113 protein-coding genes and 1 tRNA gene (1 of these 114 running past the window's edge) are annotated in these 111,690 nt (G+C 68.8%); 61 read left to right on the forward strand and 53 right to left on the reverse strand.

Annotated elements, in window-relative coordinates; all coding sequences use genetic code 11:
• The 3 genes from ligD to ACFVMC_RS16060 form a co-directional block, all read right to left on the reverse strand.
• Window positions 1-360, reverse strand: the 5' portion of a protein-coding gene (ligD, locus tag ACFVMC_RS16050) for a non-homologous end-joining DNA ligase (RefSeq protein ID WP_379210884.1). The gene continues 603 nt to the left of window position 1, outside the view; the window shows 360 of its 963 coding nt (coding positions 1-360); it begins with the start codon at window positions 358-360; its stop codon lies beyond the left edge, outside the window.
• Window positions 361-414: 54 nt separating this feature from the next.
• Complete coding sequence (locus ACFVMC_RS16055; RefSeq protein WP_379210886.1) at window positions 415-594, reverse strand: hypothetical protein; 180 nt, start codon at window positions 592-594, stop codon at window positions 415-417.
• Window positions 595-678: 84 nt separating this feature from the next.
• Window positions 679-2,802 (reverse strand): RecQ family ATP-dependent DNA helicase, encoded by a 2,124-nt coding sequence (locus tag ACFVMC_RS16060; RefSeq protein ID WP_379211527.1) that lies wholly within the window; start codon window positions 2,800-2,802, stop codon window positions 679-681.
• Between the two features lie 477 nt (window positions 2,803-3,279).
• On the opposite strand from ACFVMC_RS16060, the gene ACFVMC_RS16065 reads away from it, so the two are divergent.
• On the forward strand, window positions 3,280-3,762 hold the full coding sequence (locus ACFVMC_RS16065) for a hypothetical protein (protein WP_379210888.1): 483 nt from the start codon (window positions 3,280-3,282) through the stop codon (window positions 3,760-3,762).
• A 37-nt stretch (window positions 3,763-3,799) separates the two neighbouring features.
• Here ACFVMC_RS16065 and ACFVMC_RS16070 read toward each other — a convergent pair whose 3' ends face one another.
• The 5 genes from ACFVMC_RS16070 to ACFVMC_RS16090 form a co-directional block, all read right to left on the reverse strand.
• On the reverse strand, window positions 3,800-4,288 hold the full coding sequence (locus ACFVMC_RS16070) for a hypothetical protein (protein ID WP_379210890.1): 489 nt from the start codon (window positions 4,286-4,288) through the stop codon (window positions 3,800-3,802).
• Window positions 4,289-4,513: 225 nt separating this feature from the next.
• Entirely contained in the window at window positions 4,514-5,737 is a 1,224-nt protein-coding gene (locus ACFVMC_RS16075) for an RtcB family protein (protein ID WP_379210891.1), read from the reverse strand.
• Between the two features lie 76 nt (window positions 5,738-5,813).
• Entirely contained in the window at window positions 5,814-6,983 is a 1,170-nt protein-coding gene (locus ACFVMC_RS16080; RefSeq protein ID WP_379210893.1) for a transporter substrate-binding domain-containing protein, read from the reverse strand.
• An 18-nt stretch (window positions 6,984-7,001) separates the two neighbouring features.
• Window positions 7,002-8,213: an aminotransferase class I/II-fold pyridoxal phosphate-dependent enzyme gene (locus ACFVMC_RS16085; protein WP_379210895.1), complete on the reverse strand. Its 1,212-nt coding sequence runs from the start codon at window positions 8,211-8,213 to the stop codon at window positions 7,002-7,004.
• Window positions 8,214-8,426: 213 nt separating this feature from the next.
• Entirely contained in the window at window positions 8,427-9,311 is an 885-nt protein-coding gene (locus ACFVMC_RS16090) for a ribokinase (protein ID WP_379210897.1), read from the reverse strand.
• A 53-nt stretch (window positions 9,312-9,364) separates the two neighbouring features.
• Between ACFVMC_RS16090 and ACFVMC_RS16095 the strand changes: the two genes are divergently transcribed.
• The 14 genes from ACFVMC_RS16095 to ACFVMC_RS16160 all read left to right on the forward strand — a co-directional run bounded on the left by ACFVMC_RS16095 (window position 9,365) and on the right by ACFVMC_RS16160 (window position 26,889).
• Entirely contained in the window at window positions 9,365-10,630 is a 1,266-nt protein-coding gene (locus ACFVMC_RS16095) for a glutamate-5-semialdehyde dehydrogenase (RefSeq protein WP_379210899.1), read from the forward strand.
• A 40-nt stretch (window positions 10,631-10,670) separates the two neighbouring features.
• The gene (locus ACFVMC_RS16100; protein ID WP_379210901.1) at window positions 10,671-11,543 is read left to right on the forward strand and encodes an AAA family ATPase; all 873 of its coding nucleotides are present in this window, start codon (window positions 10,671-10,673) and stop codon (window positions 11,541-11,543) included.
• 4 nt (window positions 11,544-11,547) lie between these two features.
• Window positions 11,548-12,933, forward strand: a complete 1,386-nt coding sequence (locus ACFVMC_RS16105; protein ID WP_379210903.1) for a VWA domain-containing protein — start codon at window positions 11,548-11,550, stop codon at window positions 12,931-12,933.
• 145 nt (window positions 12,934-13,078) lie between these two features.
• Window positions 13,079-13,897 (forward strand): hypothetical protein, encoded by an 819-nt coding sequence (locus ACFVMC_RS16110; RefSeq protein ID WP_379210905.1) that lies wholly within the window; start codon window positions 13,079-13,081, stop codon window positions 13,895-13,897.
• 48 nt (window positions 13,898-13,945) lie between these two features.
• Window positions 13,946-14,584, forward strand: coding sequence for a nicotinate-nucleotide adenylyltransferase (gene nadD, locus ACFVMC_RS16115; RefSeq protein WP_379210907.1), 639 nt, complete (start codon window positions 13,946-13,948; stop codon window positions 14,582-14,584).
• Window positions 14,581-14,985 (forward strand): ribosome silencing factor, encoded by a 405-nt coding sequence (gene rsfS, locus ACFVMC_RS16120; protein WP_379210909.1) that lies wholly within the window; start codon window positions 14,581-14,583, stop codon window positions 14,983-14,985. Before nadD ends, rsfS begins: the two co-directional genes overlap by 4 nt.
• 23 nt (window positions 14,986-15,008) lie before the next feature.
• Complete coding sequence (locus ACFVMC_RS16125; protein ID WP_379210911.1) at window positions 15,009-15,650, forward strand: histidine phosphatase family protein; 642 nt, start codon at window positions 15,009-15,011, stop codon at window positions 15,648-15,650.
• Between the two features lie 1,243 nt (window positions 15,651-16,893).
• Window positions 16,894-17,613: a diglucosylglycerate octanoyltransferase gene (octT, locus tag ACFVMC_RS16130; RefSeq protein WP_379211529.1), complete on the forward strand. Its 720-nt coding sequence runs from the start codon at window positions 16,894-16,896 to the stop codon at window positions 17,611-17,613.
• On the forward strand, window positions 17,614-18,456 hold the full coding sequence (locus ACFVMC_RS16135) for a DegV family protein (protein ID WP_379210913.1): 843 nt from the start codon (window positions 17,614-17,616) through the stop codon (window positions 18,454-18,456).
• Between the two features lie 50 nt (window positions 18,457-18,506).
• The gene (gene lexA, locus ACFVMC_RS16140; RefSeq protein ID WP_379210915.1) at window positions 18,507-19,160 is read left to right on the forward strand and encodes a transcriptional repressor LexA; all 654 of its coding nucleotides are present in this window, start codon (window positions 18,507-18,509) and stop codon (window positions 19,158-19,160) included.
• A gap of 1,368 nt (window positions 19,161-20,528) precedes the next feature.
• Window positions 20,529-21,362 carry a helix-hairpin-helix domain-containing protein gene (locus tag ACFVMC_RS16145; RefSeq protein ID WP_379210917.1) on the forward strand — a complete coding sequence of 278 codons (834 nt, stop codon included), beginning with the start codon at window positions 20,529-20,531 and terminating at the stop codon, window positions 21,360-21,362.
• A 183-nt stretch (window positions 21,363-21,545) separates the two neighbouring features.
• Window positions 21,546-24,104, forward strand: coding sequence for a ComEC/Rec2 family competence protein (locus tag ACFVMC_RS16150; RefSeq protein WP_379210919.1), 2,559 nt, complete (start codon window positions 21,546-21,548; stop codon window positions 24,102-24,104).
• Window positions 24,105-24,330: 226 nt separating this feature from the next.
• Window positions 24,331-25,302 carry a DNA polymerase III subunit delta gene (gene holA, locus ACFVMC_RS16155; RefSeq protein WP_379210921.1) on the forward strand — a complete coding sequence of 324 codons (972 nt, stop codon included), beginning with the start codon at window positions 24,331-24,333 and terminating at the stop codon, window positions 25,300-25,302.
• Between the two features lie 75 nt (window positions 25,303-25,377).
• The gene (locus tag ACFVMC_RS16160) at window positions 25,378-26,889 is read left to right on the forward strand and encodes an LCP family protein (RefSeq protein ID WP_379211531.1); all 1,512 of its coding nucleotides are present in this window, start codon (window positions 25,378-25,380) and stop codon (window positions 26,887-26,889) included.
• Window positions 26,890-26,892: 3 nt separating this feature from the next.
• Here the strand turns inward: ACFVMC_RS16160 and ACFVMC_RS16165 are convergent, their stop codons facing one another.
• Together ACFVMC_RS16165 and rpsT are read right to left on the reverse strand one after the other, a co-directional pair.
• Window positions 26,893-27,144, reverse strand: coding sequence for a hypothetical protein (locus ACFVMC_RS16165; RefSeq protein WP_379210923.1), 252 nt, complete (start codon window positions 27,142-27,144; stop codon window positions 26,893-26,895).
• 128 nt (window positions 27,145-27,272) lie between these two features.
• A complete protein-coding gene (gene rpsT, locus ACFVMC_RS16170; RefSeq protein ID WP_379210925.1) occupies window positions 27,273-27,533 on the reverse strand; it encodes a 30S ribosomal protein S20 in 261 nt (86 codons plus the stop codon).
• A gap of 275 nt (window positions 27,534-27,808) precedes the next feature.
• Here rpsT and ACFVMC_RS16175 point away from each other — a divergent pair, with 275 nt between their 5' ends.
• Window positions 27,809-28,648 (forward strand): aquaporin, encoded by an 840-nt coding sequence (locus ACFVMC_RS16175; protein WP_379210927.1) that lies wholly within the window; start codon window positions 27,809-27,811, stop codon window positions 28,646-28,648.
• Between the two features lie 50 nt (window positions 28,649-28,698).
• Here ACFVMC_RS16175 and ACFVMC_RS16180 read toward each other — a convergent pair whose 3' ends face one another.
• Window positions 28,699-29,211, reverse strand: coding sequence for a type II toxin-antitoxin system PemK/MazF family toxin (locus ACFVMC_RS16180; RefSeq protein WP_379210929.1), 513 nt, complete (start codon window positions 29,209-29,211; stop codon window positions 28,699-28,701).
• 240 nt (window positions 29,212-29,451) lie between these two features.
• Here ACFVMC_RS16180 and ACFVMC_RS16185 point away from each other — a divergent pair, with 240 nt between their 5' ends.
• Window positions 29,452-30,159, forward strand: a complete 708-nt coding sequence (locus ACFVMC_RS16185) for a DUF4328 domain-containing protein (protein ID WP_379210931.1) — start codon at window positions 29,452-29,454, stop codon at window positions 30,157-30,159.
• 8 nt (window positions 30,160-30,167) lie between these two features.
• On the opposite strand, the gene ACFVMC_RS16190 is transcribed toward ACFVMC_RS16185, so the two are convergent.
• Window positions 30,168-30,923: an SDR family oxidoreductase gene (locus tag ACFVMC_RS16190; RefSeq protein ID WP_379210932.1), complete on the reverse strand. Its 756-nt coding sequence runs from the start codon at window positions 30,921-30,923 to the stop codon at window positions 30,168-30,170.
• Between the two features lie 309 nt (window positions 30,924-31,232).
• Between ACFVMC_RS16190 and ACFVMC_RS16195 the strand changes: the two genes are divergently transcribed.
• From ACFVMC_RS16195 to ACFVMC_RS16210, 4 genes are all read left to right on the forward strand, one after another.
• A complete protein-coding gene (locus ACFVMC_RS16195) occupies window positions 31,233-32,462 on the forward strand; it encodes a PQQ-binding-like beta-propeller repeat protein (RefSeq protein WP_379210934.1) in 1,230 nt (409 codons plus the stop codon).
• Window positions 32,463-32,580: 118 nt separating this feature from the next.
• Window positions 32,581-34,446, forward strand: a complete 1,866-nt coding sequence (lepA, locus tag ACFVMC_RS16200) for a translation elongation factor 4 (RefSeq protein ID WP_379211533.1) — start codon at window positions 32,581-32,583, stop codon at window positions 34,444-34,446.
• Window positions 34,447-34,669: 223 nt separating this feature from the next.
• On the forward strand, window positions 34,670-36,751 hold the full coding sequence (locus tag ACFVMC_RS16205; RefSeq protein ID WP_379210936.1) for a hypothetical protein: 2,082 nt from the start codon (window positions 34,670-34,672) through the stop codon (window positions 36,749-36,751).
• A 59-nt stretch (window positions 36,752-36,810) separates the two neighbouring features.
• The gene (locus ACFVMC_RS16210; protein WP_379210938.1) at window positions 36,811-38,616 is read left to right on the forward strand and encodes a GTP-binding protein; all 1,806 of its coding nucleotides are present in this window, start codon (window positions 36,811-36,813) and stop codon (window positions 38,614-38,616) included.
• An 8-nt stretch (window positions 38,617-38,624) separates the two neighbouring features.
• Here ACFVMC_RS16210 and ACFVMC_RS16215 read toward each other — a convergent pair whose 3' ends face one another.
• Window positions 38,625-40,595: a glycoside hydrolase family 15 protein gene (locus ACFVMC_RS16215; RefSeq protein ID WP_379210940.1), complete on the reverse strand. Its 1,971-nt coding sequence runs from the start codon at window positions 40,593-40,595 to the stop codon at window positions 38,625-38,627.
• A gap of 114 nt (window positions 40,596-40,709) precedes the next feature.
• Here ACFVMC_RS16215 and ACFVMC_RS16220 point away from each other — a divergent pair, with 114 nt between their 5' ends.
• The gene (locus tag ACFVMC_RS16220) at window positions 40,710-40,994 is read left to right on the forward strand and encodes a hypothetical protein (RefSeq protein ID WP_379210942.1); all 285 of its coding nucleotides are present in this window, start codon (window positions 40,710-40,712) and stop codon (window positions 40,992-40,994) included.
• A gap of 66 nt (window positions 40,995-41,060) precedes the next feature.
• Here the strand turns inward: ACFVMC_RS16220 and ACFVMC_RS16225 are convergent, their stop codons facing one another.
• Window positions 41,061-42,125 carry a M48 family metallopeptidase gene (locus ACFVMC_RS16225; RefSeq protein ID WP_379210944.1) on the reverse strand — a complete coding sequence of 355 codons (1,065 nt, stop codon included), beginning with the start codon at window positions 42,123-42,125 and terminating at the stop codon, window positions 41,061-41,063.
• A 65-nt stretch (window positions 42,126-42,190) separates the two neighbouring features.
• On the opposite strand from ACFVMC_RS16225, the gene ACFVMC_RS16230 reads away from it, so the two are divergent.
• From ACFVMC_RS16230 to ACFVMC_RS16265, 8 genes are all read left to right on the forward strand, one after another.
• Complete coding sequence (locus ACFVMC_RS16230) at window positions 42,191-42,280, forward strand: Ms4533A family Cys-rich leader peptide (protein WP_309546086.1); 90 nt, start codon at window positions 42,191-42,193, stop codon at window positions 42,278-42,280.
• A 199-nt stretch (window positions 42,281-42,479) separates the two neighbouring features.
• Entirely contained in the window at window positions 42,480-43,526 is a 1,047-nt protein-coding gene (locus tag ACFVMC_RS16235) for a sulfate ABC transporter substrate-binding protein (RefSeq protein ID WP_379210946.1), read from the forward strand.
• 80 nt (window positions 43,527-43,606) lie between these two features.
• Window positions 43,607-44,479 (forward strand): sulfate ABC transporter permease subunit CysT, encoded by an 873-nt coding sequence (cysT, locus tag ACFVMC_RS16240; RefSeq protein ID WP_379210948.1) that lies wholly within the window; start codon window positions 43,607-43,609, stop codon window positions 44,477-44,479.
• A complete protein-coding gene (gene cysW / locus ACFVMC_RS16245; protein ID WP_379210950.1) occupies window positions 44,476-45,282 on the forward strand; it encodes a sulfate ABC transporter permease subunit CysW in 807 nt (268 codons plus the stop codon). Before cysT ends, cysW begins: the two co-directional genes overlap by 4 nt.
• Window positions 45,279-46,274, forward strand: coding sequence for a sulfate/molybdate ABC transporter ATP-binding protein (locus ACFVMC_RS16250; RefSeq protein WP_379210951.1), 996 nt, complete (start codon window positions 45,279-45,281; stop codon window positions 46,272-46,274). Before cysW ends, ACFVMC_RS16250 begins: the two co-directional genes overlap by 4 nt.
• A gap of 440 nt (window positions 46,275-46,714) precedes the next feature.
• Window positions 46,715-47,896 (forward strand): Hsp70 family protein, encoded by a 1,182-nt coding sequence (locus ACFVMC_RS16255; protein WP_379210953.1) that lies wholly within the window; start codon window positions 46,715-46,717, stop codon window positions 47,894-47,896.
• Between the two features lie 92 nt (window positions 47,897-47,988).
• Complete coding sequence (locus tag ACFVMC_RS16260; protein WP_379210955.1) at window positions 47,989-49,014, forward strand: diiron oxygenase; 1,026 nt, start codon at window positions 47,989-47,991, stop codon at window positions 49,012-49,014.
• Window positions 49,015-49,017: 3 nt separating this feature from the next.
• Complete coding sequence (locus ACFVMC_RS16265; protein ID WP_379210956.1) at window positions 49,018-50,601, forward strand: FAD-dependent oxidoreductase; 1,584 nt, start codon at window positions 49,018-49,020, stop codon at window positions 50,599-50,601.
• 68 nt (window positions 50,602-50,669) lie between these two features.
• On the opposite strand, the gene ACFVMC_RS16270 is transcribed toward ACFVMC_RS16265, so the two are convergent.
• Complete coding sequence (locus ACFVMC_RS16270) at window positions 50,670-51,446, reverse strand: SDR family NAD(P)-dependent oxidoreductase (RefSeq protein WP_379210958.1); 777 nt, start codon at window positions 51,444-51,446, stop codon at window positions 50,670-50,672.
• Between the two features lie 523 nt (window positions 51,447-51,969).
• Here ACFVMC_RS16270 and ACFVMC_RS16275 point away from each other — a divergent pair.
• Complete coding sequence (locus ACFVMC_RS16275; RefSeq protein WP_379210960.1) at window positions 51,970-54,015, forward strand: Hsp70 family protein; 2,046 nt, start codon at window positions 51,970-51,972, stop codon at window positions 54,013-54,015.
• A 132-nt stretch (window positions 54,016-54,147) separates the two neighbouring features.
• Window positions 54,148-54,948, forward strand: a complete 801-nt coding sequence (locus tag ACFVMC_RS16280; protein WP_379210962.1) for an HAD hydrolase family protein — start codon at window positions 54,148-54,150, stop codon at window positions 54,946-54,948.
• Here ACFVMC_RS16280 and ACFVMC_RS16285 read toward each other — a convergent pair whose 3' ends face one another.
• Window positions 54,949-55,362, reverse strand: coding sequence for a VOC family protein (locus ACFVMC_RS16285; protein ID WP_379210964.1), 414 nt, complete (start codon window positions 55,360-55,362; stop codon window positions 54,949-54,951). It abuts the gene before it with no gap.
• A gap of 97 nt (window positions 55,363-55,459) precedes the next feature.
• Between ACFVMC_RS16285 and ACFVMC_RS16290 the strand changes: the two genes are divergently transcribed.
• Both ACFVMC_RS16290 and ACFVMC_RS16295 read left to right on the forward strand, forming a co-directional pair.
• A complete protein-coding gene (locus tag ACFVMC_RS16290) occupies window positions 55,460-56,449 on the forward strand; it encodes a helix-turn-helix transcriptional regulator (protein ID WP_379210965.1) in 990 nt (329 codons plus the stop codon).
• 254 nt (window positions 56,450-56,703) lie between these two features.
• Window positions 56,704-57,168: a hypothetical protein gene (locus ACFVMC_RS16295; RefSeq protein ID WP_379210967.1), complete on the forward strand. Its 465-nt coding sequence runs from the start codon at window positions 56,704-56,706 to the stop codon at window positions 57,166-57,168.
• 199 nt (window positions 57,169-57,367) lie between these two features.
• Here ACFVMC_RS16295 and ACFVMC_RS16300 read toward each other — a convergent pair whose 3' ends face one another.
• Together ACFVMC_RS16300 and ACFVMC_RS16305 are read right to left on the reverse strand one after the other, a co-directional pair.
• Window positions 57,368-58,048: an SGNH/GDSL hydrolase family protein gene (locus ACFVMC_RS16300; RefSeq protein WP_379210969.1), complete on the reverse strand. Its 681-nt coding sequence runs from the start codon at window positions 58,046-58,048 to the stop codon at window positions 57,368-57,370.
• Window positions 58,048-59,448, reverse strand: a complete 1,401-nt coding sequence (locus ACFVMC_RS16305; RefSeq protein WP_379210971.1) for an MFS transporter — start codon at window positions 59,446-59,448, stop codon at window positions 58,048-58,050. Before ACFVMC_RS16305 ends, ACFVMC_RS16300 begins: the two co-directional genes overlap by 1 nt.
• A 104-nt stretch (window positions 59,449-59,552) precedes the next feature.
• On the opposite strand from ACFVMC_RS16305, the gene ACFVMC_RS16310 reads away from it, so the two are divergent.
• Window positions 59,553-60,158 (forward strand): TetR/AcrR family transcriptional regulator, encoded by a 606-nt coding sequence (locus ACFVMC_RS16310; protein WP_379210973.1) that lies wholly within the window; start codon window positions 59,553-59,555, stop codon window positions 60,156-60,158.
• Between the two features lie 117 nt (window positions 60,159-60,275).
• Here ACFVMC_RS16310 and ACFVMC_RS16315 read toward each other — a convergent pair whose 3' ends face one another.
• From ACFVMC_RS16315 to ACFVMC_RS16340, 6 genes are all read right to left on the reverse strand, one after another.
• Window positions 60,276-61,025, reverse strand: a complete 750-nt coding sequence (locus ACFVMC_RS16315) for a sirohydrochlorin chelatase (RefSeq protein ID WP_379210975.1) — start codon at window positions 61,023-61,025, stop codon at window positions 60,276-60,278.
• Entirely contained in the window at window positions 61,025-62,311 is a 1,287-nt protein-coding gene (locus ACFVMC_RS16320; protein ID WP_379210977.1) for a sulfate adenylyltransferase subunit 1, read from the reverse strand. The genes ACFVMC_RS16315 and ACFVMC_RS16320 overlap by 1 nt, the downstream gene beginning before the upstream one ends.
• Window positions 62,311-63,258, reverse strand: a complete 948-nt coding sequence (cysD, locus tag ACFVMC_RS16325; RefSeq protein ID WP_379210979.1) for a sulfate adenylyltransferase subunit CysD — start codon at window positions 63,256-63,258, stop codon at window positions 62,311-62,313. Before cysD ends, ACFVMC_RS16320 begins: the two co-directional genes overlap by 1 nt.
• Entirely contained in the window at window positions 63,237-63,956 is a 720-nt protein-coding gene (locus ACFVMC_RS16330; protein ID WP_379210981.1) for a phosphoadenylyl-sulfate reductase, read from the reverse strand. Before ACFVMC_RS16330 ends, cysD begins: the two co-directional genes overlap by 22 nt.
• 18 nt (window positions 63,957-63,974) lie before the next feature.
• Window positions 63,975-65,693, reverse strand: coding sequence for a nitrite/sulfite reductase (locus ACFVMC_RS16335; protein ID WP_379210983.1), 1,719 nt, complete (start codon window positions 65,691-65,693; stop codon window positions 63,975-63,977).
• Between the two features lie 126 nt (window positions 65,694-65,819).
• The gene (locus tag ACFVMC_RS16340; RefSeq protein ID WP_379210985.1) at window positions 65,820-65,912 is read right to left on the reverse strand and encodes an Ms4527A family Cys-rich leader peptide; all 93 of its coding nucleotides are present in this window, start codon (window positions 65,910-65,912) and stop codon (window positions 65,820-65,822) included.
• Window positions 65,913-66,053: 141 nt separating this feature from the next.
• Here ACFVMC_RS16340 and hemW point away from each other — a divergent pair, with 141 nt between their 5' ends.
• The 5 genes from hemW (at window position 66,054) to ACFVMC_RS16365 (ending at window position 70,907) form a co-directional block, all read left to right on the forward strand.
• On the forward strand, window positions 66,054-67,310 hold the full coding sequence (gene hemW / locus ACFVMC_RS16345; protein ID WP_379210987.1) for a radical SAM family heme chaperone HemW: 1,257 nt from the start codon (window positions 66,054-66,056) through the stop codon (window positions 67,308-67,310).
• 171 nt (window positions 67,311-67,481) lie between these two features.
• A complete protein-coding gene (locus ACFVMC_RS16350) occupies window positions 67,482-67,697 on the forward strand; it encodes a hypothetical protein (protein WP_379210989.1) in 216 nt (71 codons plus the stop codon).
• A gap of 104 nt (window positions 67,698-67,801) precedes the next feature.
• On the forward strand, window positions 67,802-68,833 hold the full coding sequence (hrcA, locus tag ACFVMC_RS16355) for a heat-inducible transcriptional repressor HrcA (protein WP_379210990.1): 1,032 nt from the start codon (window positions 67,802-67,804) through the stop codon (window positions 68,831-68,833).
• 174 nt (window positions 68,834-69,007) lie between these two features.
• Window positions 69,008-70,162: a molecular chaperone DnaJ gene (dnaJ, locus tag ACFVMC_RS16360; protein ID WP_379210992.1), complete on the forward strand. Its 1,155-nt coding sequence runs from the start codon at window positions 69,008-69,010 to the stop codon at window positions 70,160-70,162.
• 4 nt (window positions 70,163-70,166) lie between these two features.
• Window positions 70,167-70,907: a 16S rRNA (uracil(1498)-N(3))-methyltransferase gene (locus tag ACFVMC_RS16365; protein ID WP_379210994.1), complete on the forward strand. Its 741-nt coding sequence runs from the start codon at window positions 70,167-70,169 to the stop codon at window positions 70,905-70,907.
• A gap of 37 nt (window positions 70,908-70,944) precedes the next feature.
• Here ACFVMC_RS16365 and ACFVMC_RS16370 read toward each other — a convergent pair whose 3' ends face one another.
• On the reverse strand, window positions 70,945-71,238 hold the full coding sequence (locus ACFVMC_RS16370; protein WP_379210996.1) for a zinc-ribbon domain-containing protein: 294 nt from the start codon (window positions 71,236-71,238) through the stop codon (window positions 70,945-70,947).
• 204 nt (window positions 71,239-71,442) lie between these two features.
• Between ACFVMC_RS16370 and ACFVMC_RS16375 the strand changes: the two genes are divergently transcribed.
• The 7 genes from ACFVMC_RS16375 to era all read left to right on the forward strand — a co-directional run bounded on the left by ACFVMC_RS16375 (window position 71,443) and on the right by era (window position 76,562).
• Complete coding sequence (locus ACFVMC_RS16375; protein ID WP_379211535.1) at window positions 71,443-72,504, forward strand: PhoH family protein; 1,062 nt, start codon at window positions 71,443-71,445, stop codon at window positions 72,502-72,504.
• Window positions 72,505-72,771: 267 nt separating this feature from the next.
• Window positions 72,772-73,071, forward strand: coding sequence for a hypothetical protein (locus tag ACFVMC_RS16380; protein ID WP_379210998.1), 300 nt, complete (start codon window positions 72,772-72,774; stop codon window positions 73,069-73,071).
• Window positions 73,072-73,074: 3 nt separating this feature from the next.
• Window positions 73,075-73,287, forward strand: a complete 213-nt coding sequence (locus tag ACFVMC_RS16385) for a hypothetical protein (protein ID WP_379211537.1) — start codon at window positions 73,075-73,077, stop codon at window positions 73,285-73,287.
• Between the two features lie 112 nt (window positions 73,288-73,399).
• Window positions 73,400-73,954, forward strand: coding sequence for an rRNA maturation RNase YbeY (ybeY, locus tag ACFVMC_RS16390; protein WP_379211000.1), 555 nt, complete (start codon window positions 73,400-73,402; stop codon window positions 73,952-73,954).
• Entirely contained in the window at window positions 73,951-75,291 is a 1,341-nt protein-coding gene (locus tag ACFVMC_RS16395) for a hemolysin family protein (protein WP_379211002.1), read from the forward strand. The genes ybeY and ACFVMC_RS16395 overlap by 4 nt, the downstream gene beginning before the upstream one ends.
• Window positions 75,284-75,637: a cytidine deaminase gene (locus ACFVMC_RS16400; RefSeq protein WP_379211003.1), complete on the forward strand. Its 354-nt coding sequence runs from the start codon at window positions 75,284-75,286 to the stop codon at window positions 75,635-75,637. Before ACFVMC_RS16395 ends, ACFVMC_RS16400 begins: the two co-directional genes overlap by 8 nt.
• Complete coding sequence (era, locus tag ACFVMC_RS16405) at window positions 75,630-76,562, forward strand: GTPase Era (RefSeq protein WP_379211005.1); 933 nt, start codon at window positions 75,630-75,632, stop codon at window positions 76,560-76,562. Before ACFVMC_RS16400 ends, era begins: the two co-directional genes overlap by 8 nt.
• Before the next feature lie 34 nt (window positions 76,563-76,596).
• On the opposite strand, the gene ACFVMC_RS16410 is transcribed toward era, so the two are convergent.
• On the reverse strand, window positions 76,597-78,045 hold the full coding sequence (locus ACFVMC_RS16410) for an amidase (RefSeq protein WP_379211007.1): 1,449 nt from the start codon (window positions 78,043-78,045) through the stop codon (window positions 76,597-76,599).
• 147 nt (window positions 78,046-78,192) lie between these two features.
• On the opposite strand from ACFVMC_RS16410, the gene ACFVMC_RS16415 reads away from it, so the two are divergent.
• The 3 genes from ACFVMC_RS16415 (at window position 78,193) to ACFVMC_RS16425 (ending at window position 79,936) form a co-directional block, all read left to right on the forward strand.
• Entirely contained in the window at window positions 78,193-79,059 is an 867-nt protein-coding gene (locus ACFVMC_RS16415; RefSeq protein ID WP_379211009.1) for an alpha/beta fold hydrolase, read from the forward strand.
• Complete coding sequence (locus tag ACFVMC_RS16420; protein WP_379211011.1) at window positions 79,046-79,651, forward strand: TetR/AcrR family transcriptional regulator; 606 nt, start codon at window positions 79,046-79,048, stop codon at window positions 79,649-79,651. Before ACFVMC_RS16415 ends, ACFVMC_RS16420 begins: the two co-directional genes overlap by 14 nt.
• Before the next feature lie 66 nt (window positions 79,652-79,717).
• Window positions 79,718-79,936, forward strand: coding sequence for a hypothetical protein (locus tag ACFVMC_RS16425; protein ID WP_379211013.1), 219 nt, complete (start codon window positions 79,718-79,720; stop codon window positions 79,934-79,936).
• On the opposite strand, the gene ACFVMC_RS16430 is transcribed toward ACFVMC_RS16425, so the two are convergent.
• Complete coding sequence (locus ACFVMC_RS16430) at window positions 79,913-80,890, reverse strand: hypothetical protein (protein WP_379211015.1); 978 nt, start codon at window positions 80,888-80,890, stop codon at window positions 79,913-79,915. The two genes, ACFVMC_RS16425 and ACFVMC_RS16430, sit on opposite strands and share 24 nt — an antisense overlap.
• 102 nt (window positions 80,891-80,992) lie before the next feature.
• Between ACFVMC_RS16430 and ACFVMC_RS16435 the strand changes: the two genes are divergently transcribed.
• Window positions 80,993-81,595 carry a TetR/AcrR family transcriptional regulator gene (locus ACFVMC_RS16435; protein WP_379211017.1) on the forward strand — a complete coding sequence of 201 codons (603 nt, stop codon included), beginning with the start codon at window positions 80,993-80,995 and terminating at the stop codon, window positions 81,593-81,595.
• A gap of 1 nt (window position 81,596) precedes the next feature.
• Here the strand turns inward: ACFVMC_RS16435 and ACFVMC_RS16440 are convergent, their stop codons facing one another.
• From ACFVMC_RS16440 to recO, 3 genes are read right to left on the reverse strand one after another with little or no spacing between them, the layout of a single operon-like run.
• Window positions 81,597-82,010: a YbjN domain-containing protein gene (locus ACFVMC_RS16440; protein WP_379211539.1), complete on the reverse strand. Its 414-nt coding sequence runs from the start codon at window positions 82,008-82,010 to the stop codon at window positions 81,597-81,599.
• A gap of 50 nt (window positions 82,011-82,060) precedes the next feature.
• Window positions 82,061-82,867 carry an isoprenyl transferase gene (locus ACFVMC_RS16445; RefSeq protein WP_379211019.1) on the reverse strand — a complete coding sequence of 269 codons (807 nt, stop codon included), beginning with the start codon at window positions 82,865-82,867 and terminating at the stop codon, window positions 82,061-82,063.
• Between the two features lie 34 nt (window positions 82,868-82,901).
• Window positions 82,902-83,645 carry a DNA repair protein RecO gene (recO, locus tag ACFVMC_RS16450; RefSeq protein ID WP_379211021.1) on the reverse strand — a complete coding sequence of 248 codons (744 nt, stop codon included), beginning with the start codon at window positions 83,643-83,645 and terminating at the stop codon, window positions 82,902-82,904.
• Between the two features lie 144 nt (window positions 83,646-83,789).
• Between recO and ACFVMC_RS16455 the strand changes: the two genes are divergently transcribed.
• Window positions 83,790-84,206, forward strand: coding sequence for a hypothetical protein (locus ACFVMC_RS16455; protein WP_379211023.1), 417 nt, complete (start codon window positions 83,790-83,792; stop codon window positions 84,204-84,206).
• 1 nt (window position 84,207) lies between these two features.
• Here ACFVMC_RS16455 and ACFVMC_RS16460 read toward each other — a convergent pair whose 3' ends face one another.
• Together ACFVMC_RS16460 and ACFVMC_RS16465 are read right to left on the reverse strand one after the other, a co-directional pair.
• A complete protein-coding gene (locus tag ACFVMC_RS16460) occupies window positions 84,208-84,624 on the reverse strand; it encodes a Fur family transcriptional regulator (RefSeq protein WP_379211025.1) in 417 nt (138 codons plus the stop codon).
• Window positions 84,625-84,627: 3 nt separating this feature from the next.
• Window positions 84,628-84,975, reverse strand: a complete 348-nt coding sequence (locus tag ACFVMC_RS16465) for an ArsR/SmtB family transcription factor (RefSeq protein ID WP_379211027.1) — start codon at window positions 84,973-84,975, stop codon at window positions 84,628-84,630.
• Between the two features lie 149 nt (window positions 84,976-85,124).
• On the opposite strand from ACFVMC_RS16465, the gene ACFVMC_RS16470 reads away from it, so the two are divergent.
• Window positions 85,125-86,525, forward strand: coding sequence for a glycine--tRNA ligase (locus ACFVMC_RS16470; RefSeq protein ID WP_379211028.1), 1,401 nt, complete (start codon window positions 85,125-85,127; stop codon window positions 86,523-86,525).
• Between the two features lie 34 nt (window positions 86,526-86,559).
• On the opposite strand, the gene ACFVMC_RS16475 is transcribed toward ACFVMC_RS16470, so the two are convergent.
• The 3 genes from ACFVMC_RS16475 to ACFVMC_RS16485 form a co-directional block, all read right to left on the reverse strand.
• Window positions 86,560-86,952 (reverse strand): DUF1707 domain-containing protein, encoded by a 393-nt coding sequence (locus tag ACFVMC_RS16475; protein ID WP_379211030.1) that lies wholly within the window; start codon window positions 86,950-86,952, stop codon window positions 86,560-86,562.
• 47 nt (window positions 86,953-86,999) lie between these two features.
• Window positions 87,000-87,725 carry a DUF899 domain-containing protein gene (locus ACFVMC_RS16480; protein WP_379211032.1) on the reverse strand — a complete coding sequence of 242 codons (726 nt, stop codon included), beginning with the start codon at window positions 87,723-87,725 and terminating at the stop codon, window positions 87,000-87,002.
• A 124-nt stretch (window positions 87,726-87,849) separates the two neighbouring features.
• A complete protein-coding gene (locus ACFVMC_RS16485) occupies window positions 87,850-88,458 on the reverse strand; it encodes a TenA family protein (RefSeq protein WP_379211034.1) in 609 nt (202 codons plus the stop codon).
• 27 nt (window positions 88,459-88,485) lie between these two features.
• Here ACFVMC_RS16485 and ACFVMC_RS16490 point away from each other — a divergent pair, with 27 nt between their 5' ends.
• On the forward strand, window positions 88,486-89,784 hold the full coding sequence (locus ACFVMC_RS16490) for an acyltransferase (protein ID WP_379211036.1): 1,299 nt from the start codon (window positions 88,486-88,488) through the stop codon (window positions 89,782-89,784).
• A 56-nt stretch (window positions 89,785-89,840) separates the two neighbouring features.
• Window positions 89,841-90,692: a hypothetical protein gene (locus ACFVMC_RS16495; RefSeq protein WP_379211037.1), complete on the forward strand. Its 852-nt coding sequence runs from the start codon at window positions 89,841-89,843 to the stop codon at window positions 90,690-90,692.
• An 8-nt stretch (window positions 90,693-90,700) separates the two neighbouring features.
• Here the strand turns inward: ACFVMC_RS16495 and ACFVMC_RS16500 are convergent, their stop codons facing one another.
• The 6 genes from ACFVMC_RS16500 to ACFVMC_RS16525 are packed head-to-tail and all read right to left on the reverse strand — an operon-like array spanning window position 90,701 to window position 93,775.
• Window positions 90,701-91,072: a hypothetical protein gene (locus tag ACFVMC_RS16500; protein ID WP_379211039.1), complete on the reverse strand. Its 372-nt coding sequence runs from the start codon at window positions 91,070-91,072 to the stop codon at window positions 90,701-90,703.
• A 21-nt stretch (window positions 91,073-91,093) separates the two neighbouring features.
• The gene (locus tag ACFVMC_RS16505) at window positions 91,094-91,492 is read right to left on the reverse strand and encodes a roadblock/LC7 domain-containing protein (RefSeq protein ID WP_379211041.1); all 399 of its coding nucleotides are present in this window, start codon (window positions 91,490-91,492) and stop codon (window positions 91,094-91,096) included.
• Window positions 91,493-91,539: 47 nt separating this feature from the next.
• The gene (locus ACFVMC_RS16510; RefSeq protein ID WP_379211043.1) at window positions 91,540-92,250 is read right to left on the reverse strand and encodes a hypothetical protein; all 711 of its coding nucleotides are present in this window, start codon (window positions 92,248-92,250) and stop codon (window positions 91,540-91,542) included.
• On the reverse strand, window positions 92,240-92,632 hold the full coding sequence (locus ACFVMC_RS16515; RefSeq protein ID WP_379211045.1) for a hypothetical protein: 393 nt from the start codon (window positions 92,630-92,632) through the stop codon (window positions 92,240-92,242). Before ACFVMC_RS16515 ends, ACFVMC_RS16510 begins: the two co-directional genes overlap by 11 nt.
• Before the next feature lie 13 nt (window positions 92,633-92,645).
• Entirely contained in the window at window positions 92,646-93,071 is a 426-nt protein-coding gene (locus tag ACFVMC_RS16520) for a hypothetical protein (protein ID WP_379211046.1), read from the reverse strand.
• Complete coding sequence (locus ACFVMC_RS16525) at window positions 93,068-93,775, reverse strand: hypothetical protein (protein ID WP_379211048.1); 708 nt, start codon at window positions 93,773-93,775, stop codon at window positions 93,068-93,070. Before ACFVMC_RS16525 ends, ACFVMC_RS16520 begins: the two co-directional genes overlap by 4 nt.
• 365 nt (window positions 93,776-94,140) lie before the next feature.
• Here ACFVMC_RS16525 and ACFVMC_RS16530 point away from each other — a divergent pair, with 365 nt between their 5' ends.
• Window positions 94,141-95,112: an alpha/beta hydrolase gene (locus tag ACFVMC_RS16530; protein WP_379211050.1), complete on the forward strand. Its 972-nt coding sequence runs from the start codon at window positions 94,141-94,143 to the stop codon at window positions 95,110-95,112.
• A gap of 50 nt (window positions 95,113-95,162) precedes the next feature.
• Here ACFVMC_RS16530 and ACFVMC_RS16535 read toward each other — a convergent pair whose 3' ends face one another.
• Together ACFVMC_RS16535 and ACFVMC_RS16540 are read right to left on the reverse strand one after the other, a co-directional pair.
• Entirely contained in the window at window positions 95,163-95,441 is a 279-nt protein-coding gene (locus tag ACFVMC_RS16535) for a hypothetical protein (RefSeq protein WP_379211052.1), read from the reverse strand.
• A 10-nt stretch (window positions 95,442-95,451) separates the two neighbouring features.
• Complete coding sequence (locus ACFVMC_RS16540; RefSeq protein ID WP_379211054.1) at window positions 95,452-95,829, reverse strand: PLD nuclease N-terminal domain-containing protein; 378 nt, start codon at window positions 95,827-95,829, stop codon at window positions 95,452-95,454.
• Between the two features lie 204 nt (window positions 95,830-96,033).
• Here ACFVMC_RS16540 and ACFVMC_RS16545 point away from each other — a divergent pair, with 204 nt between their 5' ends.
• Complete coding sequence (locus ACFVMC_RS16545; protein WP_379211055.1) at window positions 96,034-96,579, forward strand: SLATT domain-containing protein; 546 nt, start codon at window positions 96,034-96,036, stop codon at window positions 96,577-96,579.
• 136 nt (window positions 96,580-96,715) lie between these two features.
• On the opposite strand, the gene ACFVMC_RS16550 is transcribed toward ACFVMC_RS16545, so the two are convergent.
• Window positions 96,716-96,788 (reverse strand) — tRNA-Asn (locus ACFVMC_RS16550).
• 214 nt (window positions 96,789-97,002) lie between these two features.
• Between ACFVMC_RS16550 and ACFVMC_RS16555 the strand changes: the two genes are divergently transcribed.
• Window positions 97,003-97,248 carry a hypothetical protein gene (locus ACFVMC_RS16555; RefSeq protein ID WP_209899577.1) on the forward strand — a complete coding sequence of 82 codons (246 nt, stop codon included), beginning with the start codon at window positions 97,003-97,005 and terminating at the stop codon, window positions 97,246-97,248.
• 59 nt (window positions 97,249-97,307) lie between these two features.
• Here the strand turns inward: ACFVMC_RS16555 and dnaG are convergent, their stop codons facing one another.
• The 4 genes from dnaG to ACFVMC_RS16575 are packed head-to-tail and all read right to left on the reverse strand — an operon-like array spanning window position 97,308 to window position 101,914.
• Complete coding sequence (gene dnaG / locus ACFVMC_RS16560) at window positions 97,308-99,215, reverse strand: DNA primase (protein ID WP_379211057.1); 1,908 nt, start codon at window positions 99,213-99,215, stop codon at window positions 97,308-97,310.
• A 43-nt stretch (window positions 99,216-99,258) separates the two neighbouring features.
• On the reverse strand, window positions 99,259-100,503 hold the full coding sequence (locus ACFVMC_RS16565; RefSeq protein WP_379211058.1) for a deoxyguanosinetriphosphate triphosphohydrolase: 1,245 nt from the start codon (window positions 100,501-100,503) through the stop codon (window positions 99,259-99,261).
• Between the two features lie 6 nt (window positions 100,504-100,509).
• Complete coding sequence (locus tag ACFVMC_RS16570) at window positions 100,510-101,187, reverse strand: YdcF family protein (protein WP_379211541.1); 678 nt, start codon at window positions 101,185-101,187, stop codon at window positions 100,510-100,512.
• A 52-nt stretch (window positions 101,188-101,239) separates the two neighbouring features.
• Complete coding sequence (locus ACFVMC_RS16575; protein ID WP_379211060.1) at window positions 101,240-101,914, reverse strand: MBL fold metallo-hydrolase; 675 nt, start codon at window positions 101,912-101,914, stop codon at window positions 101,240-101,242.
• 30 nt (window positions 101,915-101,944) lie between these two features.
• Between ACFVMC_RS16575 and ACFVMC_RS16580 the strand changes: the two genes are divergently transcribed.
• Entirely contained in the window at window positions 101,945-103,966 is a 2,022-nt protein-coding gene (locus ACFVMC_RS16580) for a TPM domain-containing protein (RefSeq protein WP_379211062.1), read from the forward strand.
• A gap of 1 nt (window position 103,967) precedes the next feature.
• Here the strand turns inward: ACFVMC_RS16580 and ACFVMC_RS16585 are convergent, their stop codons facing one another.
• A complete protein-coding gene (locus ACFVMC_RS16585) occupies window positions 103,968-105,410 on the reverse strand; it encodes a molybdopterin-dependent oxidoreductase (RefSeq protein WP_379211064.1) in 1,443 nt (480 codons plus the stop codon).
• 149 nt (window positions 105,411-105,559) lie between these two features.
• A complete protein-coding gene (locus ACFVMC_RS16590; RefSeq protein WP_379211066.1) occupies window positions 105,560-105,847 on the reverse strand; it encodes a hypothetical protein in 288 nt (95 codons plus the stop codon).
• A 201-nt stretch (window positions 105,848-106,048) separates the two neighbouring features.
• Here ACFVMC_RS16590 and ACFVMC_RS16595 point away from each other — a divergent pair, with 201 nt between their 5' ends.
• On the forward strand, window positions 106,049-107,260 hold the full coding sequence (locus ACFVMC_RS16595; protein WP_379211068.1) for a PucR family transcriptional regulator: 1,212 nt from the start codon (window positions 106,049-106,051) through the stop codon (window positions 107,258-107,260).
• Here ACFVMC_RS16595 and ACFVMC_RS16600 read toward each other — a convergent pair.
• Complete coding sequence (locus ACFVMC_RS16600; RefSeq protein WP_379211070.1) at window positions 107,257-108,816, reverse strand: lipase family protein; 1,560 nt, start codon at window positions 108,814-108,816, stop codon at window positions 107,257-107,259. The genes ACFVMC_RS16595 and ACFVMC_RS16600 overlap by 4 nt on opposite strands.
• A gap of 235 nt (window positions 108,817-109,051) precedes the next feature.
• Here ACFVMC_RS16600 and ACFVMC_RS16605 point away from each other — a divergent pair, with 235 nt between their 5' ends.
• A complete protein-coding gene (locus ACFVMC_RS16605; protein ID WP_379211072.1) occupies window positions 109,052-109,492 on the forward strand; it encodes a helix-turn-helix domain-containing protein in 441 nt (146 codons plus the stop codon).
• Window positions 109,493-109,532: 40 nt separating this feature from the next.
• Here ACFVMC_RS16605 and ACFVMC_RS16610 read toward each other — a convergent pair whose 3' ends face one another.
• Together ACFVMC_RS16610 and ACFVMC_RS16615 are read right to left on the reverse strand one after the other, a co-directional pair.
• A complete protein-coding gene (locus ACFVMC_RS16610; RefSeq protein ID WP_379211074.1) occupies window positions 109,533-110,699 on the reverse strand; it encodes an ABC transporter permease in 1,167 nt (388 codons plus the stop codon).
• On the reverse strand, window positions 110,696-111,574 hold the full coding sequence (locus ACFVMC_RS16615) for an ABC transporter ATP-binding protein (protein WP_379211076.1): 879 nt from the start codon (window positions 111,572-111,574) through the stop codon (window positions 110,696-110,698). Before ACFVMC_RS16615 ends, ACFVMC_RS16610 begins: the two co-directional genes overlap by 4 nt.
• Window positions 111,575-111,690 lie beyond the last annotated feature (116 nt).

A 111,690-nucleotide genomic window follows, 5' to 3' on the forward strand; every position in this document is an offset into this window, starting at 1 on the left:
CACCGTCGACATCTGCACCGCCCAGATGACATCGGCCAATTCGCTGACACACAACTCGTCGGCGGTGCGGCTGTAGCGCGGGAAGAACACGCGCACCGTCGGCACCCACGGCGGCGCGCCCGCGGGCAAGCGCTTCTGGTGCACCTTGGCCCCGGCCAAGCCCTTCGGGAACCGGTGCAGCATGCAGGGACGATCGCGCAGCGCGTTGACGATGCCGTCGCCCACGCTCAGGTAGTACTGCACCAGGTCGAGCTTCGTCGCGCCCGTCTCGGGGAAGTACACGCGGTCCGGATTGGTGATCCGCACCGTGCGATCCCCGACATCGAGCTCGATCGCGGGACTGCCGGACTTACTCGCCACCTGTCCGACGATAGCGGGCGCGCGGGCGCCACGCCGGTCACCGGACGGTGCGAATCAGGCCGCGTCACGCGCGCCGAATTCGTGCGCCCACGATCCGTCACACGAGCCGAACGGCAGTCCGTGCCACGCCCGCGGGCAGCCCGGATTCGGGCACCTGCTGTTGGCCGCCGAGTTCGCCGACTGCTCCCGATCCAGGCGAGCAGCCATCCATTCATCGAGTTTCTTCGGGTCCATCCCCTCTCAATTCCCGTTCCCGGCACCGGATTCTCGCGTCGTGCCCGATTGGTGACACCCCCAGCGCGGGATTGTTATCCGCGATCAGGTGACCGAAGCCAGCGCGAAGGGCAGCACCGCCGGCGCGCCCGCCGCCCGGAGCGCGTGCGCGGCCAGCGTCAGCGTCCAACCGGTGTCGGTCATGGCGTCCACCAACAGGATCGGGCCGTCGACGGTCGAGAGATCGGGAACCTCCCAGGAATCGTGCAGGGCGGCCACACGATGCGCCGAATTGGCCGCCGAGATCGGCGGACGACCGAGCCGAACCGGAAGCGTGCCGAAATCGCGGAGGCGGCCCACCTCGGCCAGCCGGGCGGCCAGGGTGGCGGTGAGCACGGGAAAGTCCGGATTCTCCATCGCCATGACCGTGGTGGGGCGGGTATCCCAGTTCCAGTCGCGCAGCACGGCGATGCAGGCGTCGAAGACATTGTCGGGAATCGGGTCGTCCGGGGCGTCGAGCAGTGCGCGCAGGCGCTGACCCCAGCCCAGATCGGTGAGTCGCCCCAGCGCGCGGCCGGTCTCGGCGCCCTGGGTGATCTTGCCGGACAGCGGGACTCCGAGTTTCGCCAGACCGGTCGGCCACTGTTTGCGCGGGGCCAGATCCAGACCCGGGCGGTCCAGGCGGGCGCGGGTGGCGGCCAGGTCGGCGGCGGCGACCGTGGTGTCGGGCCGGGTGCCGGTGCAGTTGTCGCAGCGGCCGCACGGCGCCGAATTGCCTTCCAGCGCAGCCAAACCGGGGTCGTCCAATTGGCGGCGCAGGAAATTCATGCGGCAGCCGCCGGTGGACTGGTAGTCGAGCATCGCCTGCTGCTCGACCTCGCGGGCCGCGGCCAGCCGCTCGTAGCGTTCGGCGTCGTAGGTCCAGTGCTGGCCGGTGGCCAGCCAGCCGCCGCGCACCCGCCGCACCGCGCCGTCGACATCGAGCACTTTCAACACCATTTCCAGGCGGGACCGATTCAATTCGACCAGCGGCTCCAGCGCGACGGTCGACATCGGACGCTCGAAATCCAAGGCCGCCAGGACCGCGCGGACGATGTGCTCACGTGGGAAGGCGACGGAGGCGAAGTAGCTCCAGATGCGGGTGTCCTCAGGGCCGGGCAGTAGAACCACCTCGGCGCGGTCGGTACCTCGGCCCGCACGGCCGACCTGCTGGTAGTAGGCGATGGGGGAGGAGGGCGCACCCACGTGCACGACGAAGCCCAGATCGGGTTTGTCGAAGCCCATCCCCAGCGCCGAGGTCGCGATCAGCGCCTTCACCTCGTTGTTCAGCAGCGCCTGCTCGAGCACCTCGCGTTCGGCGGGATCGGTCTGGCCGGTGTACGCGGCGACGGTGTGGCCGTGCGTGTTCAAGACATCGGCCAGGTCGTGCGCGGCGGCGACCGTGAGGGTGTAGACGATGCCGGAGCCTTTCAGCGCACCGAGATGGCCGCTGAGCCAGGCGGTGCGTTCCACTGCGTCGTCGAAGCGCACCACCGACAGGTGCAGGGACTCGCGGTCCAGGGTGCCGCGCAGCACCAGTGTCTCGGTGCCGATCTGGGTGGCGACGTCGGTGACGACGCGATCGTTGGCCGTCGCGGTGGTGGCGAGCACCGGGACCTCGGAGCCGAGATCGGCGATGAGCGTGCGGATGCGGCGGTAGTCGGGCCGGAAATCATGGCCCCAGTCCGAGACGCAATGCGCCTCGTCGATCACGACCAGGCCCGCGTCGGCGGCCAGTTTCGGCAGTACCTGGTCGCGGAAGTCGGGATTGTTCAAGCGTTCCGGGCTGACCAGCAGCACATCGATGGCGCCCGCCGCGACCCGCTGATGGATCTCGTCCCACTCGGTCATATTGCCCGAGTTGATGGTCGCCGCGACGACTCCGGCGCGTTCGGCGGCCGCCACCTGGTTGCGCATCAGCGCCAGCAGCGGCGAGACGATCACCGTCGGGCCGCGCCCGGCGCCGCGCAGCAGTTTGGCGGCGATGAAGTACACCGCCGACTTGCCCCAGCCCGTTCGCTGCACCACCAGCGCCCGGCGCCGGTGCACCACCAACGCCTCGATCGCCGTCCACTGATCCTCGCGCAACCGCGCGTCCGGTCCGGCCAGCTCACGCAGCAGCCATTCCGCCCGCTCCCGCAGATCGGGCGCGTGCAGGTCGATCGGTGAGGTGTCCCGGGCCGTGGTCATGGCGTCCATCGTGCCCCACGCCACCGACACCGCGGCACCTCGCAGGCCCGGATCCGGGCACTGAGCGGGCGAACTACGACCTGTTCAGGGGCCTGACAGCGACCGCAATACTGCGTCGCCAGTCGCCAGTCGCCAGTCGCCAGCACCGCGGCGAGACCGCGACGGGCGGTGTCCTCCCCGTCCGTCCGTGGGCCGTAGCCGAGGATGCCTGTGCTCGGCGGCTGTCGGCAACCGTGGATGTCCCGGCGGATGCCTGTGGGGTGAGTTTGCACAGGGCATTCGTTGGCATCACGTTGGTTTTCGGGGCTGCGCACGTGCAGTCGGGAGTGCGAAGTCGCGGGAGCGGCTGTGAAGTGAGTTGTGGTTGCGGGTGGTCCCGGGGGTGAGATCGTCCGGCTTCGGCAGTGAGGGGGCGGATCGGTCGGTGGGGAGTGACAATGGGGCGCAAGGGATTGCGGAGACTGTGGGAGGCGAGGAATGTCGGGTAAGTACCAGCCACCTGCGGGGTGGGCGCCGCCGGGCGCGGAATTTCAGAGCAGCGGTGGCTTTTCCCGCTTTCTGGTGGCGACACTGATCTGCCTGGTCGTCACGCCGGTCGGGATGGGGTTCGCCGCGCACGGCGCGGCCAGCACCCGACAGTGGGTGATCCTCGGCGATACGGCCGACCGCCTCGGCTCGACCATCCAGATCTTGGTCGGCGCGGCACTGCTGCTGCTGGTAGCGGGGCTGGCCGCCTACTCCCCGGCGGGCCCGATCCTCGCGGGCCTGGTCTGGGGGGTGGTACCGGGCGTCATCTACTTCATGTTCCCGGAGGACCTGTATCGGCTCATCACCGATATCCCCCTGCTCTCCGACGAAACCCTGCTGGCCATCCATGCCTGGGTCATCAACGGCTGCATCTTCCTGGCGGGGGTCCTGTTGGTCGGCGCGGGCGCCGCCGCGACATTCCGGCGCCGTTGACGCGGGAGGCGAACTCGAGCCGCCCACGCGATGGTCGTCAGGTCCGCCCCGCCCGCTCCTGCGCGTCGCGCAGGGCCGGCGCCGCCGCGGCCCACCGCGCCCGAACGACCCGGAACCCGGCGCGCTCCGCGTCCAGGCACACCAGTTCGTCGTCGTCGACCAGCACCCGGATCTCGCGTCGCCGGGCCAGCTGCCGCAGCACCTCGAGCTTCATCACACGCGCTGGCCTGCGATCACCGCTGCGGCGCATGAGGATTCGCGCTTCGGGCAGCTCGTGCACGGCCAGCCAGTGCGCCGTATCCGCGCGGCACCGCTCGGGCCGGCCGGTCAGGTACGTGATCGCGCACTCACGCTCGTGCTCTCGCAACAAAGCCAACCCCTCGGCCAGTACGGGATCCTTCGGGGCCGCCGCGAAGAACCGCGCCCAATCCCGTGGTGACCGTTCCAGGAACCGCTGCCGATGCGCGGTGTCGGCCAGCGTGTTGTCCAGGTCGAATACGGCCAGCGGCCGCCGATCTCGTCTCACTCGCTCCACCCTACGAGCGGTGGCCGCGCACCGGAGCAGCCCTTCACACACCCCACAACCGAAGTCGGCGAACCGGTGGTCGCTGGACGCGCAACGATCGGCGCGGCCTTGCCCGTTGCGCTGCCGCAACTCATTGCGCGGTCGACCTGATGAGCGTCTGGCCGCGCGCAACCTGATATGGCTGCGCGCCCGGCCCGGCCGACGCCCATCGGGTTCGCTTGTCGCTCAGCCCTTCACGCACAACACCTGGCGCAGGGTCGCGACCACATCCACCAGATCGTGCTGTGCCTCGATGACCTGATCGATGTCCTTGTACGCGGCGGGGATCTCGTCGACCACGCCCGCGTCCTTGCGGGATTCCACACCCTCGGTCTGGGCGATCAGGTCGGCGACCGTGAACTGGCGCTTGGCCGCGTTGCGGCTCATCCGCCGCCCCGCACCGTGCGAAGCGGACTGGAACGAGGCCGGATTTCCCTTGCCGCGCACCACATACGAGCGGGTGCCCATCGATCCGGGAATCAACGCCAAGTCACCCGCACCCGCGCGCACCGCGCCTTTACGAGTGACCAGCATCGGCACGCCGTCGATCTCCTCCTCGGCCACATAGTTGTGGTGGCAGGAAATCGGGTCGTCGAATCGCACAGCGCGCCCGGCGAATTCGTCGCGCACGGCCTGGCAGATCAGGGCGAGCATGACCGCGCGATTCCGGGCCGCGTACTCCTGCGCCCATTCCAGGTCGCGCCGGTAGGCGGCCATCTCCGGTGTCCCGGCAAGGAATACGGCCAGATCCCGGTCGGGCAGGTCCTGGTTGTGCCGCAATGTCCGGGCCACCGCCATATGGCGCTCGGCGAGTTCCTTGCCGATATTCCGGCTCCCGGAATGCAGCAGGATCCAGACGCGATCTTCGCTATCCAGACAAACTTCCCCGAAGTGATTACCGCTGCCTAGCGAACCCATCTGCTTGTGCGCCCGGGTTTCAAGGGCCTGCACCCCCGGATGCAGCGCACCGAAGGAATTCCAGAATCGACTCCACCCGGACTTGCGCAGTGCGACCTCGCCGTGGCTCGCGGAGTTCCGGGCCGCCAACCCGATCACATCGACCGGGTCCGCATGTGACTGGAACCCGACCGGTACCGCCGCTTCGATCCGCGACCGCAGCGAGCGCAGGTCATCAGGCAGATCAGCGGCCGTGAGATCGGTTTTGACGCTCTCCATTCCGCACCCGATATCGACACCGACCGCGGCCGGCGCGACCGCGTCCCGCATGGCGATGACCGAGCCGACAGTCGCCCCTTTGCCGAGATGCACGTCCGGCATCACACGGACGCCATGCACCCATTCCAGTTGCGCGATATTCCGCAGCTGTTGCAGCGCGGCCGGTTCGACCTCGTGCTCGTGGGCCCACATGAGCGTCTGCGCTCGCGTACCGCGCAGCTCGACGGGAAACATGTCTCGATCCTTTCGTTGGGACAACGAGATCAACGATAAGGATCGCCCGCGGGCCACGCATTCGAATAAACGCCGCTCACGGGGTAGCGAAATCGGCGGCGAGACCGCACAATTGCCAGGCCCCGTCCCGGCGGGTCATGGTGGCGGTGTAATCGAGCGGTTTGAAGTAGTGGCGGTATTTGGCGGGGATATCGGTGAAGGTTTCGCGGGCCCGGTAGCGGGCGGAGTCGGGGGACTGCTGGGTGATGGCGGTGGTGGTGTGCTGGTAGCCGGCGCCGATCAGTTCGGGGCCGTGATGGTCGTCGTACTGCGGGGTGTAGCGCAGGACGAAGGTGCTGACGGCGGTGGCGGCCTCGGGGCAGACCATGGAGTCGAAGGTCTCCCACTGCCGGGTGTTGGCGGCCGCGGTGAGCTGGTCGACGGTGTCGACCAGCGCGGGGTCCAGGTGGTCGGGATCGGTGGGCGGCGTGTGGTCGCCGGTGGCGGTGAATATCGGTGGCGGGGTGTATCCGGTGGGGACGAGGTGGGCGGCGGCGGCCCGCTCCCAGGCGCCGTCGTCGATCATGGCCCGGATCGCGGTGGTGATCTCGACTTGCAGATCGGTATCGCCCTTGCGGACGGCGACGCCGTAGTGCTCCCGGGTGAACGGATGCCCGACTACCCGCAGCGCGTCGGGCGCCTGCGCGGCGTAGCCCGCGAGCACGAGGTCGTCGGCGGTCACCGCGTCCACCCGGCGCGCCAGCAGGTCGGCGACACATGCCGAATACTCCACGCGCGCTGTGAGATTCGCGCCCGCGGCGAAATCGCGGATGATCCGCTCGGCCGCGGAACCGGCGACCACGCACACCGCCCGTTCACCCAGGTCCTCGGGCCGTCCGATCCCGGTCTCGTCGGCGCGCACGAGCAGATCCTGCCCCGCGACGAAATACGGTCCGGCGAAACCGACTTCGTTGCCCGCGTACGATCCGACGACGAAATCCACCGCGCCGCCGCGCAACAGCTCGTCCTGCTGACCGGCGGGTACTTCCACCCAGGTGATCTCGCCCGGCGCGGTTCCGAGCCGCGCCGCGATGTAACGCGCGACCTCGACATCGAACCCGCGCGGCTGTCCGTTCTCCAGCACCGACAGTCCGGGCCGGTCGTAGGCGATGCCGACCACGTATTCCGGTGCGGCGACCTCGGTGCGGGCGCAGGCGATCGGCAGCAGACCGGCCGCGAGCATGACGGCGAGCAGCGAGCGCTTCATCGGGGCGAAGTCTCCTGTCTAGACGGGGGATTGTTTCGGGATGGGTGCGGTCCGCGCCGGCGCGGGCGGCACGGTGCCGAAGGCTTCGCGAACGTCGTGGCAGGCCTGGATGATTCGGTCGACATCGGTGTCGGTGAGTGCCGCGTGCAGGCAGAAGCGGACGACGGTGCGATGCCGGGCGGTGGCGGGCGGGCAGAGCACGGACCCGAAGATCCCGCGCGCCTCGAGGAAGTCGCGAATGGCAAGGGCGCGCAGATCGGGACCGGCCTGGATCGAGACGATGTGCCCCGCAGCGGATTCCAGGTCGAAGCCCAGGCCGGTGAGTGCCTGGCGGATGCGGTCGGAGACCACGGCGAGTCGTTCCCGGCGCCAGTCGTCGGTGCGGGCTGCGTCCAGCGCGGCGGCGATTCCGGCGAGTTCGTGCGGCGCGAGGGCGGCGGAGAAGACGGTGGGCAAGGACTCCATCCGGAAGTAGTCGACGAAGTCGACGCCGTTGGCCGCCACGAATCCGGCTCGCCCGCCGAGCGCGCCGGACAGGCCGGCGACCCGGAACGGCACTCGTTCGGTGAGCCCGAGGGCTGCCACCGCGCCCGCGCCGAGGGGTCCGTCGGTGCCGAGTGAGCGGGTTTCGTCGACGACGAGCAGGCTGCCGGTCTGTTCGGCGACATCGCAGAGTTGTGCCAGCGGCGCGCGAGATCCATTGGTGCTGTAGAGCGAATCGACGGCGATGATACCCGGACCGTAGGTGCGGATCTCCTCGCGCAGGTGCCCGGGGAAGTTGTGCCGGAATGGATGTAGCGGCGCCCCGGCGGCTTTCGCGCCGTGCCATAGTGACAGGTGCGCGAGGCTGTCGACATAGACGGGGGTGCGTGGATCGGCAATCGCTTGCAGCAGACCGACATTCGCGTCCCAGCCGGTTTGGCACAGGATCCCGGCGGGTGCCCGCATATGATCAGCTAACGCACGTTCCACGATGGCCTGCGGGTGTTCGGCCGGTACGTGGCCGCCGGGGGTGAACCGGGCCGGACCCGCGGCCAGGGCCGCGCACATCGCGTCGGTGACGCGCTGGTCTCCGGCCAGGCCGAGGAAGTCGCCGCTGTCGAGCAGGACGGCATCCGGGCCGGGTGGCAGGCCTTGCAGGAGATGACGGCCACCCCATTCACCAACCACTCTGCCGTAGGAGAAACGGTCGACCCGGCCCTGCACCCGATCGACGATGGTGGGAAGCACGGACGAACTCCCTTCACTGTCTGGGCGCCGTCGTCCGATCACCACCCCGATCGGTGACGCCGTGCGCCGCGGCAAACATGGAGCATCGCGTGTGATTGAACCACCGGTGCGCGGGAAAGGAGGGTGTTCGGCCGAATTCGCGCGGACTCGGCGGCAGGTTTCCCGGTCGCGGCTCGAAAAGAATGGTGCGGCACGGCATTCGACCGGCCGTACCTAGCGGTTGCTTTCCGAGGTGGTGTCGCCCAGCAAGCGGCCGATCCGGCGTGCGTCCGGAATGGAACTGCTCGCGCCGAGCCGAGTGGTCGCCAGCGCGCCCGCGGCGCAGGCCCACGCCAGCGCGCGTTCCGGTCCGCGATGCCAGGCCGCGGCCAGCGCGCCGGTGAACGCGTCACCCGCACCGGTGGTGTCGACGACCTCGACCCGTGGGCTCGGCACATGTGATCGACCCTCCGGTCCGCGATAGTCGGCGCCCTGCGCGCCCCGGGTGACGACGACGTGCGGCACGGACTCCAGCACACCGCCCAGGCTGCGGGCCTCACCCGAATTCACCACGGCCACATCGACATCCCGCCACAGCTCCGCCGGCAGTGCTCGCGCGGGCGAGGGATTCAGCAGCACCACCGTCCCCGCCGCGCGCGCCCGCCGCGCGGCGGCGGTCACCGTGTCGACCGGAATCTCCAACTGGCACAGCAGGATATCCGCCGCGGCGACACACGCGAGATCGTCGGCATCCAGCCCGTCGAACCCGCCGTTGGCGCCCGGCGTCACGATGATCGTGTTCTCCCCGTCGGCGTCGACCACGATCGAGGCCACCCCGCTCGGCCCCGGCAGCGACCGCAGCCGCGCCGTGTCGACCCCGGCCTCGGTGAGCACCTGCCGCAGCGGCGGCGCGAACAGATCCGAGCCGACCGCGCCGAGAAACCGCACCCGCGCCCCCGACCGGCGCGCCGCGAGCGCCTGATTCGCGCCCTTGCCGCCCGGCACCAGGCTGAACCCGGTGCCCAGCACCGTCTCACCCGGCTCCGGTCGCCGCGTGGTGACACTGACCAGATCCATATTGATACTGCCGAGTACGGCGACCTCCGGCGGCTTCGTCATGGCCGCGACGGTAGCCGTGATCGCCCGGCGGCGTGGTCAGTAGGCTGTAGCCCATGAGTGCAGGAACGACGACCGAGATCGATACCCGCGAGGTGGTGCACGAGGCCGCGCGAAAGGCTCGCGTCGCGTCCCGGGCACTGGCCCAGCTCACCACCGCGCAGAAGAACGACGCCCTGCACGCCGCCGCCGACGCGCTGCTGGCCGCTGCCGATGCGGTACTCGCGGCCAACGCGGAGGACATCGCCGTCGCGCAGGCGGCGGGCACCGAGGAATCCCTGCTCGATCGGCTGCGCCTGACCGAGTCCCGGATCGATGGCATCGCCTCGGGCCTGCGTCAGGTCGCGGGCCTGCCGGACCCGGTCGGTGTGGTGGTGCGCGGATCGACCCTGCCCAACGGCCTGGAGATCCGGCAGACGCGAGTACCGCTCGGCGTGGTGGGCATGGTCTACGAAGCCCGCCCGAACGTCACCGTCGACGCGTTCGGCCTGGCACTCAAGTCCGGCAACGCGGCCCTGCTGCGCGGGTCGTCCTCGGCCGCGCACTCCAATGCCGCGCTGGTCGCGGTGCTGCGGGAAGCGCTTACCGCCCAGGGCATTCCAGCCGACGCGGTGCAACTGCTGCCCAGCCACGACCGCTCCAGCGTCACCCACCTGATCCAGGCCCGCGGCCTGGTCGATGTGGTGATTCCGCGCGGCGGCGCGGGCCTGATCAACGCCGTGGTCCGCGACGCGCAGGTGCCCACCATCGAGACCGGTACCGGCAACTGCCACGTCTACGTGCACGCCGCCGCCGATCTGGCGATGGCCGAGCAGATCCTGATCAATGCCAAGACCCGTCGGCCCAGCGTCTGCAACGCGGCCGAGACCGTGCTGATCGACGACGCCATCGCCACCACCGCGGTGCCCAAGTTGATCGAGGCCCTGGAGAAGCACGGCGTCACCGTGCACGGCGACCTGCCCGGCCTGGTGCCCGCCGACGACAAGGACTGGGGCGAGGAATACCTCACCCTCGATATCGCGCTGAAGGTCGTCCCCGATCTGGACGCGGCCGTCGAGCACATCAACACCTGGGGCACCGGCCACACCGAGGCCATCGTTACCGCCGATCTGGCCGCGGCGCGCGAGTTCACCGCGCGGGTGGACGCGGCGGCGGTCATGGTCAACGCCTCCACCGCCTTCACCGACGGCGAGCAGTTCGGCTTCGGCGCCGAGATCGGCATCTCCACCCAGAAGCTGCACGCCCGCGGTCCGATGGCGCTGCCGGAGCTCACCTCCACCAAGTGGATCGTGTGGGGCGACGGACAGGTCCGTCCGGTCTAGCCCGTAGCGTTGGGCGTGAGTTTCGCAGGAAGGACATCGCATGGGCGCGGTTCAGGAGCCGATCTTCAGTTCGGTGGACGACGTGATCGAGCGGCTGGCCGCTACCGGCTACCTGGCCGACAAGGCCACCGCGACCTCGGTGTTCCTCGCGGACCGGCTGGGTAAGCCGCTGCTGATCGAAGGCCCGGCGGGTGTCGGCAAGACGGAACTGGCGCGCGCGGTCGCGCAGACCGCCGGCGCCGAACTGGTGCGGTTGCAGTGCTACGAGGGCGTCGACGAGGCGCGGGCGCTCTACGAGTGGAACCACGCCAAACAGATCCTGCGGATCCAGGCCTCCAGTGAGAACGACTGGGAGGAAACCAAAGCCGACGTCTTCACCGAGGAGTTCCTGCTCGCGCGTCCGCTGCTGACGGCGATCCGCCGGTCCGACCCGACCGTGCTGCTGATCGACGAGACCGACAAGGCCGACGTCGAGATCGAGGGCCTGCTGCTCGAGGTGCTCAGCGATTTCGCGGTCACCGTGCCGGAACTGGGCACCATCACCGCGAGCCGCAAACCGTTCGTGGTGCTCACCTCCAACGCCACCCGCGAGCTGTCCGAGGCGCTCAAACGCCGCTGCCTCTACCTGCACCTGGACTTCCCGGACGAGGAACTCGAACGGCGCATCCTGGCCAGCCGGGTACCGGAGCTGTCGGCCGCGGTGGCCGCGCAGCTGGTCCGGATCGTGCACGTATTGCGCGGGATGCAATTGAAGAAGCTGCCCTCGGTAGCCGAATCCATCGACTGGGGCCGCACACTGCTGGCGCTGGGCATGCAGGACATGGACGATGCCACCGTGCGTGCCACCCTCGGCGTGGTGCTCAAACATCAGGCCGATCACCAGCGTGCGCTGGCCGAACTGAAACTGGCCTGAAGTCGTGCAGGCCCCGCACGGGCTGCCCGGTCACCTCGTCGGATTCGTCGAGGCGTTGCGGGCGCGCGGCATCCCGGTCGGCCCGTCGGAAACCGTGGACGCGGGCCAGGTGGTGACCGTGCTGGACCTGATGGATCGCGAGGTGCTGCGCGAAGGACTGGCCTGCGCGCTGCTGCGCCGCACCACCCACCGCGCCACCTTCGACGGACTGTTCGACCTGTGGTTCCCGGTGGCGATCGGGCAGCGCGAGTCCGCCGCGGACACCGACCTGCCGCGCACACCCACCGGTGACATCGATATCCCCGCGCTGCGCGAGCTGCTCGCCGAGCTGCTGGCGCTACAGGACGCGACGCCGCAGCTGGAGCAGGTGGCCGCCCAGCTCGTCGAACAGCTCGGGCAGTACCAGTCCGCGCAGGGGCCGTCGTTCTCCGCGTACCAGGCACTGCGCGAGGTGCAGCCACAGACCTTGCTGGCGAAAATCCTTGCCGGACTGGCGGTCCCCGGTGACAGTGACTTCGACACCGAGATCGCGCGCCGCGCCGCCCGGCAGCGGATCGAGGGCTTCCGGGCCACGGTGGAAGCCGAGACCCGACGGCGGGTAGCCGAACGGATCGGGCGTGAACGCGTCGCCGGCTACGGTGTGGCCCGGCAGGCCGAGGATGTCGACTTCCTGCGTGCCTCCGAACGTGAACTCGCCGAACTCAAACGCAGCACCCAGCGCCTGGCCCGTATCCTGGCGTCTCGGCTCGCGGTGCGCCGCAGGCACTCTCGGCGCGGCGAGATCGATCTGCGTAAGACGCTGCGCCGGTCCATGTCCACCGGCGGTGTGCCGATCGACCTGGTGTCTCGCAAGCCCCGGCCGGGGCGTCCGGAACTCGTTCTGCTGTGCGATGTCTCGGGATCGGTCGCCGGATTCAGCAACTTCACCCTGCTGCTGGTGAGCGCCCTGCGCGAACAGTTCTCCCGGGTACGTATCTTCGCGTTCGTGGACCAGGTCGACGAGGTCACCCAGTTCTTCGATCCCCGAACGCCGTTGGACCAGGCCATGACCCGGGTCTTCACCGAATCCGGTGTGGTCGGCCTGGACGGGCACTCCGACTACGGCAACGCCCTGGCCGGCTTCGCGCGGCGCTATCCCGAGGTCGTCACCTCACGCACCTCGCTGCTGGTCCTCGGTGACGGGCGCACCAACTATCGCGACCCCGAACTGGACACGCTGCGCACCCTGGCCGCCACCGCCAAACACGCGCACTGGCTCAACCCCGAACCACGTTCCCAGTGGGGCTCCGGGGATTCGGCCACCGACAAATACGAGCAGGTCATCGAGATGCACGAGTGCCGCTCGGCCCGCCAGCTCACCGAGGTGGTCTCGCGGCTGCTGCCGGTCTGAACCTCGATCATCAGCCTTCGTTAAGCGAACTTTTGGCGGCAGGGCTCATGATCCGCATTCATGGTGAAGAGATCGCCGGATGTCGGCGTGGCGGGGAACACACGGGGTGTGGGGCGAGCGAACAGCGCGCGGCAGCAGGTGTGCCGTGCTCAGCGGTGAGGGGGAGTCCGCGGCGGAGGCGGCCCGGCTGGCCGACCTGGCGGCCATGCGGCTGCTCGACCAACCGGGTGACGCGGAAAGATATCTGCGGCAAGCGATTTCGTGCGGTTCCGGCACCCTGACCGACGAGCACCTGGCCCGCCTGAGCTCGCAGCTGGTCATGGTGATGTCCGGACAACGCGGACGCGAGACCGAACTCGCCGAAGCCGCGCAGCAGGCGGCGGCCCGCTGGGCGGGCATCTCCGAACCCGACACGGTGCACCTGGGCCTCGTCGCCGCGCGCGCCCTGCATCGGGCCGGACGGCACAGCGAGGCCGTCGCGGCATTCGCCGCGCCCCTCGCCGCGCACACGACGCCCTATCCGCCGCTGGAGATGGCCCTGGTCTTCGGCCAGTACGGTCGCTCACTGAAACTGCTGGGCCGATACCGTGCGGCCGCCCAGCAGTTCCTCGACGGAGCGCGACTGATCGCCACCGACCCGGCCCACCGGGAACTGTGCGCCGAACTCACCTGGTCGGCGGCCTCCGCCCTGGACTCCTGCGACGCCGACGACCAAGCCCGCGATACCTACCTGCGCGCGGCCCGCCTGTGGGAAGAACTCGGCCAGATCAGCAAACGGGCCCGCTGCGTCCGCTCGGCTGCCTGGCTGGAGTTCTGGAGCGACCCCGCCCAACCCGGCGGACCTGCGGCGATGCGTGAATTGCTGACCGAACTCGAATACCTCGAGCGCACCGCCCCCTCGGCCGTGGTGCGAATCGAACTCGCGAACACGCGCCGACAGCTGGCCGACATGCAGGAGTCGTAGCCCGCGCGGCCGAAGCGGCTGCTCGAGCGGCCGCTAAGCTCGGCACTCATGCAACAGACACGGCGGCGCAAGCTCGGGGTGATGGGCGGGACCTTCGACCCCGTTCACCACGGCCACCTCGTCGCCGCCAGCGAAGTCCAGCACCGATTCGACCTGGACGAGGTCGTCTTCGTGCCGACCGGGCAGCCGTGGCAGAAAGCCGATCGGCAGGTCAGCCCGGCCGAGGACCGCTACCTGATGACGGTCATCGCTACCGCCTCCAACCCGCGCTTCTCGGTCAGCCGCGCCGACATCGACCGCGGCAAGGTCACCTACACCGTGGACACGTTGCGCGAGATGCGCGCCCAGCACCCCGACGCCGAGCTGTACTTCATCACCGGTGCGGACGCACTGTCCAACATCCTCACATGGCAGGATTGGGCCGAACTGTTCGAACTGGCCAAGTTCGTCGGGGTGAGCAGGCCGGGGTACGAGCTGAACACCGATCATCTGACCGAACATCTGCGGGATCTTCCCGCCGACGCGGTCACCATGATCGAAATTCCCGCACTGGCGATCTCGTCCAGCGAATGCCGCCGCCGCGCCTCCGCGGGCCGACCGGTCTGGTATCTGGTCCCCGACGGCGTGGTGCAGTACATATCGAAGCGGAGCCTGTATGAGCCCGCGGAACGGAAGGTAGCCAAGTGACGGCATCGGTCGAAGCGGTTGAGATGGCGCAGGTCGCCGCGCGCGCGGCGGACGAGAAGCTGGCCGCCGACGTGGTGGTGCTCGACGTCTCCGAGCAGCTGGTGATCACCGACTGCTTCGTCATCGCCTCCGCGCCGAACGAGCGGCAGGTCAACGCGATCGTCGACAACATCGAGGAGAAGCTGCGCGAAGCCGGGCACAAGCCGGTGCGCCGTGAGGGCACCCGCGAAGGCCGGTGGGCACTGCTCGACTATGTCGACGTGGTCGTGCACGTCCAGCACAACGACGAGCGCAATTACTATGCGCTGGAACGGCTGTGGAAGGACTGTCCGGTGGTCGAGGTGCCCGGCATCGGTGATCCCCGGGCCAACGGTGCGGCAGAGGCGGACGCAGAGGCGTGAGTCGGGCATGGAGACAAGCCGGTGTGCGCACACTGATCCTGTTGCGGCACGGGCAGACCGAATGGAACGCCGCCGACCGGATGCAAGGGCAGATCGACACCGATCTCACCGAACTCGGGCGTAGGCAGGCCAAGGAAGCCGCACGGGAGCTGGTGTCGCGCAACGCGATCGCCATCGTCTCCTCCGATCTGCGGCGCGCACACGACACCGCGCTCGCGCTGGCCGAACACACCGACGTACCGGTGGAACTGGACCCGCGGCTGCGCGAAACCCACCTCGGCGACTGGGAGGGCCTGACCCACCTCGAAGTCGACGCCGACTACCCCGGCGCGCGCGTGACCTGGCGTTTGGATGCCTCGTACCGGCCGCCGAACGGGGAGAGCAAGCTCGAGGTCGGCGCGCGGTCGCTGCCCGTGGTACGGGAATTGTTCTCCGAGCGACAGGATTGGCCCGGCCGGACTATCATCCTGGTGGCGCACGGCGGGCTGATCGCCGCCCTGACGGCCGCGCTGCTCGACTTGCCGCCACAGAACTGGCCCGCCCTCGGCGGACTGGCCAACACCAGCTGGGTGCAACTGAGCAGCCACGGTCCAGGCATCGAACAGCCCGGGTGGCGTCTCGATGTGTGGAACGCAGCGGCGAAGGTAGCTCCCGATGTCCTCTGAAGAGCCGATCAAGTCGGTACCGGACGAGTTGTTCAAGAAGGTCACGGCCAAGGCTGAGCGACAACTCCCCGACGCCCTGTTCGGACCGGCGCCCGCGCCGAAACGGGCCAAGAAATCCGACGCCGAGGAACCGATCAAATCGGTACCCGACGAGTTGTTCAAACGCGTCACCGCCCGGGCGGAACGGCAGCTGCCGGATGCGCTGTTCGGACCGGTGCCGGTGCCGAAGGACAACGGAGCGGTCGCGGGGCAGGACAGTTCGGCGGACGATGCGGCGGTGTCCGTCCGGGGGGCCGAGTCGGTCGATGACGTGAGTGCGGCCGCGGTGCCTGATGCGGATCTCGCTGCTGCGGCAGCGGATACGGTCGTCCCCGCGACTGCTGGCAGCGCGGTCGGGGAGGCGCCCGATGTGTCGGCTACCGCAAGCGCGGTGGTTGCGAGCGACGGCGTGTCGACGAATGCCGGTGCGGCCGTGGGCGATACCAGCGGGGCCGGTGCGACTGCCGAATCCGCGGTCGCATCCACCGGCTCCGCGAGTGGTGCCGGATCGGTAGCCGCGGTGAGCGGTTCGACGGAGAGCGCGGCCGGGTCCGTCGGATCGTCGGCCGGGTCCGAAGCAGTGGCTACCAGTTCCGACGCTGCCTCGATCGCCGATACTTCGAGTGCGTCGGCTTCCGGTGCCGGTGCATCGGCCGCTGCCAACTCTGATGACCTGGCTACATCAACTGTTGCCGGTTCCGGGGCGAATGCGTCGACCACCACCGACAGCTCGAGTGTGGCTGCCTCGACTGCTGCTGGAGCTGATCCGGCCGCCTCGAGCTCCGCTGGTCCTGGCGCGGTTGCCTCGACCGCTGATGCGGCTTCGGACGCGGTTGTCTCGACAGGTGCCGGTTTCGACTCGGCTGCGCTGAACGCCGCCACTCCGGATGCGGCTGTAACGACGGCGGAGGCTCCTGGTGAGGCTGCCTCCGCCGCTGGTGCTTCGACCGCCGGAGCTGCGACAGCCGCATCCGGGGACCCTGGCTCGACGGTCGAGTCGTCTACTGCCGCAACCGAAGTCGCTGGTTCCGCCGCGGACGGAGGCGGTTCGGAAACCGGGCTCGTCGCCCCCGCCGAATCCGAGCCCGCCGCGCCGAATGGCGCTCCCGTCGTCCCCGACACCCGGGTCGCGGCCACCGAACCCGGCGACTCACCCCAGGTCGTTGCCGACTCCCCGGTCGCACCTGCCGCCGACACGACGGTCGTGTCGGCGCAGTCGAAGCGCCCGGTACTGCTGGTGGTGGCCGATTCGCTGGCGTACTTCGGTCCGAAGGGCGGATTGCCCGCCGACGATCCGCGGATCTGGCCCAATCTCGTTGCCGCCGAACTCGACTGGGATGTCGAGCTGGTCGGGCGGATCGGCTGGACCTGCCGCGACGCCTACTGGGCGTTGATCGGCGACCCGCGGATCTGGGCCGCTGTACCCAACGCGGGCGCGGTGGTGTTCGCGGTCGGCGGTATGGACAGTCTCCCGTCCCCGCTGCCCACCGCGCTGCGCGAGCAGATCCGCTATATCCGCCCGCCGCGCCTGCGCCGCATGGTGCGATCGGCCTACAACGGACTCCAGCCCATCCTGTCGAAACTCGGTCGGAGGCTGGCTCTGCCACCACGGGTCAGCGTCGACTATTTGGAGCAATCCCGCGAAGCGCTGGCTCAGCTGCGCCCCGATCTGCCGTTCGTCGGCGTGCTCCCGTCGGTGCACAACTGTGCCGCCTACGGTCGCGTGCATCGCGGACGTCCGCGCCTGGTGAAGGCATTGCGGGCGTGGTCGGCGCGGACCTCGGTGCCGCTGGTCGACCTCGGTGAGGCGGTGCGCGAGAACATCTTCTCCGAGGACGCCAACCCGGACGGAATCCACTGGGGCTGGGCCGGGCACACGGCCGTGGCCACCGCGATGGTGAAGACCTTGCAGGAGGTTCGGTAGTTGGCCGTCGTGGTCGTCACCGATTCGTCCGCAAGCCTGCCTGCCGAACTCACCGCCGAGCTGGACATCGACGTGGTCCCGCTGCACGTCCTGGTCGGGGACCGGGCGGTGCGGGAAGGCGTGGACGAGATCGACATCGACTACAGCGCCGACACGGTGACGACTTCCGCGCCCGCCCCCGGTGAACTGCGTGCGGTGTACGAGGCGGCGCTGGACCGCAGCGGCGGCGACGGTGTTGTCGCCGTGCACATCTCACGTCAGCTGTCCGGTACCTGGGAGGCCGGTCGGCAAGCCGTCCGGGATATGGATGCCGCCGATCGGATCCGCCTGGTCGACTCGCTCGGTGCCGGATTGGCCACCGGGCTGCCCGCGCTCGCGGCGGCCCGTCGGGCGCGCGACGGTGCGGCACTGGATGTCGTCTACGACACCGCGGTCGCCGCGTCCAGCCGGGCTCGCACCTTCATTCTCGTCAACCGCACCGAACAGTTGCGGCGCGGCGGCCGATTGAGCAGCGCGGCCGCGTTCTTCGGCAGCGAACTGGTCACGAAACCGCTGTTGCAGATCGTCGGCGGCAAGCTGGAACTGCGTGAGAAGGTACGCACCCGGTCCAAGGCGTACGCGAAGCTCGTCGCGGCCGCGGTGGACGCGGCGGGCGAGGACGGCGTCGCGGTCGCCGTGCAGCATCTCGCGGCCGCCGAGGCCGCGGAAACCCTTGCCGCGCAACTGCGTGCGACCGTACCGGGAATCCGGGAGCTCATCGTTGCCGAATTCGGCCCCGCGCTCGGCGTGCACCTCGGCGCGGGCGCGGTCGGCGTGCTCGTTGTGCCCGGCGGCTGCGGTTGATCCGGGCGCGGCTGGCGCTGGATTCCGGCGGCGGCCTTTAGGATTCGCGGGTGACCGGATACGACGAGTTCGACCACCTCGACACTTCGACCCTGCCGCCACGTCAGCACCAGATCCTGGCCACCATCCGGGACTGGGTGCAGCGGCACGGCTACGCGCCGAACACCCGCGAAATCGGTGACGCGGTGGGCCTGCGGTCGGCGTCCACGGTCTCCAAGCATCTGAAGAGCCTGGAGGAGCGGGGTTTTCTGCGCCGCAGCGCCGCCCTGTCCCGCCCGATCGACGTGCGCATGTTCCTGCGGGCTGCCCCCGACCGCGGCGAATCCGGTGATTCCGTGGCGGTTCCGGTGCTCGGCGACATCGCCGCCGGCACACCGATCCTCGCCGAGGAACACGCCGACGACACTTTGACGCTCCCGCGGGACCTCGTCGGGCGCGGCGCCGTTTTCGGGTTGCGGGTGCGTGGCGATTCCATGGTCGACGCCGCGATCTGCGACGGCGACATCGTGGTGATCCGGCAGCAGCACGAGGCTCATTCCGGCGAGATCGTGGCCGCCATGATCGATGGCGAGGCCACCGTCAAGGTTTACCGCCGCCGCAACGGTCACGTCTATCTGGAGCCGCGCAACCCGGCCTACGACGTCATCGACGGGGACGCGGCGGTCGTGCTCGGAAAAGTTGTCTCGGTCATGCGCCGCGTCTGACGACACACCGCGCCGAACGGCCGCCCGGCGACTTCTCCACAACCACCGATTCATCCCCAGGCGCACCGTAATCCCAGTTCGCGCCGACCTTCGGCGCCGCACTCCCTGGGTACCGTCGCGCCCATGCCCCGATCTGACGAACGCGAAAGAATCCGCCGCCGCCTCGGCGCACTCACCGCCCGCGTAGCCGCCAGCCGCTCCGCCGGCCTGCCGACCCATGCCACCCGCTGCGGCAACCGCTACCTCCGCCCGGCAGCCTCCCCACCGCCCGACTCGACCGTGCCCCCGAGCATCCGCGCCACCGAACATCCTCGGCAACACCGAAGCCCGGTCCATCGAGCCGGCTCCGCCGATCCGCGCAGCGTCCACCGGCGGAGCCGACCGGCGGAGGACCGACACGAGAACAGTGCCCCGAAAAGCAACACCGAACACACGGTGCCGCTCACTCTCCTCGGCGGATCTGCGGCGAGCTCGACAGGACGAGGCACGACCGCGGCGTCCTCTGTGCGGTCCAGCGATGCCGATTCCCGAGATGCGGCGGGGAGTACCGCCAACCGCGCGGGCGGCGACACTACTGCTCAGGTCGATGCGCTCGACCGCTTGCCCGAAGGCTCCACCGAAAGCCGAGACACCGCCGACTCGCCCGGTTGCTCCGTGTGCCGGGACGGCGATGGCGCTGCACCGCGCGGAGATTCCGAAGGATCTCGCGATGTGGACGAATCGACCGTGCCCATCGCCCGGCAACGAGGCGTCGGGGTTTCGCGCGCTCGCGCGGATGCCGATTGCCACGGGACAGAACAGGCGGCAGCCGCGGTCGGTGAGGGTACGCGCGGTGGCGGCGGCTCGTCCGGAGCCGGTATGCGCGGTGGCGGTGTCGCTGCGTTGTGTGGGGAAGGCGCATGTGGTGGCCGTGGTGGGTGTTGTGGTGCCAGGGGTTTGTGTGGTGAGGGTGCGTGTGGTGGTGGTTCGGGCAGTAGGGGTGAGGCTGCGTGTTGTGGCGGTTCGGGCAGTAGTGGTGAGCGTCGTGGTCCCGAGAATTTGTGTGTAGGTGGTGTTCGCGATGGTGGTGCAGGGGGCTTGCGGGGACGCAGTACACGTGACGGCGGTGCGGGTGGTGTACGCGGAGTCGACCGTGTACGCAGTCGGAGTGCCGATGGAGCGCGAGCTGAACTGGGCGTCGGGTTGCGCGATGTCGGTGCGCAGGATGAAGGCGCCGTCGATTGGCGTGCGGACAGTGCTCGTGATGAAGGTGTCGTCGGTTGGAGTGGCGGCAGTGCGCAGGAGGGAGAGGCTGTCGGTCGGAGCGGACCTGTTGGGCGGGGCGGCGGCGTGCGGCAGCGGAACGCTGGTGGGCGGAGTGGATCCGGGATGCGGCGTCGAGTGGTCGGCGACCCGGCCGATGATGCGGGCTCATGGGATCTGGATGAGATCCCGGAGGACGAGACGGCGGATGACGTCGGCGCAGTGGTCGAGCCGGGGTGGCTGCGGGAGCGGCGGCAGCGGCCGAGCGCGTGGGATCGGTTCGTACCGGAGCGATTCCACGGTATCCGGCTGGATCCGGGTCGCCGGGGTGCACTGACCCTCCTCGGCATCGGACTCCTCGCGATCGTCGTCGCGGCAGGGGTGTTCCTCCTGGAACGTCCTGTCACGCAACCGGTTCCACCGTTGCCGGTCCTGCGCACGGCGGCACCCGCTCTCGTCCCCGCTGCCGATCGGCCGAATGCCGTGCCGCCGACCCCGACCCCGGAACTCGTGGTGAGCGTGGTCGGGTTGGTGCACCGTCCAGGTCTCGTCCACCTGCCCACCGGCTCCCGGGTCGCCGACGCACTCGCCGCCGCCGGTGGCCCCACCCCCGATGCCGACCTCACCGGCCTCAACCTGGCCCAGCGCCTCACCGACAGCGACCAGGTCATGGTCGGCCCCGCCCACGCCCGCACCCCCGGCACGCCGCAACTGGGCAGCGGCACGCTCAGCGCCACCGACCGCACCCCCACCGCCGCCTCCACCTCGACTCGCCTGAACCTCAACACCGCCACCGCATCCGACCTCGAATCCCTCCCGGGCGTGGGGCCCGTCACCGCCCGCGCCATCATCCACTGGCGCACCGCCAACGGTCCCTTCACCGACGTGGCCCAACTGGCCGAAGTAGACGGCATCGGCCCTGCCCGCCTGGCCCGCCTCCGCGACCTGGTGCAGATATGAGCCCCGCCGCCGGAATGCCTGCCGCCCGAATGCCCGCTGCCGGAATGCCTGCTGCCGGAATGCCCCGCCGCAGGGAGCTTCGAGATGGCTACTGGTCTCGGGCCCTATTGCCCTGCGGTGCAGGCGGTTCGAGCGATGAAGGGGGGAGGTGTCGTGGGAGGTGAGGAGAGAGTGGGCGACGTAGTGAGGGATGCAGCCGAAGAGCGGGCGGTGCTGGATGGGCGGCTGTTGCCTGCGGCGCTGGGGTGTTGGGGAGCGACGGTTGCGGTGTTGGTGGTGGGCTGGTCGATGGGCTTGGTGCTGGCGGCGGGGCTCGGGGTGGTGGGAGTCGGGGTCTGGCGGTGGGCCCGCGGGCGCGAGAGGTGGCGCGGGGTGGCCTGGGTGGTGTTGGCCACGGTGGGGTTGGGAGTCGGGTTCGCGGTGGCGACGGCGTGGCGGGTGCAATGGGTGCAGGTGCATCCGTTGCGGGATGCGGTCGGGTCGACGGTGCGGGTGGTGATCGTCCCGGCGGATGATCCGAAGGTGATGCGGGGGAGTGCGTTCGGTGGTGGTGAGCGGTGGTTGGTGCGCGGGGAGGTGCGGGAGTTCGAGCGGTCGCGCATGGTGATGCGGGCCGGTGGGGCTGTGGTGGTCGTCGCGTCGGGTGCGGAGTGGGGGCGGGTGGTGCCAGGGCAGGCGGTGCAGCTGCGGGCGCGGGTAGAGGCGCCGTGGCGGCGAGATCTCACCGTTGTCTCGTTGCGGGCGACGGGGCCGCCCGAGACAGTCGGGGAGCTGCCGTGGTGGCAGCGGATAGCCAAATCGGTGCGTGGACACTTCGCGGATGCCGCGGGGCGGGCGCTGGCGGATGACGCGGCCGGTTTGCTGCCCGCACTGGTGCTGGGGGACACGTCGCGGCTGCCCGCCCCGGTCCGCGAGGACTTCGAGATCGCCGGGTTGCAGCATCTGTGCGTCGTGAGCGGCGCGAACTTCACGATCCTGCTGTCGGTGGTGCTGTTCCTGGCTCGAGTGCTGACCCTGGGGCCACGGGTGGGCGCGGCGGTCGCGGCGGTCGCGCTGGCTCTGTTCGTGGTGATCGCGCGGCCGGATCCGAGCGTTTTGCGCGCCGCGGCGATGGGCGCGATCACCCTGCTGGCCTTGGTCACCGGACGACGCAAGCAAGCACTGCCCGCGCTCTGCGCGGCCGTGATCGGCTTGCTGGCGATATGGCCGGAACTGGCGGTACAACCAGGTTTCGCGCTGTCGGTGGTGGCCACCGGCGGCCTGATCCTGTTGGCGCCCAGCTGGGCCGACTGGTTGCGAGCGAAGGGCTGGTGGCGGCTCCCGGCCGAGATCGTCGCGGTGTCGGCGGGCGCGTTCGTGGTGACCGTGCCGATCATGGTCGCGCTGACCGGCCGCATAAGTGTGCTCGCGGTACTCGCGAATGTGCTTGTCGCACCGGTGATCGCGCCGATCACGGTGATCGGCGCGGCAGGCGCGGCATCGGCGTGGGTCTGGCCGGCCCTGGCGGAATTGGTGCTGCGCACCACCGCGCCGCCGCTGTGGTGGCTGCTCACCGTCGCCGAACGCACCGCGGCCCTGCCGGGCGCATCGATTGCGGTACCGGGTGGGGTGGCCGGCGGTCTGGTCGCCGCGGCATTGGTCGCGATCCTGGTGTGGGCCTTTCGATCCGCCCTGGTGCGCCGCACCTCGGCGGCGGTCCTGCTCGGCGTGGCCGCGGTCCTCGTGCCACTGCGGATCTGGCATCCCGGCTGGCCGCCGGAGGACTGGGTCCTCGCAGTCTGCGACGTCGGTCAAGGTGACGGCCTGGCCCTCTCCCTCGGCAACCACCACGCCGTGGTGATCGATGTGGGCCCGGACCCCCGCCCGATCCGCACCTGCCTGAACCGCCTCCGCATCACCCACGTCCCCTTGCTCGTCCTGACCCACCCGCACTCCGACCACATAGGCGGCCTCCCCGGCGCCCTCCAAGACCGCACAGTCGCAACCCTCGCCACCGGCCCCTACGAACTGCCCCCGGCCCACACCGACCCGCCTGGACAACCCTGCCCAGCCGATGTCCGCCAACCGCTGGCAGCGCACGGTGTCGGGCCGGCGAGCACTGGTGCCCGGGTTCGCAGGGTGGAGCTCGCGAGTCCGGGCGGTTCAGGAGATTCGTGCGATTCGGCCTGGGTGACGTCGAATTCGACTGCGGGCAGGGCTGACTCGTATCGACGCGCGCCTGTTGTCAGCGCCGCCGGGATTGCCGAGACCGCGCGGCGGTCGGGGATAACCACGCTGGAACTGACTGCTGGGCTCGTTTTCGACTGGGGTGCGGTGAAAGTGGAGGTGCTGGCACCTGCCGCACGGGCGGCCGCCCCGGATCTGGACCCGGATGCGGCCAACGACCGGTCGGTGGTGCTCGCGGCGACCACTTCGGCCGGTCGCATACTGCTGACCGGGGATATCGAAGCACCGGCGCAGCGGTGGCTGCTCGCCTCCGGCGCGAATCTGCGTGCCGACATTCTCAAGGTTCCGCATCACGGATCACGAACCACCACACGGGAATTCCTCACCGCGACCCGCCCGCGGCTGGCCTTGATCAGTGCGGGCACCGACAACACCTTCGGCCACCCGCATCCGGGGATCCTCGCGGAACTGTCGGCGTTGGGCGCCGCGGTCGCCCGCACCGATCGGCAGGGCGACATCGTTGTCGGCCCGGGCCCGGATCTGCGCATTGTCACGACCGGAGCGCGGAGGAGGTAGACGACATTCTGTGCTCCGGCGGTTTCCTGCGCGCGGCCCGAACGGAACTCGCTTTCGGCGATGTCGAGGAGATGCTGCTCGATCTGTTTCGCGACACCCGCCTGGTCGACGGCGGGCAGGGGTGCGACCGAGCAGGGGTGTCGGTGCGGGACCGTAGGATCTCCGATGTGAGCCAGCGCAGCGAGCGATCGAGCCGAACCCCGCGATCCGACCGGGTGGTGGGGCGATGAGTGAGCGGCCCGCACCGGTCCAGTTGGTGCTCGGTGACGAGGAACTGCTCATCGAGCGGGCGGTCGCGGAGATCACCCGTCAAGTGCGGGCGGACGCGCCGGATCCGGACGCGGTGCCGGTGGACCGCCTGCGCGCCGGTGATGCGAGCACCGCCGAACTGGCGGAACTGCTGAGTCCTTCGCTGTTCGCCGAGGATCGGGTGATCGTCCTGGAATCGGCCGCGGAGGCGGGCAAGGATGCGGTCGCGGTGATCACCGAGGCCGCCGCGGATCCGCCGGAGGGTGTGGTGCTGGTGGTTCTGCATTCCGGCGGCGGCCGGGCCAAGGCGCTGGCGCCCGCCTTGCAGAAGGCGGGCGCGGTGGTGCACAACTGCGCGAAGCTGACCAAGGCCGCCGAGCGGGTCGAATTCGTACGCGCGGAATTCCGGACGGCCGGAATCCGGGTATCGGGCGACGTCGTGCAGGTCATGATCGAATCGGTCGGTTCCGAACTGCGGGAACTGGCTGCTGCCTGCTCGCAGCTGGTCGCCGACACCGGCGGCAAGATCGACGTGGCCGCGGTCCGCCGCTACTACTCCGGCAAGGCCGAGATCTCCGGTTTCGATGTCGCCGAGCTGGCCGTGTCCGGCGATCGCCCGGCGGCGATGGAGGCGCTGCGCTGGGCGAATGATCGTGGTGTTCCGCACGTGCTGCTGGCCGACGCGCTCGCCGATTCGGTGCACACCATTGCGCGGGTCGGTTCGGCGGGCCGGGGCGATCCGTTCAAACTCGCGCAGTCGCTGGGCATGCCGCCGTGGAAGGTGAAGAAGGCGCAGGCGCAGGCGCGCAATTGGACGCCGGCCACCATCGGATCCGCACTCCAGATCGTGGCCACCCTGAACGCGGATGTGAAAGGCGGCGCCGCCGATTCGAGCTATGCGCTCGAACATGCGCTCACCCGCATCCTGGATCTGTACGCGGCGGGCTGACCTGCGTCAACGCCCGCACGAGACCATCATCACGTGGGCAAATATTCAGCTATCGGGCAGTGTGGACGGGTGGCTATGGACGAATACGCGAGACCACAATCCGAATTCGATGACTCCGAGCGTGCCGGTTACCGGCACGCTCGCCGTTTGTCCGCCCGACGACGCGGCACGCATCGAGGTCGAGGCGTCACCAAGGCGCTGGCGGCCACGCTCTCGGCGGTGGTGCTCGGTGGCACCGCGGTCGGCTGGGCCACCGAGAGCAGTTTCGACAACGGCTTCGGCCGCTCCGATGCCATCGGCGACGGACCGCGCTCACTCGACGGCGCGATGAACATCCTGCTGATCGGCTTGGACAGCCGCAAGGATCTCGACGGCAACGATCTGCCCCGGCACCTGCTGGACAAGTTGCACGCCGGTGACGGCCAGGAAGGCGGCTACAACGCCAATACCCTGATCCTGGTGCATGTCCCGGCCGACATGAAGAAGATCACCGCGGTCTCGATTCCCCGCGACGACTACGTGGCTGTGTCCGGGATCCCCGGCTATCCCAAGGTCAAGATCAAGGAAGCCTACGGCCTGAAGAAGGCCGCGGTGGAGAACCAGCTGGCCGCCGAGGGCATGACCGACCCGAAGGCCCTGGAGTTCGCCAGCCGGGAAGCGGGCCGCGCGTCGGTCGTCAGCGCCGTGCGTGATCTGACGGGCGTCCCGATCGACCGGTTCGCCGAGGTGAGCCTGGCCGGGTTCTACGACCTGGCGGATGCGCTCGGTGGCGTGGAGGTCTGTTTGAAACAGCCGGTCCAGGATCTCGAGTACTCGGGCGCGAACTTCCCGGCGGGCCGACAGCGCCTGAATCCGGAGCAGTCGCTGGCCTTCGTCCGGCAGCGCCACGGCCTGGACAACGGAGACCTGGATCGCACGCACCGTCAGCAGGCCTTCCTGACCTCGGTGGCACTGGATCTGCAACGGTCGGGCACGTTCACCGATGTGGGCAAGCTGTCGGCGCTGATGGATGCCGCGCACCGTGATGTCGTGCTCTCACAGGGCTGGAACGTGACCGATTTCCTGCGCACCGTCGGGGCGGCCGGGAGCCCGGCGGTCCAGTTCCGCACCCTGCCGATCCTGCGGTACGACGTGGTGGACGGCCAGGATGTGAATGTCGTCGACCCGGCCGCGATCCGCCGCGAGGTCGCCGCCGCGTTCCGAGACACCCCCGCCGCCCGGTCCGCGCCGACCGGCACGGTCGACGTGGTCAATTCCGGTGCGGCCGACGGTGCGGCCGCGACCCTGTCCGACGACCTACTCGCGCGCGGCTACGCGAAAGGCACCGTCGGCAACGGCCCGGCCCTGACCGCGACATCCACGATCCAGTACGCCCCGGGCGCCGAAGCGGAAGCCGAGCAGCTGGCCGCCGTCCTGGGTCTACCGATCGCCGAATCCGCCTCGGTGGCCGCCGGTCACCTGAAGGTCGTGCTGGGCACCGACTTCCGTGCGACGACACAGGCTCCGGCCGCGACGAGCACGGCTCCGGATGTCGGCAAACCGGTAGACACCAGCATTGCGGGCGACGCCATCCCCTGTGTGAACTGACCCCTACTCGCCGGCGACGGCGGCGAAGATCGAATCCTCCTCGTCGTCGGATTCGTCGTAGCGGCCTTCCCACTCGTCGTAGGCCGGGACTTCCTCGTCTCGGGTGACGATCCACTCCAGCGACTGGACACCGTCCTCATCGGGCACCAGGACATTTTCGATCTTGATCCCGATCCCGAGTACCTCGGCGGCTCGAATCACCTCCGGCAGATCCTCGGCCCTGACCACAGTCTGATTCGCGTACACGGTAACCATGCGCGGAATGGTAGCGGCACCGACCGACAGCTCGGCAACTATCCGGTGAACTGCCTGTACGGGGCCCGGGCACGACAAAAGCCGCCGTGGTCGTCAAAGCCACGGCGGCTGCGTCTACTAGCGGAAGATCAGAGCTTGTTCAGCGCCAGCGCCAGCGCCGACTTCTTGTTGGCGGCCTGGTTGGCGTGGATGACACCCTTGGAGGCGGCCTTGTCCAGCTTCTTGCTGGCGGCCTGCAGACGCACGGTGGCGGCGTCCTTGTCGCCGGAGGCAGCGGCCTCGCGGAAGCTGCGGATCGCGGTGCGCAGGGCGGACTTGACCGACTGGTTGCGCTTGCGAGCAGCCTCGTTGGTACGGATCCGCTTCATCTGGGACTTGATGTTGGCCACGCCTGTTTCCTCGTGTTCCTTCGCTGGGGGTCTGTGCTGGACAGAATCTGTAAAAGCAAGTCGTTCGCGTGCGACATACCCGGAGTTTTCCGGTCAGGCAACGCCGAAGATCAAGGGTACCAGTCACCCTCCAGGGCACGAAATCGGCGCTCGATCTCCCGGGAATCGTAGCGGTCGAGCGGTAAGTTCAGCCGAGAACGTCCCGCCTCCCGGCGCGGCCGTGGCTCGATGTTTCCAGCGGTATCTCGTCCCCAGTGACCGGCGGAAGGTGAGAGATGTCTGACGAGGAACGGGAAGTTGTGATCGAGGAGGTCGTCGAATCCGGCGGCGGGCCCGGACAGATCTATCCGCAGGTCCCGGAAGGGTTTGTGGAGATCCCGGAGGGCAAGAAGTTCGCGGCCGAGACACTGGGCACCTTCATCCTGGTGATCGGCGGCGTCGGCACCGCGGTGCTGGCGGGGGAGCGGGTCGGCGCGCTCGGCGTGGCGCTGGCCTTCGGCCTGACGCTGATGTTCCTGGTGTACGCGATCGGCCCGATCTCGGGCTGCCACGTCAATCCGGCGGTCACGCTGGGCCAGCTGCTGATGGGCCGGATGTCCACCCGTAGCGCGGTCGGGTACTGGATCGCCCAGGTGGTCGGCGGTCTGCTGGCCGGCCTGGTGCTGTTCGCGCTCGCGAAGAATCTGCCGTCCTACGACCGCGGCATCAACGGCCTCGGCGCGAACGGCTGGGGCGCGCACAGCCCGTCCGCGCAGACCGGCCCGCTCGGCGAGATCGTGGTGCAGAACGGGTACGGCATGGCCTCGATGATCATCATCGAGGTGATGTTGACCGCGCTGCTGGTCTTCGTGGTGCTGGCCTCCACCGACCAGATCTCCGACGCGCCGCTGGCCGGTCTGTCGATCGGTGTCACCCTGGCCGTCATCCACCTGATCTCGATTCCGGTCGACAACACCTCGGTGAACCCGGCGCGCAGCCTCGCGGTCGCCTGGTACCAGGACGGTGCGCCCGGTCAGGTGTGGGCGTTCATCGTGTTCCCGCTGATCGGCGGTGTGCTCGGAGCGCTGGTGTACGCGATGATCTTCGGTCGCGGCACCCGCGAGACGGTGGTCTAGCACGAGGATCGTCGACCCCGATCCGGCTGCCGGATCGGGGTCGATTCGCGTCAGCTCCAGTGGTATTCGATGACGAGCCGGTGGGCGACCAGGTCGAACATCTTGCGCGGCACGATCGCCCCCTCGCGGCGGATGCCGGCCTCCGGCACGTCGAGCACTCGATCCAGCCGGACCCAGCTGGGCCGCCCTTCGTGATCCCAGCTGCCGCTGCCGATCCCGACCCAGTTGTGGTCGTCGGCGCGTTCGGCGTTGGAGGACAGCATCAGCCCGAGCAGGGTGTCGCGGTCGCGTCCGACCACGAGTACCGGCCGATCCTTGCCGTTGTTCGGGTCTTCCTCGTAAGGCACCCAGGTCCAGACGATTTCGCCGGGATCGGCGCGACCGTCCAGCTGCGGGCTGTAGACCACCTGGCGGGCGCGGTGCGCGGTCGGCACGGGCGTGGACGCGGCGGGCCGCACGGCGATCTCGGGGTCGCGGCGTCCCTTCCGTCTGCTGATCTTCGGGCCCTGCGCTTTGGCGATGAGGCCGAGTTGCTTGCCGATCGTGTTCCAAGTGCGGGCCATTCATGGATGGTAACGGCGGGGCACGGTCTTCTCATCCGCGTGGATTGTCTTGGGTTGCCGCAGAATTGCCTGAGGGTGCAAATATTTTCGTTGAGATGTCACACGAATCAGCTTGGTACCGAACGTATTTCAGCTGTGAAACACCGTTGACTTGGGTCGACGTACGGCGCATCCTGGTACGCAATTCTCGTTATGTCGGAGAGATGTAATGCAAAAAATTGCGTATAGGAACGGCACATCATGACCAACCCAACTTCGACCATCGCCGTGCGCCCCATCCGAGTCCTCGGAAACTGGGCGCTCGGCCTGATCGCCGCGACGCTCGCCCTGACCTTCCTGGTCACGATCACCGACGCGATCGCGTTGGCGGACTTCGAAAATCAGTGGGCGCGACCGCAAGTACGCGGCGACGACCTCCAGGAATGGCAGTCCAATGTCGCACTGGCGGGCATGCAGTGGCTGGCACTGCTCGCCGCTGCGATCGTCTTCACCGCCTGGCTGTGGCGGGCACGCCGCAATGCCGAGGCACTGTGCACGGCGCGTCATCATCTACCGATCGGCTGGGTGATCGGCGGATGGATCTGTCCCATCGTCAGCTTCTGGTTCCCCGCCTGGATCCTGACCGATGTGGTGCGCGCCAGCGACCCGCGGACCCCGCCGGATACCGCGGACCTGTCCCAGCGTCCGGTCGACGGGCTGGTCATCGGCTGGTGGCTGATGTTCATGCTCACGTGGGTGCTCGCGATCGTGGCCGCCCCGTTGAGCGCGCCCGAACTGCGATCACAAACCACCGACGAGTACTTCATGTACGCCAGCGCCCCGCGCGGCGGCTGGGGCCTGATCGCGGTGGAGTTTCTCCAGGACGTGGCACTGGCCGGGGCGGCGGCCTGCCTCGCCGCCGTCGTCCTGCGGGTAGGTCGATGGCAGCAGGAGCGGGCCGCCGCATAGTCGAACCGCTACCAGGGCACCGGGCCGTCGGCGGCGAAGAACCCGCCGGTCGGTCCGTCGGCGGGGACGGTGGCCAGCCGGACCAGGACGGCAGCGCCCTCGGCGACGGTCAGGAATCCGGTGTGGTCATTGCTGTCGGTGTCGACGTAGCCGGGCGCGACGGCGTTGACCAGGATCCCGTCCTTGCGAAACTCGTTGGCGTACTGGACGGTCAGCGCGGTGAGCGCGGATTTGGACGGGGTGTAGGCGGCCGAGGGCAGCAGTCCGGCGAAGGGGCCTTCGGGGTCGCTGAGCAGGGTGATCGAGGCCGCGTGGCTGGCGACGTTGACGATGCGCGGGGCGGGGGAGTGGCGCAGCAGCGGCAGCATCGCGTTGGTCACCGCGATCACGCCGAACACATTCGTCTCGAACACCGATCGGACCATGTCCAGGTCGACGGTGCTCGGCACCTGGTCGAACGCCCGGCTCGGGTCGACCTGGCCGGAGCCGGTGATCCCGGCATTGTTGATCAGCACATCGAGTTTGCCGAAGCGCTCGGTTATCTGCCGTGCGGCCGCAGCGATCGTCTCCGGGTCGGTGACGTCGAGGGTGACCGCGTGCGCGTCGCCGCCGCCGACGCGCAGGTCTGCCGCCGCCCGCTCGCCGCGCTCGGGATCCCGCGCACCGATCACGACCGTCATCCCCAGCGCCGCAAGCTGTTCGGCCGCGCCGCGCCCGATCCCCTTGTTGGCCCCGGTGATCAGTGCGATCTGCTGTGTACTCATGTCGTCCTCGCTGGTCGTCTGGAATGGGAACGACCATGAGATGCCGACGACCGACTTCCTGTGACAGGCCTGGCCTGTGGCGAACCCCACCCCGCTGACTCGCGGAACGGAAGCCGCGCCGACACGACGTGCGCCGATCGCGTCCGGATAAATGACATTGACCGCCTGCCACGGCGTTGCGACGATGGGCGAAAGACAGTCCGGGGGACGACATTGCGTACAACGGCAATCATCGGGACGATCGCAGCACTGCTCACCGTGACCGCTTGCGATCGGGAGCCTGCTTCACCGCAGTCCACGACATCGACGGTGACGACTACCGCTCGAGTGTCGACGGTCGATCCGAACTGGAAATCCAACGAGGCGACCGGTTCGGTGTCGGAGATTTTCGTGGCCGGGAACACGGTGTTGACACAACGACCGGACGCCGTGGTGGCGCTCGGTCGGGAATGGGGTCGTCCGCTGTGGCAGCGGGCCGATCGAAATCCGTATTCGGACACGCAGGTTCAGGTCAGCGGTTCGCTCGCTGTCCTCATCGACAGCGCCCCGGGGCAGGCCGGCCAGCTCGAATTCGAGGTCATCGACGTCGAGACCGGCCGAATGGTATGGCAGGGCAACGCATCTGGCGTCGACGTCTACGAGACGGCGATATACCTCAGAGACTGCGGCGAGACGTGTACGACAATGCGCCACGACATCCGTGATGGCAGGCCGACGTGGCCGAGATCGATTCCCGGTCATCTCGACTCCCGGCCGAGCGGCTTCGATTTCGGGCCGGCCCTGCCCGAAACCCCCTATCTCGCCTTCGCTCCGCCCTCGCCGCCGTTGTCGAGCACGGTGTGGACACGGCTCGAACCGAGCACCGGCGCAGTGCGTCCCGCCTATGCCGCGAACTACGGGTGGGGGGCGCTGAGTGTCGGCGACCTGCTGATCGTCCCCGATTTCGACCTCCATGTGGAAGACGGCGAATGCCCCTTGGCGCTCCAGGCATACGACGGCCACACCGGTTCGGTCCTTTACACCTCCACTCTCTACAGCGGGTTCCTCCCGAAGAACAATTGCGACGGGCGCCGCACCTGGCGCATGATCGACGGCGACGACGACTCCGGTACGCGCCTGCGAACTGTCACCGGATCACGCATGGCGGCCGTCGACGCCGCCGGCGCGGCCCAGCTGTTCGATCTCGTGACCGGAAGACCGGTCTGGCAATCCGGTATCCGCGGCACGCCATACGACGTCGACGACCGTTCCGTGGTCGTCGTCGAGCGAGGTGGTGTAGCCGGTTTCGCCCTGCTGGACGTCGAAACCGGCGAACACCAGCGGTCGGTGCCCTTGTCCGACCTCAGCCCTTCGCGGCTCGACCTGGTCGGCGACCGAGTCGTAGTCGATGGCACCTCCGGCGACGGCTCGTCGCGAGTGGATGTGTACGACCGTACGACCGGTCGCGTACTGGCCAGCTATCGAGGCCAACTGCTGGGAGCCGGGCCGGATTGGCTCGCGACGAAACACGGCGGCGTACTCGAGTTCCACCACACGTGAGCACATATCGGGAAACCGGTCGCCGATCCGGTACCGCGCACCGCTGGGATGAGAATGGGATGGCTTGCGACCTGCGGGCCGAGGCCCTGTAGCCGCATGGGATCATGGACACCGCCGAATCCCCCTTCCGACCAGGAGCCCCGTGCCTAGCTTCGCCGACACGACGTTCACCGATCCCGCCCGGATCCGGAACTTCTGCATTATCGCGCACATCGACCACGGCAAGTCGACGCTCGCCGATCGGATGCTGCAGCTCACCGGTGTGGTCGAGGAGCGGGCGATGCGTGCCCAGTATCTGGACCGGATGGATATCGAGCGTGAGCGCGGTATCACGATCAAGGCGCAGAATGTGCGGCTGCCGTGGAGTGTCGACGGCGAGGACTACGTCCTGCACATGATCGACACGCCGGGGCACGTCGACTTCACCTACGAGGTCTCGCGGGCGCTCGAGGCGTGTGAGGGTGCGATCCTGCTGGTCGACGCCGCCCAGGGTATCGAGGCGCAGACGCTGGCGAATCTATATCTGGCGATGGAACGCGACCTGGTGATCATCCCGGTGCTGAACAAGATCGACCTGCCCGCCGCCGACCCGGATCGCTACGCCGCCGAGATAGCCCACATCGTGGGCTGCGAACCCGAGGACGTGCTGCGCGTCTCGGGCAAGACCGGCGTCGGTGTCGCCGAGCTGCTGAACAAGGTGATCGCCGAGGTCCCCGCGCCGGTCGGTGACGCCGAGGCTCCGGCTCGCGCGCTGATCTTCGACTCGGTCTACGACACCTACCGCGGCGTGGTCACCTACGTGCGTGTGGTCGACGGCAAGCTCACCCCGCGCCAGAAGATCAAGATGATGTCCACCGGCGCCCAGCACGAACTGCTCGAGATCGGCATCGTCTCGCCCGAACCCAAGCCCACCCAGGGCCTCGGCGTCGGCGAGGTGGGATACCTGATCACCGGCGTGAAGGACGTGCGCCAGTCCAAGGTCGGTGACACCGTTACTTCCGCGCGCGACGGCGCGGTCGAGGCGCTGGCCGGTTATCAGGAACCGCGGCCGATGGTCTACTCCGGCCTGTACCCGGTGGACGGCTCCGATTACCCCGATCTGCGTGACGCGCTGGACAAACTCCAGCTCAACGACGCGGCCCTGACCTATGTGCCGGAGACCTCGGTGGCGCTGGGTTTCGGTTTCCGCTGTGGCTTCCTCGGCCTGCTGCACATGGAGATCACCCGCGAACGGTTGCAGCGCGAGTTCGGCCTCGACCTGATCTCCACCGCGCCCAACGTGATCTACCGGGTGGTGATGGAGGACGGCGCCGAGCACATCGTCACGAACCCGTCGTACTGGCCGGAAGGTAAGGTGCGCCAGACTTTCGAGCCGGTGACCAAGTGCACCGTGATCGCGCCGAGCGAGTTCGTCGGCACCATCATGGAGTTGTGCCAGAGCCGCCGCGGTGAGTTGCTCGGCATGGACTACCTGTCGGAGACGCGGGTGGAGATGCGCTACACGCTGCCGATGGCCGAGATCATCTTCGACTTCTTCGATTCGCTCAAGTCGCGGACTCGCGGCTACGCGTCGCTGGATTACGAGGAGGCGGGCGAGCAGTCCTCGGCGCTGGTGAAGGTGGACATCCTGTTGCAGGGTGAGGCCGTGGACGCGTTCAGTGCCATCGTGCACAAGGACGCGGCCCAGGCCTACGGCAACAAGATGACCACCAAGCTGCGCGAGCTCATTCCGCGTCAGCAGTTCGAGGTGCCGATCCAGGCCGCGATCGGTTCGAAGATCATTGCGCGCGAGAACATTCGCGCGATCCGCAAGGACGTGCTGGCCAAATGCTACGGCGGTGACATCAGCCGTAAACGCAAGCTGCTGGAGAAGCAGAAGGAAGGCAAGAAGCGGATGAAGACGATCGGCCGCGTCGATGTGCCGCAGGAGGCGTTCGTCGCCGCGCTGTCCTCCGACGCCGCCTCGGACAAGCCGAAGAAGTAACGCCCATCCCTGCCGTTCGCGCTGGTGGCGGGTCCGGCCCGCCCTGGAAGAAGGGGCTTGTCGGTCGGTTTTGCGAATGGCAGGGTAATGGTGCTCGTCACCGTCGCGCCTCCGATCTCATTGGAGGATGTGACAGTTGGGTTCTGCGCAAATATCCTCGAGTGATCTTCACTCGGTCGGGGCCCGGTGGTGAGGACGCTGGAACCGAGATGTGGAGCCTTGCATGACGCGTGATCTGCCCTTCGACGGCGACGACCTCGAAGCGGACGAGGCATCCGGTGATACCGCCTATCGCGTGGCCACCGGGGTGGCCAGGGTGGCGCGTGGCGGCGCCTATGTCACCGGCGGCGCCCTGATCGCGTCCAACGGCGGTGAGATGCCCGCGCATCCCGGTGACGCTCGCTTGGACAGCTGGAGCACCGGCTGGGCGCACCCCGCGCCCGCCGATCCCGATCCGGATGTCCCGAGTCCGGTGGTGACCTTCCCGGATCCGGAACCGACCTGGAACCCGCCCGCGCCGATCCAGACCTTCCCGCTGCCCGAACCGGCTCCGGCACAACCGAAATGGATCGAGATCGACAGCCGCGCCGCCTGGCATTCCGGCGACGGCGAGGGCTCGTCCTGGTTCAACGCCGACGAGCCCGGTGCGGAGTCCTCGTCGCCGGGGTGGCTGGATTCGAGTGTGCAGGCCAGTCCGAGCGCGCCCGGCCCGATGGACTGGCTGGATAATCCGGGCCCGACCCTGCCGGGGCACTCCAGCCCGTTCGGCACGCCCGGTAGCAGCCCGTTCGACGGTATCGGCCCGTTCGACGGCACCAACTTCCTGAAGCTGCCCAAGTTGCCGACCTCCGGCCGGGCCGAGGACGTCAGCCACGAGACGCCCGATCACCAGGAGAGTTTCGACCCGGAAATCTCCGATCGATCCGATTCCACCGCCCTGCTCGACGCCAAGCCCTGGGGTGTGGGCAGTGTCTTCGACGGCAGTACGGACAACGGCAGCCTGTTCGACGGTATCGGCGACGAGGGCGGCGTTTTCTTCATCGTCTCCTCCAGTGCGGAACTGGATGCCGAGTTCACCTTCGATATCGGCGTGAACGAGCAGGAGGGGCTGTATCTGCACACCCAGTCCAGGCTCGAAGCGTCCGCGGAGGTGTCGGTGCGGACGAACGTCGGCGATCAGCTCGATCAGTTCTCGGACTGGCTGGACAGCAAGCCCTCGGTCGGGAGCGTTGCGGCGAAGCCGACCGACCAGGCCGGCTCGGTGAATTCGGGGCTGGGCACGGGCAGCGGCACGCACAGTGCGGTCGGCCCGGTACAGCCCGCGGCACCCGCGATGGCCGCGCCCGCTCCGGCTCCGGTCGCGCCGATGGCGGTCGCTCCCGTGGTCCCTGCTCCCGCCGCCCCGGCACCGGTTGTGCACGCGCCGGTCGCTCCGGCGGCGGTCGCACCCGCCGCGATCGCGCCGGTCGCCGTCGCGCAGCCCGTGGTGGCGACCCCGTTGCAGACGACCATCCAGCCCGACGTCGCGAGCACCCCGATCGCCAATGTGCTCACCGGACCGACCGGCGCCTCGCCGCTGACCGCGCCCGCCGCCATCGTGCCCGCCCTGTTCGATCCGCCGACGTCGATCCCGGCCGTTCCGATCAAGCTCGATCCGCTGCCCGTCGCCCCGGGGAACGCGGGCCCGATCACCGAACTGCCGACCACGATCACCAATTCGGTCCCGATACCGTCGACCGGAACCACCATCGATCCGACCACGGTGCGGCTTCCGGATCTGGGCGACATCACCAAGACCCCGGGTGCCACGGTCACCCTCCCGACCATCGATCCGGGCGGCACCACCGTCACCAAGATCCCCGGCGTCACCCTCACGCCGAGCGCGCCCGCCACCCGGCCCGCGCCGACCAACGATCCGGACGTGACCAAGCCCAGCGTGCCGTCCAGTCAGCCGACGGTCGACCTGCCCACCTCGGTGGAAATGCCCACGGCCGACGTACCCACCTCGGTGGAACTGCCGACCGTTTCGCTACCCTCGCAGCCGACCATGACGCACAGTGTGCCGACCAAGGTGCCGACCATCGACGCCGATCCGCCGCCGGTTCAGATCCCGACCCAGCAGCTGCCGGTCACGCCGATCAAGCCGCTGCCGACCGCGGTGAACCCGAAGCCGATCAGCGACACCGTCGACCATCAGCCGGTCTACGGCGATCACCTGATGCTCGCCGCGGGACTGCCGGGCGGTGTGCTGCCGCAGGATCTGCTGCCGGCGCACCACGATGGGACCGACATCACGTTGCTGTAGTGCCCGCACCGGGTACCAAGCCGAACGACGTCACGAACAGATCGAATTAAGGAGGAGGGTTGTCTGCCGCAGCAGGGCTGAAGGCCGCGACGGTGAAACATCCGGACGCGATGGCCCCGCTCATCCGCATACTGGACGAACTGCGGGAGATGGCCCGAGCAGCGGGCCGCGACGATCTCGGGGGCCGTTTGGGCATGGTGCGCGCGCGGGTCACCGATCCGCGAGTACGCCTGGTTGTCGTGGGTGAGCCGAAACATGGGATGAGCACGCTGGTCAACAGCCTGGTCGGGGCGCCGGTCAGCGCGACCGACTCGGCGTTGAGCGTGCCGGTGATCGTCGAGTACGGGCCGAAGTCCTCGGCGAATCTGGTGCAGTCACGCGGCAACGGCCAGGTCGAGCGCCAGGCCGTGGATCCGCTGAATCCTGGGCCCGCGCTGGCCGCGCAGGGCGTGGTGCGCGCGGAGTTCACCGAACCCAGCCCGCTGCTCGCCGACGGCATCGTGGTGATGGACGCACCGGGTGCGGCGGGGGACGAGCACACCAAGTGGTCGATGATCGCCGCGGCCGATGCCGTGCTGTACGTGGTCGACGCGGGTCGCGAGCTGGCGCCGCCGCAGCTGGAACATCTGCAGCGCATCCAGCAGCTGTGCCCGACGGTGATCTGCGTGCTCAACAAGATCGATCGTTACCCGCAGTGGTCGCATGTGCAGCAACGCAATCGGGATCTGCTGGACGCGGCCGGTCTCGGCTTCGCGGTGGCGCCGGTGTCGGCGCTGTTGCACCAGCAGGCCGAGACCTCCGGTGACTATCAGCGCGATATCGAATCCGGGATGCCGCAGCTCATCGACCATCTGCGCGACTATGTGGTCTCGCGCGCCGATGCCGTCGCGATCGAGGCGGCGGTGCGCGATATCCGGCTGGTCACCGATCATCTGGCGGTGACGACGCGCTCGGAGGCCGAGGCGTTGCGAGATCCGCGTCGCCGGGCCGAGGTGACCGAGCAGTTGTCGGCGGCGCGTAATCGGGCCGAGGAGTTGCGCCAGCGCACGGCCAGCTGGCAGGTCACCCTGATGGACGGCGCCGCCGAGCTGACCGCGGATGTCGAGCACGATCTGCGGCATCGCCTGCGCAGCCTGGTCCGGGAAGCCGAGGCCGAGATCGCCCAGACCGACCCGGCGCGGGGCTGGAAAGCCTTCGCCACCGAACTCGATGCGCGGATCTGCGAAGCCGTGGAGGCGAATTTCGCTATGGCGCACTACCGTTCGGTGGAGTTGTGCGAGCAGGTCGCCGCCCGGTTCCCGGCCGACCAGCGAACGCCGCCCCTGCCGGACATGAGATTGGACAACCCAGGCGAGGTGCTCGAGCCGGTAGCCGCGCTGGACTCGTTGGAAAGCGCGAAAACCGGCTTCACCCAACCATTCCTGTCCAGCCTGCTGCGGGCGTACGGTGGTCTGCTGATGGTGGGCGTGCTGACCAGCCTGCTCGGCATGCCGCTGGTGAACTGGTACTCCGGTGCGGCGGCGCTGTTGCTCGGCGCGAATGCCCTGTGGGAGGAGCGCAAGAACCGTCAGGCCCGGCGCCGTGCCGAAGCCAAGCTCGCCGTCGCCCGCCTGGTGGACGACGTGGTCTTCCAGGTCGGCAAGGATTCGCGAAACCGCTTGCGCGCCATGCAGCGCGCGCTCCGCGACCATTTCACCGATATCGCGAGTGACACCCTGCGCACCGCGGAGGAGTCGCTGCGCGCGGCCGAGGATGCCTTCGACAAGTACGGTGATCGCCGCGAGGAGCGCATCGCCGAACTCGACGGCCGGATGGGCAAACTGCGTGCCGTGCGTGCCGGCGCCGAGGAGCTGGTCGCGGCCTGACCGTGCCTTCAGCCCGGCTGGTTGGCCGGGCTGTGGGCGGGCCGGAAGTGCCCGGCCCCGTGCGATTCCTCGGCTCGGATGACGTGCGTGCAGGCGTTGATCAACGCCAGGTGGGTGAATGCCTGCGGGAAGTTGCCGAGGTGGCGTCCGCTGCGCGAGTCGATCTCCTCGGCGTAGAGCCGCAGCGGGCTGGCGTAGCCGAGCAGTCGTTCGCAGAGATGTTTGGCCCGTTCCAGTTCGCCGATCTCCACCAGCGCCGACACCAGCCAGAACGAGCAGATGGTGAAGGTCCCCTCGGCGCCGGACAGGCCGTCGTCGGTGGTCTCGGTGCGGTAGCGCAGCACCAGCCCGTTCTCGGTGAGGTGGTCGGCGATGGCGAGCACGGTGGCGCGGACCCGGTGGTCTTCGGGCGGCAGGAAGCGCAGCAGGACCACCAGCAGCAGCGAGGCGTCCAGGGTGTCGCCGCCGTAGGTCTGGGTGAACACGCCGTCGGCGGTGACGCCGTTGTCGAGGATGTCGGCCTTGATCTCCTCGGCGACCGCTGCCCATTCGCCGGCGTGGCGTAGTTGTCCGTGCAGTTCGGCCAGTTTCGCGCCGCGGTCCAGCGCCACCCAGCACATGACCTTGGACGAGGTGAAGTGCTGCGGTTCGCCGCGCACCTCCCAGATGCCGCGGTCGGGTTCGCGCCAGTGCGCGATGGCCGCGCGGACCTGCCGTTCCAGCAGCGGCCACAGGGTTTCGGGGACCTGCTGGCGGGATTTCACGTGCAGGTACACCGCGTCGAGCATGGTGCCCCAGATGTCGTGCTGGTCCTGGTTGTAGGCGCCGTTGCCGATCCGGACGGGTGTGGCCCGGTCGTAGCCCTGGAGGTGGTCCAGGGTGCTCTCGGTGAGTACGCGTTCACCGCCGATGCCGTAGAGCACTTGCAGCGGAACGGGTTTGCCGTTCTCGTCGGTGGTGGCGTCGTTGAGGAAGGCGAAGAAGTCGTCGGCTTCGCGGTCCAGGCCGAGGGTGTAGAGACCCCACAGCGCGAAGCTGGAGTCGCGCACCCAGCTGTAGCGGTAGTCCCAATTGCGTTGTCCGCCTGGTGTTTCCGGAAGCGAAGTGGTGGCGGCGGCCATCAGCGCGCCGGTGGGCGCGTAGGTGAGGCCCTTGAGGGTGAGCGCGCTGCGCTGCAGGTAGTTGCGCCACGGATGGTCCGGAAATTTGCCGAGCGTGATCCACTGCCGCCAGAACTCCGAGGTGGCCCACATCTTCTGCGCGGCCTCGGCGAAGGTGCGCGGGGCGGGCAGTTCGGTCCAGGTCAGGGCGACGAAGACCTCGTCGCCCTCCTTCATGCGGGTGCGCGCGCGAGCTTCGCGGCCCTCCAGGCCGAGTCGCAGGTCGGTGGTCAGCACCAGGCTCGGACCCGCACTGGGGTCGTCGCTGCGGACCGCGGTGGCCTCCTCGTAGACCTTGCCGGTGTACTCCCAGCGGGCGGTGGCGCGGTGATAGTCGAAGGCCGGTTCGCAGCTCAGTTCGAGGTTGACGGTGCCGCTCACGCATTTCACCGTGCGCAGCAGGATGTGTTCGGCGTCCCAGTCCATGGGGGTGCGGCGGTGCGAGCGGCTGCGCTGGTCGTTGTTGTGCCAGGGGCCGAGCACCAGGGCGTCGCGCACGATCAGCCAGCCGGTCTGGGTCTGCCAGGTGGTTTCCAGGATCATGCCGCCGGGCAGGTAGCGGCGCGCGGCGGGCACATTGATCCCGGACGGGCCGATCCGGAAGTGGCCGGCGCTGCGGTCCAGCATGGCGCCGAAGACGCTCGGCGAGTCCGGGCGCGGCACGCACATCCACTCGACCGAGCCGTTGGCCGCGATCAGGCAGGTGGTCTCGCAGTCGGACAGGAAGGCGTAGTCGTCGATCGGCGGATAGCTGCCGCGGTGCCCTGGCTGGGGCAGCCCAGGGTGTGTGGTGGTCTCGGTCGCATCGAAGGACGCCATACCTCATCTTGGGTCGCGACCGCCGCGGGCGTCCACCATCTGCGGCGAATTCGCCTGTCACCGCCGAGTCCGCGCCGTTGGCAGGCTCTCAGGATCGTTGACTAGGCTGGCGGCGTGCAGCGCATCGCAGGATGGTGGGACAGCTTCGAGCTGTGGGTAGCGGGATTGCCGTTCATCCCGCAGTTCCTCGTCGTGCTGGTCGGTATGGTCCCGATCAGCCTGGCCATCGCCTATCTGCTCGATCGCGGGGTGCGCCTGGCCATGGCGCTGCTGGGCCGTAACCGCGCCGCCGCCGTCACCCAGGCCGCCGATACCGCCGAGCTCGGTTTCCCCGAGCCGCCGCTGCGCATCCCCGACGATTTCGAGACGCTCGAGCACGCGCAGAGCGGGGTCCGCTGATGCCACGCTCGCGGGTTCAGCTCGCCCTGGTCGCTCTGCTCGTGCTCGTCGTCATCGCCTGGCTGTTTACTCGGTAGTCGTCGCGCCGTTGCGCCAATCATTGAGGCGCTTACCGAGTTTGGTCACGGTGTCGCCGACTTCCTGGCCCACCGTGCTGACCGCGGAGCCGACGTCCTTGCCGAGGTTGCGCACCGTGCGCACCAGCGGATCCTCGGATTGATCGAAGGTCTGCCGGTAGGAGCGGGCCGCCTCCCTGATCTCCGCGCTGATGCTGGCGTTCTTGTCGGTGTCGCGGTGCGGGTAGTGCCCGTTGACGATCCGGTCGTACTCCCCGGACTGGATCCAACGGCGTAGCTCGGCGGCCCGCAGCACCGAGAACGGATGCGATTGCAGTTCCAGGTTGAGCAGTTTGAGCACGCCGTCGCGCAGGTCGCCGGAGCGTTCGTAGTCGTCGGCCTGGGCCAGGAACGCGCCGTGGTTCATCTCGGTGACCCAGGTGCCGCCCGCGGTCTTCATGTGCACGCGCACCGACGCGTCCACGTCCTGCCCGCACAGCAGCCCGGCGCGGTCGCCGGACAGTTCGGATTTGCGGCTCCACTCCATCAGAGCCGCGACGATGGCGCGTAATGCCCAGCCGCCCACCGGCATCCAGCCGATATTGGCCGAGATGCGCAGTAGGTGCATGAGCATGGTGCGGTAGACGGCGTGCCCGGACAGCGCGTGCCCGAGTTCGTGACCGATCACGAACCGCAGTTCCTCGGTGTCCATCAGGTCGATCAGGCCCGTGGTGAGCACGATGAACGGCTTGTCCATGCCGATCGTGAGCGCGTTCACCTGCGGGCTCTGCAGGACGAACATCTCGGGTGTGGTGCGCGCGTCCAGGATGTCGACGCAGTCCTGCCGCAGCTGGTGCAGCGAGCGGAACTGGCGTTCGTCCACCCGGACCGCGGTGGCCAGGTAGAGCAGCCGGTGCTGCCGTTCCTGGAGCAGCCCGGACAGGGTGCGCAGGACGGTGTCGAAACCGGCCAGCGAGCGCAGTGTCACCAGGGCGGTGCGGTCGGCGGGATGCTCCCACGCGCGGGTACTGATTCCGGGCAGCCGGGTTCGGATGCGGTCCGGACTAGTGGTCATCGGTTCTAAACCCCCGTATTCATCAGGATTCGAAAGGCGAAGTGCGCCTCTGCTACAGTCTGCCTGTGTCTTCGAGTGCCGTCCCGCAGGTCCGCCATGAACTGGCGTTGATCGCGGTCGGCAATCTCGCGGTCGCGGACATCCTCTGTCGCTGATCGGCGACCGGATCCCGCCGCGCGTCCTGCCTTCCAGACTCGCGCGCTCCTGCGTGGCCGGATCCGAACCCCGACGGCCGATCGGCCGAGTCGCGCCACTGCTTCGGAGTATCCGCGGCAGGTCTACCGATTCCCCAGTTTTCTTTCCGCCATGATGTCCCGGATCGGGAATGGCGGCCCCAGGAAAGGTCCACCGGAGATGTCTCGCAACTCTTGGTTCAGCTCGCGACGCCGTTACGCGGCCGTCGCGCTCACTACGCTCGCGGCCGTCGCCCTGTCCGCGTGCAGCGGCGGAGCCAGTGACACCGTGGGTGGTACGGCCGCCGACGGTAGCGGCGGCACGCTGAACCTCTACGCCTACGCAGTGCCCAAGCCGGGCTTCGACAAGGTGGTGCCCGAGTTCAACAAGACCGAGGCGGGCAAGAACGTCGCGATCAACGCCTCCTACGGCGCCTCCGGCGACCAGTCGCGCAAGGTCAAGGACGGTGCCGAGGCCGACGTGGTGAATTTCTCGGTCGAGCCGGATATCACCCGCCTGGTCGACGCGGGTCTGGTCGACGCCGACTGGAACGCGGGCGCGACCAAGGGCATTCCGTTCGGTTCGGTGGTGGCCATCGTGGTGCGCAAGGGCAATCCGAAGGGCATCAAGGACTGGGACGATCTGTTGAAGCCGGGCATCGAGGTGGTCACCCCGAATCCGTTCAGCTCCGGATCGGCCAAGTGGAACCTGCTCGCGCCCTATGCCGCGAAGTCCGACGGCGGCAAGAACCCGCAGGCCGGCCTGGACTACCTGGGCCAGCTCATCTCCAAGGACCACGTGAAGGTGCAGCCGAAGTCCGGTCGCGAAGCCACCGAGACCTTCCTACAGGGCACCGGTGACGTGCTGCTGAGCTACGAGAACGAGGCGATCTTCTCCGAGCGCAACGGCGATCAGATCGAGCATGTCATCCCGCCGGTCACCTTCAAGATCGAGAACCCGGTCGCGGTGCTGAAGTCCAGCAAGAACCAGGAGAAGGCCGTCGCCTTCCGCGACTTCCTGTTCACCCCGGCCGGTCAGAAGGCCTGGGCGCAGGCCGGTTTCCGGCCGGTCGATCCGCAGGTCGCGGCCGAGTTCGCCAAGGACTTCCCGACGCCGGGCAAGCTCTGGACGATCGATGACCTGGGCGGCTGGAAGCAGGTCGACAAGGAACTGTTCGCCGCGAACAGCGGCTCGGTCGCGGTCATCTACGACAAGGCCACCAAGTAACCGGACCCGAGCGTGGCCTCGCGCACACCCGCGCGGGGCCATCGGGCCGGAGCTTCCAGGACACGGGATACTGATCGACTGTGACAGACAGCAACACCGCCGGGTTGGACAAACCGGCGCCCACCCCGGTCCGGCGTCCGCGCCTGTCCTGGCTGCGGGTGACCGGTTCGGTCGGCCCGCTCGGCATCGCGACCGCGGTGCTGTGGCTCAGCATCATCGTGCTGCTGCCGCTGGCGGCGCTCACCGTCACCTCCTTCGAGGACGGCTGGGCGGGTTTCTGGGACGCGGTGACCGCTCCCGCGGCGCTGGATTCGCTGCGGATCACGGTGCTGGTGTCGATCGTGGTCGCACTGCTCAACGTGTTCATGGGCACCCTGATCGCCTGGGTGCTGGTGCGGGACGACTTCCCGGGCAAGGGCATCGTGAACGCGCTGATCGATCTGCCGTTCGCGTTGCCGACCATCGTGGCCAGCATCGTGCTGCTGTCGCTGTACGGTCCGCAGAGTCCGGTCGATATCCAGCTCAACGCCACCCAGCCGGGGCTGGTGGTCGCGCTGGCCTTCGTGACCCTGCCGTTCGTGGTGCGCTCGGTGCAGCCGGTGCTGATCGAGGCCGACCGCGAGGTGGAACAGGCCGCGCTGTCGCTGGGCGCGGACAACTGGACCACATTCCGCCGCATCGTGCTGCCCACGCTGGCCCCGGCCATCATCAGCGGCGGCGGCCTGGCCTTCGCCCGCGCCATCGGCGAGTACGGTTCGGTGGTGCTGATCGGCGGCGCGATTCCGGGCGAGACCGAGATGGCCTCGCAATACATCCAGAAGCAGATCGAGATCGACCGGCCGGTGAACGCGGCCGCGGTCTCGGTGGCGCTGCTGGTGATCTCGTTCGCGACGCTGCTGGTGCTGCGTCTGCTGGCCGAGCGCAGCGCGCGGAAGGAACAGGCCGCCTCATGAATCTGTCCTGGCTGACCCGTATCTCGCTGCGTACCGTCGCGCTCGGCTATCTGGCCGTGCTGCTGGTGCTGCCGCTGGCGATCATCCTGTGGCGCACCTTCGGCGACGGTCTCGGCGCGTTCATCGATTCGATCAGTACACCCGCCGCGATCTCGGCGCTGAATCTGTCGCTGCTCATCGTCGCCATCGTGGTGCCGGTGAATGTCGTCTTCGGCATCGTCACCGCCCTGGCGCTGGTGCGCGGGCGGTTCCCGGGCCGCACCCTGGTGCAGGGCATCGTGGATCTGCCGTTCGCGGTGTCGCCGGTGGTGGTCGGTGTCGCGCTGATCCTGCTGTGGGGGGCCAACGGCTGGTTCGGCGGCCTGGAATCGGCCGGATTCAAGGTGATCTTCGGCCTGCCCGGCATGGTGATCGCCACCATCTTCGTGACGCTGCCGTTCGTGGTGCGCGAGGTGGAACCGGTGCTGCACGAGATCGGTGACGATCAGGAGCAGGCCGCGGCCACCCTGGGCGCGTCGCGCTGGCAGACGTTCTGGCGGATCACCCTGCCCGCGATCCGCTGGGGCCTGACCTACGGCGTGGTGCTGACCGTGGCCCGCGCGCTGGGCGAGTTCGGCGCGGTGATCATGGTGTCCTCGGCGCTGCCCGGCAAGTCGCAGACCCTGACCCTGCTGGTGCACGGCCGATACATCAATGACCACAACACTTTCGGCGCGTATGCCGCCGCGACCCTGCTGATGGGGATCGCCCTCGTGACCCTGCTGTTGATGACCCTCCTCGAACGTAAGCGTGGCGCCAAGTGATCACCGTGACCAATGCGCGGAAGAACTACGGTTCCTTCGCCGCCCTGAACGACGTCAGCATCGACATTCCGGCCGGTGAGCTGACTGCCCTGCTCGGGCCCTCCGGGTCCGGCAAGTCGACGCTGCTGCGCTCCATCGCGGGCCTGGAGTCCCTGGACGGCGGCATCGTCAGCATCGCCGGCAATGACGTCACCCATGTGCCGCCGCAGAAGCGCGATATCGGGTTCGTCTTCCAGCACTACGCGGCGTTCAAGCACATGACGGTGCGCGACAATGTGGCGTTCGGCCTGAAGATCCGCAAGCGTCCCAAGGCCGAAATCACCAAGAAGGTCGACGAACTGCTCGAGATCGTCGGCCTGGACGGCTTCCAGCACCGCTATCCGGCTCAGCTCTCGGGTGGGCAGCGCCAGCGTATGGCGCTGGCCCGGGCGCTCGCGGTGGATCCGCAGGTGCTGCTGCTGGACGAGCCGTTCGGCGCGCTGGACGCGAAAGTGCGCGCGGATCTGCGCAAGTGGCTGCGGCGGTTGCACGAGGAGGTCCATGTGACCACCGTGCTGGTCACCCATGACCAGGAGGAGGCCCTGGATGTGGCCGACCGGATCGCGGTCATGAACGCGGGCCGGATCGAGCAGGTGGGCAGCCCGGAGGACGTGTACGACCGGCCCGCCAACGAATTCGTCATGTCTTTTCTCGGCGATGTGGCCCGGCTCAACGGACATCTGGTGCGCCCGCACGATATTCGGGTCGGCCGGGATCCGAGCATGGCGCTGGCCGCGCACGAGGGCACCGCGGAATCGGCGGGAGTTACCCGCGCGACCGTGGAGCGCGTGGTGCATCTGGGTTTCGAAGTGCGTGTGGAATTGCGTAACGCGGCTACCGGAGATCTGTTCGCGGCCCAGGTCACCCGGGGTGACGCGGAGGCGCTGCGTTTGTCCGACGGTGAAACCGTTTATGCTCGGGCCACGCGAATTCCGGAATTGCCCGCCGGATAATTCGGTGCGATTATCGATTTCGCCGGAACTTTGTGCGGCGCGCCGTCCCGAATGTCCGGCTCGGTGAATTGGCTGTGTTCGAATAGCAATTCGCCCGCGGTAATACCGGCCGGTTGTGCGGACGACCGGCCGGGGGAGTGTTAGGGGGCGATCCGGGGCGCGGGAACGTGTACCTCCCGGTTGCCCGGACGATGCGGGCTCGCCGAGTGCTCGGATCGGATCGGCGCTCGAAATCCGGCGCGCCAGAGCAAGATCCGTCGGCCGACCCTGCCGCTGGCATTTCCATGCAGGTCACGACCGGTGCCGTGCGATCGGCAGCAACGCGTGTCAGTGCGGCGGTGTAGCGGACAATAGGTTGTCCGGTGGTTGGCAGGCGGGTCGCCGAGTGGTTGCGTGAGGGGTATTCGAAGCAAATCGGCTCGGCGATCAGGTGGATTGCGATGGCGGTTGGTCTGGGTTTGAGCATCGGTACGGTCAATACGGTTTCCGCACTGGCCGGCGAACGATCCGCCAAATCGCCGCCGGGGCGACGCCGAATCCCCGATCGGAGTTCCGCGCAGACGCGGCGCACCACACTGACTTTCGACAGCACCGGTCTGGCCCGGGTCGGGCTGATTCCCCGGCACGGGCGCGCCATCACCGAATTCGCCGATCTGAGTCAGCGCACCGCGCGCTCGGCCCGGGTCGGGCACCGCGCGCTCACCGCCGCGGATCTCGTTGCCACCGTGGCCGATTGCCTGATCATCGAGGCGCGACGCGATCCGCGCGCGGTGGCCGCGGGCATCACGCTGACCCATCCGGCGGCCTACACCGAGTCCCACCTCGCGGAGTTGCGCGCGGCGCTGGACGCTCTCGGCCTGGACCGGGTGGCGCTGGTTCCCGAGCCGATCGCGGCGGCGGCCTGGCTGGAGGCCGAGCGCGGTCCGCTCATGCCCGGGCTGGCGCTGGTCTACGACCTGGGCGGGTCCAGTCTGGACGTGACGCTGGTGCGCGTCGGCGCGGGGCGGCCCGAGCGGCCGATCGTCGGCGTGCCGGTGCGATCGACCGAGTTCGGCGGCCGTGCCTTCGGTGCGCTGGTCGCGGCCCGGGCTGGCGGCAGCGGTCGCACCACCCACCTATCCGGAGCGGTGCGTGGCGCGACCGCCGATGAATTGCGTGTCGATCATGTGCGCGCGTCGCTGGAGCTGGTCTACCGCTGTCTTGGCCTGGCCGATGTGACCATGGCCGATGTGGATTGTGTGCTGGTGGTCGGGGGAGCGGCGCGTCCGCCCGAGGTGCCGCGCCTGCTGGCCGAGGTGCTGGCCCGTCCGGTGGTGGTGGCTCCTGATCCGGAGCGCACCATCGCCGACGGCGCGGCCATCCTGGCCCGGGGTACGGCCACCGATCCGAGTGCCGCGCCGTCGCGGCGGCGGTCGGGCGCGCATCGCCGGGTGGTGGACGCCGAGCTGGTGCCGTCCTGGCTGCGGGTGCCGCAGCGGTCGCGGACGACGCGGGCGCTGCTGTTCACCCGCCGTACCCGGCGCAGACTCACCCGGGCGGCGACCGCGGTGGGTATGTCGGCGGGCGGAGTCGCACTCGCGTTCGCCCTGCCGGCCGATGCGGTCATCGCCAGCTTGCGATAACACAGTTCGGACCGGAAAACTTGCGAAATCGACCGGCTCCGGTTGACGTCACCCGCCGTTGGTGTAACTATGGGATACAGTAAATCGGTCCCATGAGGAAGGCAGTGACGACGATGTCCGGAGCCCAGACCCCCGTCATCGATCCCGACCTGGAGAAGGCGCAGGAATACGCGGCCAAGCTCCTGTTGCTGTCCGAAGGGTCGGTCAACAGGCACTTCGACCCGTTCGAGGACATCGACTGGGACAACCCCGATTTCGCCGCCGACGCGGGCCCCGAACGCTGGATCCTGCCCGTTTCGGGCGATTCGCTGGGCCGGCACCCCTGGTACCAGGCCCTGCCGGACGATGTGAAGATCGCCATCGGCAAGTACCGCCAGGCCAATGTGGCCAAGGTCGGCCTCCAGTTCGAATCCATCCTGATCAGCGGCATGGTCACGCACAGCTTCGGCCTGCCCAACGGCGATCCCGAATTCCGGTACTGCTCCCACGAGATGATCGAGGAGCACAACCACACCCTGATGTTCCAGGAGATGGTGAACCGGATCGGCATCGACGTGCCCGGCATGGGCCCGCTGGTGAGCAAGTTCAAGTACATCGGCGCGCCCGTGGCCGCCCTGTTCCCGAACCTGTTCTTCATGGCCGTGCTGGCCGGCGAGGAGCCGATCGACCACATCCAGAAGGCGATCCTGCGCTCCGGCGAAGAGGTGCACCCGATCATGCGCGGCGTCATGGCGATCCATGTCGCCGAGGAGGCGCGCCACATCTCCTTCGCGCACGAGTTCCTGAAGATCCACGTGCCCGAGAAGAACGCCGCCGCCAAGTTCGTGCTCTCGATCGCCATGCCGATCGTCATGTTCATCCTGGGCCGCTCGATCTACACGCCGCCGCGCTCGTTCTGGCGCGAGTTCGACATCCCGGACTACGTGCGCAAGGAGCTGTTCTACGGCACCAAGGAAGCCAAGCAGGAGTTCAGTGACTTCTTCGGCGATGTGCGCACCCTGGCCAAGGACATCGGCCTGATGAACCCGATCGCCAAGGGCGTGTGGAAGCTGCTCGGCATCGATGGCCACACCACCCGCTACCGTTCCGAGCCGTTGCGCGCGGTCAAGGCCGGCTGACGAATGCCCTACGTCGTCACGCAGTCCTGTTGCAGCGACGCCTCCTGCGTCTACGCCTGCCCGGTCAACTGCATTCATCCCACACCGGACGAGCCGGACTTCCGGACCGCGGAGATGCTCTACGTGGATCCCGCGGCCTGTGTCGATTGCGGCGCGTGCGCGTCGGCCTGCCCGGTCGACGCGATCACCTCGTCGAAGAAGCTGACCGACGAGCAGCTGCCGTTCATCGAGATCAACGCGGACTTCTACCGGGAATCGCGCCCGCGCGCGGTACTGGCCCGCCCGGTGCCCGCGCCGGAGATCCGGACCCAGCGTGAGCCGCTGCGGGTCGCGGTGGTGGGCTCCGGACCCTCGGCCATGTACGCCGCCGACGAGCTGCTGACCCAGTCCGAAGTGTCGGTGACCGTGTTCGATCGGCTGCCGGTGCCCTACGGGCTGGCCCGCCACGGTGTCGCGCCGGATCACGGTCGCACCCGTCAGGTGAGCGCGCTGTTCGACGTGATCTCGGCGCAGCCCGGTTTCAGCTCGTATCTGAATGTCGAGGTGGGCAACCACATTTCGCATGAGGAGCTGCTCGAGCACTTCCACGCGGTGATCTACGCCGTCGGCGCGTCGGCGGACCGCAAACTGGACATTCCCGGTGAGGGGCTGCCCGGTAGCACCTCTGCCACCGATTTCGTGGCCTGGTACAACGGGCATCCGGATCACGCCGCGGACAGTATCGATCTGTCCCAGCGACGGGCGGTGATCGTGGGCAACGGCAATGTCGCGCTCGATGTGGCCCGGATCCTGACCAGTGATCCAGAAGCGCTGGCGGACACCGATATCGCGCCCTACGCGCTGCGGGCGTTGCGCGAGAGCAAGATCGAGGAGGTCGTCGTCCTCGGCCGCCGCGGTCCCGCCGAATCCGCCTTCACCGTGCCGGAATTCGTCGGTCTGCTCGGTGCGGACGTCGATATCGCCATCGAGGGCGAACTGCCGCCGTTGGATGGTGAGCTGCCCTTCCACGTCGAGCAGAAGCTGAAACTGCTGCACGGTGTGACGCAGCGGCCGTCGGGCAAGCGCAAGCGAATCGTGTTCCGGTACTTGGCTTCGCCCACCGAGATCCTCGGCACCGACCGGGTCACCGGCGTGCGGGTCGGCCGCAACGAACTCGTCACCGACTCCGAGGGCGTGCTGCGGGCCGCGGCCACCGGCGCCACCGAGGATCTGGAGGCCGGTCTGGTGCTCGCCTCCGTCGGCTACCGCGGCGTGCCGCTGACCGGTCTGCCGTTCGATCAGCGCGCCAATGTGATTCCGAATCTGGACGGCCGGGTGCTCACCGAATCCGGTGGCGCGGTCTTCCCGGGTTCCTATGTCACCGGCTGGATCAAGCGGGGCCCCACCGGGTTCATCGGTACCAACAAGTCCTGCGCGCAGCAGACCGTGCAGCAGTTGGCCGACGATTTCAATGCCGGCCGCCTGCCTCGACCGGCGCACAGCGCGGCGGAATTCGACCGGCTGATCCGTGCCCGGCAGCCCGCCGCGCGGTTCCGGGACAATGTCGAGCGCACCGGATCGCTGCGCCGCCTGCTCACCCGTTCCTGACAGCGGCCGATGGCCGGGATCCCGCATCGGGGTCCCGGCCATCGCCAGGTCAGGGGCGCGAAAGATGGTCAGCGGCTGGTGAATCCGCCATCGATCGACAGAGCCGCCCCGGTGATGAAACTCGCCTCGTCACTGAGCAGGTACGCGCAGAACGCCGCGATCTCGTCGGGCTGACTGATCCGCCCCATCGGGTGCATCGCCGCGATCATCGCCTCACCTTCGGGTGTCGCACCCATCGACGCCCGGAAGGCGGGGGTGTCGACCGCGCCCGAGGCGATCGCGTTCACCCGTACACCCAGCTCGGCGTTCTCCAGCGCGACCGCCTTGGTCAGCCCCACCACGCCGTGCTTGGCGGCGACATACGGTGCCACCGAACCCATTCCGACCACGCCCAGGTTGGAGGCGTTGTTCAGGATGGCCCCGCCGCCGGAGGCGAGAATCGCCGGAACCTGGTGCCGCAGACCGAAGAACACGCTGGTGAGGTTGAGTTCCAGATCGGCGCGCCAGTCCTGTTCCGCGACACCGCCTTCGACGGCCTCGGACACCGGGCCGTAGGCCAGGACCGCCCCGGCGTTGTTGAATGCCGCGTCCAGGCGGCCGAATTCGGTCAGCGCCGCCTGCGTGAGGGCGGCCACCTCGGCTTCGACGGTGACATCGGTGGGCACGAACAGCGCCCGCCCGCCGGCGGCCCGGATCTCGGCGGCCACCTGCTCGCCCGCGTCCTTCCCACGGGCGCCCAGCACCACTGCCGCGCCCTCGGCCGCCACCCGCTGGGCGACGGCCTTGCCGACGCCCGAGCTGGCGCCGGTGATGAGCACGACCTTGTTCGCGAACCGTGTGGACATGTTCGACTATCCCTTCTCTAGCTTGCGATTACGGCTCGGTTGAGCGCGTCGCTGTTCTCAGTCAACTGCCTCGGCGAAGCTGATGCTGGCGGGTTTCGGTCGCCACATTTGACGTGTCATGTATTTGGCCGGGCTGTGTCGGCTATGTACTGGTTACCGACTAGTCGGTGTGCGATGCCCGGGTTGTCCGGGCAGTTGCCGGAGGACGTTTTCCAATCCGACCGGCCGCGATGTTTCGATCGCTGAGTAATAGCGGAATCGAGTGCGCGCCAGGCGAATTCCGGCTTGTACAGGGGACTGGACTGTTTTTCCGCGCCCGATCTACCTGGACATATGGTCAAAAGTGGCCGGAACCCAAACGTTTCATACCGATTCGGATTCCGAAACGACGGGTCACCAGTTAACCTGTGGGAGCTGTTTGGAAGACGACCGCGGCCACATGGCTCGACTGTGTGCTGGACGTGGTCACGGTGCGTTGACGGGATAGCGAATGACTACAGTGCTGGGTTTCAGCATCGGTTCAGTGAACTCCGTATCCGCCGCGATGACCGGCGCGCGACCGCGCCCCGCGGTGCGTACGCGCCGCACGGCGGTGACCTTCGACGGGCTCGGCGTGGCCCGGGTCGGCGGCGTGCAGCAATTCAGCACGGCCATCACCGATTTCGCGGATCTGGCCCGCGATCCGGACGCCGTCGTTGTCGGCGGGCGGCTGTTCTCGCCCGCGAACCTGGTCGCGGCCGTGGTCAACGGCCTGCTCGACGCTGCCGAGTACGATCCCGCCGGAGCCGTGGCCACCTATCCGGCGGTCTACACCGATAAGCAGGTGGCGCTATTACGCCAGGCGCTGGACTTGGCCGGCGCCCGAGACGTCGTTTTGATCCCCGAACCCGTGGCCGCCGCCGAATGGCTGGAATCCGAGCACGGGCCCGCCGAACCCGGCTTCGTCCTGGTCTACGATCTCGGCGGCAACAGTCTGGATGTGTCGGTGGTCCGGGTCGGCCCCGACTGGGAGAACCATCCCGTCATCGGAAAGCCCTTGCGCTCCTACGAATTCGGCGGCCGACCGCTCGGCGCGCGGATCGCCCGCTGTGCGCGCGGCAGCGCACCGGACGGGTTGACCTCCTCGATGTCCATCAACGACATCGACGGGCTGCGCACCGCCCACATTCGCAAATCCTTCGACCTGGTGCGCCACTGTGTCCGCGCCAGCGGCCGCACACTGTCCGATATCGACCGGATCCTGGTCGTGGGCGGAGCGGCGCGGCCCAGGGAAGTGGCGGCCACCCTGGCCGAACTGGGCCGCCCGGTGGTGACCTCGGTGGATCCCGGTCAGGTGGTGGCCGCGGGTGCGGCCCGATTCGCTGCCCGGGTCTTCGCGCCCGCGGAGGGCCCGCACCATCCGCCGCGGGTCGCCGTATTCTCCAGCGCCGCAGTGGCTTCGGCGCTGGCGATGTCGGCCGCCACGGTGTTCGGCGGCGGCGTGGATCCCGATCTGTCGACGATTCTCGATCACTTCCCGGAGATCGGTCCCTCCAGCGATGTACTGCTCTACGACCCGAGCGGGGACGTGCTGGCCGACCTGAGACTCGCGGCGGGGCTACCGCGGCGCGCGCTGACGGCGACGCTGGTCGGGCATTCCGCGAGTCTGCCCGCCGGGCCGTGGGAGCGATCGATCCCGCGTGCGGAGCGGCCGCAGGGGCCGACCATGGCCGAATCCTCGCGCTCCCGGCTGGAGCGGCAACAGGATTGCTGCGGCACGGGGACGCTGTACGCGAACCCGGCCCGGTTCACCAATCCGCTGCCGTTCGAACGTTCGAGACCCGCGGTGAATCCCGCGCCGAATCCAGCCCCGGGGCCCGTGGCGAATCCAGCGCCCGCGCCGAACCCTGGTCCGGCACCGTCGGTTCCGTCCGTCGAGCTGCCCGCGACCGATCCGATTCCGAGTGTCAGCCTGCCGGACTATCCGGTGCCGTCCGCGCCGTCGGTACCGAGTGTGTCGCTGCCCGACTCCCCGGCTCCCGCGGTGAATCCACCGGTGGTTCCCGAGGTTTCGCCGCCCGCCTATCAGGCCCCGGCGTCGCCCAGCAGTCCGGCGACCGGCACCGGCGGCTACACCCCGCCCGATTCCAGCGCCTCCGCACCGAGCGTCGGTACGGATACCCCGCCCGATTCCAGCCCTTCCGCGCCGAGCGTCGGCACCCCGTCCGATACCGGTGCCTCCAACGGGACTTCCTCGAACGCCGCCGAGCCCGGCACCGGTACCTCGAATTCCGGTGGTGCGAACCATAATTCCTCCAGCTCGAGCAACTCCAGCGACAGCTCCGGCAATGGGACCTCCTCGAGCAACAGTTCCTCGTCGAGCAGCAGCTCGTCGAGCAGCAGCTCGTCGAGTAACAGCTCATCGAGCAGCAACTCGTCGAGCAGCAACTCGTCGAGTAACAGCTCGTCGAGCAGCAGCTCGTCGAGCAATAGCTCCTCGTCGAGTAGTTCCTCCAAGGGCTCCTCTTCATCCGGCGACAAATCCGGCGGCTCGGACAGCTCCGGCGGCGACGGCGGCTCCGACAGGTAGGTCCGCACTCGGAAGGCGTTCGCCGCGAGTTCTTCATCGTGCGGACTGTCGACGAAAGTTATGGCCGGTACCTGGAATACGGCCGTAGATCATTCGGGTGACGGAACGCGGTCGCCGATGCACAATGGGCTGGTGGTAGCTCTAGGGGGCGGTCCGCAGCTGATCGCGCTGGATGTGGACGGCACCCTGCTGGAATCCGGGTCGGCGATCAGTGCGCGAGTGGTCGAGGCGGTGCGTGCCGCGGTCGCCGCGGGCGCGCACGTGGTCGTCACCACCGGGCGCACCCTGCTCACCACCCGCCCGGTGCTGGCCGAACTGGGTCTCATCGACGGCCACGCGCTGTGCTCCAACGGTGCCGTGCACATCGATATTGCGCAGGACGTGCCGCTGGCGGTGCAGGCCTTCGATCCGGCGCCGGCCGTGCGGGCCTTGCGCGCGCTGTTCCCGGAGATGATCTTCGCGGTGGAGAAAGTGGGCGTCGGCACCTGGGCGACCGGTCTGAGTCCCGGTGAATTCTCGATCGGAGAATATCTGCTCGTCGATCACGGCGCGCTCAGCAGCGAGCCCACTCCCCGTTTGAACGGGTGGTGGCCCACCGGCTCGCAGGAGGAGATGCTGCGGCTGCTGGCACGGCTGGAGGTGCCCGAGGCCAGTTGGGTGCACGGCGAATTCGGGCCCTGGCTCACGGTGTCGCGCCGGGGCGTCTCCAAAGGTTGGGCGCTGGAACGACTCCGGATCGCCCTCGGTGTACCGCGCGAGCGCACCCTGGCCATCGGTGACGGCCACAACGATCGCGAAATGCTCACCTGGGCCGCCCATTCCGTGGCCATGGGCAATGCCGTCGACGAGATCCGCGACCTCGCCGACGAGATCACCGCGGACGTCGCCGACGACGGGGTCGCGCAGGTACTCGAGCGCTGGTTCCGCGCCTGATCAGGCGCCGCCGGTGCGGCCGAGCACGTCGAGGTAGTGCGGGTTGGACATGATGCCGACGATATTGCCGAACGGGTCGATCACCGCGGCGGTCACGAACCCGGTGCCCTCGCCGCGCGGGGTGATCGGTTCGTACTCCTTCGCGCCCATCGCGAGCAGCCGCGCGAAGGTCGCTTCGAGATCGTCTACGTGCCAGTTCACGAATCCGCCGCCGCCGGGCTGATTGCGCGCCCCGGCCGGTGCGTAAGCGCGGTTGATGATGCCGAGCTCGTGCTGGTAGTCGCCGATGCGGAACTCGTAGTAGCCGTTCGGCACATGGAAGTACGGCTGTACGCCGAGGAATTCGGCATACCAGTCCTTGGCGGCTTCGAGATCGTCGGCGTAGTAGGTGGTGGTGGCCATTCCGCGCAGCATGTCTGTCTCCTCGGTTGTCGGCGTCGATCAGGTTGTGCGTTCAGCATCGCGCGTAAAGTACGCACCGAATGAGCACTTTTAGAGGGAGAATTTCTCCATGCGAGCAGACCGGTTGGTGGCGACCCTGTTGTTGATGCAGACCCGGGGCCGGGTGACGGCCGCGGAGATCGCCGAGGAGCTGGAGGTATCGGTCGCGACCGCGCGCCGTGATCTCGAGGCGCTGTCGACCGCGGGCGTCCCGGTCTATCCGCAGCCGGGGCGCGGCGGCGGCTGGCAGCTGGTCGGCGGGGCGCGCACCGATCTGAGCGGTTTGACCGCGCCGGAAGCGCGGGCGCTGTTCCTGCTGACGGGTTCGGCGACTGGCGGGGAACCGGAGGTGAAGTCGGCGCTGCGCAAGCTGGTGCGCGCGCTGCCGCAGACCTTCCGGGGCGAGGCCCAAGCGGCCGCCGACGCGGTGGTGATCGATCCGGCGCGCTGGGGTCAGCATGACCGCACCCGGCCCGCAACGGTCACCCTGCTTCAGCAGGCGGTGGTCGAAAGACGAAGGGTGCGTATCGATTACGAGCGCTCGGGGCAGCGCACCCAGCGCCTGGCCGACCCGTGGGGCCTGATCGACAAGGACGCGGTCTGGTATCTGATCGCGGGTACCGAGCGCGGCAAGCGCACCTTCCGGGTCGACCGCATCGCCGCCGCGCAGCTCACCGACGAAACCTTCGACCGTCCAGCCGATTTCGACCTCTCGGCCGCCTGGGACGCGGTGGTGGGGGAGATGGAGCAGCGCCGGGCAGCCACCGCGGCCACCGTCCTGATCTCCGCCGAGCTGCTCCCCGTCCTCCAGCACCAGCAGGGCCGCCACTGCGAAGTCGACGGCCCCGTCCCCGACGGCCGCGTCCAGGTCCGCGTCACTGCCCCCACCCCGAACATGGTGGCCCGCCAGCTCGCCGGCTGGGCCCCCGACATCGAAGTTCTCGGCCCCGAGCCGGTCCGCGCCGAACTTCTCCGGCTCGGCCACGAACTGGTACAGCGTTACTCGGATCGACCGGGCTCGGCCGTGCCGCCGGCGATCAGTTCGGTAGTCGGCACCTGACGCTCGGCGCTGGTGTGGCCACGAACCGACCGCAACCGGTTGAGTCCGAACGGTTCTCGATAGTCGAGTGCGGTGCGGATTCGGGTAACGGGTCGCCCTATGTGCGGTGCGAGGGGATTTCGTCCGGCCGATAGTGTGATCGTATGGATCACGCTGCGCTGTTGGAACTCTGGGACCGACGATGGCCACTGTGTCCCCCTGAGGCCGATGCGTTGAAGCGGGTCTTTCCGGACCGGTGGGTACGGTTTCACAGCTTGCCGGAGTCGAAACGTTATGCGGACTCGGCTGCGGAGTACGGCGTGTTGCTCGGCCGGTACAACACCGTTCTCGACGAATTGTTCACGGGGCAAGAGGTCTATCTCGTCACCTGTGATTGGTCCGACCGGCCGGAACCGGGTGCGCGGCCCGCGGAACACATCGAATGGCATCCGGGCGCGGAGCACTGGACCTCGGTCTGCGCGGATCCGGCGGAGGACGACCCCTACTACACCCACCTGTTCGTGAGCCGGATCTCGTGGCGAATCGGTGTGATCGACGATCTGCTCCGCGCGGTCGCCGACGATGCCACCGCGGGCGTCATGGTCGCGGATTCGGAACTGCGGCGCATCCACCATCCCTATGACGGCGGCGCGGACGTCCTGCTGCCGACCAGGGCGGAACGGGACCTGCTCAGGAATCGGCACGCGGACTGGCTTTCCAGTCACCCCGAAGGGCTCTGAGCCGGCGGGCGATCAGATCTTTCGAACTGCTCGATCGCCGGGACCACGTGGTGCACGGTGCCGATGACGTGCAGCACACCGACCGCACCCGGATCGATCGCCCGGGTGCGGTCCGTCCCGCGGTTCGGCGAATGCTGCGGTCGCCGAACCGACCGGGCCGCAGACGGTTCGGGACCTTCCGGTCGCGGCCCGGCGCAGGTCACCGGTGGGCTGGGATCCGATCACTCAGGGCGCGAACCATTTCGGTCGCCACCACGGCGTGGCCGCTGGTGGTGAAGTGGATCAGGTCGGCGCTCATCAGGTTCTCGCGCAGGCGCAGCGGATGGTCCCAGAACTCGACCAGCAGCGCGCCGTGACGGTCCGCTACGGTGCGGATGATGTCGTTGAGCTGGGCCATGCGGGGTCGCATCGGGCGCATGGGTGCCAGGCGTTCGACCGTCCAGACGTCGGCGACGGTGAACGTGGTGACCTGGGCGCCGGTCGCGCTCACCGCGTCGAACAGGGTGTCCAGATTGGCCCGCAGCTCGTCCGGATCGCCGCCGGGGTGGAACAGGTCGTTGCCGCCGCAGCTGAGATGGACCAGGTCCGGCTCGAAATCCAGGATGCGGGGCAGCTGCTCGGTCAGCACCTGCGTACTGGTCGCGCCGACAGCGGCGGTGTTCAGGTAGGCCAGCGCGGGATTGACGGCCGTCAGGTGCCCGGCGAGGCGGTCGGCCCAGCCGCGCGTGCCGTAGCCCGGGCTCGGATCCCCGACGCCCCGGGCGATCGAGTCGCCGAGCACGGCGAAACGCTGCCATGGCGCGCCGGCCAGGCGCTGCTGTGCCTCGGGTGCGGACAGGACCAGGGGATCGTCGGCTTCGGTGCGAATGGTGTTGTGCATCAGCGGTTCTCCTTCGAAGCGGGGACGGCGAGGACGAGTGCGGCGAGCACGGTGATGCCCGCGCAGACGGCGAACAGGGTGTGGAAGGCCGCGAGCGGCTCGCCCGGGTGGCCGGCGAAGATCGCGGCCAGTATCGCCACGCCCAGCGCGCCGCCGACCTGCCGGGCGGTGAGATTCATGCCGATGCCCGCGGCGAACTGGTGCGGCGGTGTGGCATTCGCGGCCGCGGTGCCGAGCACGGTGACCACGATGCCGACACCGCCCCCGCCGAGCAGGCCCGCGGGCACCCACGCCGTCCACAGGGCGGGTTCGGGACCGAAAGCGTCGGTGCTCATCCACGCCAGGGCGGCGACGAACAGTGCCGCACCGAGCACACCCACCGCGCGTCGGGCGCGCTCCGTAGTGGCCCGGCCCGCCAGGGTGGCGGTGACCATCGACGACACCGCGCCCACGGTCAGGGCGCCCGCCGCGGCCAGGACCGAATAGCCCCAGATCGCGTCCAGGAACAGTGGTCCCGCGAGCAGCCAGGCAAACATGGCCGCCCCGAAGACGAACGAGCCCGCGTTGGCCAGCGCGTAGGGGCGGCTGCGCCACAGGTCGACCGCGATCGCCGGGTTGCGGTGTGCGCGTGCGCGAATCATCGCGATGCCCAGCAGGACGACGCCGACGACCAGGCACGCGAGGGTGGCCGGAGCGGTCCAGCCCCAGCGGGTGCCCTCGGTGACTCCGGCGACCACGCCGCCGAGCCCGAGTGCCACGGCGGCGGTGCCGATCGGGTCGGGCAGCGCCCGATCGGCGATCGCGGTGTCCGGCACGATGATTCGCAGTCCGGCCAGGATCAGGCCCAGCGCCACCGGCACATTGATGAAGAAGACCGCCCGCCAGTCGAATACCTCGATCAGTGCGCCGCCGACCGCCGGGCCGACTACCGCGGCGAATCCGCCTGCCGCGGACCAGGCGGCGATCGCGGCGCCGATCTTCTCGCGCGCGGTGACGGCGAGGACCAGGCCGAGGCCGGTGGGCACCATGAGCGCGCCCGTCGCACCCTGCGCCAGCCGACCGGCGATCAGCCAGCCCGCGGTGGGCGCGAGCGCGCACAGCAGCGAGGTGAGCGCGAAACCGGCCAGCGCGAGCAGGAATACGCGCCGTCGGCCCAGCGCGTCGGCAAGACGGCCCGCGGGGGTGAGCAACGCGGCGTAGGCGACGGCGTATCCGCTGACCACCCAGGTGAGTGTGCTGGCGGCGGTTTCGGGATAGGTGCGGGCGATGGCGGGGAAGGCGATATTGACCACGGACAGGTCGAGGAAGGCGATGAATCCGGCGCCGCAGGCGATCAGCAGGGTGCCGGTGGCGGCGCGCGCGGTCGGCGGGGTGCCGGGCCGCACGGACACTTCGGTCATGAGGGGATCCTTCGAGTTGGCGAAACAAAACGCACGATCGTTCGTCCAATAAAAATACGACCGACCGTTCGTCTTTGCAAGACCGAAGTGGAAGAATGGCGGACATGAATGAACCCGCGACCTCGGATCAGCGGCTGGCCAAGGGCGCGCGGTCCCGGGCCTCGATCGCCCGGCACGCCGCCGACGTCGCGTCGGTGGAAGGCTTGAACGGGGTCACCATCGGCCGGCTGGCCACCGATCTCGGGATCAGCAAGAGCGGGATCGCCACGCTGTTCGGCAGCAAGGAATCGCTACAGCTGGCGGCCGTGAAGGCGGGCCGCGACGCCTTCGTCACCGAGATCATCACGCCCAGCCTGAACGAGCCGCGCGGGCTGCCGCGCGTTCGCGCCCTGATCGACCGCTGGTTCGCGCACATCACCGAGCCGTTCTTCCCGGGCGGTTGCTTCCGCACCGCGGCGCTCACCGAATTCGACAGCAAGCCGGGCCCGGTCCGCGACGCCCTCGTCGCGGACCATAGCGCCTGGCTCGCCTTCCTGGCCGAGGAGATCCGCAAAGCCCAAGCGCAGGGCGAACTCCCGGGCGTGGACCCGGACATGCTCGTCTTCGAACTCGACGCCGTCGTCAGCGCCGCCAACACCGCCCGCCAAATCGGCGACGACACCAAGGTCACCTTGGCCCGCGCCATCACCGACCGCCTCCTCAACGCCTGACAGCATCGTCGAAACGCCGCCACGCGCCGCAGCTCCAGGCGGTGGCGCGGGGCCGATGGCGCTGAACGATCCAGCACAAATGACGAGCCCGGCACGCGGTCGGCGGCCGAAAGTGGTTCAGGCGGTGCGGGCCAGCGGGATCTGGGCGTCGGCGTAGCGGTCCAGGGTGATGGCGGTGAGGGCCGGGTGCGGGCCGATCACGGCCGAGTGGCGCAGGGTGGGGGCTGTGGCGATCAGGCGGTCGGTGAGCAGGCCGGGCGCGAGGAACCAGGGGGCGATCAGGACTTCATCCGCACCACGGGCGCGCAGATTCGCGACGGCCGCGGTAACCGTGGGTTCGGCGGTGGCGAAGCAGATCTCGGTCTGCCATCCGGTCAGTGCGGCGAGCGCACGAGCCACCCCGGTGGTGCGGGCATTGGCGGCGGGGGAGGAGGACCCGACGGCCGCCACCGCCACGCCGAGGCGGCGGGAAACGCTGGGGCGCAGGGCATTCGGAACAACTTCGAGAACCCGGTCGCGAAGCGCGCCGACCAGCCGGGCGTCCGGGCCGAGCACGTCGGCCTGGGTGAGCCGCAACCGCGGATGCCGCGCCCGCGCGGCATCCAGCAGCCCGGGCAGATCGACCCGGGCGTGAAAAGCGCTGCCCAGCAACAGCGGTGCCACTACGGCATGCGTATGTCCCTGGGCGGCAACAGCATCCACGACCTGCTCCACCGAGGGTGCGCTCAGATCGAGGAAGGCGAGCCGGACGTCGAGATCCGGCCGGGCGGCGGCGATCCGGGCGATCACCGCCGCCATGGTGGCGGCCGACCGCGGATCGCGGCTGCCGTGGGCAACCGCGATCAGCACGGGCGGGGAACCGAACATCAGGCGGGCGCGCCGACCTCGACAGCGGTCAGCACATCCCCGACCAGGCCCGCGCCGAGCGTATTGCCGCCCGCGGGATCGATCAGCAGGAAGCTGCCGGTGTGCCGGTTGGCGCGATAGTCATCGGCCGCGATCGGCTCGGCGACCCGCACCGAGATGCGTCCGATGTCGTTGAGCTCCAGCGTTTCCGGGTTCGGCACCGCGGTCAGGTTCTGCTCGTCGAAGCGCTCCACGAGCGCGCCCACGATCGCCTGGGTGGTGCGGGTGCCGTGCTTGAGCAGCAGCCGCGCGCCGGGACGCAGCGGCTTGTCGCCCAGCCAGCAGACGGTGGCGTCGAAACTGTCGATCGGCTCCGGCGCGTCGGCGACCGAGGCGATGATGTCGCCGCGCGAGATGTCGACCTCGTCGGCCAGCAGCAGCGTGACGCTGCGCCCGGCCTGCGCGACCGCGAGCTCACCATCGGGGGTGTCGACGCGCTCGACGGTGGTGCGAATCCCGCTGGGCAGCACCACGATCTCGTCGCCGGGCGACACCGAACCGGCCGCGATCTGCCCCGCGTAACCCCGGTAGTCCGGGTAGTCGGCGGTGCGCGGGCGGATCACGTACTGCACCGGGAACCGCAGCCCGAGCGCGGTGTTGTCGGCATCGACCGGCACCGATTCCAGGTGCTCGATCAGCGAGGGCCCGTCGTAGTACGGGGTGTTGTCCGAGCGGGAGGCGATATTGTCGCCGTGCAGCGCCGACACCGGGATCTCCACCACGTCCTCGGCCGCCCAGCCGAGAGTCTTGGTGAGCGTGTTGAATTCGGCGGAGATGTCAGCGAACACTGTCGCAGGGTCGTCGACCAGGTCGATCTTGTTGACCGCGAGCACCAGCTTCGGCACGCCGAGCAGTGCGAGCACCGCGGCATGGCGGCGGGTCTGCTCGATGACGCCCTTGCGGGCATCGACCAGCAGGATCACCAGCTGCGCCGTGGACGCGCCGGAGACCGTGTTGCGGGTGTACTGCACGTGCCCGGGCGTATCGGCGAGCACGAACGACCGCTTCGGGGTGGCGAAGTAGCGGTAGGCGACATCGATGGTGATGCCCTGCTCCCGCTCGGCCCGCAGCCCGTCGACGAGCAGCGACAGATCCGGCGTGGCCAGACCCTTGTCGACCGAGGCGCGAGTGACCGCGTCGATCTGGTCGGCGAGCACCGATTTCGTGTCGTAGAGCAACCGCCCCACCAGCGTGGACTTGCCATCGTCGACCGAACCGGCGGTGGCTAGGCGAAGTAGGTCGGCCATCAGAAGTAGCCCTCTCTCTTGCGGTCTTCCATGGCGGCCTCGGATACGCGGTCGTCGCCACGCGTCGCTCCGCGCTCGGTCAGTCGGGACGCGGCCACCTCGGCGAGGATCGCCTGGTTGTCGGCGGCGTCGGAAAGGATGGCGCCGGTGGTGGATCCGTCGCCGACGGTGCGGTAGCGCACCGAAAGCTCTTGCAACTCTTCGCCTTCGCGCGGCCCACCCCACACGCCCGGCGTCATCCACATGCCGTCGCGCTGGTAGACCGGGCGCTGGTGCGCGTAGTAGATGCTGGCCAGATCGATGTCCTCGCGGGCGATGTAGCGCCAGATGTCGAGTTCGGTCCAGTTCGACAGCGGGAACACCCGCACGTGCTCACCGGGAGCGTGGCGGCCGTTGTAGAGGTTCCACAGCTCGGGCCGCTGCCGCTTGGGATCCCACTGTCCGAAGGCGTTGCGCAGCGAGAAGATCCGCTCCTTGGCGCGCGAGCGCTCCTCGTCGCGGCGGCCACCGCCGAACACCGCGTCGAAACGGTGTTCGGTGATGGCGTCCAGCAGCGGCACGGTCTGCAGCGGGTTGCGGATGCCGTCGGCGCGCTCGGTGAGCCGGCCGTCGGCGAGGTAATCCTCCACCGATGCGACATGCAGGCGCAGACCGTACTTCTCGACCACCTTGTCCCGGAACTCCAGCACCTCGGGCAGGTTGTGCCCGGTGTCGACGTGCAGCAGCGCGAACGGCAGCGGCGCGGGCCAGAAGGCCTTGAGCGCCAGATGCAGCAGCACCGTGGAGTCCTTGCCGCCGGAGAACAGGATCACCGGCCGCTCGAATTCGCCTGCCACCTCGCGGAAGATGTGGATCGCCTCGGACTCGAGCGCCGCGAGGGTGTCGAAATCCGTGATGCCCAGCGCGCGTTCACTGATGGTTTCGGTCATGACTGATGCAACCCGCATTCGGTCTTGGCGAGGCCGGCCCAACGGCCGCTTCGCGGATCGGATCCCGGCTCCGGCTTCCGTGTGCACGGAGCGCAGCCGATGGACGGATATCCCTCTTCCACCAGGGGATTGACGAGGATGCCGTGAGTGTTTATGTAGTCCTGCATCTCGTCGTCGGACCAGGGTGCGATCGGGTTGATCTTCACCAGGCCGAAGGCTTCGTCGTAGGAGATCAGCGGCGCGTTCGCGCGGGTGGGCGCTTCCACCCGCCGGATGCCGGTCACCCAGGCGTTGTATCCCACGAGCGACTTCTGTAGCGGCACCACCTTGCGCAGGCGGCAGCACTCGGCGGCGTCGCGGGCGAACAGGTCCTTGCCCAGCAGTCGATCCTGTTCGGCGACAGTGTTCTCCGGGCGCACATTGATCACATTCACCCCGTACACGGCCTCCACCGCGTCCCGGGTGCCGATGGTCTCGGCGAAGTGATAGCCGGTGTCCAGGAACAGGACATCGACACCGGAGTGGATCTGCGCGGCCAGGTGCACCAGCACCCCGTCCTGCATATTGGAGGCGACGATGTAGCCGTCACCGAAGGTCCGCTCGGTCCATTCCAGCAGCTGCACCGCCGTGGCGTCCGGGCCGAGTTCGGCCGCGCCCTGTTCGGCGATGGCCCGCAACTCGTCCTCGGACAGCTTGGCCGTGAGTTTCGTTGTCATTGTCGAGATCTCCCGTTCCTACCGAAGGTCCGCCTCGTCGGCGCGAACCGCCCACTGCGCGAAGCGCTCCGCACCGTCGCGGTGCTTGAGGAAGTTGCGCACGACCCGTTCGATGTAGTCGCCGAGCTCGTCGCTGGTCACCTTGTGCTGGCGCAGCTTGCGGCCGAAGGCGCTGTCGAGGCCGAGGCTGCCACCGAGGTGAACCTGGTAGCCCTCCACCTGATTCCCGTTGCCGTCGTCGACCAGTTGTCCCTTGAAACCGATGTCGGCGATCTGGGATCGGCCGCAGGAGTTGGGGCAGCCGTTGATATTGATCGTGATCGGCACGTCCAGGTCGGCGTTGATGTCGGCCAGCCGCTGTTCCAGTTCGGGCGCGAGCACCTGCGACCGCTTGCGGGTCTCCACGAACGACAGCTTGCAGAATTCGATGCCGCTGCACGCCAGCAGGTTTCGCCGCCAATGCGACGGGCGGGCCTGCAAGCCGAGCGGTTCGAGATCGGTGATCAGCTGCTCGATCCGGTCGTCGGCGACGTCGAGCACGATCAGCTTCTGGTACGGGGTGAACCGGACCCGGTCCGAGCCGGCCCGGGCCATCGCGTCGGCCACCTGCTGCAGGATGGTGCCGGAGACACGACCGGCGATCGGGGTGAAGCCGACCGCGTTGAGCCCGTTGCGCAGCTTCTGGACGCCGATGTGGTCGATCGGGCGCGACGGCTGCTCCGGTGCCGGACCGTCGATCAGCTTGCGCTTCAGGTACTCGGTTTCCAGCACCTCGCGGAACTTCTCGATGCCCCAGTCCTTGATCAGGAACTTGAGCCGGGCCTTGGTGCGCAGCCGCCGGTAGCCGTAGTCGCGGTAGAGCGCGACGACGGCCTCCCACACATCGGGCACCTCCGCCAGCGGCACCCAGGCGCCGAGGCGCTGGGCCAGCATCGGGTTGGTGGACAGGCCGCCGCCGACCCAGACATCCAGGCCGGGACCGTGCTCGGGATGCTCGACGCCGATGAAGGCGACGTCGTTGATCTCGTGCACCACGTCCTGCTGACCGGAGATGGCGGTCTTGAACTTGCGCGGCAGGTTCGAGTACTTCTTGTCGCCGATGTAGCGCTGGACGATCTCGTCGATGGCGGGGGTCGGGTCGAGCACCTCGTCGAAGGATTCACCCGCGAGCGGGGAGCCGAGCACCACGCGCGGGCAGTCGCCACAGGCCTCGGTGGTCTGCAAACCGACCTCTTCGAGCCGTCGCCAGATCTCCGGCACGTTCTCGATCTCGATCCAGTGGTACTGGACGTTCTCGCGGTCGGACAGGTCGGCGGTGTCGCGGCCGAACTCGGTGGAGATCTCACCGAGGGTGCGCAGCTGGCGCGCGTTCAACGCGCCGCCGTCGCAGCGCACCCGCATCATGAAGTAGGGGGCCTCGAGCAGGTCGATGTTCTCGTCGCCGGTGTAGGTGCCGTCGTAGCCCTGCTCGCGCTGGGTGTAGAGACCCCACCAGCGCATGCGGCCGCGCAGGTCGGCCTTGTCGATCGAGTCGAAACCCTGCTTCGAGTAGATGTTCTCGATGCGCGCGCGCACATTGAGCGGGTTGTCATCCTTCTTGGACTGCTCGTTGGCGTTGAGCGGCTCACGGTAGCCGAGCGCCCACTGGCCCTCGGACTTGCGGCGCACGGGCTTTCCGGTGCGCTCGCGCCGGGCTACGGGCTTGGGCTGTTCGCTGGCGTCGGTTGTCGACGTCATAGGGGTGCTCCTGGGGTGGGGACTGCATCGGCTGGGGGCACGAGGGGCTGACTCGAACCCGCGGTAGCTTGCGGACCGATGCGATTTCGACTGTGCCGGGGAGACCCGGGAATGCGCGCCGCTCTGCTACCGGAGGGAACCGGGCAGACAACAGGCACTGCAAACGCGCTTGAAGTCGACGTGGCGACGAGCCACGAGTCGTACTCCAGAGGTGCGCATGAAACTGATTGTGCCACGTCAAACGGGTCGTTCCGACCCGGAGTCCGATATTTCCCCCGATTTCGCGGGAAATCCCCAGCATGACCGAGCCGCAATGTGACAGCCGTCATAGATCACCGCGGTCGCGCCGTCGGCCGCCGCATGAAGTGGATCACGTGGGCGGGTGCGAGCCGTTTCGCGGGCGATGGTCACACTGGTGGGGTGAGTCCTTCCGCCGACCCCGAAGCGACCGCGCCCGCACTGCACGACTTCGGGGGCGGCCCGTTCGGCGTCTATATCCATGTCCCGTTCTGTGCCACCCGCTGCGGGTACTGCGACTTCAACACCTACACCGCCGGTGAGCTGGGCAGCTCCGCCTCGCCGCAGTCCTGGCTCGCGGCGCTGCGTGGTGAACTGGCCGCCGCGGCCACGGCCTTCGGGCAGCTGCCCACCGAGACGCCGGAGGTCGCAACGATTTTCGTCGGTGGCGGTACGCCGTCACTGCTCGGCGGTGACGGCCTGGCCGAGGTGCTGGCCGCCGTCCGCGCCGAATTCACCCTCGCCGCCGACGCCGAGGTGACCACCGAGTCGAACCCCGAATCGACCTCGCCGGAGTTCTTCGAGCGGCTGCTCGCGGGCGGATTCACCCGGATCTCGCTGGGCATGCAGTCCGCCGCGCAGCACGTATTGCAGGTGCTCGATCGCACGCACACGCCGGGCCGCGCTGTCGCCGCCGCCAAGGAGGCGCGCGCGGCCGGGTTCGAGCACGTCAATCTGGACCTCATCTACGGCACCCCGGGCGAACGTGACGCCGATCTGGACGCCAGCCTGGACGCCGTCCTGGACGCCGGGGTCGATCATGTCTCGGCTTACTCGCTGATCGTGGAGGACGGCACCGCGCTGGCCCGCAAGGTGCGCCGCGGCGAACTTCCGGCTCCCGACGACGACGTGCTCGCCGCCCGCTACGAGCGCATCGATTCCCGCCTCAGGGCCGCCGGTCTGTCCTGGTACGAGGTATCCAATTGGGCGGCAGGCGATTCCGCGCGCTGCCGGCACAACCTCGGCTACTGGGACGGCGGCGACTGGCTGGGTGCGGGCCCCGGCGCGCACAGCCACGTCGGCGGCGTGCGCTGGTGGAACGTCAAGCATCCGGCCCGCTACGCCGACCGCGTCGCCCAGGGTGGGCTGCCCGCAGCAGGGTGGGAGGCCCTGTCGGCGCAGGAGCGCTACACCGAACGCGTCATGCTGACCGTCCGTCTGCGCTCCGGGTTGCCGTTGACCGACCTCGATGCCGCGGGCCGCGCGGCGGCCGAGCGCGTCGTCGCCGACGGTCTGGCGCGGCAGGCCGGCGATCGCCTGGTGCTCACCGACCGTGGCCGCCTGCTCGCCGACGGTGTCGTCCGCGACCTGCTGACCTGATCGCGGTTGCCGTCGAATCGCTCGCGCCCCGTGGTGATCTCGGCGTGGTCCCGCTGTGTGATCGCACAACGGCCGCTGCCCATGTTTGCGCGGTCTTGCCTGATCGGCGCGGGTTCGACTATCGCCGGGGGACGGACCCGCGTAGGCTCCCGAGCAACCCCAAGGAGTCCAATGCCCGAGGCACGACACATCACACTGGTCCACGAGCAGAACGAGTTCGCCGAGGCGCGGGCCGCCGAGAAGGCCGAGAACGCCCGGCAGAGCGCCATCGCGGCGCGTACTGTCGCCAGTCATTCCCACAACGCCGACGACTGCCAGTCGCTGCTGGCCATGCTCGGCCTGGATGCTCTCGCGGGCAAACACGCCAAGAGTCTCGAACCCAGTTAGCCCGCGCTCGCGCCGGTCATCATTGAAATGCTCGTGTGCCACCCATTCCCGGGGGCACACGGGTCATTAGACTGGACAAAGAAGACCAGCGAGGAGGTAGGGCGATGTCGAGCACCGAGGATCGGCGCTTCGAAGTCCTGCGGGCCATCGTCGCGGACTATGTCTCGACGAAGGAGCCCATCGGGTCGAAAACCCTTGTGGAGCGGCATAATCTGGGCGTGTCCAGCGCGACTGTCCGCAATGACATGGCGGTGCTGGAAGCCGAGGGCTACATCACCCAGCCGCACACCAGTTCCGGTCGCATCCCGACCGACAAGGGCTACCGCCAATTCGTCGACCGTATCTCCGAGGTCAAGCCGCTCTCCGGCGCCGAACGCCGGGCCATCATGGAGTTCCTGGAATCCGGCGTCGACCTGGACGATGTCCTGCGCCGCGGCGTGCGGCTGCTGGCCCAGCTGACCAGACAGGTCGCCGTCGTCCAGTACCCGACGGTGTCGGCGTCGACCGTGCGTCATATCGAGGTGGTGGCGCTCAATCCGGCCCGGCTGCTGCTGGTGGTGATCACCGATACCGGCCGCGTCGATCAGCGCCTGGTCGAGCTGGGCGCGCTGGTCGACGACGAGGATATGGCCGCCCTGCGCGGCTTGCTCGGCAACGCCATGGACGGCAAGCGGCTGGCGATGGCGTCCGCGGCCGTCGCTGAACTGCCCGAGACCGCCCCGCCACGATTACGCGACGTGCTGATCCGGGTGTCGACCGTGCTGGTGGAGACGCTGGTCGAGCATCCGGAGGAGCGCCTGGTGCTCGGCGGCACCGCCAATCTGACCCGCAACGCCGGTGATTTCGGCCTGCCCGGTTCGCTGCGGCAGGTGCTCGAGGCGCTGGAGGAGCAGGTGGTCGTACTCAAGCTGCTGGCCGCCACCCAGCAGCCGGGCACCGTCACCGTGCGGATCGGCGAGGAGACCCAGGTCGAGCAGATGCGCACCACCTCGGTGGTGTCCACCGGGTACGGCACCTCGGGCGCGGTGCTCGGCGGCATGGGCGTGCTGGGGCCCACCCGCATGGACTATCCCGGCACCATCGCCTCGGTATCGGCGGTGGCCCGCTATATCGGCGAGGTGCTGGCCGAGCGCTGAGCATCGGCGGGCGCGGTCCGCTGCTAGGCTCGGTGGGCGCTGCACCCTCTCGCAGCCCACTTCCACTCTCGAACCCGCGGCCGGATAAAGTTGAGTGCATCCGACTAATGTCCGGTGGTATCGGCGTTCGGTCGGAGCGGGACAGGCACACGCATCCAAGGACTAGAGACTCAAGTGGCACGGGATTACTACGGACTGCTCGGCGTCGCGAAGAACGCGACCGACCAGGAAATCAAGCGCGCCTACCGGAAGCTGGCGCGTGAACTGCATCCCGACGTCAACCCCGACGAGGCGGCGCAGGCCAAGTTCAAAGAGGTCTCGGCGGCCTACGAGGTGCTGTCGGATCCGGAGAAGCGCCGCGTCGTGGACCTGGGCGGGGATCCGCTGGAGTCCGGCGGTGGTGGCGGCGGTTTCGCGGGCGCCGGATTCGGCGGGCTCGGCGACGTCTTCGAGGCCTTCTTCGGCGGTATGAACGGCTCCGGCGGCGGCGCGCGCAAGCCCCGCGGCCGCGTGCAGCCCGGCGCCGATTCGCTCATCCGGACTCGGCTCAGCCTGGCCGAGTGCGCTGTGGGCGTCACCAAGCACCTGACCGTGGACACCGCGATCCTCTGCGACGCCTGTACCGGGTCGGGCACCAACGGCAATTCCAAGCCGGTGCGCTGTGAAACCTGTGGCGGCGCGGGCGAAGTCCAGTCGGTGCAGCGTTCCTTCCTCGGCCAGGTGCTGACCTCGCGTCCCTGCCCGACCTGCCGCGGCGCGGGCGAGACCATTCCCGATCCCTGCCACAAGTGCGGTGGTGACGGCCGGGTGCGCGCGCGGCGCGAGATCGCCGCGCCGATTCCGGCCGGTGTCGCCAACGGCATGCGGGTGCGCTTGGCCGCGCAGGGCGAGGTCGGCCCGGGCGGCGGCCACGCGGGCGATCTGTACGTCGAGGTCGTCGAGCAGCCGCACGATGTGTTCGTGCGCGACGGCGACGATCTGCACTGCACCATCCGGGTGCCGATGGTGGACGCCGCGCTCGGCACCACCGTCGTCATCGACACCATCCTCGACGGCCCGGTCGAACTGACCATTCCGGCTGGTACCCAGCCGGGCGAGGTGTCGGTGCTGCGCGGGCACGGCATGCCGCGCCTGCGCTCGGGCACCCGCGGTGACCTGCTGGCCCACCTCGACATCGTGGTGCCGGCCAAGCTGGACAGCAAGCAGACCGATCTGCTGCGCAAGTACAAGGGCCTGCGCGAGCGGGACCGCGCCGAGGTGATGTCGGCGCAGTCCGAGCACAACAGCGGCCTGTTCGCCCGGTTGCGCGCGTCGTTCAGCGGGCGCTGAGCCCTTGGCCGCCACCGTCTTCTATCTCGACGACATCCCGGAGCCGGGCGGGCTCGCCGTGCTCGACGGCCCCGAGGGGCGTCATGCGGCGACCGTACGCCGGATCGTGGTGGGCGAGCCGATCACCCTGTCCGACGGGCGGGGCCTGCTCGCCGAATCGGAAGTCGTTGCGGCGCAGAAAGGCCGGCTGGAGCTGAAGGTGCTGGCGCGGCGGACGGCCGCGTCGGCGACGCCGCGGGTGACGGTGGTGCAGGCGCTGCCCAAGTCGGAGCGGTCCGAGCTGGCGGTCGAATTGATGACCGAGGCAGGCGCCGACCGGATCGTGCCGTGGCAGGCCCTGCGCTGCGTCAGCAAATGGGAGGGCAAGGCCGCCAAAGCGGTCGAGAAGTGGCGGGCCGCGGCGCGGTCGGCGGCCCGGCAGTCGCGCCGGCCCTATATCCCGCAGGTCGACGACCTGCATCGCACGCGCGATCTGCTGGATCTGGTGCGCGCGGCGAAAGCCGGCGGCGCGGTGGTCGCGGCCTTGCACGAATCCGGCGCCGCCCGCTTCACCGAGCTGGCCTTCGACGGTGTGCCCGAGGTTGTCCTGATCGTGGGTCCCGAAGGGGGACTGGATGATTCGGAGCTCGCGGCACTGACCGACGCGGGGGCCGAGGCGGTGTTGCTCGGGCCGACGGTTTTGCGCACCTCGACGGCCGCCGCGGTCGCCCTCGGCGCGCTGGGTGCGCTCACCCCGCGTTGGTAGTTCTCACAAGAGATTCGCCGCGGCGAATCTCCGGCATTCAGTGCCGCTCGTGCTGGTGGGCCGGCTGCGGCCCGCCCGCGTGCTGCTGATCGGCGCCGTAGGCCTGGCTGATCAGGGCGTTGACGTTCTCCTTGGGCACGTCGAACGCTGCGCCGCAGAAGGTGCACTCCAGGAAGTGCCTGGTCTTGAGCGGAATCAGCGGAATGAAGAACAGCGTGAACATGGTGACCGCCTTGCGCAGCGCGTGCGCGGACGGATTGTGGCAGTGAGCGCACACCAGCGTGAGCATGGCGAGCTGGTGAATTTTGCGGTTCCAACCCCAGATGAGCACAGCAAACCCCCGAGAATCGTGTTAGGTCGCGGTAGACACTACTGGCTGCGGCCGGATTCGGCACCTGGCTTAATCACTGGGCCGTGTCGGTGCCCCGCGTTAGAATTTGCTCACACGAAACAGCTGTCGAGACCGGAAAGCAGGCTGTAGCGACTTTTGCGAACACCAGGCGAGATCGGCGATCCCACGAACTCCACCACAGGTATCGGTGCCGACGACAACGGTTCGGGCCCCGCCGCTCGTACCGTGCGTTCGGGTATCGACCTCGCACCGGAATCGGTGTTCCCGTTCCTGGGCTCCGCCGACCAGAATTTGCGTGAACTCGAACGGCTGCTCGACGCCGACATCCACGTGCGCGGCAACTCGGTGACACTCACCGGCCGGGCCGCCGATGTGGCGCTGGCCGAGCGGGTCATCGAACAGCTCATCGCGCTCACCGGGCGCAACCGCGTGGTGACACCGGAGGCGGTGCGCCACACCGTATCCATGCTCACCGAGGGTTCCTCGGATTCACCGGCCGAGGTGCTGAGCCTGGACATTCTGTCCCGGCGCGGCAAGACGATTCGGCCCAAGACGCTGAACCAGAAGCGCTACGTCGACGCCATCGACGCCAACACCATCGTGTTCGGCATCGGCCCGGCCGGTACCGGCAAGACGTATCTGGCGATGGCCAAGGCGGTGCAGGCGCTGCAGGCCAAGCAGGTCACCCGGATCATCCTGACCCGTCCCGCGGTGGAGGCCGGTGAGCGGCTGGGATTCCTGCCCGGCACGCTCAACGAGAAGATCGACCCGTATCTGCGCCCGCTCTACGACGCCCTGCACGACATGATGGATCCCGAGGCCATACCGAAGCTGATGGCCGCGGGCGTCATCGAGGTCGCACCGCTGGCCTATATGCGCGGCCGCAGCCTCAACGACGCGTTCATCATTCTCGACGAGGCGCAGAACACCACTGCCGAGCAGATGAAGATGTTCCTCACCCGCCTCGGCTTCGGCTCCAAGATGGTGGTGACCGGCGATATCAGCCAGGTCGACCTGCCCGGCGGCGCCCGTTCGGGCCTGCGCGCGGCCAGCGAGATCCTGACCGATATCGAGGACATCGCCTTCGCCGAGCTGACCTCCAGCGATGTGGTCCGCCACCGCCTGGTCTCCGACATCGTCGATGCCTACGACCGGCACGAAGCCGAATCCCGGCCCGCCGTCGGCCAGCACTACCCGGGCAACCGCGCCCAGCGCCGAGCCGCCAGCCGCAGCGACCGCCGCTGATGGCCACCTAACGATGGCGCCCGGTTCAACGGGCGCCATCGTTGTTCTTGTGCTCAGGATGCGGTCAGTTTGCGTCCTCTGTGACCCCTCGCTTGTGTCCCCTGAATCACATTGATCGCCGGGCTGGCGAGGGAACCATATCCATCCGGCGGACATCTAATCATGCTGAAGGGGAACGAAATTCGAATCCTTCAGGGGTGCCATCGGGGTGATGGATGTGTGCCTCCCCGTTCTTTGAGCAGGGAGATCGAAACGAACATCAGGCGAATGATCGCGGCAGGTGTGATTGCTGCGGGGATGTCAGCCGGAGTCGTGGCGCCTACTGCGTTCGCGGCGCCAACAGAGGCGCCGGTGCACCACTCGTTGAGCTCCTGGGTCGAGTCTGCGAAGGTGCAGGCGGGAAGCCCTCAGAATGCCACCTTGTCGGCGGAAGAGCAGGCGGCTGTTGACAACAAGAATGCAGGCAGGCCCTACGATCAGAAGGCGTACAACAGGGCGATGCAAAAGATCAAGCAGGCGGAGAAGTACGATGGGTGCCGCAACAAGCAGAAGCGAAAGAGTTGCTGAGTGATGGTCGAGCGATTCCGTATCTCCCATTTTTCGCAGTCGAATCCCGCTGGTACGGGGCAGGAAGATATACCGCAGCTCCTACGGGCGGTCGCCGCGAGCATCGAGGAACTGGGCGATATTTCCGTCAGCGATCTCGTCATGCACAGCGAGATCACAGCAGACGGGGAGTGGCCGTCGATCACGGTCTACTACGATGAAAAGATTGCTGACTGATCAGAAGCGAACGGAGCGGGCTCGGCCTCCTGGCCGGCCCGCTTTCGTGGTTCCAGTGACTGTCCTGCGAGCCGGAGGGGGTGGCGGGACGGGGAGCGAATACGCTGTTCAGGTGAGCATCGAGATCGCCAATGAGTCGGGGGTCGACGTACCCGAAGAAGAGCTGGTCAGTGTCGCGCGGTTTGTGATCGGCCGGATGGACGTGCATCCCGCGGCGGAGTTGTCGATGGTGCTGGTCGATCTCGACACCATGGCGGATCTGCACATGCGCTGGATGGATCTGCCGGGGCCGACCGATGTGATGTCGTTCCCGATGGACGAACTGGAGCCGGGCGGTCGCCCGGACAGTCCGGAGCCGGGGCCCTCGATGCTCGGCGATATCGTGCTGTGCCCGGAATTCGCGGCGGCGCAGGCACGTAAGGCCGGCCATTCCCTCGATCACGAACTGGCGCTACTCACCGTGCACGGCGTGCTGCATCTGCTCGGGTACGACCACGCCGAACCCGAGGAGGAGAAGGAGATGTTCGCGCTGCAGGCGCGACTGCTCGAGGAGTGGTACGAGAGTCTCCGGGAGGCACGGGTGCGCGCCGAGCTCGCCGAACGGGACGCACAGCTACTCGGCAAGGCCGGCTTCACCAACCCGGGTGACGATCTAGGCGCTCGGTGAGTTCGCTGACCCTGATCGTCTTCGCGATTCTGCTCGTCCCGCTGGGCGGTCTGTTCGCCGGTATCGATGCGGCGCTGAACACCATTTCCCCGGCGCGGCTCGACGATATGGTGCGGGCCGAGCGGCCGGGCGCGCAGCGGTTGCGCCGCATCGTCGACGACCGCGCGCGGTATGTGAATCTCATGGTGCTGCTGCGCATTCTGTGCGAGATCGGCGCCACCGTGCTGCTCGCCTCGGCGCTGATCGGCATGATGAGTCAAGGCTGGGCGCTGCTGATCACCGCAACGGTGATGGTGCTGGTCGATTATGTGGTGATCGGTGTCGGCCCGCGCACGCTGGGCCGCCAGCACGCCTACACACTGGCGCTGGCCTCGGCGCTGCCCCTGCAATTCATCGGCATGGTGCTCGGGCCGGTGAGCCGTCTGCTGATCCTGATCGGCAACGCGCTCACACCCGGTAAGGGTTTCCGCAACGGCCCCTTCGCCTCGGAGATCGAGTTGCGTGAGGTCGTCGAAATGGCAAGCGAGCGTGGCGTTGTCGCCGACGACGAGCGCCGCATGATCCAGTCGGTGTTCGAACTCGGCGACACCTCCGCGCGTGAGGTGATGGTGCCGCGCACCGAGATGGTCTGGATCGAGCAGGACAAGACCGCCGCGCAGGCGATGTCGCTGGCGGTGCGCAGCGGGCACTCCCGGATTCCGGTGATCGGCGAGAACGCCGACGACATCCGGGGCGTGGTCTACCTGAAGGATCTGGTGCCCTACGCCGATCGCAGCCGCGGGGTGCGGGTCGGCGAGGTGATGCGCCCGGCGGTGTTCATGCCCGACTCCAAACCGCTCGACGATCTGCTCGACGAGATGCAGCGGCGCCGCAACCACATGGCGCTGCTGGTCGACGAGTACGGCGGTATCGCGGGGCTGGTCACCATCGAGGACGTGCTCGAGGAAATCGTGGGCGAGATCGCCGACGAATACGACACCGACGAGACGCCGCCGATAGAAGATCTGGGGGACGGTCGTTTTCGCGTCTCGGCCCGGCTCTCGGTGGACGATCTGGCCGAGTTGTACGGCCTCGAGATCGAGGAGGAGGACGTCGACACGGTCGGCGGCCTGCTCGCGCACGCGCTGGGCCGGGTGCCGCTGCCCGGATCGCAGGTCCAGGTGCACGGTCTGGTACTGCGCGGCGAGGGGCATGCGGACGGGCGCGGGCGGATGCGGATGCACACGGTCGAGGTGCGCCGGGCGCCGGAGCAGGGCAGGGGCGAGGAGCCGAATGGTGAGGCGCCGCGCAGTGATCATTTCGAACGACGTGACGAGGACGGAGACTCCGATGACTGAATTGGACGCCGAGGACACCAAACTGGTGGTTCTGGCCCGCGGTGCGCTCGCCCGCACCGGCGGGGCGAGCGGCGCCGCGGTGCGCGACAGCGACGGCCGCACCTACGCCGCCGGCGAGGTGGGCCTGCGGGCACTGCGCCTGACCGCACTGCAAGCCGCTGTCGCGGCCGCGATCTCCAGTGGCGCCGAGGGTTTCGAGGCGGCGGTGGTGGTCGGTGGCCGGCTCTCCGACAGCGGGGTGACCGCGGTGCGCGAGGTGTCCCCGGACGCGCGGATCGTGTTCACCGACAAGTCCGGCGCCGTGTTCGAGATCGTCGACGACGGCGCCGAGGTGTCGCATGGCTGAGGGCGGCTCCGCCGGATTCCGTTCCGGTTTCGTGTGTTTCGTGGGCCGGCCGAATACCGGCAAGTCGACGCTGACCAATGCGATGGTGGGCGCGAAGATCGCGATCACCTCGTCGCGGCCGCAGACCACCCGTCACACCATTCGCGGCATCGTGCATCGGGAGAACTTCCAGCTGATCCTGGTCGACACTCCCGGCCTGCACCGTCCCCGCACCCTGCTCGGGCAACGCCTGAACGATCTGGTGCGCGACACCTACTCCGAGGTCGACGTGATCGCGCTGTGCATCCCGGCCGACGAGAAGATCGGCCCCGGTGACCGGTGGATCGTCGAGCAGGTCCGGCAGATGGCCCCGAAGACCACCCTGCTGGGCGTGGTCACCAAGACCGACAAGGTGTCTCGCGACGAGGTCGCCGAACAGCTGCTCGCGGTGTCGCGGCTGCTCGGCGGTGACGCCGAGGTGGTGCCGGTGTCGGCGGTGCGGGGCGAGCAGGTCGAGGTGCTGGCCGAGGTGATCGCCGCGCAGATGCCCGAGGGCCCGGCCTTCTATCCCGACGGCGAACTCACCGACGAGCCGGAGGAAACCCTGATGGCCGAGCTCATTCGCGAGGCCGCGCTCGAGGGCGTGCGTGACGAGCTTCCGCATTCGCTGGCCGTGGTGATCGAGGAGATCATTCCGCGCGAGCGGGACGAGGACGAACGCGACAAGCCGGAACTGCTGGACGTGCACGCCAATCTCTATGTGGAGCGCCCCAGCCAGAAGGCGATCATCATCGGCAAGGGCGGCGCCCGGCTCAAGGAGGTCGGCACCAACGCGCGCAAACAGATCGAGCACATCTTCGCCGCCCGGATCTATCTGCACCTGCACGTCAAGGTCGCCAAGGACTGGCAGCGCGACCCGAAGCAACTGCGCAAGCTGGGCTTCTGACGAGCGCCCCGGCGGCAGCCGGATCGGTCTTCGCTCACCACCAGCGGTGTGGGCGGGCGCGCTCCCAGTGCAGTTCCGATTCCAGTTGCGCCGCAACCGAAATCAGTAGTTGCTCGGTGTCGGCGGTGCCCATCAGCTGGGTGCCGATCGGTAGTCCGGTCTCGGTGAATCCGGCCGGGACGTTCACGCTCGGCCAGCCGAGCACGTTCCACGGCCAGGTGTAGGGGCACGCGGCGGTGATCAGGTTGTTCGTCGCGCTGAATCCGATGTCGTCGATCTCCTCCGCGCGCGGCGGCGGCGTGGCCGTGGTGGGCGCCAGCACCAGGTCGTAGTCGTCGAAGAAGGCGCCGACCCGCCGGTGCAGCAACGGTTCCGCCCGCCGGGCGGCGAACAGTGCCGGGCCGTCCAGCAATCGCCCGAGCGCCACATTGACGCGCGTGCGCGGATCGACCTCGGCGCCGGGCATCGCGTCGAACACCGAGCGGATGCCGCTCATCGATCGGGGCAGGAAGGACGCGCCGATCATCAGCCCGTAGTGCAGGTCGGCGATGGTGACCGAATGCCCGAGCTTGCGCAGCGTGGCGGCCATGCGGCGGGTGGCGGCCTCGACCTCCGGATCGAGCGCGGTCCTGGTGGCGGTGAACGGGATGCGCAGTGACAGCGCGATGCGCAGGCGGCCGGGATCCCGGCCCACCGCGTCGGCGGCGGCGATCGGTTCCGGGGTGTGGCGGTCACCGGCGTGCGGTCCGGCGGCCGTGTCCAGCAGCAGCGCGGCGTCGGCGACGGTGCGCGCGAGCGGCCCGTTCACGGTCAGCCCGTTGAACGCTTCGGCGGCGGGCCAGGTGGAGATGCGCCCGCGCTGCGGTTTGATGCCGACCAGGTTGGTCCACGCGGCCGGAATTCGGACCGAGCCCGCCCCGTCGGAACCCAGTGCGGCAGGGACCAATCCGGCCGCGACGGCGGCGGCCGAGCCGCCGGAGGAGCCGCCGGGAGTGTGCTCGGCCGCCCACGGATTGCGGGTGTGCCCGAAGGCCGCGCCGCTGGTGAACGGCAGCTGGCCGAGTTCGCAAGTGTTGGTCTTGCCGACGATCACCGCGCCCGCCGCGCGCAGCCGGCGCACGGCCTCGGCGTCCTCGATCTTGGGTTCGAAATCGCCGCCGCAGCCGAAAGCGGTGGGCTCACCGGCGATATCGGTGTCGTCCTTGACCGCGATCGGGACACCGAGTAGTGGCAGGCGTTCACCGGCGGCCAGGCGTTTGTCGGCGGCGGCGGCTTCGGCGAGCGCGCGGTCGCGGCGCACGACGCGAAACGCGTTGAGCCCGGGCTGGCCGGCCTCGATCCGATCGAGCGCGCCCGCAACCGCGGCGGCGGAGCTCAGCGTGCCGTTCGCCAGCGCGGCCGCGGTGTCGGCCAGGCCGAGTTCCGCGAGTTCGGGGGCTCGGTCGGGGACCACCGACAGTCGGCGGCGGCTCGGCACGGTCATGTGAGCTCCCTCTCTTCCAGTCGCTTCGATACTGAACGGTAACCCCTTATTTGGTCAACCGTCCACGTATCTGACTGTAGACATACATACGGGATGTATGTTTATATGTGCTGGTCCGACAACGGAATTCCGAAGAGGGGAACGATCATGGGAATCAGCGCTGAGCTCGGCCAGGTCAAGGAGGTCGCCCTGCCCGGCGGCCGGATCCGCTACCACGAGACGGGGGCGGGGCCGGTGGTCGTGTTCGTGCACGGCGCGCTGGTCAACGCCGACCTGTGGCGCAAGGTGGTGCCCGGCATCGCGGCCGCCGGGTTCCGCTGCGTCACGCCGGACTGGCCACTGGGGTCGCACTCGATCCCGGTCCCCGGCCTGGACCTCACGCCGACCGGGCTGGCGGATCTCATCGCGACGTTCCTGGAGCAGCTCGGGCTCACCGACGTCACGCTGGTCGCCAACGACACCGGCGGTGCGATCAGTCAGATCCTGCTGACCCGCCGGCCCGAACGGATCGGCCGCGTCGTGCTCACCTCCTGCGACGCCTACGACAACTTCCTGCCGCCGCCGTTCACCGTCATGTCGGCGCTGGCCCGGATCCCGGGCTCGATGTTGCCGCTGCTGGCCGCGACCCGGCTGCCCGGCATGACCCGCTCACCGCTGGCTTTCGGCTGGGTCACCAAGCGTCGGGTGCCCGACGCGATCGTCGATTCGTACCTGCGGCCCGGGCGCACCTCCGGGGCGATCCGAAAAGACCTGCGGCGCTTCTTGAAAGCAATCGACAGCCGCTACACGGCCGAGGCCGCCACTCGCTTCGGCGAGATCCGGCAGCCGGTGTTGCTGGCCTGGGCGCGCGAGGACAAACTGTTCCCGCCCGCGCATGCCGAGCGGATGCGCGCCGAACTGCCCGACGCGGCCCTGACCTTCATCGACGATTCCTATGCGTTCCTCCCCGAAGATCAGCCCGAGTTGCTCACCGAACGGATACTGGAGTTCACTCGGCTGCATGCCACGTCGTAGCCAGGAGGATCGTTCTCGCGCCACCCGAGCCGCGCTCGAACAGGCGGGCCGCCGCCTGTTCGCCGAGCGCGGCTTCGCGGGCACCTCGGCCGAGCAGCTCGTCGCCGCGGCCGGCGTCACCCGCGGCGCCCTGCACCACCACTACGGCGACAAGCGCGGCCTGTTCGTCGCGGTGCTGGAGCAGCTCGAGATCGACAATATGGCCGAGATCGAAACGGCCATCGCCGGCACCGAGGACTTGATCGCCGCGATGGCCATCGGCCTCGGTACCTTTCTGGAGATCTGCCAGCGCCCGGAGATGATTCGGATCGCCCTCTACGATGCCCCGGCCGTACTCGGCTGGCAGGCGTGGCGGGAACTCGAGATCCGGCACGGTCTGGGCATGATCATCCGGCAGCTCGAGGACGCACGCTCGGCCGGGCTGATTCCGGACATTCCCGTCACCGCCTTCGCCCATCTACTGCTGGCCGCCATTACCGAGGCGGGGCATCTCGTCGCGCACGCCACCGACAAGGACGCGACCCGAGCGCAAGCGCAGCAGTCGCTGATGCTGCTGGTGAGCGGATTGCTCACATCCCCTCCGTCGCAATGATGTCTCGAAAGATGAGACCCTATTCGAGATAGCGGTAGACGCCCAGGCGCGGGCGACCTCGCGCAGGTGCTCGTCGAATCCACCGCGAGCGATATCGATTACGTCTTCGGGGAGGCCATCGGCAGGCTGACGCAGCGCCCGGACGCGGTCGAGGTCGCGTTCGACAGCGGCCGCGACGCCGAGTTCGACCCGGTCGTCGGTGCGGACGGCTTGCATTCGCGGGTACATCGAATTCGATGGCGGCCCTGGACTCTGGATGAGTCAGGCGGGAACTGGTTCGGCTGACACCGTGGTCGCCGAGGCAGGCGTCCGGCCGCGCGACGTCAGGAAACCGACGCCCAGCAGGATCAGGGCGAGGGCGGCCCAGGCCAGCAGGATCATCAGGGGCTGCGTGGCGGCAGCGCCGTCGAAGAAAGCGACCGAGCGCAGCAGGGAGGCGGCGGCGCCGGGCGGGAGGAATTGGCCGATGGCGCCCCACGGCTGGGGCAGCATCTCCGGCGCGGTGGTGGCGGCGGAGAACGGGTTGCCGATCAGCAGCATGGTGAGCGCGCCGAGGCCGATACCGGGCTGGCCGATGACCGTGGCCAGGCCGACGATGGTGCCCGCGACGGCGAAGGACACCAGTCCGGCGACGGCGGCCAGGATCGGATATGGGCCGGGGATGATGGACATCCAGCCCTGGATGATCGCCATGCTGAGCAGACCGCCCACGACACCGAAGCCGACCAGCCCGATCAGACGGCCGGACACCGACGGAACCAACAGGCTGAGCAGCACGCCACCGGCGATTCCGGCCATCACCAGCGGCAGCACCATCGCGCCGAACGCGGCGCCGCGCGGATCGTCGGCGTCGGCGGCGATCACGTCCTCGACCGCGGCGGGCCGAGCTCCGGAAAGCTGCTGTGCCATCGCCGAGAGCTGTTGGGCCACAGCGGGACTCGCGCCGGAGGCGACCAGCACGCGCGGCGCGCCGTCGCCGGTGACGATCGCGCCGTACACCTCGCGGTCGGCAATCGCGGTGCGGGCGGCCGCCTCGTCGGCGGGCCGGGTGATCTCGAATCCGCCGGGAACGGCCTGGTTCAGTTTCTGGGTGACCATCGCGGCCTGCGGTCCGGTGACAGCGAGCGGCAGGTCGCGCGGTGCGGTGTTGGCCGCGGGCCAGGCGAACGCGATCAGCATGAGGGCTTGGATGAGGGCGGCACCGATCCCGAGGGCGATCGCCTTCTGCGGGGTGTTCATGGGTTCTCCCGTAAATCGAATGTTCGTTCTCTTTTCGATGCCGATATCGTCGCGCGCACCGGGTGACTTGTCAAGAACGAGCATTCGTTTTAATTTGAGGTCATGCCTCGAGTCAGCGAAGAGCACCTGGAACGCCGCCGCCAGCAGATCCTGGACGCGGCCCGCGTCTGCTTCGCGCGCAAGGGGTTCTACGACACCTCCATGCAGGATGTCTTCGCCGAAGCCGAGCTCTCCGCGGGCGCGGTCTACCGGTACTTCAAGTCCAAGAACGACATCATCGCCGCACTGGCGAACCAGACGGCGGTACCGCTGATGGGTCTGCTGACCGAGCAACTCGACCTCGATCCGCTGCCCACCCCGGGCGACCTGGTCCAGGTGATCGCCCAGCATGTGGTCGACAGCAGCCATACCGGCGGAATCGTCCGGCTCGCGCCCCAGGCCTGGGCCCTCGCGCTGGTCGACCCGGACGCCGGAGGATACGTCAAGGAGGCCATGACCGGTATCCGCGGCTTCTGGCAGGACTACGCCGTGCGCATGCAGGCGGCGGGCTGGCTGCCCGCCGACGCCGATCCGCAGGCGGTCGGCGCGGCCATGTTCGGAGTCCTGCCCGGCTTCATCCTCCAGCACCTGATCGTCGGCGATATCTCGCCGGAGAGCCTGGCCGCCGGCGTCCGCACGCTGATGCCCTACGGCGAACCCGGATAGGTCAGGGCAGCAGCAGGCCCTGGCGGGCGCGGCCTGCGCCCGAGAGCACCAGCAGCAGCATGGTCGCCAGCGACTGATCGTCGAGACCAGCCGCCGGGAAGGTGTAGCGCAACATCACGTCGGCCAGTTTGTCGTGGCTGATCAGCGTGATCGAGCCGAACTGCAGAGCGCTGTTGCGCTCGGCGACTCGCTTGTGCAGCGCCGGCTTGAGCGGACGATCCCAGGCCAGTACGCAGGTGAGGGTGAGTACGTCCAGGCCGGGCGCCAGGGTGACCGCGCGCAGCGAGCACAGCGCGCCCTCGTATTCGAAACCGAGCGAGCCCTCCGGGTCGACGCGCACGTCCACCTCGTAGAGCGACAGGCAGGCCCCGGCTCGGGCCTGGAGTTCGGCTTCGGAAGTCGCGGGTGCGTCCATCTCGGTGCTTTCTCGTCGCTGCGCGGGCTGCGCGCCGGGATCCTCGGCCTTCACTTGGTGCCGCCGAAGCGCCGGTCGCGCTTAGCGTACTCGAGGCAGGCGTCCCACAGGTTGCGCCGGTCGAAATCGGGGAACAGCGTCGACTGGTAGACGAATTCCGCGTACGCGGACTGCCAGATCAGGAAATTGGAGCTGCGGAACTCGCCCGACGGGCGCAGGAACAGGTCCACATCGGGCATATCCGGCTCGTCCAGGTGCCTGGCGATGGTGGCCTCGGTGATCTTCTCCGGATCGAGTTCGCCCGCCGCCACCCGGCGCGCGATTTCCCTTGTGGCGTCCGTGATCTCGGCCCGGCCACCGTAATTGACGCACATCGTCAGCGTCATGACGGTGTTGTCCTTGGTCAGCTCCTGGGCGACCTCGAGTTCCTTGATCACGCTGCGCCACAGGCGCGGTCGCCGCCCGGCCCAGCGCACCCGGACGCCCATCTCGTTCATCTCGTCGCGGCGGCGGCGGATCACATCCCGGTTGAAGCCCATGAGGAAGCGCACCTCATCGGGGCTGCGCCGCCAGTTCTCGGTGGAGAACGCATACGCCGACAGCCACTTCACGCCGATCTCGATACAGCCCTCGACGGTGTCCATCAGCACCGCCTCGCCGCGCTCGTGACCCGCGGTGCGGGGCAGCCCGCGCTCCTGCGCCCAGCGGCCGTTGCCGTCCATCACCAGCGCGACGTGGTTGGGCACCAGTTCCGCGGGAATCGCCGGCGGAGTCGCCCCGGACGGGTGCGGCGACGGCGGACGGACGGTGCGCGCGGTGGTCGTAGCGGAGTCACGGCGGAGGATCACGGCGTCCATCCTGCCTGATGCGTGTGGAGCGGTTGCGCGGGTCTCAGGCGGAAGTGGTCGAGCGTTCGATCAGCGGCAGGGTGCGCAGCTGTCGTTCGAGATGCCATTGCAGATGCGCGGCGACCAACCCGCTGGCCTGGCGGCGCACTCCCTCGGGCGCGGATTCCACAGTCGCCCATTCGCCTTTGAGCAGCGCGACCAGTAGATCGAGTACACCCTGCTGCGGGGTGGCCGAGCCGGGCGGGCGGCAGTGCACGCACACCGCGCCGCCCGCGGCGACATGGAAGGCCCGGTGCGGGCCCGGGGTGGCGCACTTGGCGCATTCGTCCAGGGCGGGCGCCCAGCCGGCGAAACCCATGGCGCGCAACAGGAACGCGTCGAGGATCAACTCGTGCGGGCGCTGCTTGGCGGCGATGGCGCGCAGCGCGCTCGCGGTGAGCGCGTGCAGCCGCGGCGCCGGCGCGCGTTCCTCGCCGGCCAGCCGCTCCGCGGTTTCCAGCACCGCGCACGCGGTGGTGTAGCGGCCGTAGTCGTCGACGATGTCGGCGGCGAACGCCTCCACGGTGTGCACCTGGGTCACCACGTCGAGCGTGCGGCCCGGATGCAGTTGCACATCGACATAGGCGAACGGCTCCAGCCGCGCCCCGAAACGGGACTTGGTGCGGCGCACGCCCTTGGCCACCGCCCGCACCAGCCCGTGCTTGCGGGTCAGCAGGGTGACGATCCGGTCGGCCTCGCCCAGCTTGTGCTGGCGGACCACCACCGCCTCATCCCGGTACAAACGCACGCGGTCATCCTCGCACGCCGAGCCGACACCCGGCCTCGGACACCGCGGCCGAATCGCCGGACGGTAACCGGCTCGGGGCTTCCCACACTCGGAAGCTGGCTACGATGGCGGCGGGGTGCGACCGGAGTGGGATGGGGGAGTGCGATGGAACAGATGCCGGCGGAGCCCCAGGGTTTCGGGCAGCCGATCGACCGGGGTCGTTCACGCCGCACGGGCGAATTGATCGCGACCGCGCTGCTGTGGCCCGTGGTGGTCTGCCTGATGGCGGTGCTCGGATATTTCGCGCTGTGGGTGGTCGGATTCAGCGGCACCTACTCCTCGCCGTCGTGCTCGGCGCGGAATTCGGCGGCCGGCTGTGACCGGGCCGCGGTCGAGCGGGCCGGGGATCTGCTGATCCTGGGCGCGGTGCTGCTCCCGGTCCTCGCCGTGATCATGAGTGTGGTGCTGGCGGTGGTGAAGCGGTTCACCCGCCGATTCGCCTGGTGCCCGGCCTATCTGTGGCCGCTGCTGTGCGTGCTGCTCCAGCTGCTGTGCCTCTGGTGGGCCCAGGCGCTGACCTGATTCAGCCGGCGCAGGCGCGGCAGGTGCCGAAGATCTCCATGGTGTGGCTGACCTCGGTGAAACCGTGCTCGGCGGCGATGGCGTCGGCCCAGGCCTCCACGGTCGGACCCTCCACCTCGACGGTGGTGCCGCAGTGCCGGCAGACCAGATGGTGGTGGTGGCCGGTGGAGCACTGCCGATACACCGACTCGCCGGAGTCGGTACGCAGTACGTCGACCATGCCCGCGTCGGCCAGCGATTGCAGCGTGCGATAGACGGTGGTGAGCCCGATGCCCTGGCCACGTTTGCGGAGCTCGTCGTGCAGTTCCTGCGCCGAGCGGAATTCCTCGATGTCCTCGAGCAGCGCGGCGATGGCGCTGCGCTGCCGGGTGCTGCGGATGCCCACCGACTTCGGCGAGTCCTGGGTCTTGTCAGGCACGGATCACCCTTCCTCGGCGTGCGCGACGGCATCGACCACGATATGCGCGAGGTGATCGTCGACCAATTCGTAGAGCACTTCGCGGCCGGAGCGTTCACCGTGTACCACCCCGGCCGACTTCAGGATGCGCAGGTGCTGGCTGACCAGCGGCTGGGTGACGCCCAGCGCGTCGACGAGTTCGTGCACGCAGCGCGGTGATTCGCGCAGTTGCAGCACGATGGCGATGCGGACCGGTGCGGCCAGGGCGCGCAGCAGTTCGCCCGCGTCCTCCAGTACGGTTCGCGACGGAACCGGCGCCGGGCCGGGGGATCGGTACGGATTGTGCGCGTGCGCGGCGGTCTCGGGGGCCATGGCTCTACTCCTTAATGGAAAGCATTACCATTTTGCATATGCATGTGTGCGCATGTCAAATGGGCGCGCCGGGAATCTCGCCACTACCGGCGTGCGGTGGAAATCCACTTGGCCCGAGCCGATAGTCTGAAGGGGATTACTACGAGCGGATGGAGAATTCTCGCGTGGCACCCAAGTCGAAGGTGGACACCGTTGCCAACCTCGCCAAGCGCCGGGGTCTGGTGTACCCGTGCGGTGAGATCTACGGAGGCACCAAGTCGGCATGGGACTACGGTCCGCTCGGTGTCGAACTCAAGGAGAACATCAAGAAGCAGTGGTGGCGCACCATGGTCACCAGCCGCGACGATGTGGTGGGCCTCGACTCCTCGGTGATCCTGCCGCGCCAGGTCTGGGAAGCGTCCGGCCACGTCGCCACCTTCACCGACCCGCTGGTCGAATCGCTGCACACGCACAAGCGCTACCGCGCCGACCATCTGCTCGAGGCCTACGAGGAGAAGCACGGCCACCCGCCGGTCAACGGCCTGGCCGACATCAAGGATCCCGAAACCGGCCAGCCCGGCTCCTGGACCGAGCCGAAGAACTTCTCCGGCCTGCTCAAGACCTACCTCGGCCCGGTCGACGACGAAGAGGGCCTGCACTACCTGCGCCCGGAAACCGCGCAGGGCATCTTCGTCAACTTCAAGAACGTCAAGGAGACCGCGCGCAAGAAGCCGCCGTTCGGTATCGCCCAGATCGGCAAGAGCTTCCGCAACGAGATCACCCCGGGCAACTTCATCTTCCGGACCCGCGAGTTCGAGCAGATGGAGATGGAGTTCTTCGTCAAGCCGGGCGAAGACGCCGAATGGCACAAGTACTGGATCGACACCCGCCTGGCCTGGTACACCGACCTCGGCATCGACCCGGAGAACCTGCGGCTGTTCGAGCACCCGAAGGAAAAGCTGTCGCACTACTCGGCCGGCACCACCGATATCGAGTACCGCTTCCGCTTCCAGGGCAGCGAGTGGGGCGAGCTGGAAGGCATCGCCAACCGCACCGACTACGACCTCAAGACGCACTCCGAGCACTCCGGCACCGATCTGAGCTACTCCGATGCCAACACCGGTGAGAAGTACATCCCGTACGTCATCGAACCGGCGGCCGGTCTGACCCGCTCGCTGATGGCCTTCCTGGTCGACGCCTACACCGTCGACCAGGCGCCGAATGCCAAGGGCGGCATGGAGGAGCGGATCAGCCTGCGCCTGGATCGCCGCCTGGCGCCGGTCAAGGCGGCGGTGCTGCCGCTCTCGCGCAATGCCGACCTGACGCCGAAGGCGAAGGATCTGGCCGCGCGGCTGCGCAAGAACTGGAACGTCGAGTTCGACGACGCGGGCGCGATCGGCCGTCGCTACCGTCGCCAGGACGAGATCGGCACCCCGTTCTGCATCACGGTCGATTTCGACACCCTCGAGGATCAGGCCGTCACCATTCGCGAGCGGGATTCCATGGCGCAGGAGCGGATCGCGCTGGACAAGGTCGAGGGCTACCTCGCCCAGCACCTGATCGGCGCGTAGCGGATCGCACCGGAACGCCCACGGGCGTTCCGGTTCACTTCTCGGGTTTGCCGGTGACGTAGGCGATCGCGGTGGGGATCAGCAATGCGAAACCCCATGGGCCCGCGACCCAGATCGGCCAGAAGTAACCCAGGCCGGTAGCCAGCCAGATCAGCACCATCAGCAGGTTGACCGCGGCCCACGGGATCCACATGATGGTCACCCACTGCGGCAGGCGCGATCCGGTCGGCTGCCCCGGTGTGCGTCGTTCGGCGGGCAGGTCCGATACCAGCGGTGTCAGTTCGCCGTGGGTTTTCGCGGCATAGGCGTGTTGCAGCCGCTCGTCGTATTCGTGCAACGACAACATGCCCTTGTCCATGGCGCGGCGCAATTGGTCGGCGATCTGCTGGCGGTCCGCGTCGGAAGCGCGCAGCTCTTTCTTCCCCACGCTCGCCAGCTTAGGCGGGCCCGGGGTGCCGCGCGCCCGAATCCGGCTCAGTGACAGTGGTTCCGAGCAGCCTCGTAACTGTCGTGGTGGATCGCCTCGCCGACGTGCCGCTGTCGCCCGAGCGGGGTCAGGTCGAGATAGTTGTGGGTGTTGATCAGCAGGTCACCGCCGCGGGAATACGACGAATAGGTGTGGAAGACGGCATTGTCGTCGTCGCGCCAGAACACGCTGGTGCCCGGCTGCTCGCCATCGGTGAAATAGGTTTGGCCGTTGGCCTCGAGTTCCTCTTTGGTCTGGAAGTTGTAGTACACGGGCGTGACGAATTCGTCCTGGGTGACGTGGAAGTCGTAGTTGAACTCGCTGCCGTGCGCGGAGTACACCGGGAAGGTCCAGCCCATCCGCTCGATGTACTTGCGCAGCTGTTCCCACGGTCCGCGCGAGACGACGGCGAAGCTGGTGTCCTGGGCGTGCAGGTGCGCCAGGTGCCCGACATTGTCGAGCAGCATGGCGCAGCTCGGGCAGCCCATGTCCAGGTCCCAGCGCCACATCATGTGGTAGACGATCAGCTGGCGGCGTCCCTCGAACAGCTCGGCCAGCGTGACCGGGCCTGCGGGGCCGTGGAATTCGTACTCCTTGCGCACCGGCACCATCGGCAGTTCGCGGCGTTTGGCCGCGAGGGCGTCGAGCCGGTGCGTGAGCTCCTTCTCTTCGGCCAGCAGCTGCTTGCGCGCGGCCAGCCATTCGTCGTGGGTTGCCACGGCCGGACGGTTCATGAGGTCTCCTCCGATTTCGGCGATACCGGTCCATGTAGGTAGACGGGGCCGCGGATTCGAACTCATCGTTCGACTGTCAAGAGGGGGTGACACGCCATCGAGTACTGCTGTGGCGCAGCGCGTTTCAGAGCGGAACCGTCCAGAACGCGATCTCGTGCCGCATGCCCTCCAGAAACAGGGCCTCGGCGCGTGCGCGGTCGCCGCCCGCCTCGTCGAGCATCTGCGCGCAGCGAGCCGTCAAGGCCGCGAATCCCGGATCGGCGTAGGTGTCGATCCAGCGGCGGTAGCGCGGTTCGGCGGGCGGCTGCTCGGCCAGCAGCGCGCCGAGCGTCGAATAGCCCCACATGCACGGGTAGAGCGCGGCCAGGCCGTCGGCGTAGTTCGCGGCCGAATCCAGCAGGAATGCCGTGTAATTCAGGCACGGCGTGCCCTTGACCGCACCCACGAGATCCGCGCCGAACTCCCCGGCCAGGTCACGATGCAGCGACAGCTCCTCGTGGAAGGTGGCGTGCGCCAAGTCGACCAGATCGCCCAGGTGCGCGGCGGGCGCCTGCCAGGCCAGCCGGGAGAAGACGCGGACGTAGTCGAGCAGGAACAGATAGTCCTGCTCCAGCCAGGAGCGGAACACCGGCTCGGCCAGATCGCCCTGCGCGATGCCGACGACCGTGGGGTGCGTCAGCTGTTCCTCGACCAGTGGGCGGCCGAGCTGCTCCAAGTGTGCTGCGAGACTCATCCGACCAGTCTCTCGCATGCTCGGAGTTTGCGAACACGGCGGTGGTACCGCACGCTGTGCGGTGTGTGGCGCGATATGGGTGATGCGGTGCGAGTGCTGGCGCCGTCGGAGCAACGGTTCGTCCGGCACGGTACCTACACCGGGCGTTCGGTTCTCGTCGCGGGCGAGCTGGATATCGACGCGTTGTGCACCGCCTTCGCCGCGCTGCGGCGCGCGTACCCGGTGCTGGCCTGCCGCATCGGGGCGGACGCCGACGGGGTCGGATATCTGCTGCGGCCCGGCGCGGCCTCCACCGGCGCCTGGATACGGACGGGTTCGATCGAGCAGGTGCGGCTGCCCGAGCACACGGTGGATCCCGGGGTGCAGCTGGCGTATCTGGACGTCGTCGCCGGCGCGGGTGGTGTACGGGTCACGCTGTACGCGCATCACAGCGTGGCCGACGCCGGGCACTGCGTGCAATTGCTGATCAGGCTGTGGGAGTTCTACACCGACCGGGTGTCACCGGAAGCGGTTGAGCCACAGGATCTTCCGTGCTCGCTGGAGGACATCGCGGCCGAGCGCGGAATCGTGCGGGGCGCGGTCTCCGGCCTGGAAGAACTCACCGTCGCGTTGCCGCCGGATGCCGGTGTGCCGCCGCTGGATCCGGTGACCCCGGCACCGCCGCGAATCGCGTCACCGCAGCGGGTGGTATTCGATATCGCGACCACCGCGCGCATCGTCGAGCTGGGGCACCGGCCCGGGATGAGCGTCAACGGGCTGGTGACCGCCGCCCTGCTGCGGGCCTACGCGTCCGAAACCGAGCCCGATACAGCGGTATCCGTGCGCTGCCTGTATCCGGTGGATCTGCGCGCCCGATTCGACCCGGCGGTGCCGCGGGCGGCGGGAACGAACATGGGCGGTCTCACCGCCTTCGCCGCCGACACCGACCTGGCGGACGACGGTTCCGCACTGGCGCACCAGATTTCGGCTCGGCTGCACCACCAACTGGCCGAGGGAACCGTGCAGCAGTCGGTGCTGCATTTCCCGGATTACTACGGCGCCCACCGGATTCACGGACTGGCCAGCCATGTCGCGCTCACCAACACCGGTCGGATCCCGGACTTCCGCATGCCGCCCGAGCTGCGGCTCACCGACTACGAGATCGTCTATCTCTCCGCGCATCCGCGGCCGTCCCCGGGCGGGGCAGCCGCCGTCACCTTCCAGGTCTACACCTTCGGGGATCGGCTGATCGTCGGGGTGCTGGGCGGGGGCGCGGCGGCGGGACGATTGCCCGTCGCCGTGCGGCGCGAACTCGCGGGGCGGCCCGGCGCACGGATCGGGCGGTGAGGCCGTAGGGTCAGGCAGGCATCGAAGGTCTACCCACACAGGATGTCTCGCGCGTCATGAGTTCGTATCTGCCGTACAAGCTGTTCCTGCCGCATTCCACGCCCTCCGTGCATCGGGTGTTCGCGGTCTATCAGGATCAAGGCTGGGATGAGCTCAAAGCCGTAGCCACCTTCGATGATCGCGCTTCCGCGGTCCGGCTCGCCGACGCGCTCAACGAATTGCTGTCCGGTGCCGAGGCGGGGCCGGAGTTCGTCGCCGAAGCCCTCGAGGCCGCGCCTCGGCCGGTGCGCGCCCAGGTCGAACGGATCGCGCACCGGATCGAGTCGTCGTTCGTGCACACCGACTACCTCAACGCGCTGGCCCGTCCCGCCATCTGCGGTGTCATGCGGTTCCCGCTCACGCCCGAGGAACCGGACGATCCCATCATCACCCCGCGGACCGCCGAAACCCTACGCAACCAGGGCGAACTCTTCGTCGAGGAGCTGATGGCGCTGCTCGACGGCGACGGTTCCCGCCGCGAGCTTCCGCCAGCTCTGCAACGACAGAAGGCGCCGTTCCTGAACCAGTTCGTCGCCAGCTTCGAGCATCTGCTGCAGAGCCTGGATTCGGGCGCCTGGCCCGAACCTCGTTGCCCCGCCGAGGAAATCGCACTGTGGATCATGCTCGAACGCGCCGCCGCCCAGGTCGAAGACGAACGCGCCGGCTTCGCCGCCAACACCTCGCAGTCCATCGCGGACCTCCCGAAATCCGACTACGACTACAACTTCGACGACCTCGGCGAATCCCTCTTCCCCGACCAGCGATTCCGCGAAACCGTCGACCATCCCACCCCCTTCGAAAACGGCACCCTGAAACACCTTTTCAAGCCTTTCACCCCGGAACCCACCCGCCGCGAACGACGAGGGTGAGTTTCGTGCTACACCTCGAGCTCTTCCTCGATGGACTTGAGGCGGTGGCGGGCGAGGGCGAGGTTGGCGCGGTTGCGGTCCAGGGCGAGGTAGAGGAACAGGCCCTTGGATTTGCGGCCGGTCAGCGGGCGGATGACATGGTACTGGCCGGTGAGGGTGATCAGGATGTCCTCGATTTCCTCCTTGAGGCCGAGCTGGTCGATGGTGCGGAGTTTGGCGCGCACGACCTCGGTATTGCCGGCCGCGGCGGTTTGCAGGTCGAGGGCCTTCGAACTGCCGAGCATGCCGAGGGCCATGCCGCTGCCGTAGTCGACGACGGCGGCGCCGACCGCGCCCTCGATCGTCATCATGTCCTTCAACGCGATATCCATATTGCTCATGGTGTTTCCTTTCGAACGGGATCAGGGATTGCTCTCGGTGGGGGACAGGTGGCCGGTGATCGCGCGGGCCACCGGACGCGATTCCAGGTGCAGGCGGCCGACATTCACCTCCGGTCCGGCCAGCACGGTCAGCGAGGTCCAGCCGCAGGCGTAGACCACCACGTAGCCGTCGGTGCCGTTCACCACGACCTCGTGCAGGCCACCGCCGTGCGCGGTCGCGGTCAGCCGGTGCGAGACGCCCAGCTGTGAAGCGGCAAGCGCCGCAACGCCATTGGGTTCGATATGGGCGGGTAGATCATGGGCGACCAGCAGCCCGTCGTTCGAGGCGACCAGGGTGCCGGTCAGCGCTGGAATGCGCGCCCGCAGCCCCGTCAATTCCGCGAGCACCGCCGGATGCGGCTCGGGTTCGGTAATCGCCACCTTGCTCAACCTTTCTACGAACTGGCCGATGAATGTTTTGCGGACTCTCAATCGAGCTCCTTCAGAGCGGTGCGCAGCCGGACGAGCAGGTCCCGATCGGCCGCGTGCCAGCGATCGTCCGGCGGCGCGATCAATTCCCGCCGGGTCAGACGCCGCGGTAATCCGGATTCAGCCGGATCCCGCGCGGGCGGTTCGATCAGTCCCGCCGCGGTCAGCTCCCGCACCGCGGCCAGGCAGCCGTAGCTGGTGCGGCCTAGTTGCTCCGCGATCCCGGTCACACTGCGCCGGCCGTCGGCGACCGCCAGCACCTCGGTCTGGTGACCGGTGAGCAGCACGCGGTGCCGCCGGATCCGGCCGACCGGGCGCACCGGCGCCCGGTCCACCAGCTCGACCCCCCACGGTCCGGTCTCCGCGCGCTCGCGACGCGCGCACTCACGCATCAGCCCGTGCGGCGGCACCCGGCAGACCGTCGCCAGCCAGTGCGCCGGCGCGGGCCGGAACTCGGGCGCGCCCGGCGTGACCAGCAGGAAGTAGGCGGCATCGAAAACCGCCAGCAGCGCAAGGGTTTCCAGCCTCGGGCCCGGCGTCCTCGACAACCCCGCCGCGCCGAGCAGCCGATCCAGCCCGGGCGCGCGCTGACAGTCGACGCCGTTGATCGCGCCGTCGGTGAAATGGAAGGCGCCGTCGCCGACGCAGAGCACACCGGTGCGCCGCTCGGTCGCGGCGCGCAGCAGTTCGGCGGTGAGCTCACTGCCCATGACCGTCTCCGGCCAACTCGCCGAGAATTGTCCGGAGACGGAATCGCGCGATCGCGAGATTGCCTGTGTCACTGTCGAACAGCACGTGCACGAACAGCCGGCCGTCGAAATCGCCGTTCACCAGGTTCAGCAGATGGAATCCGCCGGTGCCGCAGACGATGATCTCGTGCAGGTCGCCGCCGCCCTCGGTGGCTGTCAGCGCCGGGCAGCCCAGCACGCCGCGGACCACGTCGGTGAGGCCGGCGGCGCTCTCGTGTTCGTCGACCAACTCGTGCGCGCCGGCCGCCGCGATCGCCAGCCCGCTCGCGCCGTCGACCAGCGTGACACTGCGGGCGCCGGGGATGCCCAGGATGCGGTCCAGGCAGTCGTCGATACCCGTCACCGCGCGCCCCGGTTCACAGTCGGCCCGCCTCCCGGACGACGCGCCGGGTCTGGGCGAACAGCATGCCGACATTCACCGATTCGCGGCAGACCACGACCACCACGATGTCGGCGCGACTCGGCGTGCGCAGGAACAGGTGGGCGAGATTGTCGCTGTTGACCAGGATCTCCTGGAAGTAGTGCTGGTCGGTGCGGATGCCGCGGCGTTCCTTCCAGATGTCCTCGATCATCACCACATTGCGGCCCTGGAACAGTTCCAGGGTGGCCGCGGTGAGCAGGTCGAGAACTTCGGCCGGGTGGTTGTCCACCGTCTGCACCGCGAGCAACATGCCGGTCGACATGTCGATGGCGCCGGCCGCGAGGCATTCCGGCACGTCGGCGCGGAGCTGTTTGACCAGCAGTCCGATCCGGTCGGTGAGATTGGCCTGGGGGCTGTTCATGGTTTCCCTTCGGGCACCCGGTGTCCGGGTGGGTACAGGTCGTTGATGCCGCTGGCGTCGCGGCGGCGGCGCGGCAGGGCGGGGGTGGTCGTGCGGTGGCCGCGGTCCCGATCCGTCACTGTCACAACGTTTTCCGCGAGCAGCCGGGTGACCTCGACGGTGGTGGCGTAGAGGCCGCGATGGCGCAGGAACGCGAGGTCGCGACAGGTGCGCCGGCCGTTGACGCGGGCCAGGAGCTCGCGGCTCGCGCCGCCGCGCAGGAGGCTGTCGCCGAATGCGGTGCGGGCGAGGTGATTACGGTGTGGGGCGAGGTGCGCGCCGGCGACGCCGCGGAGCCTGCGAGTGGTTTCGGTGGCGAGCAGGTGCGGGGCGATCGGATCGATGTCCGGTTGTCGCGGTATGGCGGGCACCCAGAAGCAGTCGCCGATCCAGCCGCTGGCCACAGCGAACGCCGCGTCGAGCGTTGTCGCGAAATGCAATATCCGCAATTCCGCCGAACCGGGGGCCGGACGCCCTGGGCGTGCCAATAATTCGGCTACTCCGGGAGCGCCTGGTGAATCGACGGCGATCACCATTCCGTGTTGCAGTCGAATTTCGCCGCCGGGTTCTCCGGTGACCCGCAATATGGCGGTGCGCCGACTTTTCGACGCACCGTCCAGTATCCCCAACACCGATTCGATGCTCGCCTCGGTGCCGGTAGTCATGGGCGTCTCCGCCGAATGGCTATAAAACGAGTAAGGGTCGAGGTTTGCGCAAAATGTTCATGAAAGGTCCCAGAAGAATTGGTGAGAGAAACTTGAAAGAAGCCCGGCTCCGATTAACCCAGCCGGTCTGGCTAACATCCTGACACCCCGGAGGCTTTGAAGCAACAACTTCCGGCAAATTAATTACATACCCTGCGGTCGATTTGCTGGCTAACTTTTGCCGCGTCGGTCGGGTGCGCGGAGACACGAATCTGGTTGGTGTTGCTAACGATTCGGCTGTCACATACTCTGCTGAGGGTTGTCATCAGATCGTAGTACTGCCATCTGCGGAAGTCGGGGTCCGGGCAGTAAGGAGGGGATCCCGTATGCGTTTCGGTATGGCCGAACGGATCAGAGCGAGAGCGAAACATGTGCTGGCGGTCGGCGCGACCGCGCTGCTGCTACCCATCGTGGCCGGCGGATCGGCGCCCGCGCACGCCGCCCCGGCGGGCGGCTTCGAAGAGTTGACCGTGCAGTCGAGCATGGGCCCGATCAAGGTGCAGGTGCAGTGGGCGAAACGCGGTGGCGGCGCGGCGCTCTACCTGCTCGACGGCATGGCCGCCCGCGACGATCGCAACGCGTGGTCGTTCGAGACCAACGCGCTGCAACAGTTCGCCGAAGACGATGTCACGCTGGTGATGCCGGTCGGCGGGCTGTCGAGCTGGTATCAGGACTGGGCCGCTCCCAGCAACACCAACGGCCAGAAGCTGACCTACAAGTGGGAGACGTTCCTCACCCGAGAACTGCCCGATTTCCTTGCCGGATACGGTGTTTCGAGGACGAACAACGCGGTCGCCGGGCTGTCCATGAGCGGCAGCGCCGCCCTGCAACTCGCCGCCTACCATCGGGATCAGTTCAAGTACGCCGCCTCGTACTCCGGTGCGCTGAACATCTCCGCCCCGGGAATGCGGGAAGCCATCCGGGTCGCCGTATTGCGCTGGGGCGCATACAACATCGATTCGATGGCGCCGCCGTGGAGCCCGCAGTGGCTGCGCATGGACCCGTTCGTGTTCGCGCCACAGCTGCGCGGCCTGCCCATGTACATCTCGGCCGGCGGCGCGCTGCCCGGCGAATTCAACCGCCCGCAGAACGTCGGCCAGGTCTTCGACACCGGCGTCGGCATGGGTATCGAGGCGGTCACCCTACTGAACACCCGCGCCTTCCAATATCGCCTCAACACTCTGAAGATCCCCGCCACCTACAGCTTCCCGGCCACCGGCACCCATACCTGGAAGTACTGGGAGGTGGAGTTGTCGAAATCCCGCCCGGGCATTCTGTCCGCTCTCGGCATCGGCTGAATTGCTTTGCCCGGGAGTCTCGCCCGTGCGCGGCTCCCGGCCGGAGCGGTTCAGAGTTGCGGGGACGAATCGACCAGCAGTTGGTTTGCGAGGTCCGGCGGTGTGTCCGGGGGAAGAGTGATGGCGCTCAGCAGATCTCGGAAGCTCGCCTTGTCCTCGGCCGTGACCGCGATTCCCGTGGCGACCAGCGCCCAGGCGAGATCGTTTGCGACGAGCGCCCATTCGCCTACCACGCACTTTTCGCGCAGGCTCCGCACGAGCGTCGGCCGAATCCGGTCGCTGTAGCGATCGAGCAGCTCGATGACCTGCGCGGCGTACCGGCCCGCCATGATCCGGCGCCTAAACCTGTTCGCCTTGTTCGCGCCGGCGGTCCTGCTCGCGCTGCCGTTCCGCTTCCTGTCGCCGCGCTTCCGCACGCTGCTGTTCGGCTCGCTCGCGCAGCCCGCGCAGGAACTCTTCGTCGGCGGCGGCGTCCTGGGCGACGTAGCGTCCGGGGCGATCGTATTCGGCGTAGCGGGTCGTCGAGCGCGGCGCCTCGTGCAGCGGGCGGCCGAGGATCAGCCAGAGCAGCGCCCCCACGGTCGGCACCAGGATGACGATCACCAGCCATCCGCCTTTGGGCAGGTGCCGGATTCCGCCCTCCGGGCAGGTGATGATGTCGATCAGGCAGTACACCCACAACGCCAGCGTGATCAGTCCGACGACCGCGTACGGCATCGCATGCTCCTCGTTTTCGCGCCGGGCCCTCGACCGACGAAATCCCCACCGAGCCGGAAACGGCCTGGTCGCAGACTCTACCGCAGAAATTGCCCGCCGCGAACGGCACGGTAGTGTAGCCCTGGGCACAGATCGACATCTGTTGTGCGCCAACGGAATGGGCCGGCCCGCGGGGGGATCGGTGGAGAGAACAGGATGCTGCCGATGGTCGAGATTCCCGCCGACATGCCCGCCGAGCTCGACCCCATCGCGCAGGAGGTCCACCGGATCCTGGAGGGCGCGATCTGGAGCACGCACGGCCAATTCGAGCAGATGAAGATCTGGCGTGCGATGAACATGGTGCTCGGTGTCCCCGCCGCCATTCTCGCGGCCATCGCCGGCGGCACCGGCCTCGCCGCCACCGAAGCCACCTCGGTCCCAGGCATTCTCGCGTTGACCGCCGCCGGTTTCGGCGCGGCCCTGACCACCCTCAACCCCTCCCGTCGCGCCGAACAGACACACGCGGCCGGCAACGCCTACCTGGAACTGCAAACCGCGGCCCGCCAACTCCTGACCATCCGCCTGTCTCGCCTCGGCTTCGAGGAGGCCGAGGAAGAACTCCGCGCACTCACCGCCCGCCGCGACACCATCAACAAGGCCGCCGACCCCATCAACGCCTTCTCCTACCGCCGCGCCCGCCGCAACATCTCCCCGAAGGGCAAACAGGACTTCGCGGTCGACCGCCGAGCGAACATCGCCACGACCTCCTGATGCCGGGCCGGCCACGATCCCGGGAACCGGCCCCGCGCTGACGGGAAATAGCGAGAATGCCCCGCGCTCCGCCGTCCCCTGATATGATTCTGGCCCCTGACCGATGCGCTCTCGCGCCGGTCAGGGGCCAAATCTGCTCCCCCATCTGGACTCGAACCAGAAACCTGCCGATTAACAGTCGGCTGCTCTGCCAATTGAGCTATAGGGGACTATCAGGTGGCTCATCCGTGCTGGGCGGGCCGAGATGAAACTTTAGCGTACGGGTGGGTTGGTTCCCAAATCGCGGGTCTACCTGCGGGAATGTGGAGTCGGAGGTCGGGGGATGCGGGGGCGCGGGCGACGCGCGGTGGGCGGATCGACAGTTGTCGGTGGCTTCGGGCAGGATAGGGGCGCGCACAAGCGAATTGGGAGGAGCTCTACGAGATGCTGCGGTTGATCATCGGCGTCGCCGCCGGGTACGTGCTCGGGACCAAGGCGGGCCGGGTCCGCTACGAGCAGATCAGCGCGGCCACCCGCGCGGTCACGGGCAGCCCGGTGACTCGCAAACTGGTGCAGGTCGGCCGGCAGAAACTGTCCGACAAGCTGAGCACCCGGCCGCAGCTGGAACCGATGGAGCCGCTCGACGAGCGCACCACGGTCCTGATCCCGCACGATCAGCTGCGCCGCTGAGCCTCCGATCACGCTGAGCCGCAGCCGTTCTCGGCGGCGGCTCCGGCGTGATCGTGGCCTCAGGCCGGGGCGAAGTCGTCGGAATTGCCCATGGCCTGGGTGAGCAGGCTCTTGCGGTACTGCTCCAAGGCCACCAGATCGCCGAACAGCGCCATGTAGGTGTCGGGTTCCTCGGACGACGACAGCCGTTGCAGCCGCGATTTCAGCTCCGCGACCTGCCGTCCGACCCATGCCTCCTGCGCGCGCGCCAGCACGCCGGTGATGAACCGGGGAATATCGTCGGCGGACTTCACCGGCAGCGGCTCGCTGGCCAGCTCCGACACGAAAGCCTGCACGGTCAGATCCTCGGCGCCGTCGGCGACGGCATTGATCCAGTCGGCGCCGCCCAGCCCGCTGGACGCGCCGCCGGCCTGCGCGATCAAGGCGCGCACCGCGACATAGGCCGGGTGCGTGAACGCCTCCGGCTCGAGCGAATCGAAGACGGGCCCGGCGATCGCGGGATACTGCAATGCCGCGCACAGCACCTGCCGCTGCGGCAACAGCACCGGATCGTTCGGTTTCGGCCGCGCCGCGGGATGCTCGGCCGCTGGGGCCGCCCCGGGAGCGGCGGCGCGGGCGGGGCCACCGGTGCGGACCCGTTTGGCCTCCTCGCCGACCCGGCGCACCACGGACTGGATATCGTCCCAGCCGACCCAGCCCGCCAGGCGGGTGGCGTACGCCTTGCGGGTGGCGTTGTCCTTGATCTGCGCGACCACCGGCACCGCCCGTCGCAGCGCCTCGACCTGCCCCTCCACCTGGTCCAGATTGTGATCGGCGAGCAGACCGCGAATCACGAACTCGTACAGCGGAGTCCGGCGTGCGATCAGATCACGCACCGCACCGTCACCGGAATGCTGACGCAGCTCACACGGGTCCTGACCGTCGGGCGCGATCGCGATGTAGGTCTGCCCCGCCAGCCGCTGGTCACCGGAGAAGGCCTTCAGCGCGGCCGCCTGCCCGGCGGCGTCACCGTCGAAGGTGTAGATGATCTCGCCGCGCCAGAAGTTGTCGTCCATCAGCAGCCGCCGCAGGATCGCCATGTGCTCGTCGCCGAACGCCGTGCCGCAGGAGGCGACCGCGGTCTTCACACCCGCCAGGTGCATGGCCATCACATCGGTGTAGCCCTCGACGACCACCGCCTGATGCCCCTTGGCGATATCGCGTTTGGCGTGATCCAGGCCGAACAGCACCTGGGACTTCTTGTACAGCACCGTCTCCGGCGTGTTGATGTACTTGCCGGGCATGGTGTCGTCGTCGAACAGCTTGCGCGCACCGAATCCGATGACCTCGCCGCCCAGATTCCGGATCGGCCACAGCAGCCGGCGGTGGAACCGGTCGATCGGGCCCCGCTTGCCCTGTTTGGACAGGCCCGCCGCCTCCAGCTCCTTGAACTCGAAACCCTTGCGCAGCAGATGCTTGGTGAGGGTGTCCCAGCCGTCGGGGGCGTACCCACAGCCGAACTGCTGGGCCGCGGCGCCGTCGAAGTTGCGATCGGTCAGATACTTTCGCGCGGCCTCGGCCTCGGGTTCGCGCAGCCTGCCCATGTAGAACTCGTGTGCGGCGGCATTGGCGGCGACCAGCCGGGCGCGGGTACCCCGGTCGCGCTGCACCGAGGTGCCGCCGCCCTCGTAATTGATCTGGTAGCCGACCCGGTCGGCCATCTGCTCGACCGCTTCGACGAACCCGATGTGCTCGATCTTCTGCAGGAACTTGTAGACATCGCCGCCCTCGCCGCAGCCGAAGCAGTGGAAGACCCCGATGTGGGGGCGCACATGAAACGAGGGAGACTTCTCGTCGTGGAAGGGGCACAGGCCCTTCTCCGAGTCGGCGCCCGCGCGCTTGAGTGCGACGTACTCGCCGACGACTTCCTCGATCCGGACCCGTTCGCGGATTGCCGCGATATCGCGATCTGGGATTCGTCCGGCCACGGCACGAGTCTAGGGCAATCGATCACCGACACGCCCACCGGCGTCACGCCGTCGCGGCGACCCGCTCGAGCCGGCTCTCGGTGTAGGAGGCGATCTGGTCGACGATGACGCGGACCCGGGCGGTGTCGTCGTCGGCGGCCTTCCACCAGGGCAGCAGGATCGGATCCAGCCCCGCGGGGGCGATGTCGAGCAGGTGCGCGGCGACGGCGTGGATGCGGGCGCGCTGATCGTCCTGGCGGCGGCGGTGCGCCGCATCGGACATGACGTAGTGCAGCGCGACGGTCTTGAGCATCGCGACCTCGGCGGCCACCACGGCGGGCACCTCCAGGTCGGCGGCGTAACGGGCGATCGGGCCGGGCCCCGCGACCAGCCGGGTGGCCGTGATGGCGGCGGTGGCGAACCGGCCGACGAGTTCGCTGGTGAGCTGCTTCAACGCCACCGAGCTGGCGAAACCGCCGTCGTAGGCGGCGGCCGCGGCGACGACGGGCAGGTCGGAGAGGCGGTGGGCGGCGGCGATCAGGTCGTCGGCCGACAGGTCGGGATGGCGCTGGTGCCCGATCCGGGCGAGTTCGGCCTGCACGACCGGGTCGATGAGCTCACGGAGATCGATGCGGCCCGCGATGACGCCGTCCTCGACGTCGTGCACCGAGTACGCGACATCGTCGGACCAGTCCATCACCTGGCATTCCAGGCTCTGCCGCCGTTCGGGCGCACCCGCGCGGATCCAGGCCAGGCGGTCGGTGTCGATGGCGTAGGCGCCGAACTTGGTGCCGGGACCGGTTCTGCCCCACGGGTATTTCAGCGCCGAGTCGAGCGCGGCGCGGGTCAGGTTGAGTCCGGCGCTGCGGCCGTCGGGAGTCAGCACCTTGGGCTCGAGCCTGGTCAGAATGCGCAGGTTCTGCGCGTTGCCCTCGAAACCGCCGTGCTGGTCGGCGAATTGGTCGAGCGCCTTCTCGCCGTTGTGGCCGTAGGGCGGATGGCCGATGTCGTGGGCCAGCCCGGCCAGGTCGACCAGGTCGGGATCGCAGCCGAGCCCTTCGGCGATGGCGCGGCCGATCTGGGCGACCTCGATCGAGTGGGTGAGCCGGGTGCGCGGGGTGTCACCGTCGCGCGGGCCCATCACCTGGGTTTTGTCGGCGAGCCGGCGCAGGGCGGCCGAATGCAGGACGCGGGCGCGGTCGCGGGCGAATTCGGTGCGGTGCCCGGTTTCGCGTTCGGAGGGGCCCAGCGCGGCGGTCTTGGCGCTCTCGACCACCATCCGTTCCCGGTCGTGTGCGGTGTAGGTCATCGAATATCACTGCCCGGCTGTGTATTCGAAGTCGGCGGAGAAGTGGGTGAGCTGATACCAGAGCAGTGCGCCGGTCTCGCGGGCGATGCCGTGCGCCTGGGATTCGCGGGTGTAGACGGCGGGGCCGGTGCGGGTGGGCGCCGTCCAGGCGTCCAGACCGGCGTCGCGGGCCATGGTCCGGGTGCGCAGGGAATGCCAAGGGTCGCTGACCAATACGGCCGAGGACAGCTCGCGTTCGTGCATCGCGCCGGCGACGGCCTCGACGCTGCGCAGGGTGTCCGAACCGGTTTCCACGGCGAGTATCCGATCGCCGGGGACACCGAGGGATTCGAGGTAGTTCTTGCCCGACGCGGCCTCGGTGTACAGATCGCCCTCCTGCTTGCCGCCCACGGTGATGACCCGCGGGGCCACCCCGAGCTCGAACAGTTTCGCGGCCTGGGCCAACCGCGCCTCGAACACCGAGGACGGGGTGCCGGAGTACTGCGCGGCGCCGAGCACGACGATCGCGTCGGCCTTGGTGTAATCCTCGATCCGCGCGACCTGCCAGACCCGAAACGCGGTGCCGCCCACCAGCACCAGCCCCATCAGGACGGTGCCGAGCAGCAGCCGCCGCGCCCAGCGCGCGAGCCCGGAGCCGCCGCGCGGCGCGACGGAACCGGAGCCCGGGCCGGAGCCGGGGCGCATGGATGGCGAATTCACGAATCCAAGTCTGCCAGGCCGCACCGACACCGGCGGGTCACCATCCGCGTGCGCGCCATTCGTTCAGGTGCGGACGTTCGACGCCCAGCGTCGTGTCGTCGCCGTGGCCCGGGTAGACGACGGTGTCGTCGGGGTGCGGCGCGAAGAGTTCGGTGGTGACATCGGCGTAGAGCGTGTCGAAGTCGGCGGGTGTGCCGGTTTTGCCGAGCCCGCCCGGAAACAGCGAATCCCCGGTGAACAGATGGACGCGGCCGGACTCGTCGGTGAGGGCGAGCGCGACCGAGCCCGGGGTGTGGCCGCGCAGGTGCACCACGGCCAAACGCAGCTCACCGATCTCCAGGGTGTCGCCGCCGGCGAGGAGGCGGTCGGGTGCGACCGGCAGCGGCGCCGCATCCAGTTCGTGCGCCGCGGTCGGCACGCCCAGTGCGGTGACGACGTCCTTCAATCCCCACCAGTGGTCGGGATGCTGGTGGGTGGTCACGATCAGGGCGACCTTGCCCGGTGCTTCCTGCTCGACGAGCTCGGTGATCCGCTCGGGTTCGTTGGCGGCGTCGATGAGCAGGGCGGGGCCGGTCACGCATTGGATCAGATAGCAGTTGTTGTCCATTCCGCCCACGGACATCTTGATGATCCGGGCTCCTGGGATGTCGCGCTGCTGCGGATTGCCGCCCGGCGACACGTGGCCGGTGTACGGACGGTCGATGGTGATCATTTCCGCAGCATATCCAGTTAGATTCAACTTATGCAGCTGCCATGGAGCCGCCTCGCCCGCTGGTCTGCTTCACTTCTCGCCGGCTTCACGCTGGTCTGTGTGGCGCTGCTGAGCGCACCGGCCGCGGCCGCGCCCCCGGGCCGCATGGACGCCTATGTGCTCGACGATTCGAATGCCCTCGGCCCGGGCGAACTCGACCGGGTGCGCGCCGCGGTGGAGCGGCTCTACACCGACCACCAGGTGCGATTGTGGATCGCCTACGTGCCGGATTTCGACGGTCTCGGCGCGGAGACCTGGGCCGAGCGCACCGCCGGGGCATCCGGGTTCGGCAATCGGGATCTGCTGCTCGCGGTCGCCACCGAATCCCGGGACTACTGGTTCTACGGCGATCTGCCCAGCGGCGTCGGCGACAGCGAACTGGATGACCTGCTGACCCGCGAGGTCGAACCGGCCCTGCACGACAGTCGCTGGGCCGACGCCGGAATCGCGGCGGCCGACGGCCTGGGCGCGGCCCTGCGCGGCGGCACCGGCGGCGGCCGCACGGCGGCGGTGCTGTGGGCGCTGGTCGGGGTGGGCGTGCTCGGATTCGGCGGGTTCTGGCTGTGGCGGCGCAAACAGCGCCGCGATCTGGGGCGCGCCCAGTTGGACGCGGCCCGCAGGCTCGATCTCGGCGACAGCGTCGCGCTCGCCGCGCTGCCGCTGGACATCCTGCACCAGCGGTCCCGGGAGGCCCTGGTCGACATCGACAACGCGATCCGCACCAGCGCCGAGGAACTCGAGATCGCCACCGGCGAATTCGGCGCGACCGCGGTGAGCCCGTTCGCGACGGCGTTGGCGAACGCGAAAGCTGCCGCGTCCAAGGCTTTTTCGATTCGGCAGCAACTCGACGACGAGATCCCGGAGACGCCCGACGAGCAGCGGGCCCTGCTGGTCGAACTGCTCGGCACCATCGGCCGTGCCGACGGGGAGCTCGAGGCCCGCGTCACCGAGTTCGATCAGATGCGCAGTCTGCTCATCAACGCACCCGCCCGGCTGGACGCGCTCACCCGCGATCTGGTCGAGCTGACCGGTCGTCTGCCCGGCTCCGAGGCCGAGCTCGCCCGGCTCGGCGCCGCGCATCCGGCGAGTGTGCTGGCCCCGATCCGGGACAACGTCGGCATGGCACGGGAGCGGATCACCTTCGCCGAGCAGAATGTCGATATCGGCCGGGACGCACTGGTGCAGCCGGTGGGCAAGCAGGGGGCGGCGGTTCCGGCCATCCGGTCGGCCGAGGGGGCGGTGGGCCAGGCCCGCACGCTGCTGGACGCGGTGGACAACGCCGCCGGCGATATCGAGCAGGCCCGGGCCGGATTGCCGGCGGCCCTGGCGGAACTGCGCCAGGACCTGGCCGACGCCGCCGGTCTCACCACACACGGCGGCCCCGAACTGACTGCCGCGATCAACGTCGCGCGGCAAGCGCTCACCACGGCCGAATCCGCCGCCGAAGCCGACCCGCTGGGCAGCTTCCACGCCGCCGTGGCCGCCGACGGCGACCTCGATCAGGCCATCGCCGCGGCCACCGACCGCAAACTCGCCGCCGAGGATCTGGCCCGCCGGTTGGCGCAGACACTCACCGACGCCCGCGCCCGCGTGCAGCAGGCCGGTGACTACATCGGAACCCGCCGCGGCGGCGTCGAGGCGCCCGCGCGCACCCGGCTCTCCGAGGCACAGCGCAGCCTGGACGAGGCACAGCGGCTCAGCGCCACCAACCCGGCCGACGCGCTACGCAGCGCGCGGTCCGCCGCCGATCTGGCGGGGCGCGCGCTCCAGGAAGCCCAGGCCGACGTGGCCGCCTGGGAATCCAGCCGGTCCCAGTACACCGGGTCCTACGGCCGCGGGCCCTTCGGCGGCGGTTTCGGCGGCGGCGGAGCCGTACTCGGCGGCATCCTGATCGAGGACATGCTGCGTGGCGCGGGCGGTTACCGCCGCTCCTCCGGTGCCGGTGGCTGGAGCGCGGGCTCCTACGGCGGTTCCGCCGGGTCGCGCCGGATCAGCCGCGGCGGTCGCTTCTGAGTCAGACCTCCACTGTCACGGTGTGCAGTCCGGTCGGCCCCACGGGAAACGGCGGCCGCGGCGTCGCGTCCTGGGTCAGGCCGGACCGGCTGATGGCCCGCACCTGAAGGGTGTGGCTGCCCGCGGGCAGTTTCAGGGTGGTGCGCCAGCGCCGCCAGGCCGCGGGCGCGAGTTCGGCGCCCAGCTCGACGGATTGCCAGTCCTCCTGTCCCACCCGGATTTCCACCGCCTCCACGCCGTGCGGCGGCGCCCAGGCCACCCCCGCGACGGTGGTGGTGCCCGCGACCTCGCGGCCCGGCAGCGTGCTGTCGACGCGGGCGTGCGGATGCACCCGCAGCAGCTCGCGGGTCCAGCCACGCCGCACCCAGTAGTCGGAGTGGGTGTCGTCGGCGAGTTCGAGTTCGCTCAGCCACTTCGCGCCGGTGTACTGACCGTAGAGGCCGGGCACGAAGACACGCGCCGGGAAACCGTGTGCGGGGGACAGGGGCTGGCCGTTCATCCCGACCACCAGATAGCCGGGCAGCTCGCCCGAGCGCAGCGCCGCCAGCGGCAGCGAGATCGTGTACCCGTCGACGGCCCGGGTGACCAGCCGGGTGGCCCCGGCATCCGGGATGGCGTGCTGGAGCAGATCCGCCAGCGGCACCCCCGACCAGCGCGCGTTGGCCGCCCGGCCCTCGCCCGCCCGGTTGTGCACGCACACCATCACCGCGTCGAAGTCGACCGCGTCGGCGACCAGGTCGGCCAGCGAGAGCCGCAGCGTGTGCGCTACCTGCCCGGTGACCGACAACCGCCACCGGTCCGGATCGATCCGCGGCGGCCGCAGATTCACATCGGCCACATACATCTTGTGCTCCGGGGTGATCAGAGCGGACAGGCCCGGCTCGTTCTCCAGCCCGTCCTCGGGCAGCGGGGCCGCCGTGCCGAGGGCGCCGAGCCGTCGAATCCCGGTGTCCTGTTTGCGATCCAGATCGCGGTGCAGCAGTTCGGCGACCCCGAGCAGTCCCGCGCCGGCCGCCGCCCAGCCCAGCGCGCCGAACACGGTGCGCGGCCTCCGCCCCAGCCCGGTCGCGATCACCCCGGTCGCGGCGGCGGCGCCCAGCACGCCGGCCGCCGACCGTCCGGCGGCCAGCGCGCCCGTGGCGGCACCGGCCGCCAGCGCACCGGGCACCCGGATCCGACCCGGCAGCCCGCCGAGCACGGCGGTGGCCGCGACCACGCCGGCACCCACGCCCGCCCGGGTCGCGGCCTTGTCGTGTCGCCCCGACATCGCGACCGTCGCCTCTACGACGGGAATCGGCGCGGTGTCGATCATCGCCCGTCCGATCGTGTCGAGCAGCGACCCGCCGCGCGCCGCGGCGACCACCTCGCCGAGACCCAGCGCCGCCACACCGACCGCCGCCGCGCCGAGGGCGCCGCCCCGCTTCCGATCCTCTTTTGTCCGCACTGCCCGAACACCCGCCTCCGCTGATCGATCTCGCATCGCTAACCCGCATTCTCCACGAATCCGGGCGGGGGCCAACCCCTTTCACCGGCGCCGCCCGGTCCGGGAGTATGCCCGGCCCGTGCGGCGGTGGCGCGGGGAGGTCCGCGGGTCTAGCGCAGATAGGCGCGGGTGACCGTGCTGTGCAGCAGCCCGGCCATCTCCGTCACCGGGTACGGGTCGGCGTCGCCGAGCGCTTCCAGCACGCCGTCGTCGACCATCCGGTGCACGGTCTCGGCCGGGACGCCGTGCGCGGCGCACAGCACGGCGAGGGTCTCCAGGTTGCGCAGTCCGGCGGCGCCGTCGTAGTCGGCCGCCTCGAACAGGGCCAGAGCCAGCCCGAGCCGGGCGCGCAACAGGGCGTCGCGGTGGGCGGATTCCTCGTTCGGTGGTCGATGCACGGCGATCCCCTCCGTCGGCCCGTGGTCATGGTCAACGACCCTAGAAGCCGCGGAATAGCCGTTCGCTCTGGCGCGCGCATTTGGTGAGGGTTCACAACCCTTTTCGCCTGAGCTGTTGTGTGCCACGACGTTCGGCCGTAGCGACCGGATTGCCGGGGCCGCGGCGATAGCCTGGGGCGGCTCCGCGGAAGGGAGTTCCCGATGTCCGATCTCACGGTCTCCGGCCAGCCGGTCACCTCCTCGCTGAAGGATGTCCGGGCCCTGTCCAAGCGCATGGTCGGGCACTTCCTGGAAACGGTGGTCCCGTGCCGGACGCTGCCCGGCGAAGCGCTCAACGGCGACATCACCACCATCACCCGGGTATGCCTGGAACTGGCGGTGAGCATGCTCGACGGCACCGACATCCCCGGCAAGACCCAGCAGCTGGCGGCCACGGCCGCGGCCTGGGCCCGCGAGGGCATTCCGATCGACACCATCCATCACGCGGTGCACGAGGGATTCAAGCTCGGCTTCGACCTGGTGCTGACCAACGCCACCGCCGAGGACTTCGACACTCTCAAGCTGCTCACCCGGCGTCTGATGGAGGTGCTCGACACCATCACCACCACGGTGGCGCTCGGCTATGTGCGGGAGTTGCGCACGGTCGTCAGCGAGCACCACACCGCGGCGCACACGCTGACCTCGGCGCTGCTGAGCGGGCACGCGAACTCGACCATGGCACGGGAGTGTGGTATCGAGATCGCCGCGTCCTACCAGGTGTTCGCGCTGTCGCTGGGTGTGCATCCCGACGAGCGCGATCCCGCGCTCGATCGAGAGGTGGTGGCGCGCCGCAAGTTACGGCGGGTGCAGGCCGCGCTGGCGACCCGCTTCGGCGCGGCGGTGCTCTCGCTGCTCAGCGTCGACGGCGGCACGGTGCTGCTGCCCGCTACCCTGCTGGTCGGCGCCGAGCTCGACGACCTGATCACCGACCTGTCCGGCGCCGCGCAAGCCCCGATCACCGGGGCCGTGATCGAGGCCGTCGCGCGCGAGGTGCCCGAAGCCGCCGACCGTGCCCACGAGGTGCTCGACATGGTCGCGCGATTGCAGGACGCGCCCAAGCTGTACCGGTTCGACGACCTGGCCCTGGAGTATCAGCTGACCCGGCCCGGCCCGGCACTGGACTATCTGCGCACCCTGCTCGACCCGCTCGAGGAGCATGCCGATCTGCTCGAAACCCTGCGCTGCCACATCGCCAACAATCTGAATCGGCAGCGCACCGCGCGGGTCATGCACGTGCACACCAACACCATCGACTACCGGCTCAAACGGATCACCCAGCTGACCGGCCTGGACGCGACCCAGGCGGCGGGCCTGTGGTACCTGCGCTCGGCGATCGTGGCGCGCAGCCACCACCGGCAGCGAGCCGGTGGTTAGAACCGGCCGAACAGCCACTGGCCGGGCGCGTCCGCGCCCCGGCAGAACTCGCGCAACCCGACGACGATCTCGTCGACGTCGATCGCACCGCTGCGATCGGTGTCCAGCAGCGCGAATTCGCGATCCGCGAGCGGCACCGGGATCCGGCAGGCCGAACACAGCGCGCCGAACTCGGCCCGGCTCAGCACGCCGTCACCGTTGGTATCCACCAGTGTGAGAACGGATTCGGCCAGCGGCCGCAGCAACTCGTCGAAATCCGCGGCGCTCAGCCGCTGCACCCACTGCCGGTACTCGGTGGCGCTGACCCGATGGTCGCCGCTGGTATCGGCCGCCGACAGTCCGCGCCACAGATTCAGATAGCCGTCGCGCACCGCCCGCGCGCCCGGCGTACCCGGTGACTGCCGCAGCGCCTGGACCAGCCGCAGCGCGAACGCCTCGAAATCGTCGCGGCGCAGGAAACCGTCGTGGGTGGCGTCGAGCGCGTGGAAGCCGCGATAGGCGGGCTCGCTGATCGCGTCCTCGGTGAGCTGGGTGCGCGCCCAATCGACGGCGTCGTGCCGCGCGTGATCCAGTACCTGGGAATGGTCGGCGTCCGCGCAGCGCACGTAGTGCACCGCGGTGCCGGAACCCGCGGAAGCGGCGGCGTAACGGTCGACCAGGGCTTCGGGCACGATCAGGTCCAGGTCCGCACCGGCCAGGAACATCGGGCGGTCCAGCCGGGCGGCGGGAACGGTGGCCGCGGCCAGGACGGTCTGCACGGTCGGCTCGAAGGACAGATCGACGACCCCGGCGGCCGCGTTGGTGACACCCGCGCAGGCCCGCATCATCTCGACGAAGGTCAGTTCCTTGGCCCGGTCGATCAGGTCACGGCCGGTGCCGGTCAGCAGGGTGCCGGGATCGAAAGTGGGATGGCTGGTGGTCAGGCCCGCCAGCAGCAGCGGCACGATCGGGCTCAGCTGGCCCTTCGGATTACGGGTCAGCTGGGTGATCAGTTCGGACAGATACACCGGCGGGCACAGCGCCACCCCACCGCGGAAGTCGAGTTCCGGCGCGTAGCCGGTGGCCATGAGCGAGACGTGCAGCGCGGCATGCCCGCCCTGGGAGAACCCGACCACCATCCAGCGTGAGCTGACCGGATGGTCCAGGCCGCGGGCCGCGCGCACCGCGTCCACCACGTCGTCGGCGACGGCCTCGCCGTTGAAGTACGGGTGCGGACCGGGCGCCGCGAGACCCTCGTAATCGGTGGCGGCCACGACGTTTCCACCCGCCAGCCAGCCGTCGATGTGGTCGCGCTCGAGCCGCAGGAAGCCGGTGCGCGAGGGTGCGGCGGCGGTGCCGAGACCTGTCGTGCCGTGCGCGTAACCGATCACCGGCCAGCCGTCGGCGGGCGCGGCGCCCTGCGGTACGAAGACCGAAGCGGTGACGATCTGCGGCCGGCCCGCGTAGTCGGTGCCGCGATAGAAGACCCGATAGCCGGCCAGCGCGTGGTCGGGCCACAGCTGGCGTGGCAGTTCGGTCCAGCGGAGCACGGTGCCGGGTGCGTGTGGTGCCCTCATCGGCTGCTGCCTTCCGGGACGACGGTGGCTGGGGCGTTGGTTCCGGACGGGATTATTCAAGGCCGGGGGCCAACGCCATCGATGACACGCCGTCGGGCGATACCAGGCACTCGGGTCGGCGTCCCGGCGGCGCGCCGACACCGGCACCCTGCCACGAATCAGAGCAAACACGTGGCAGTCTTCCCTGTGCTCCAGACGGAGCCAGTCCAGAGGAGGGGTGAGTTGTATGGCGAAAATGGGTAGGCGCAAGCGGTCGAGGCTCATCACGGCGGGGCTCATGGCTCCGGACAAGCAGGCGGGCGGGACCCCGGCCGCCGGGACGGAGCGCAAGCCGCCCGCGCCGTCGAAGAGCTCGCCGAAGTCCGCTGCGCCCAAGACGGCAGCGCCCGAGCCCGCTGCGCCCGAGACCACCGCCGCGCCCGCACCGGCCGCCGCGGGCGCGCCCGATCTCGCCGCGCTCGCCGAGCAGGTCAAGGCGCGCCGCCGCGAAAAGGGTTGGACTCAGGCCGATGTCGCACGCAACGGCGGCCCGTCGGCGGGAACGATCAGCCAGATCGAACGCTGCCTGAGCGAGGACCCGGCCGCGGATACGCTCGCCAAACTCGACGCCGGTCTGCAGTGGCCCGAGCACACCGCCGACGCCATCCTGCGCGGTGAGATGGCCGGCGCGCACTGACCGTCTCCGGCCGGGATCCAGACCTCGGGTCCCGGCTCGGTCAGTCCTCGACTTCCAGGGCCTGCCGAATCGTCAACCGCCCCTGGGTCTGCATGAGCCCGCGCCGGTAGATCTTCTCCGCGATCAGCACGATGCCGTAGGTGGCCACGGCCATCAGCGCCAGCGCCACGAACGGCTCCCACCACGCCGCCGTGCCCGCGGCCAGCCGCCCGGGCATGCCGACGATCGACACGATCGGCAGATACGAGGCGACGGTCAGGGCGGTGCCGGACAGGAAGATCCCCGCGAACAACACCAGCATGATGAACATCGACACCGGCATGGCCGTGGATTGCAGATCCTCGGGCCGGGTCGACAGCGCGCCCGCTACCGCCCACAGGCTGGCCAGTGCCAGGAAACCGACCAGGAAGAAGACGACGAACCAGCCCGCGGCACCGCCGATCCGGGTGATCTGATCGCCCTTGCCGATGACCGACAGGCCGAGCAATCCGGCGGCGACGAACAGGGCCAGCTGCGCGAAGGCCATCACCGCGTTGCCGATCACCTTGCCGATCAGCAACTGCCGCAGCGGAATCGCGCTGGCCAGGATCTCCACGATCCGGTTCTGCTTCTCCTCCAGCACGCTCTGCGCGATGGTCATGCCGAACATGATCGAGGCCATGTAGAACAGGAACGCGAATACGAATGACACGACCTTGGCCAGGCCCGGGTCGATGCCGGTGGTGTCGAGCAGGTCGTAGCCGACCCGCGCACCGCCGGTGAGCTGGTCCATGGACAGTCCGGCGGCGGCCGCGTTGCGCTGCACGGCGATCTGCTGTGCGGCGGCGGTGAGATAGGTCTTGGCGTCGGAGTTCTCGGCGGCGTGCCCGATCAGCCGCCAGCCGTCGGCGTCCGGTACCAGGCCGACGTCGACCTCGTCGTCGCGCACCAGCCGTTCCACTGCCGCGAGGTCGGCCACGGTCCGGGCTTCGAAGGCGACTTTCTTGTCCGCGGCCAGCCGATCGGCGACCTCGATCACCTGGGCGCCGCCGGCACCGGTGACCGCGACCTCGACGGTTTCGGTGCGGTTGCTCATGAACCCGCTGACCGCGAGCGTCCCGATGATCACCACCATGGTGATCAGCGTGGACACCAGGAAGTTCCGGTCCCGCAGCTTCACCACGATCTCGCGCTGCGTCACGATCCGCCACAGCCCCGCCGTGTTCATGCCGTCACCTCGCGATAGATCTCGGCCACCGTCGGCCGGACCGCGGCCAGCTCCCGCACCGACCCGCGGCGCAGCGCCTCGGCGAGCAGGTCGTCGGTGCTGACGCCGTCGAGTTCGAGCAGCACACCCTGCCCGTTGCTCCCGATGACCCGCACACCGCCGAATCCGTCGAGCCAGCCCGGATCCCCGTCCAGCGCCAGCCGGTAGCGGGTGCGGCCGCCGGCGCGCAGCTCATCGGCCGAGCCGTGGCCGACCACCTTGCCGCGGGCCAGGATGACCAGCTGATCGCACAGCCGCTCCACCAGGTCCAGCTGATGCGAGGAGAACAGGACGGGCACGCCCTGGGCGGTGTATTCGCGTAGCAACTCGGCCATGGAGTCGACCGCGAGCGGGTCGAGCCCGGAGAAGGGTTCGTCCAGGATCAGGGCTTTCGGTTCGGCGATGACCGCCGCCGCGATCTGCACGCGCTGCTGGTTGCCCAGCGACAGCGCCTCGAGCTTGTCCTTGCCGCGCTCGGTGAGCTGGAATCGTTCCAGCAGCTCACCGGCTCGCTGTCGCGCGGCGGGCGCGGATCGGCCGCGCAGCCGGGCCAGATAGATCAGCTGATCGAGCACCGGTTGTTTGGGATAGAGCCCGCGCTCCTCGGGCATGTAGCCGAAGCCGCGGCGATCCGCGGTGCCGACCTCGCGCCCGGACCAGCGCACGGTGCCGCCGTGGATGGCGAGTACACCCATGATCATGCGCATGGTGGTGGTCTTGCCCGCGCCGTTGCCGCCGACGAAGCCGGTCAGCGCCCCGGCGGGCACGGTGAAGCTGACGCCGTCGACGGCGACGTGGTCGCCGAACCGCCGCACCAAATCCGCGACTTCGAGCATCACACCCCCTTGACTGGTGATGGTCCAACAGTACCGACCCGGAAATTGCTTTGCCGGGCTAATGGCCGCGCCGTAACGTCTCCCCGGTTTGTCCACCACCGATGACCAAGGAGAGT

Source organism: Nocardia sp. NPDC127579, from assembly GCF_042672005.1.
GTDB lineage: Bacteria > Actinomycetota > Actinomycetes > Mycobacteriales > Mycobacteriaceae > Nocardia.

What these genes read in the sequence shown, in the direction of transcription:
- ACFVMC_RS16055 (WP_379210886.1), bottom strand. Translation starts at nt 594, where the DNA reads ATGGACCCGAAGAAACTCGATGAATGGATGGCTGCTCGCCTGGATCGG.
- ACFVMC_RS16060 (WP_379211527.1), bottom strand. Translation starts at nt 2,802, where the DNA reads ATGACCACGGCCCGGGACACCTCACCGATCGACCTGCACGCGCCCGAT.
- ACFVMC_RS16065 (WP_379210888.1), top strand. Translation starts at nt 3,280, where the DNA reads ATGTCGGGTAAGTACCAGCCACCTGCGGGGTGGGCGCCGCCGGGCGCG.
- ACFVMC_RS16075 (WP_379210891.1), bottom strand. Translation starts at nt 5,737, where the DNA reads ATGTTTCCCGTCGAGCTGCGCGGTACGCGAGCGCAGACGCTCATGTGG.
- ACFVMC_RS16080 (WP_379210893.1), bottom strand. Translation starts at nt 6,983, where the DNA reads ATGAAGCGCTCGCTGCTCGCCGTCATGCTCGCGGCCGGTCTGCTGCCG.
- ACFVMC_RS16090 (WP_379210897.1), bottom strand. Translation starts at nt 9,311, where the DNA reads ATGACGAAGCCGCCGGAGGTCGCCGTACTCGGCAGTATCAATATGGAT.
- ACFVMC_RS16095 (WP_379210899.1), top strand. Translation starts at nt 9,365, where the DNA reads ATGAGTGCAGGAACGACGACCGAGATCGATACCCGCGAGGTGGTGCAC.
- ACFVMC_RS16100 (WP_379210901.1), top strand. Translation starts at nt 10,671, where the DNA reads ATGGGCGCGGTTCAGGAGCCGATCTTCAGTTCGGTGGACGACGTGATC.
- nadD (WP_379210907.1), top strand. Translation starts at nt 13,946, where the DNA reads ATGCAACAGACACGGCGGCGCAAGCTCGGGGTGATGGGCGGGACCTTC.
- ACFVMC_RS16145 (WP_379210917.1), top strand. Translation starts at nt 20,529, where the DNA reads ATGCGGCGTCGAGTGGTCGGCGACCCGGCCGATGATGCGGGCTCATGG.
- holA (WP_379210921.1), top strand. Translation starts at nt 24,331, where the DNA reads ATGAGTGAGCGGCCCGCACCGGTCCAGTTGGTGCTCGGTGACGAGGAA.
- ACFVMC_RS16160 (WP_379211531.1), top strand. Translation starts at nt 25,378, where the DNA reads ATGGACGAATACGCGAGACCACAATCCGAATTCGATGACTCCGAGCGT.
- ACFVMC_RS16165 (WP_379210923.1), bottom strand. Translation starts at nt 27,144, where the DNA reads ATGGTTACCGTGTACGCGAATCAGACTGTGGTCAGGGCCGAGGATCTG.
- ACFVMC_RS16175 (WP_379210927.1), top strand. Translation starts at nt 27,809, where the DNA reads ATGTCTGACGAGGAACGGGAAGTTGTGATCGAGGAGGTCGTCGAATCC.
- ACFVMC_RS16180 (WP_379210929.1), bottom strand. Translation starts at nt 29,211, where the DNA reads ATGGCCCGCACTTGGAACACGATCGGCAAGCAACTCGGCCTCATCGCC.
- ACFVMC_RS16185 (WP_379210931.1), top strand. Translation starts at nt 29,452, where the DNA reads ATGACCAACCCAACTTCGACCATCGCCGTGCGCCCCATCCGAGTCCTC.
- ACFVMC_RS16190 (WP_379210932.1), bottom strand. Translation starts at nt 30,923, where the DNA reads ATGAGTACACAGCAGATCGCACTGATCACCGGGGCCAACAAGGGGATC.
- ACFVMC_RS16205 (WP_379210936.1), top strand. Translation starts at nt 34,670, where the DNA reads ATGACGCGTGATCTGCCCTTCGACGGCGACGACCTCGAAGCGGACGAG.
- ACFVMC_RS16215 (WP_379210940.1), bottom strand. Translation starts at nt 40,595, where the DNA reads ATGGCGTCCTTCGATGCGACCGAGACCACCACACACCCTGGGCTGCCC.
- ACFVMC_RS16225 (WP_379210944.1), bottom strand. Translation starts at nt 42,125, where the DNA reads ATGACCACTAGTCCGGACCGCATCCGAACCCGGCTGCCCGGAATCAGT.
- ACFVMC_RS16235 (WP_379210946.1), top strand. Translation starts at nt 42,480, where the DNA reads ATGTCTCGCAACTCTTGGTTCAGCTCGCGACGCCGTTACGCGGCCGTC.
- cysW (WP_379210950.1), top strand. Translation starts at nt 44,476, where the DNA reads ATGAATCTGTCCTGGCTGACCCGTATCTCGCTGCGTACCGTCGCGCTC.
- ACFVMC_RS16255 (WP_379210953.1), top strand. Translation starts at nt 46,715, where the DNA reads ATGGCGGTTGGTCTGGGTTTGAGCATCGGTACGGTCAATACGGTTTCC.
- ACFVMC_RS16260 (WP_379210955.1), top strand. Translation starts at nt 47,989, where the DNA reads ATGAGGAAGGCAGTGACGACGATGTCCGGAGCCCAGACCCCCGTCATC.
- ACFVMC_RS16265 (WP_379210956.1), top strand. Translation starts at nt 49,018, where the DNA reads ATGCCCTACGTCGTCACGCAGTCCTGTTGCAGCGACGCCTCCTGCGTC.
- ACFVMC_RS16270 (WP_379210958.1), bottom strand. Translation starts at nt 51,446, where the DNA reads ATGTCCACACGGTTCGCGAACAAGGTCGTGCTCATCACCGGCGCCAGC.
- ACFVMC_RS16285 (WP_379210964.1), bottom strand. Translation starts at nt 55,362, where the DNA reads ATGCTGCGCGGAATGGCCACCACCACCTACTACGCCGACGATCTCGAA.
- ACFVMC_RS16290 (WP_379210965.1), top strand. Translation starts at nt 55,460, where the DNA reads ATGCGAGCAGACCGGTTGGTGGCGACCCTGTTGTTGATGCAGACCCGG.
- ACFVMC_RS16300 (WP_379210969.1), bottom strand. Translation starts at nt 58,048, where the DNA reads ATGCACAACACCATTCGCACCGAAGCCGACGATCCCCTGGTCCTGTCC.
- ACFVMC_RS16305 (WP_379210971.1), bottom strand. Translation starts at nt 59,448, where the DNA reads ATGACCGAAGTGTCCGTGCGGCCCGGCACCCCGCCGACCGCGCGCGCC.
- ACFVMC_RS16310 (WP_379210973.1), top strand. Translation starts at nt 59,553, where the DNA reads ATGAATGAACCCGCGACCTCGGATCAGCGGCTGGCCAAGGGCGCGCGG.
- ACFVMC_RS16315 (WP_379210975.1), bottom strand. Translation starts at nt 61,025, where the DNA reads ATGTTCGGTTCCCCGCCCGTGCTGATCGCGGTTGCCCACGGCAGCCGC.
- ACFVMC_RS16320 (WP_379210977.1), bottom strand. Translation starts at nt 62,311, where the DNA reads ATGGCCGACCTACTTCGCCTAGCCACCGCCGGTTCGGTCGACGATGGC.
- cysD (WP_379210979.1), bottom strand. Translation starts at nt 63,258, where the DNA reads ATGCGGGTTGCATCAGTCATGACCGAAACCATCAGTGAACGCGCGCTG.
- ACFVMC_RS16330 (WP_379210981.1), bottom strand. Translation starts at nt 63,956, where the DNA reads ATGACAACGAAACTCACGGCCAAGCTGTCCGAGGACGAGTTGCGGGCC.
- ACFVMC_RS16335 (WP_379210983.1), bottom strand. Translation starts at nt 65,693, where the DNA reads ATGACGTCGACAACCGACGCCAGCGAACAGCCCAAGCCCGTAGCCCGG.
- ACFVMC_RS16340 (WP_379210985.1), bottom strand. Translation starts at nt 65,912, where the DNA reads ATGCGCACCTCTGGAGTACGACTCGTGGCTCGTCGCCACGTCGACTTC.
- hemW (WP_379210987.1), top strand. Translation starts at nt 66,054, where the DNA reads ATGAAGTGGATCACGTGGGCGGGTGCGAGCCGTTTCGCGGGCGATGGT.
- ACFVMC_RS16350 (WP_379210989.1), top strand. Translation starts at nt 67,482, where the DNA reads ATGCCCGAGGCACGACACATCACACTGGTCCACGAGCAGAACGAGTTC.
- hrcA (WP_379210990.1), top strand. Translation starts at nt 67,802, where the DNA reads ATGTCGAGCACCGAGGATCGGCGCTTCGAAGTCCTGCGGGCCATCGTC.
- ACFVMC_RS16380 (WP_379210998.1), top strand. Translation starts at nt 72,772, where the DNA reads ATGATCGCGGCAGGTGTGATTGCTGCGGGGATGTCAGCCGGAGTCGTG.
- ACFVMC_RS16385 (WP_379211537.1), top strand. Translation starts at nt 73,075, where the DNA reads ATGGTCGAGCGATTCCGTATCTCCCATTTTTCGCAGTCGAATCCCGCT.
- ACFVMC_RS16400 (WP_379211003.1), top strand. Translation starts at nt 75,284, where the DNA reads ATGACTGAATTGGACGCCGAGGACACCAAACTGGTGGTTCTGGCCCGC.
- era (WP_379211005.1), top strand. Translation starts at nt 75,630, where the DNA reads ATGGCTGAGGGCGGCTCCGCCGGATTCCGTTCCGGTTTCGTGTGTTTC.
- ACFVMC_RS16410 (WP_379211007.1), bottom strand. Translation starts at nt 78,045, where the DNA reads ATGACCGTGCCGAGCCGCCGCCGACTGTCGGTGGTCCCCGACCGAGCC.
- ACFVMC_RS16415 (WP_379211009.1), top strand. Translation starts at nt 78,193, where the DNA reads ATGGGAATCAGCGCTGAGCTCGGCCAGGTCAAGGAGGTCGCCCTGCCC.
- ACFVMC_RS16420 (WP_379211011.1), top strand. Translation starts at nt 79,046, where the DNA reads ATGCCACGTCGTAGCCAGGAGGATCGTTCTCGCGCCACCCGAGCCGCG.
- ACFVMC_RS16430 (WP_379211015.1), bottom strand. Translation starts at nt 80,890, where the DNA reads ATGAACACCCCGCAGAAGGCGATCGCCCTCGGGATCGGTGCCGCCCTC.
- ACFVMC_RS16435 (WP_379211017.1), top strand. Translation starts at nt 80,993, where the DNA reads ATGCCTCGAGTCAGCGAAGAGCACCTGGAACGCCGCCGCCAGCAGATC.
- ACFVMC_RS16440 (WP_379211539.1), bottom strand. Translation starts at nt 82,010, where the DNA reads ATGGACGCACCCGCGACTTCCGAAGCCGAACTCCAGGCCCGAGCCGGG.
- ACFVMC_RS16445 (WP_379211019.1), bottom strand. Translation starts at nt 82,867, where the DNA reads ATGGACGCCGTGATCCTCCGCCGTGACTCCGCTACGACCACCGCGCGC.
- ACFVMC_RS16455 (WP_379211023.1), top strand. Translation starts at nt 83,790, where the DNA reads ATGGAACAGATGCCGGCGGAGCCCCAGGGTTTCGGGCAGCCGATCGAC.
- ACFVMC_RS16465 (WP_379211027.1), bottom strand. Translation starts at nt 84,975, where the DNA reads ATGGCCCCCGAGACCGCCGCGCACGCGCACAATCCGTACCGATCCCCC.
- ACFVMC_RS16470 (WP_379211028.1), top strand. Translation starts at nt 85,125, where the DNA reads ATGGAGAATTCTCGCGTGGCACCCAAGTCGAAGGTGGACACCGTTGCC.
- ACFVMC_RS16480 (WP_379211032.1), bottom strand. Translation starts at nt 87,725, where the DNA reads ATGAACCGTCCGGCCGTGGCAACCCACGACGAATGGCTGGCCGCGCGC.
- ACFVMC_RS16485 (WP_379211034.1), bottom strand. Translation starts at nt 88,458, where the DNA reads ATGAGTCTCGCAGCACACTTGGAGCAGCTCGGCCGCCCACTGGTCGAG.
- ACFVMC_RS16495 (WP_379211037.1), top strand. Translation starts at nt 89,841, where the DNA reads ATGAGTTCGTATCTGCCGTACAAGCTGTTCCTGCCGCATTCCACGCCC.
- ACFVMC_RS16500 (WP_379211039.1), bottom strand. Translation starts at nt 91,072, where the DNA reads ATGAGCAATATGGATATCGCGTTGAAGGACATGATGACGATCGAGGGC.
- ACFVMC_RS16510 (WP_379211043.1), bottom strand. Translation starts at nt 92,250, where the DNA reads ATGGGCAGTGAGCTCACCGCCGAACTGCTGCGCGCCGCGACCGAGCGG.
- ACFVMC_RS16520 (WP_379211046.1), bottom strand. Translation starts at nt 93,071, where the DNA reads ATGAACAGCCCCCAGGCCAATCTCACCGACCGGATCGGACTGCTGGTC.
- ACFVMC_RS16525 (WP_379211048.1), bottom strand. Translation starts at nt 93,775, where the DNA reads ATGACTACCGGCACCGAGGCGAGCATCGAATCGGTGTTGGGGATACTG.
- ACFVMC_RS16530 (WP_379211050.1), top strand. Translation starts at nt 94,141, where the DNA reads ATGCGTTTCGGTATGGCCGAACGGATCAGAGCGAGAGCGAAACATGTG.
- ACFVMC_RS16535 (WP_379211052.1), bottom strand. Translation starts at nt 95,441, where the DNA reads ATGGCGGGCCGGTACGCCGCGCAGGTCATCGAGCTGCTCGATCGCTAC.
- ACFVMC_RS16540 (WP_379211054.1), bottom strand. Translation starts at nt 95,829, where the DNA reads ATGCCGTACGCGGTCGTCGGACTGATCACGCTGGCGTTGTGGGTGTAC.
- ACFVMC_RS16545 (WP_379211055.1), top strand. Translation starts at nt 96,034, where the DNA reads ATGGTCGAGATTCCCGCCGACATGCCCGCCGAGCTCGACCCCATCGCG.
- ACFVMC_RS16555 (WP_209899577.1), top strand. Translation starts at nt 97,003, where the DNA reads ATGCTGCGGTTGATCATCGGCGTCGCCGCCGGGTACGTGCTCGGGACC.
- ACFVMC_RS16565 (WP_379211058.1), bottom strand. Translation starts at nt 100,503, where the DNA reads ATGACCTACACCGCACACGACCGGGAACGGATGGTGGTCGAGAGCGCC.
- ACFVMC_RS16570 (WP_379211541.1), bottom strand. Translation starts at nt 101,187, where the DNA reads ATGCGCCCCGGCTCCGGCCCGGGCTCCGGTTCCGTCGCGCCGCGCGGC.
- ACFVMC_RS16575 (WP_379211060.1), bottom strand. Translation starts at nt 101,914, where the DNA reads ATGATCACCATCGACCGTCCGTACACCGGCCACGTGTCGCCGGGCGGC.
- ACFVMC_RS16580 (WP_379211062.1), top strand. Translation starts at nt 101,945, where the DNA reads ATGCAGCTGCCATGGAGCCGCCTCGCCCGCTGGTCTGCTTCACTTCTC.
- ACFVMC_RS16595 (WP_379211068.1), top strand. Translation starts at nt 106,049, where the DNA reads ATGTCCGATCTCACGGTCTCCGGCCAGCCGGTCACCTCCTCGCTGAAG.
- ACFVMC_RS16600 (WP_379211070.1), bottom strand. Translation starts at nt 108,816, where the DNA reads ATGAGGGCACCACACGCACCCGGCACCGTGCTCCGCTGGACCGAACTG.
- ACFVMC_RS16605 (WP_379211072.1), top strand. Translation starts at nt 109,052, where the DNA reads ATGGGTAGGCGCAAGCGGTCGAGGCTCATCACGGCGGGGCTCATGGCT.
- ACFVMC_RS16610 (WP_379211074.1), bottom strand. Translation starts at nt 110,699, where the DNA reads ATGAACACGGCGGGGCTGTGGCGGATCGTGACGCAGCGCGAGATCGTG.
- ACFVMC_RS16615 (WP_379211076.1), bottom strand. Translation starts at nt 111,574, where the DNA reads ATGCTCGAAGTCGCGGATTTGGTGCGGCGGTTCGGCGACCACGTCGCC.